This is a genomic window from Lacimonas salitolerans, assembly GCF_042677865.1.
Classification (GTDB): Bacteria; Pseudomonadota; Alphaproteobacteria; order Rhodobacterales; family Rhodobacteraceae; genus Lutimaribacter; species Lutimaribacter salitolerans.
Window position 1 is genome coordinate 168,987 of the sequence record NZ_JBHUDD010000059.1, and the last position, 110,751, is coordinate 279,737.

The 110,751-nt window shown below is 64.5% G+C and carries 109 protein-coding genes and 1 pseudogene (2 of these 110 running past the window's edge); 61 read left to right on the forward strand and 49 right to left on the reverse strand.

What is annotated here, in order from left to right:
- From ACFTOW_RS12550 to dxs, 5 genes are all read left to right on the forward strand, one after another.
- Positions 1-535: the 3' portion of a response regulator gene (locus ACFTOW_RS12550; RefSeq protein WP_379916201.1), read on the forward strand. The gene continues 179 nt to the left of window position 1, outside the view; the window shows 535 of its 714 coding nt (coding positions 180-714); the start codon falls outside the window, past its left edge; its stop codon occupies positions 533-535.
- Between the two features lie 120 nt (positions 536-655).
- The gene (locus tag ACFTOW_RS12555; protein WP_379916203.1) at positions 656-1,585 is read left to right on the forward strand and encodes a histone deacetylase family protein; all 930 of its coding nucleotides are present in this window, start codon (positions 656-658) and stop codon (positions 1,583-1,585) included.
- Positions 1,582-1,824 carry an exodeoxyribonuclease VII small subunit gene (locus ACFTOW_RS12560; protein WP_379916205.1) on the forward strand — a complete coding sequence of 81 codons (243 nt, stop codon included), beginning with the start codon at positions 1,582-1,584 and terminating at the stop codon, positions 1,822-1,824. Before ACFTOW_RS12555 ends, ACFTOW_RS12560 begins: the two co-directional genes overlap by 4 nt.
- A 5-nt stretch (positions 1,825-1,829) precedes the next feature.
- Entirely contained in the window at positions 1,830-2,696 is an 867-nt protein-coding gene (locus tag ACFTOW_RS12565; RefSeq protein ID WP_379916207.1) for a polyprenyl synthetase family protein, read from the forward strand.
- Positions 2,697-2,721: 25 nt separating this feature from the next.
- On the forward strand, positions 2,722-4,647 hold the full coding sequence (gene dxs / locus ACFTOW_RS12570) for a 1-deoxy-D-xylulose-5-phosphate synthase (protein ID WP_379916209.1): 1,926 nt from the start codon (positions 2,722-2,724) through the stop codon (positions 4,645-4,647).
- Here dxs and ACFTOW_RS12575 read toward each other — a convergent pair.
- Together ACFTOW_RS12575 and ACFTOW_RS12580 are read right to left on the reverse strand one after the other, a co-directional pair.
- A complete protein-coding gene (locus tag ACFTOW_RS12575; RefSeq protein ID WP_379916211.1) occupies positions 4,644-4,973 on the reverse strand; it encodes a Zn-ribbon domain-containing OB-fold protein in 330 nt (109 codons plus the stop codon). The two genes, dxs and ACFTOW_RS12575, sit on opposite strands and share 4 nt — an antisense overlap.
- On the reverse strand, positions 4,970-6,082 hold the full coding sequence (locus ACFTOW_RS12580) for a thiolase family protein (RefSeq protein WP_379916213.1): 1,113 nt from the start codon (positions 6,080-6,082) through the stop codon (positions 4,970-4,972). The genes ACFTOW_RS12575 and ACFTOW_RS12580 overlap by 4 nt, the downstream gene beginning before the upstream one ends.
- Positions 6,083-6,210: 128 nt before the next feature.
- On the opposite strand from ACFTOW_RS12580, the gene ACFTOW_RS12585 reads away from it, so the two are divergent.
- The 3 genes from ACFTOW_RS12585 to ACFTOW_RS12595 are packed head-to-tail and all read left to right on the forward strand — an operon-like array spanning position 6,211 to position 9,922.
- Positions 6,211-6,969, forward strand: a complete 759-nt coding sequence (locus ACFTOW_RS12585; protein WP_379916215.1) for an IclR family transcriptional regulator — start codon at positions 6,211-6,213, stop codon at positions 6,967-6,969.
- Between the two features lie 38 nt (positions 6,970-7,007).
- Complete coding sequence (locus ACFTOW_RS12590; RefSeq protein ID WP_379916217.1) at positions 7,008-8,723, forward strand: acyl-CoA dehydrogenase family protein; 1,716 nt, start codon at positions 7,008-7,010, stop codon at positions 8,721-8,723.
- A complete protein-coding gene (locus ACFTOW_RS12595; protein ID WP_379916219.1) occupies positions 8,720-9,922 on the forward strand; it encodes a CaiB/BaiF CoA transferase family protein in 1,203 nt (400 codons plus the stop codon). The genes ACFTOW_RS12590 and ACFTOW_RS12595 overlap by 4 nt, the downstream gene beginning before the upstream one ends.
- Here ACFTOW_RS12595 and ACFTOW_RS12600 read toward each other — a convergent pair.
- The 4 genes from ACFTOW_RS12600 to ACFTOW_RS12615 all read right to left on the reverse strand — a co-directional run bounded on the left by ACFTOW_RS12600 (position 9,919) and on the right by ACFTOW_RS12615 (position 15,052).
- Positions 9,919-11,085, reverse strand: coding sequence for an acyl-CoA dehydrogenase family protein (locus ACFTOW_RS12600; RefSeq protein ID WP_379916221.1), 1,167 nt, complete (start codon positions 11,083-11,085; stop codon positions 9,919-9,921). The two genes, ACFTOW_RS12595 and ACFTOW_RS12600, sit on opposite strands and share 4 nt — an antisense overlap.
- A 10-nt stretch (positions 11,086-11,095) precedes the next feature.
- Entirely contained in the window at positions 11,096-12,997 is a 1,902-nt protein-coding gene (locus ACFTOW_RS12605; protein WP_379916223.1) for a TRAP transporter permease, read from the reverse strand.
- Between the two features lie 81 nt (positions 12,998-13,078).
- Positions 13,079-14,224, reverse strand: a complete 1,146-nt coding sequence (locus tag ACFTOW_RS12610) for a TAXI family TRAP transporter solute-binding subunit (protein ID WP_379916225.1) — start codon at positions 14,222-14,224, stop codon at positions 13,079-13,081.
- Between the two features lie 54 nt (positions 14,225-14,278).
- Positions 14,279-15,052: an enoyl-CoA hydratase/isomerase family protein gene (locus ACFTOW_RS12615; protein ID WP_379916227.1), complete on the reverse strand. Its 774-nt coding sequence runs from the start codon at positions 15,050-15,052 to the stop codon at positions 14,279-14,281.
- A gap of 179 nt (positions 15,053-15,231) precedes the next feature.
- Between ACFTOW_RS12615 and ACFTOW_RS12620 the strand changes: the two genes are divergently transcribed.
- The 6 genes from ACFTOW_RS12620 to ACFTOW_RS12645 are packed head-to-tail and all read left to right on the forward strand — an operon-like array spanning position 15,232 to position 20,686.
- Complete coding sequence (locus ACFTOW_RS12620; RefSeq protein WP_379916229.1) at positions 15,232-16,026, forward strand: IclR family transcriptional regulator; 795 nt, start codon at positions 15,232-15,234, stop codon at positions 16,024-16,026.
- A 17-nt stretch (positions 16,027-16,043) separates the two neighbouring features.
- Positions 16,044-18,167, forward strand: coding sequence for an acetate--CoA ligase family protein (locus ACFTOW_RS12625; protein ID WP_379916231.1), 2,124 nt, complete (start codon positions 16,044-16,046; stop codon positions 18,165-18,167).
- A complete protein-coding gene (locus ACFTOW_RS12630; protein ID WP_379916233.1) occupies positions 18,164-18,556 on the forward strand; it encodes a hypothetical protein in 393 nt (130 codons plus the stop codon). Before ACFTOW_RS12625 ends, ACFTOW_RS12630 begins: the two co-directional genes overlap by 4 nt.
- Before the next feature lie 10 nt (positions 18,557-18,566).
- Complete coding sequence (locus tag ACFTOW_RS12635; RefSeq protein WP_379916235.1) at positions 18,567-18,968, forward strand: MaoC family dehydratase; 402 nt, start codon at positions 18,567-18,569, stop codon at positions 18,966-18,968.
- Positions 18,965-19,879 (forward strand): SDR family NAD(P)-dependent oxidoreductase, encoded by a 915-nt coding sequence (locus ACFTOW_RS12640; RefSeq protein WP_379916237.1) that lies wholly within the window; start codon positions 18,965-18,967, stop codon positions 19,877-19,879. Before ACFTOW_RS12635 ends, ACFTOW_RS12640 begins: the two co-directional genes overlap by 4 nt.
- Positions 19,880-19,891: 12 nt before the next feature.
- On the forward strand, positions 19,892-20,686 hold the full coding sequence (locus tag ACFTOW_RS12645; RefSeq protein ID WP_379916238.1) for a citryl-CoA lyase: 795 nt from the start codon (positions 19,892-19,894) through the stop codon (positions 20,684-20,686).
- A 9-nt stretch (positions 20,687-20,695) separates the two neighbouring features.
- Here the strand turns inward: ACFTOW_RS12645 and ACFTOW_RS12650 are convergent, their stop codons facing one another.
- Together ACFTOW_RS12650 and ACFTOW_RS12655 are read right to left on the reverse strand one after the other, a co-directional pair.
- The gene (locus ACFTOW_RS12650; RefSeq protein ID WP_379916240.1) at positions 20,696-21,256 is read right to left on the reverse strand and encodes an exopolysaccharide biosynthesis protein; all 561 of its coding nucleotides are present in this window, start codon (positions 21,254-21,256) and stop codon (positions 20,696-20,698) included.
- Between the two features lie 32 nt (positions 21,257-21,288).
- Entirely contained in the window at positions 21,289-22,143 is an 855-nt protein-coding gene (locus ACFTOW_RS12655) for an SDR family oxidoreductase (protein WP_379916242.1), read from the reverse strand.
- 106 nt (positions 22,144-22,249) lie between these two features.
- On the opposite strand from ACFTOW_RS12655, the gene paaA reads away from it, so the two are divergent.
- From paaA to ACFTOW_RS12680, 5 genes are all read left to right on the forward strand, one after another.
- A complete protein-coding gene (gene paaA, locus ACFTOW_RS12660; protein WP_379916244.1) occupies positions 22,250-23,233 on the forward strand; it encodes a 1,2-phenylacetyl-CoA epoxidase subunit PaaA in 984 nt (327 codons plus the stop codon).
- A gap of 117 nt (positions 23,234-23,350) precedes the next feature.
- The gene (gene paaB, locus ACFTOW_RS12665; RefSeq protein WP_379916246.1) at positions 23,351-23,635 is read left to right on the forward strand and encodes a 1,2-phenylacetyl-CoA epoxidase subunit PaaB; all 285 of its coding nucleotides are present in this window, start codon (positions 23,351-23,353) and stop codon (positions 23,633-23,635) included.
- Complete coding sequence (gene paaC, locus ACFTOW_RS12670; protein ID WP_379916248.1) at positions 23,635-24,384, forward strand: 1,2-phenylacetyl-CoA epoxidase subunit PaaC; 750 nt, start codon at positions 23,635-23,637, stop codon at positions 24,382-24,384. Before paaB ends, paaC begins: the two co-directional genes overlap by 1 nt.
- Positions 24,378-24,857, forward strand: a complete 480-nt coding sequence (gene paaD, locus ACFTOW_RS12675; RefSeq protein WP_379916250.1) for a 1,2-phenylacetyl-CoA epoxidase subunit PaaD — start codon at positions 24,378-24,380, stop codon at positions 24,855-24,857. The genes paaC and paaD overlap by 7 nt, the downstream gene beginning before the upstream one ends.
- Positions 24,858-24,867: 10 nt before the next feature.
- A complete protein-coding gene (locus ACFTOW_RS12680; protein WP_379916252.1) occupies positions 24,868-25,908 on the forward strand; it encodes a 2Fe-2S iron-sulfur cluster-binding protein in 1,041 nt (346 codons plus the stop codon).
- Positions 25,909-25,979: 71 nt separating this feature from the next.
- On the opposite strand, the gene ACFTOW_RS12685 is transcribed toward ACFTOW_RS12680, so the two are convergent.
- From ACFTOW_RS12685 to ACFTOW_RS12695, 3 genes are all read right to left on the reverse strand, one after another.
- Positions 25,980-26,705 (reverse strand): metallophosphoesterase family protein, encoded by a 726-nt coding sequence (locus tag ACFTOW_RS12685; protein WP_379916254.1) that lies wholly within the window; start codon positions 26,703-26,705, stop codon positions 25,980-25,982.
- An 84-nt stretch (positions 26,706-26,789) separates the two neighbouring features.
- A complete protein-coding gene (serA, locus tag ACFTOW_RS12690; protein WP_379916256.1) occupies positions 26,790-28,385 on the reverse strand; it encodes a phosphoglycerate dehydrogenase in 1,596 nt (531 codons plus the stop codon).
- A gap of 89 nt (positions 28,386-28,474) precedes the next feature.
- Positions 28,475-29,629, reverse strand: coding sequence for a phosphoserine transaminase (locus ACFTOW_RS12695; protein WP_379916258.1), 1,155 nt, complete (start codon positions 29,627-29,629; stop codon positions 28,475-28,477).
- 275 nt (positions 29,630-29,904) lie between these two features.
- Between ACFTOW_RS12695 and serB the strand changes: the two genes are divergently transcribed.
- Together serB and ACFTOW_RS12705 are read left to right on the forward strand one after the other, a co-directional pair.
- Positions 29,905-30,777, forward strand: coding sequence for a phosphoserine phosphatase SerB (gene serB / locus ACFTOW_RS12700; RefSeq protein ID WP_379916260.1), 873 nt, complete (start codon positions 29,905-29,907; stop codon positions 30,775-30,777).
- A 155-nt stretch (positions 30,778-30,932) separates the two neighbouring features.
- Positions 30,933-31,928 (forward strand): Hint domain-containing protein, encoded by a 996-nt coding sequence (locus ACFTOW_RS12705; protein WP_379916262.1) that lies wholly within the window; start codon positions 30,933-30,935, stop codon positions 31,926-31,928.
- Positions 31,929-31,930: 2 nt separating this feature from the next.
- On the opposite strand, the gene ACFTOW_RS12710 is transcribed toward ACFTOW_RS12705, so the two are convergent.
- Positions 31,931-32,926, reverse strand: a complete 996-nt coding sequence (locus tag ACFTOW_RS12710) for an asparaginase (RefSeq protein ID WP_379916264.1) — start codon at positions 32,924-32,926, stop codon at positions 31,931-31,933.
- A gap of 166 nt (positions 32,927-33,092) precedes the next feature.
- Here ACFTOW_RS12710 and ACFTOW_RS12715 point away from each other — a divergent pair, with 166 nt between their 5' ends.
- The 4 genes from ACFTOW_RS12715 (at position 33,093) to ACFTOW_RS12730 (ending at position 38,655) form a co-directional block, all read left to right on the forward strand.
- Positions 33,093-33,620: an invasion associated locus B family protein gene (locus ACFTOW_RS12715; protein ID WP_379916266.1), complete on the forward strand. Its 528-nt coding sequence runs from the start codon at positions 33,093-33,095 to the stop codon at positions 33,618-33,620.
- A gap of 179 nt (positions 33,621-33,799) precedes the next feature.
- Complete coding sequence (locus ACFTOW_RS12720; protein WP_379916470.1) at positions 33,800-34,978, forward strand: aminotransferase class I/II-fold pyridoxal phosphate-dependent enzyme; 1,179 nt, start codon at positions 33,800-33,802, stop codon at positions 34,976-34,978.
- 30 nt (positions 34,979-35,008) lie between these two features.
- Entirely contained in the window at positions 35,009-37,972 is a 2,964-nt protein-coding gene (locus ACFTOW_RS12725) for a DNA translocase FtsK (protein WP_379916268.1), read from the forward strand.
- Positions 37,973-38,052: 80 nt separating this feature from the next.
- Positions 38,053-38,655, forward strand: coding sequence for a LolA family protein (locus tag ACFTOW_RS12730; RefSeq protein WP_379916271.1), 603 nt, complete (start codon positions 38,053-38,055; stop codon positions 38,653-38,655).
- Here ACFTOW_RS12730 and ACFTOW_RS12735 read toward each other — a convergent pair.
- From ACFTOW_RS12735 to ACFTOW_RS12770, 8 genes are all read right to left on the reverse strand, one after another.
- Positions 38,652-39,629 (reverse strand): 4Fe-4S dicluster domain-containing protein, encoded by a 978-nt coding sequence (locus ACFTOW_RS12735; RefSeq protein WP_379916273.1) that lies wholly within the window; start codon positions 39,627-39,629, stop codon positions 38,652-38,654. The two genes, ACFTOW_RS12730 and ACFTOW_RS12735, sit on opposite strands and share 4 nt — an antisense overlap.
- 43 nt (positions 39,630-39,672) lie before the next feature.
- The gene (locus tag ACFTOW_RS12740; protein ID WP_379916275.1) at positions 39,673-40,596 is read right to left on the reverse strand and encodes a calcium-binding protein; all 924 of its coding nucleotides are present in this window, start codon (positions 40,594-40,596) and stop codon (positions 39,673-39,675) included.
- 115 nt (positions 40,597-40,711) lie between these two features.
- Positions 40,712-41,242 (reverse strand): DUF1643 domain-containing protein, encoded by a 531-nt coding sequence (locus tag ACFTOW_RS12745; protein ID WP_379916277.1) that lies wholly within the window; start codon positions 41,240-41,242, stop codon positions 40,712-40,714.
- Between the two features lies 1 nt (position 41,243).
- Complete coding sequence (gene truB / locus ACFTOW_RS12750; protein WP_379916279.1) at positions 41,244-42,149, reverse strand: tRNA pseudouridine(55) synthase TruB; 906 nt, start codon at positions 42,147-42,149, stop codon at positions 41,244-41,246.
- A 64-nt stretch (positions 42,150-42,213) separates the two neighbouring features.
- Positions 42,214-43,539: a UDP-glucose dehydrogenase family protein gene (locus tag ACFTOW_RS12755; protein WP_379916281.1), complete on the reverse strand. Its 1,326-nt coding sequence runs from the start codon at positions 43,537-43,539 to the stop codon at positions 42,214-42,216.
- A 119-nt stretch (positions 43,540-43,658) separates the two neighbouring features.
- Complete coding sequence (locus tag ACFTOW_RS12760; protein ID WP_379916283.1) at positions 43,659-45,536, reverse strand: polysaccharide biosynthesis protein; 1,878 nt, start codon at positions 45,534-45,536, stop codon at positions 43,659-43,661.
- A gap of 261 nt (positions 45,537-45,797) precedes the next feature.
- Positions 45,798-46,712, reverse strand: coding sequence for an oxygen-dependent tRNA uridine(34) hydroxylase TrhO (gene trhO / locus ACFTOW_RS12765; protein ID WP_379916286.1), 915 nt, complete (start codon positions 46,710-46,712; stop codon positions 45,798-45,800).
- A 45-nt stretch (positions 46,713-46,757) separates the two neighbouring features.
- Positions 46,758-47,975 carry an Hsp70 family protein gene (locus ACFTOW_RS12770; RefSeq protein WP_379916288.1) on the reverse strand — a complete coding sequence of 406 codons (1,218 nt, stop codon included), beginning with the start codon at positions 47,973-47,975 and terminating at the stop codon, positions 46,758-46,760.
- A gap of 108 nt (positions 47,976-48,083) precedes the next feature.
- On the opposite strand from ACFTOW_RS12770, the gene pncA reads away from it, so the two are divergent.
- The 3 genes from pncA (at position 48,084) to ACFTOW_RS12785 (ending at position 51,725) form a co-directional block, all read left to right on the forward strand.
- Positions 48,084-48,695 (forward strand): bifunctional nicotinamidase/pyrazinamidase, encoded by a 612-nt coding sequence (gene pncA, locus ACFTOW_RS12775; RefSeq protein ID WP_379916290.1) that lies wholly within the window; start codon positions 48,084-48,086, stop codon positions 48,693-48,695.
- Between the two features lie 75 nt (positions 48,696-48,770).
- Positions 48,771-50,063 carry a nicotinate phosphoribosyltransferase gene (gene pncB / locus ACFTOW_RS12780; RefSeq protein ID WP_379916292.1) on the forward strand — a complete coding sequence of 431 codons (1,293 nt, stop codon included), beginning with the start codon at positions 48,771-48,773 and terminating at the stop codon, positions 50,061-50,063.
- Positions 50,064-50,150: 87 nt separating this feature from the next.
- Positions 50,151-51,725 carry a class I adenylate-forming enzyme family protein gene (locus tag ACFTOW_RS12785; protein ID WP_379916294.1) on the forward strand — a complete coding sequence of 525 codons (1,575 nt, stop codon included), beginning with the start codon at positions 50,151-50,153 and terminating at the stop codon, positions 51,723-51,725.
- A gap of 6 nt (positions 51,726-51,731) precedes the next feature.
- On the opposite strand, the gene aroQ is transcribed toward ACFTOW_RS12785, so the two are convergent.
- The 4 genes from aroQ to ACFTOW_RS12805 all read right to left on the reverse strand — a co-directional run bounded on the left by aroQ (position 51,732) and on the right by ACFTOW_RS12805 (position 53,836).
- Positions 51,732-52,169, reverse strand: a complete 438-nt coding sequence (gene aroQ, locus ACFTOW_RS12790; RefSeq protein ID WP_379916296.1) for a type II 3-dehydroquinate dehydratase — start codon at positions 52,167-52,169, stop codon at positions 51,732-51,734.
- Between the two features lie 108 nt (positions 52,170-52,277).
- The gene (gene msrA / locus ACFTOW_RS12795; RefSeq protein ID WP_379916298.1) at positions 52,278-52,787 is read right to left on the reverse strand and encodes a peptide-methionine (S)-S-oxide reductase MsrA; all 510 of its coding nucleotides are present in this window, start codon (positions 52,785-52,787) and stop codon (positions 52,278-52,280) included.
- Positions 52,784-53,233: a peptide-methionine (R)-S-oxide reductase MsrB gene (gene msrB / locus ACFTOW_RS12800; protein WP_379916301.1), complete on the reverse strand. Its 450-nt coding sequence runs from the start codon at positions 53,231-53,233 to the stop codon at positions 52,784-52,786. The genes msrA and msrB overlap by 4 nt, the downstream gene beginning before the upstream one ends.
- Before the next feature lie 87 nt (positions 53,234-53,320).
- Positions 53,321-53,836 carry a phosphatase domain-containing putative toxin gene (locus ACFTOW_RS12805; protein ID WP_379916303.1) on the reverse strand — a complete coding sequence of 172 codons (516 nt, stop codon included), beginning with the start codon at positions 53,834-53,836 and terminating at the stop codon, positions 53,321-53,323.
- Positions 53,837-54,164: 328 nt separating this feature from the next.
- Here ACFTOW_RS12805 and ACFTOW_RS12810 point away from each other — a divergent pair, with 328 nt between their 5' ends.
- The 3 genes from ACFTOW_RS12810 to recR all read left to right on the forward strand — a co-directional run bounded on the left by ACFTOW_RS12810 (position 54,165) and on the right by recR (position 57,053).
- Complete coding sequence (locus tag ACFTOW_RS12810; RefSeq protein WP_379916305.1) at positions 54,165-55,940, forward strand: DNA polymerase III subunit gamma/tau; 1,776 nt, start codon at positions 54,165-54,167, stop codon at positions 55,938-55,940.
- Positions 55,941-56,035: 95 nt separating this feature from the next.
- Positions 56,036-56,380, forward strand: a complete 345-nt coding sequence (locus ACFTOW_RS12815) for a YbaB/EbfC family nucleoid-associated protein (protein ID WP_379916308.1) — start codon at positions 56,036-56,038, stop codon at positions 56,378-56,380.
- Between the two features lie 79 nt (positions 56,381-56,459).
- Positions 56,460-57,053 (forward strand): recombination mediator RecR, encoded by a 594-nt coding sequence (gene recR / locus ACFTOW_RS12820; protein WP_379916310.1) that lies wholly within the window; start codon positions 56,460-56,462, stop codon positions 57,051-57,053.
- Here the strand turns inward: recR and ACFTOW_RS12825 are convergent.
- A complete protein-coding gene (locus ACFTOW_RS12825; protein WP_379916313.1) occupies positions 57,050-57,634 on the reverse strand; it encodes a LysE family translocator in 585 nt (194 codons plus the stop codon). The two genes, recR and ACFTOW_RS12825, sit on opposite strands and share 4 nt — an antisense overlap.
- A gap of 162 nt (positions 57,635-57,796) precedes the next feature.
- Entirely contained in the window at positions 57,797-58,555 is a 759-nt protein-coding gene (locus tag ACFTOW_RS12830) for a DUF1013 domain-containing protein (RefSeq protein ID WP_379916315.1), read from the reverse strand.
- Positions 58,556-58,679: 124 nt separating this feature from the next.
- Here ACFTOW_RS12830 and ACFTOW_RS12835 point away from each other — a divergent pair, with 124 nt between their 5' ends.
- Positions 58,680-59,327 (forward strand): ribonuclease T2 family protein, encoded by a 648-nt coding sequence (locus tag ACFTOW_RS12835; protein ID WP_379916317.1) that lies wholly within the window; start codon positions 58,680-58,682, stop codon positions 59,325-59,327.
- Between the two features lie 113 nt (positions 59,328-59,440).
- On the opposite strand, the gene ACFTOW_RS12840 is transcribed toward ACFTOW_RS12835, so the two are convergent.
- From ACFTOW_RS12840 to ACFTOW_RS12850, 3 genes are all read right to left on the reverse strand, one after another.
- Positions 59,441-59,752 carry an H-NS histone family protein gene (locus ACFTOW_RS12840; RefSeq protein WP_379916319.1) on the reverse strand — a complete coding sequence of 104 codons (312 nt, stop codon included), beginning with the start codon at positions 59,750-59,752 and terminating at the stop codon, positions 59,441-59,443.
- 201 nt (positions 59,753-59,953) lie between these two features.
- On the reverse strand, positions 59,954-60,937 hold the full coding sequence (locus ACFTOW_RS12845) for an NAD(P)H-quinone oxidoreductase (protein WP_379916321.1): 984 nt from the start codon (positions 60,935-60,937) through the stop codon (positions 59,954-59,956).
- A gap of 15 nt (positions 60,938-60,952) precedes the next feature.
- Positions 60,953-61,639, reverse strand: coding sequence for a COQ9 family protein (locus tag ACFTOW_RS12850; RefSeq protein WP_379916323.1), 687 nt, complete (start codon positions 61,637-61,639; stop codon positions 60,953-60,955).
- A gap of 115 nt (positions 61,640-61,754) precedes the next feature.
- On the opposite strand from ACFTOW_RS12850, the gene rpsU reads away from it, so the two are divergent.
- On the forward strand, positions 61,755-61,961 hold the full coding sequence (gene rpsU, locus ACFTOW_RS12855; protein ID WP_024810325.1) for a 30S ribosomal protein S21: 207 nt from the start codon (positions 61,755-61,757) through the stop codon (positions 61,959-61,961).
- A 102-nt stretch (positions 61,962-62,063) separates the two neighbouring features.
- On the opposite strand, the gene ACFTOW_RS12860 is transcribed toward rpsU, so the two are convergent.
- A complete protein-coding gene (locus ACFTOW_RS12860; protein ID WP_379916326.1) occupies positions 62,064-63,092 on the reverse strand; it encodes an alpha/beta hydrolase in 1,029 nt (342 codons plus the stop codon).
- Positions 63,092-64,264: a thiolase family protein gene (locus tag ACFTOW_RS12865; RefSeq protein WP_379916328.1), complete on the reverse strand. Its 1,173-nt coding sequence runs from the start codon at positions 64,262-64,264 to the stop codon at positions 63,092-63,094. Before ACFTOW_RS12865 ends, ACFTOW_RS12860 begins: the two co-directional genes overlap by 1 nt.
- Positions 64,265-64,362: 98 nt before the next feature.
- Between ACFTOW_RS12865 and ACFTOW_RS12870 the strand changes: the two genes are divergently transcribed.
- The 3 genes from ACFTOW_RS12870 to ACFTOW_RS12880 all read left to right on the forward strand — a co-directional run bounded on the left by ACFTOW_RS12870 (position 64,363) and on the right by ACFTOW_RS12880 (position 66,958).
- Positions 64,363-64,701: an STAS domain-containing protein gene (locus ACFTOW_RS12870; protein ID WP_379916330.1), complete on the forward strand. Its 339-nt coding sequence runs from the start codon at positions 64,363-64,365 to the stop codon at positions 64,699-64,701.
- Positions 64,691-65,146 (forward strand): ATP-binding protein, encoded by a 456-nt coding sequence (locus ACFTOW_RS12875; protein ID WP_379916332.1) that lies wholly within the window; start codon positions 64,691-64,693, stop codon positions 65,144-65,146. The genes ACFTOW_RS12870 and ACFTOW_RS12875 overlap by 11 nt, the downstream gene beginning before the upstream one ends.
- Before the next feature lie 237 nt (positions 65,147-65,383).
- A complete protein-coding gene (locus ACFTOW_RS12880; RefSeq protein ID WP_379916334.1) occupies positions 65,384-66,958 on the forward strand; it encodes a gamma-glutamyltransferase family protein in 1,575 nt (524 codons plus the stop codon).
- A gap of 6 nt (positions 66,959-66,964) precedes the next feature.
- Here the strand turns inward: ACFTOW_RS12880 and ACFTOW_RS12885 are convergent, their stop codons facing one another.
- Positions 66,965-67,759, reverse strand: a complete 795-nt coding sequence (locus ACFTOW_RS12885) for a phosphate ABC transporter ATP-binding protein (RefSeq protein WP_379916336.1) — start codon at positions 67,757-67,759, stop codon at positions 66,965-66,967.
- 118 nt (positions 67,760-67,877) lie between these two features.
- Positions 67,878-68,696, reverse strand: a complete 819-nt coding sequence (locus ACFTOW_RS12890; RefSeq protein ID WP_379916338.1) for a sulfotransferase family protein — start codon at positions 68,694-68,696, stop codon at positions 67,878-67,880.
- Between the two features lie 145 nt (positions 68,697-68,841).
- Here ACFTOW_RS12890 and ACFTOW_RS12895 point away from each other — a divergent pair, with 145 nt between their 5' ends.
- Both ACFTOW_RS12895 and ACFTOW_RS12900 read left to right on the forward strand, forming a co-directional pair.
- A complete protein-coding gene (locus ACFTOW_RS12895; RefSeq protein WP_379916341.1) occupies positions 68,842-70,419 on the forward strand; it encodes a DUF5928 domain-containing protein in 1,578 nt (525 codons plus the stop codon).
- 8 nt (positions 70,420-70,427) lie between these two features.
- A complete protein-coding gene (locus ACFTOW_RS12900; RefSeq protein ID WP_379916472.1) occupies positions 70,428-70,811 on the forward strand; it encodes an HIT domain-containing protein in 384 nt (127 codons plus the stop codon).
- On the opposite strand, the gene uraH is transcribed toward ACFTOW_RS12900, so the two are convergent.
- Positions 70,808-71,167, reverse strand: a complete 360-nt coding sequence (uraH, locus tag ACFTOW_RS12905) for a hydroxyisourate hydrolase (RefSeq protein ID WP_379916343.1) — start codon at positions 71,165-71,167, stop codon at positions 70,808-70,810. The genes ACFTOW_RS12900 and uraH overlap by 4 nt on opposite strands.
- Positions 71,168-71,321: 154 nt before the next feature.
- Between uraH and puuE the strand changes: the two genes are divergently transcribed.
- The 4 genes and pseudogenes from puuE to ACFTOW_RS12925 all read left to right on the forward strand — a co-directional run bounded on the left by puuE (position 71,322) and on the right by ACFTOW_RS12925 (position 74,745).
- Positions 71,322-72,731: an allantoinase PuuE gene (puuE, locus tag ACFTOW_RS12910; RefSeq protein ID WP_379916345.1), complete on the forward strand. Its 1,410-nt coding sequence runs from the start codon at positions 71,322-71,324 to the stop codon at positions 72,729-72,731.
- Positions 72,728-73,540 carry a bifunctional allantoicase/(S)-ureidoglycine aminohydrolase gene (locus ACFTOW_RS12915; protein WP_379916347.1) on the forward strand — a complete coding sequence of 271 codons (813 nt, stop codon included), beginning with the start codon at positions 72,728-72,730 and terminating at the stop codon, positions 73,538-73,540. The genes puuE and ACFTOW_RS12915 overlap by 4 nt, the downstream gene beginning before the upstream one ends.
- The gene (locus tag ACFTOW_RS12920; RefSeq protein WP_379916349.1) at positions 73,537-74,031 is read left to right on the forward strand and encodes an ureidoglycolate lyase; all 495 of its coding nucleotides are present in this window, start codon (positions 73,537-73,539) and stop codon (positions 74,029-74,031) included. The genes ACFTOW_RS12915 and ACFTOW_RS12920 overlap by 4 nt, the downstream gene beginning before the upstream one ends.
- Before the next feature lie 91 nt (positions 74,032-74,122).
- Positions 74,123-74,745: pseudogene (locus ACFTOW_RS12925) on the forward strand (MFS transporter).
- On the opposite strand, the gene ACFTOW_RS12930 reads toward ACFTOW_RS12925, so the two are convergent.
- The 9 genes from ACFTOW_RS12930 to ACFTOW_RS12970 all read right to left on the reverse strand — a co-directional run bounded on the left by ACFTOW_RS12930 (position 74,733) and on the right by ACFTOW_RS12970 (position 83,956).
- On the reverse strand, positions 74,733-75,860 hold the full coding sequence (locus tag ACFTOW_RS12930; RefSeq protein ID WP_379916351.1) for a 2OG-Fe(II) oxygenase: 1,128 nt from the start codon (positions 75,858-75,860) through the stop codon (positions 74,733-74,735). The pseudogene ACFTOW_RS12925 and the gene ACFTOW_RS12930 overlap by 13 nt on opposite strands.
- Positions 75,861-75,941: 81 nt before the next feature.
- The gene (locus ACFTOW_RS12935; protein WP_379916353.1) at positions 75,942-76,856 is read right to left on the reverse strand and encodes an ornithine cyclodeaminase family protein; all 915 of its coding nucleotides are present in this window, start codon (positions 76,854-76,856) and stop codon (positions 75,942-75,944) included.
- Positions 76,853-77,470: an HAD family hydrolase gene (locus ACFTOW_RS12940; RefSeq protein WP_379916355.1), complete on the reverse strand. Its 618-nt coding sequence runs from the start codon at positions 77,468-77,470 to the stop codon at positions 76,853-76,855. Before ACFTOW_RS12940 ends, ACFTOW_RS12935 begins: the two co-directional genes overlap by 4 nt.
- A gap of 4 nt (positions 77,471-77,474) precedes the next feature.
- Positions 77,475-77,924: a YaiI/YqxD family protein gene (locus ACFTOW_RS12945; protein WP_379916357.1), complete on the reverse strand. Its 450-nt coding sequence runs from the start codon at positions 77,922-77,924 to the stop codon at positions 77,475-77,477.
- Positions 77,921-78,751 carry an S-formylglutathione hydrolase gene (fghA, locus tag ACFTOW_RS12950; protein ID WP_379916358.1) on the reverse strand — a complete coding sequence of 277 codons (831 nt, stop codon included), beginning with the start codon at positions 78,749-78,751 and terminating at the stop codon, positions 77,921-77,923. The genes ACFTOW_RS12945 and fghA overlap by 4 nt, the downstream gene beginning before the upstream one ends.
- Positions 78,752-78,813: 62 nt before the next feature.
- Positions 78,814-79,743 carry an AEC family transporter gene (locus ACFTOW_RS12955; RefSeq protein ID WP_379916360.1) on the reverse strand — a complete coding sequence of 310 codons (930 nt, stop codon included), beginning with the start codon at positions 79,741-79,743 and terminating at the stop codon, positions 78,814-78,816.
- A gap of 53 nt (positions 79,744-79,796) precedes the next feature.
- Positions 79,797-80,978, reverse strand: a complete 1,182-nt coding sequence (locus ACFTOW_RS12960) for a DNA recombination protein RmuC (RefSeq protein ID WP_379916362.1) — start codon at positions 80,976-80,978, stop codon at positions 79,797-79,799.
- Positions 80,975-82,816 (reverse strand): DNA mismatch repair endonuclease MutL, encoded by a 1,842-nt coding sequence (gene mutL / locus ACFTOW_RS12965; protein WP_379916364.1) that lies wholly within the window; start codon positions 82,814-82,816, stop codon positions 80,975-80,977. The genes ACFTOW_RS12960 and mutL overlap by 4 nt, the downstream gene beginning before the upstream one ends.
- Positions 82,817-82,855: 39 nt before the next feature.
- Positions 82,856-83,956 carry a THUMP domain-containing class I SAM-dependent RNA methyltransferase gene (locus ACFTOW_RS12970; RefSeq protein WP_379916366.1) on the reverse strand — a complete coding sequence of 367 codons (1,101 nt, stop codon included), beginning with the start codon at positions 83,954-83,956 and terminating at the stop codon, positions 82,856-82,858.
- A 128-nt stretch (positions 83,957-84,084) separates the two neighbouring features.
- Here ACFTOW_RS12970 and ACFTOW_RS12975 point away from each other — a divergent pair, with 128 nt between their 5' ends.
- Positions 84,085-84,396, forward strand: a complete 312-nt coding sequence (locus tag ACFTOW_RS12975) for a hypothetical protein (protein ID WP_379916368.1) — start codon at positions 84,085-84,087, stop codon at positions 84,394-84,396.
- A gap of 57 nt (positions 84,397-84,453) precedes the next feature.
- On the opposite strand, the gene ACFTOW_RS12980 is transcribed toward ACFTOW_RS12975, so the two are convergent.
- Positions 84,454-85,293: a prephenate dehydratase gene (locus tag ACFTOW_RS12980; protein ID WP_379916370.1), complete on the reverse strand. Its 840-nt coding sequence runs from the start codon at positions 85,291-85,293 to the stop codon at positions 84,454-84,456.
- Between the two features lie 126 nt (positions 85,294-85,419).
- On the opposite strand from ACFTOW_RS12980, the gene ACFTOW_RS12985 reads away from it, so the two are divergent.
- From ACFTOW_RS12985 to ACFTOW_RS13005, 5 genes are all read left to right on the forward strand, one after another.
- Positions 85,420-85,938, forward strand: coding sequence for a c-type cytochrome (locus ACFTOW_RS12985; protein ID WP_379916372.1), 519 nt, complete (start codon positions 85,420-85,422; stop codon positions 85,936-85,938).
- Between the two features lie 180 nt (positions 85,939-86,118).
- The gene (locus ACFTOW_RS12990; RefSeq protein WP_379916374.1) at positions 86,119-88,062 is read left to right on the forward strand and encodes an extracellular solute-binding protein; all 1,944 of its coding nucleotides are present in this window, start codon (positions 86,119-86,121) and stop codon (positions 88,060-88,062) included.
- A gap of 18 nt (positions 88,063-88,080) precedes the next feature.
- Positions 88,081-89,166, forward strand: a complete 1,086-nt coding sequence (locus ACFTOW_RS12995; protein WP_379916376.1) for a microcin C ABC transporter permease YejB — start codon at positions 88,081-88,083, stop codon at positions 89,164-89,166.
- A gap of 4 nt (positions 89,167-89,170) precedes the next feature.
- Positions 89,171-90,277: an ABC transporter permease gene (locus ACFTOW_RS13000; protein WP_379916378.1), complete on the forward strand. Its 1,107-nt coding sequence runs from the start codon at positions 89,171-89,173 to the stop codon at positions 90,275-90,277.
- Positions 90,274-91,863, forward strand: a complete 1,590-nt coding sequence (locus ACFTOW_RS13005; RefSeq protein ID WP_379916380.1) for an ABC transporter ATP-binding protein — start codon at positions 90,274-90,276, stop codon at positions 91,861-91,863. Before ACFTOW_RS13000 ends, ACFTOW_RS13005 begins: the two co-directional genes overlap by 4 nt.
- Positions 91,864-91,953: 90 nt before the next feature.
- On the opposite strand, the gene hemN is transcribed toward ACFTOW_RS13005, so the two are convergent.
- On the reverse strand, positions 91,954-93,312 hold the full coding sequence (gene hemN / locus ACFTOW_RS13010; protein WP_379916382.1) for an oxygen-independent coproporphyrinogen III oxidase: 1,359 nt from the start codon (positions 93,310-93,312) through the stop codon (positions 91,954-91,956).
- Positions 93,313-93,376: 64 nt separating this feature from the next.
- Here hemN and fnrL point away from each other — a divergent pair, with 64 nt between their 5' ends.
- The 3 genes from fnrL to ACFTOW_RS13025 all read left to right on the forward strand — a co-directional run bounded on the left by fnrL (position 93,377) and on the right by ACFTOW_RS13025 (position 95,815).
- On the forward strand, positions 93,377-94,123 hold the full coding sequence (fnrL, locus tag ACFTOW_RS13015; RefSeq protein WP_379916384.1) for a transcriptional regulator FnrL: 747 nt from the start codon (positions 93,377-93,379) through the stop codon (positions 94,121-94,123).
- 71 nt (positions 94,124-94,194) lie between these two features.
- Positions 94,195-95,469, forward strand: coding sequence for a flavin-dependent oxidoreductase (locus ACFTOW_RS13020; protein WP_379916386.1), 1,275 nt, complete (start codon positions 94,195-94,197; stop codon positions 95,467-95,469).
- A 91-nt stretch (positions 95,470-95,560) separates the two neighbouring features.
- The gene (locus ACFTOW_RS13025; RefSeq protein ID WP_379916388.1) at positions 95,561-95,815 is read left to right on the forward strand and encodes a GlsB/YeaQ/YmgE family stress response membrane protein; all 255 of its coding nucleotides are present in this window, start codon (positions 95,561-95,563) and stop codon (positions 95,813-95,815) included.
- Positions 95,816-95,897: 82 nt separating this feature from the next.
- Here ACFTOW_RS13025 and ACFTOW_RS13030 read toward each other — a convergent pair whose 3' ends face one another.
- On the reverse strand, positions 95,898-96,737 hold the full coding sequence (locus tag ACFTOW_RS13030) for a universal stress protein (protein WP_379916390.1): 840 nt from the start codon (positions 96,735-96,737) through the stop codon (positions 95,898-95,900).
- Between the two features lie 218 nt (positions 96,738-96,955).
- Between ACFTOW_RS13030 and ccoN the strand changes: the two genes are divergently transcribed.
- Genes ccoN through ccoP form a run of 4 tightly spaced genes read left to right on the forward strand, consistent with a single transcriptional unit; the run spans position 96,956 to position 100,468 of the window.
- A complete protein-coding gene (ccoN, locus tag ACFTOW_RS13035) occupies positions 96,956-98,560 on the forward strand; it encodes a cytochrome-c oxidase, cbb3-type subunit I (RefSeq protein WP_379916392.1) in 1,605 nt (534 codons plus the stop codon).
- 38 nt (positions 98,561-98,598) lie between these two features.
- Positions 98,599-99,369, forward strand: a complete 771-nt coding sequence (gene ccoO, locus ACFTOW_RS13040) for a cytochrome-c oxidase, cbb3-type subunit II (RefSeq protein ID WP_379916474.1) — start codon at positions 98,599-98,601, stop codon at positions 99,367-99,369.
- Between the two features lie 10 nt (positions 99,370-99,379).
- Positions 99,380-99,571 (forward strand): cbb3-type cytochrome c oxidase subunit 3, encoded by a 192-nt coding sequence (locus ACFTOW_RS13045; protein WP_379916394.1) that lies wholly within the window; start codon positions 99,380-99,382, stop codon positions 99,569-99,571.
- Positions 99,572-99,574: 3 nt separating this feature from the next.
- Positions 99,575-100,468 carry a cytochrome-c oxidase, cbb3-type subunit III gene (gene ccoP / locus ACFTOW_RS13050; protein ID WP_379916396.1) on the forward strand — a complete coding sequence of 298 codons (894 nt, stop codon included), beginning with the start codon at positions 99,575-99,577 and terminating at the stop codon, positions 100,466-100,468.
- 153 nt (positions 100,469-100,621) lie between these two features.
- On the opposite strand, the gene ACFTOW_RS13055 is transcribed toward ccoP, so the two are convergent.
- Entirely contained in the window at positions 100,622-102,460 is a 1,839-nt protein-coding gene (locus tag ACFTOW_RS13055; protein ID WP_379916398.1) for a GMC family oxidoreductase, read from the reverse strand.
- Between the two features lie 357 nt (positions 102,461-102,817).
- Between ACFTOW_RS13055 and ccoG the strand changes: the two genes are divergently transcribed.
- From ccoG to ccoS, 4 genes are read left to right on the forward strand one after another with little or no spacing between them, the layout of a single operon-like run.
- Positions 102,818-104,251 carry a cytochrome c oxidase accessory protein CcoG gene (ccoG, locus tag ACFTOW_RS13060; protein WP_379916400.1) on the forward strand — a complete coding sequence of 478 codons (1,434 nt, stop codon included), beginning with the start codon at positions 102,818-102,820 and terminating at the stop codon, positions 104,249-104,251.
- On the forward strand, positions 104,251-104,709 hold the full coding sequence (locus ACFTOW_RS13065) for a FixH family protein (RefSeq protein WP_379916402.1): 459 nt from the start codon (positions 104,251-104,253) through the stop codon (positions 104,707-104,709). Before ccoG ends, ACFTOW_RS13065 begins: the two co-directional genes overlap by 1 nt.
- Before the next feature lie 13 nt (positions 104,710-104,722).
- Positions 104,723-106,909 (forward strand): heavy metal translocating P-type ATPase, encoded by a 2,187-nt coding sequence (locus ACFTOW_RS13070; RefSeq protein ID WP_379916404.1) that lies wholly within the window; start codon positions 104,723-104,725, stop codon positions 106,907-106,909.
- A 6-nt stretch (positions 106,910-106,915) separates the two neighbouring features.
- Positions 106,916-107,074, forward strand: coding sequence for a cbb3-type cytochrome oxidase assembly protein CcoS (ccoS, locus tag ACFTOW_RS13075; protein ID WP_379916406.1), 159 nt, complete (start codon positions 106,916-106,918; stop codon positions 107,072-107,074).
- Positions 107,075-107,132: 58 nt separating this feature from the next.
- Here the strand turns inward: ccoS and ACFTOW_RS13080 are convergent, their stop codons facing one another.
- Positions 107,133-108,458 (reverse strand): D-alanyl-D-alanine carboxypeptidase family protein, encoded by a 1,326-nt coding sequence (locus ACFTOW_RS13080; protein ID WP_379916408.1) that lies wholly within the window; start codon positions 108,456-108,458, stop codon positions 107,133-107,135.
- 321 nt (positions 108,459-108,779) lie between these two features.
- The gene (locus tag ACFTOW_RS13085) at positions 108,780-109,481 is read right to left on the reverse strand and encodes an HAD family hydrolase (RefSeq protein ID WP_379916410.1); all 702 of its coding nucleotides are present in this window, start codon (positions 109,479-109,481) and stop codon (positions 108,780-108,782) included.
- Positions 109,482-109,578: 97 nt separating this feature from the next.
- Between ACFTOW_RS13085 and clpS the strand changes: the two genes are divergently transcribed.
- Together clpS and ACFTOW_RS13095 are read left to right on the forward strand one after the other, a co-directional pair.
- On the forward strand, positions 109,579-109,896 hold the full coding sequence (gene clpS / locus ACFTOW_RS13090) for an ATP-dependent Clp protease adapter ClpS (RefSeq protein WP_379916412.1): 318 nt from the start codon (positions 109,579-109,581) through the stop codon (positions 109,894-109,896).
- A 5-nt stretch (positions 109,897-109,901) separates the two neighbouring features.
- Positions 109,902-110,751, forward strand: the 5' portion of a protein-coding gene (locus ACFTOW_RS13095; RefSeq protein ID WP_379916414.1) for a class I SAM-dependent methyltransferase. Its footprint extends 146 nt past the window's final position; 850 of the gene's 996 nt are visible here — the first part of the coding sequence; the start codon lies at positions 109,902-109,904; the stop codon falls past the right edge of the window.

The following is a 110,751-nucleotide window of genomic DNA, read 5'->3' on the forward strand; positions in this document are numbered from 1 at the left end:
GGGCGAGGATGGCGTGGCCCTGACCCGCGCGATCCGCGACACCGATGCCACCCCGATCCTGCTGCTGACCGCCAAGGGCGAGACCAAGGACAGGATCGCCGGGCTGGAGGCCGGGGCGGATGACTACCTGCCCAAGCCGTTCGAGCCGCGCGAGCTGCTGCTGCGGATCAACGCGATCCTGCGGCGGATGCCCGAACCCGTGGCCGAAAGCACCGTGCCAAAGGTGCTGCATCTTGGCAACGTGCGCTATGACATCGAACGCGGCGAGTTGTGGAACGGGTCCGACCCGGTGCGCCTGACCGCGACGGAAAGCCAGTTGATGCGGATCTTTGCCGCGCAGCCGGGCGAGGCGATCACCCGCGCGCGGCTGGTCGAGGATCTGGGCCGGGGCGGGGCCGCGGCGGGCGGGCAGTCGCAGGAGCGCGCGGTTGATGTGCAGATCACCCGCCTCCGCCGCAAGCTGGAACAGGACCCCAAACAGCCGCGTTACCTGCAGACGGTGCGCGGATCGGGCTATATGCTGGCGCCGGATTGAACCCCGTTTTGCGCGCCGGTTTTGCGACCCGTTTTGAGCCTTGTCGGGGCGCTGTGCGCGTGGCACGGTCGGGTGCCTCCGGCGGGAGTTTATCTGGCAAGATGAAGATGAAAGGACAGCATGGGAACCGCGATCTACTGGCATGACGACTGCCTGAACCACCTGACACCGGCGGGCCACCCCGAGCAGGTGGCACGGCTGACGGCCCTGCGCCCTACGCTTGAGGCGATCTCGGGGCCCGAGTGGCGCGAGGCCCCTCTGGGCGAGGATGCCGCGATCCTGCGGGGCCATCCGGCGGCGTATCTGGAGAAGATCCTGGCCGCCGCGCCCGAAGCGGGCAGCGTGCAACTGGATGACGACACGCATATGTCGCCCGGATCGGTGGCCGCCGCGCGGCGCGGGCTGGGCGGGGCGATTGCTGCGGTCGATGCGGTGATGGCGGGCGAGGTGGGCAATGCCTTTGTCGCCACGCGCCCGCCGGGGCACCACGCCGAACGCACGCGGCACATGGGGTTCTGTCTGTTCGGCAATCTCGCACTGGCCGCCATGCACGCGATGGAGGTGCACGGGCTGTCCCGCGTGGCGGTGGTGGATTTCGACGTGCATCACGGCAACGGCACGCAGGATCTGCTGTGGGACGAGGCGCGCGCGCTGTTTTTCTCGTCTCATCAGATGCCGCTGTGGCCGGGCAGTGGCGCGCCGGACGAACGCGGCGCGCATGATCAGATCGTGAACCTGCCGCTGGACCCGATGAGCGGCGGGGCCGAGATGCGCGCGGTCTACGAGGCGCAGGTGTTTCCGCGCATCGACGCCTACCAGCCCGAATTGCTGCTGATCTCTGCCGGGTTCGACGCGCATCGCGCCGATCCGCTGGCCAATCTGAACTGGGAAACCGATGATTTCGTCTGGCTGACGCAGCGCCTGTGCGCTCTGGCCGCGAAACATTGCGCGGGGCGGGTGGTATCCGTGCTGGAGGGCGGTTACGATCTGAACGCCTTGGCGGCCAGTGCCGCCGCCCATGTCAACGCATTGAAGGACGCCAGCGCATGACTGACAAACCCGTGGACGAGATGACATTCGAAGACGCCATGCGCGCCTTGGAAGAGGTGGTGGGCAAGCTGGAGCGCGGCGATGTTCCGCTGGAGGATTCCATTGCCCTGTACGAGCGTGGGGCGGCGTTGAAGAAACGCTGCGAGGCCAAGCTGAAAGAGGCCGAGGAAAAGGTCGCCGCGATCACCCTGGATGGCGAGGGCACCCCGACAGGGGTCACCCCGGTCGACGGGCTGTAACCCGCGTGCTGGATCAGGCGCTGAAGGAAACCGCGGATCGGGTGCAGACGCATCTGGACCTGTGCATCGGCCAGTATGACGGCACGGTGGCGCAGGCGATGACCTATGCCAGCCGCGGGGGCAAGCGGATGCGCGCGCTGCTGGTGCTTGAAGGCGCGGCGCTGCATGGTGTGACGCCGGATCAGGCGGTCTGGTCGGCGGCGGCGATCGAGGCGCTGCACGCTTATTCGCTGGTGCATGACGATCTGCCCTGTATGGACGATGACGACGAACGCCGCGGCATGCCCACGGTACACCGGCAGTGGGACGAGGCGACTGCGGTTCTGGCCGGTGACGCGCTTCAGACGCTGGCGTTCGAAATGCTGGCCGATCCTCGTGGCCATCCCGATGCGGCGGTGCGCGCCGATCTGGTGCTGTCGCTGGCGCGGGCGGCCGGGGCGGGCGGCATGGTACATGGTCAGGCGCTGGATATTGCCGCCGAAAGCGCCGATGTGCCCCTGACGCTGGACCAGATCACCGCCTTGCAGGCGGGCAAGACCGGGGCGCTGATCACGTGGTCGGCCTGCGTGGGGCCGGTTCTGGCGCAGGCCGATCAGGCGCCGTTGCGGGCCTATGGCGATGCCATCGGGCTGGCCTTTCAGATCGCCGACGATGTGCTGGACGTGACCGGCGATGCCGCGGCGATGGGCAAGGCCGTGGGCAAGGATGCCGCCGCGGGCAAGGCCACATTCGTGTCACTGCTGGGTCTGGACGCGGCAAAGCGTCGTGCCGCCGATCTGGTGACCGAGGCCTGTGACGCCCTAACTGTGTATGGCGACAGGGCAGACTGCTTGCGGCAGGCCGCGCGGTTCGTTATCTCGCGCGACAGCTAAGCCAACCCCCGGGAGGGGTGCCAGAATGACCAAACGACCCACCACACCGCTGCTGGATACCATCCACGCCCCCGCCGACATGAAGCGGCTGAGCGACACGCAACTGCGGCAACTGGCCGACGAACTGCGCGCCGAGACGATTTCCGCCGTGTCCGAGACCGGCGGCCATCTGGGCGCAGGTCTGGGTGTGGTCGAACTGACCGTGGCACTGCATGCGGTGTTCGACACGCCGCGCGACAAGCTGATCTGGGACGTGTCGCACCAGTCCTATCCGCACAAGATCCTGACCGGACGGCGCGACCGCATCCGCACGATCCGGCAAAAGGGCGGGCTGAGCGGGTTCACCAAGCGGTCCGAGTCGCCCTATGATCCGTTCGGCGCGGCCCATTCCAGCACCTCGATCAGCGCGGCCCTCGGCTATGCGGTGGCGCGTGATCTGGGTGGCAGCATCGACAGCGGGCTGGGCGATGCCATCGCGGTGATCGGCGACGGCGCGATGAGTGCCGGCATGGCGTTCGAGGCGATGAACAACGCCGGCCACCTGAAAAAGCGCATGATCGTGATCCTGAACGACAACGAGATGAGCATCGCACCGCCGGTGGGCGCGCTGTCGTCCTACCTGAGCCGGCTTTATGCCGGAGAGCCGTTTCAGGAGTTCAAGGCCGCCGCCAAGGGCGCGGTCAGCCTGCTGCCCGAACCCTTCCGCGAAGGAGCCAAGCGCGCCAAGGACATGCTCAAAGGCATGGCCGTCGGCGGCACCCTGTTCGAGGCGCTGGGGTTCTCCTATGTCGGGCCGATCGACGGGCATGATTTCGACCAGCTTCTGCCGGTGTTGCGGACGGTCAAGGCGCGCTCTACCGGGCCGATGCTGATCCATGTGCTGACGAAAAAGGGCAAGGGCTATGCCCCCGCCGAAAGCGCGCGCGACGGCGGCCATGCGACGGCGAAATTCGACGTGCTGACCGGCAAGCAAAAGAAGTCGCCCAGCAACGCCCCCAGCTATACCGAGGTGTTCGGCCGCACGCTGACCGCGCTGGCGGCCTGCGATCCGCGCATCTGTGCGGTGACGGCGGCCATGCCCGGCGGTACCGGGCTGGACCTGATGGCGGAACGCTATCCCAGCCGCGTGTTCGACGTTGGCATTGCCGAGCAACACGGTGTGACCTTTGCTGCAGCCCTGGCTGCCGGCGGTATGCGCCCGTTCTGCGCGATGTATTCGACATTCCTGCAACGCGGCTACGATCAGGTCGTGCATGACGTGGCGATCCAGCGCCTGCCGGTGCGCTTTGCCATTGATCGCGCGGGTCTGGTCGGGGCCGATGGGGCCACCCACGCGGGGTCGTTCGACGTGGCCTATATGGCGAACCTGCCGGGCATGGTGGTGATGGCGGCAGCGGACGAGGCCGAGCTGACCCACATGGTCGCCACCGCCGCCGCGCATGATGACGGTCCGATTGCGTTCCGCTATCCGCGCGGCGAGGGGTCGGGCGTGACCATGCCCGAACGTGGCGAGGTGCTGGAAATCGGCAAGGGCCGGATGATCCACACCGGCAGCCGCGTGGCGATCCTGTCCTTCGGCACCCGTTTGGGCGCGGTGATGGACGCCTGCGAGGCATTGGGCGCGCGCGGCATCACGCCCACCGTGGCCGACGCGCGCTTTGCCAAGCCGCTGGACCGCGACCTGATCCTCGGGCTCGCCCGCGATCACGAGGCGCTGATCACCATCGAGGAAGGCGCGGTCGGCGGGTTCGGCAGCCATGTCGCGCAACTGCTGTCGGATGAGGGCGTGTTCGATGCGGGGCTGCGGTTCCGGTCGATGGTGCTGCCCGACACCTTCATCGACCAGTCCAGCCCCGAGGATATGTACGCTACCGCCAGGCTGAACGCCCCCGATATCGAATCCAAGGTGCTCGAGGTTCTGGGCGTCGAGGTGATGGGCAAGCGGGCCTAGGTTTCGGCCATGTAAGGCCCGCGGTCCGGTGTTCGCGCGGTCAGCGTGGTTGCAGCTCCGATTTGCAAGGGCTGCGCGCTGCTTGCCATGATCACCGGGCCATCGTCTGTCTGCACCAGCACGATCCAGAACGGCACAGCGCCGGTGGGCGATCCCAGCGGGGTGACATGCACCTCGGTGCAGGCGGTGACGGTGCCGTGGCGGGATTTTGTGCTGCTGCTCAGCGCGGTGCCGCCGCAGCGCGGGCAGAATCCGCGCGCGATCTGGAACACATAGGCGCAGCCCGAGCAGGTGAACAGGCGCAGGCCGGTGGGTTGGTCGGTCATGGCCGCGCCTCCAGCACCATGCTGACATTGGCGGAAAACACCCCGCCATCGGCATGGATGAATCCGCGCCTGTGCGCGGCGTCGGCGCGCAGACGGCGGGTGATCTCGACGATATGCGCCATGCCGCCCGCCACGCCGGGGTGGCCATAGGACAGCAACCCGCCGTGGGTGTTCAGCGGCAGCGCGCCATCGTGGTCGAACCGCCCCGCGCGCGTGTCGGCGGGGGCTTGCCCAGGGGCACAAAAACCGCAGGCCTCAAGAAACATCGCCAGCGTCACCGTGAAGCTGTCATAGATCGCCAGCCGGTCGATATCGGCCGGGGTGCAGCCTGCCTGCGCCATCGCGGCTGCTGCGGACTGGCGCGCGCCAAGGGCCACATCGGCCGGGGATTGCGTAAGGTGTTGGTGGGTATGAGCCTGCGCCGTGCCGGTGATGGCGATGCCGTTTTCGCTGGCGGATACCAGAACCGCCGCCGCGCCATCGGACACCGGGCAGCAATCCAGCAGCTTCAGAGGCAGGGCGATGGGCCGACTGGCCATCACATCCTCAACCGTGACCTGTTTCCGAAACTGGGCGCCCGGCGTCATGCAGGCATGGCGGCGCATCAGCACGGCCAGTTCTGCCAGATCCTCCTGTCGCAGCCCGCGGGCGTGTAGGTACTGCGAGGCGACCAACCCGTAATAGGCAGGCACAGACCCGCCTTGCGTGACCTCGTGATCATGCTCGCCCACCTCGGCCAGGGTGCGGGCAGCGTCGCCTGCCGCATGGCCGCTGCGGCGGTTTTCACCTGCAACCACCAGCACATTTCGCGCCGCCCCCGCTGTGACTAGGTGCCGGGCCAGGGCGACCATGGCCAACCCAGTGGCCCCGCCCGCCTGCACGCCATGGGCATAGGCAGGGCTGAGGCCGAAATACTCGGCAAAGCGCGTGGCGGGCATCAGGTGAGGGGCGACGGTGGAATACCCCAGCAAAAGGCCGTCCACCTGCCCGCGCCCGATCCCTGCATCCGCCAGCGCGGCGGTTGCCGCCTCGGCCTGCAAGTCCAGCGAGGTCTTTGGCGCATGATTGCCAAATCCGGTCATGGCAACACCAGTGATGTAGGCGGTCATCGGGGCTTGGCTCCTGTCGGTCGGAAAGCTGATCAATGCCAGCCTTCTGGACAGTCTATAACCGAAAACTTGATTTTGTCCATATTTGAGTTTAGTAAGTCCATAAATATGGACAAATGGATGGGCTGATGCAGGTCAAGCAAGCCGACAACGTGTTGTCGATCCTCGAATTCTTTGCCGAGCATCGCAGCCCCGCCACGGTGGCCGAACTGGCGCAGCATTTCGGCTGGGCGCGGTCCAGCACGTTCAATATCGTCGGCACGCTGGCCGACCGTGGCTATCTGTATGAACCGCGCATGCGCGGTGCCTATTTCCCGACGCCCCGTTGGCTGATCATGGCGCGCCAGATCGCGGATGCCGACCCGGTGCCACAATCGTTGATCCGCGTCATCGACCGGCTGGTCGAGGATACGGACGAAACCGTGTGGATCGCCGGGGCCAGCGGGTTGCATGTGGTTGTGCTTGAGGTGCGCGAAAGCCCGCAACTGCTGCGCTATGCTGCGCAGGCGGGCACGCGGCTGCCGATCCATGTCACCGGCTCGGGGCAGGCGCTGATGGCGCTGATGCCGGTCGCGCAGCGCGATGCGTTGCTGGGGCGCATCCGGTATCAGTCCTATAACCGCAACAGCCCCACCAGCGCCGACGAGGTCCGCGCCCAGATCGACGCATCGCTGGCGCGCGGCTGGTTCATGTCGGCCTCGGCCTATTCCTCGGACCTGGGCGGCGTGTCCTTGCCGGTGGTGATCGGCGCGCAGGCCTTTGCCGTCACCGTGGCCGGACCCGAGGCGCGCGTACTGCCGCGTATGGATCAGATCGGCGCGATGATCCGCACCGCAATCAGCGACGAATGCGGGGCCGACTGCCTGCCCCTGCCTGCCCCTGCCTGAAAATACCGCATCATCCGCGATGCACCGGAGGAGAGACCATGCCGACCATCCATCACAACATCCCCGACAGTTCCGGGCTGAACGCCTTTCGCGCCGACCCTGCGCTGCGGCGGCTTCTGAAGGTCTATCTCGACGATGACACCTTTGCCGCACTGCTGCCCCAGTTCGACCGCATGGGCGCGCTGAGCGGGGCCGAGCTGGAGCGGCTGGCGCTGACCGCCGACAAGAACCCGCCGATCCTGCACTTGCGCAGCCGGATCGGGGCGGATGCGCAGAGCATCGAAAAGCATCCCGCCTATCAGCGGCTTGAGCAGTATGCCTTTGGCGAATTCGGTCTTGCGGCGATGTCGCATCGCGGGGGTGTGTTTGGCCAGCCGGGCAAGCTGCCACCGGCGGTGAAATACGCGCTGGTCTATCTGTTCGTGCAGGCCGAGTTTGGCCTGTGCTGCCCTCTGAGCATGACGGATTCCCTGACCCGGACGCTGGCGAAATTCGGTGATCCCGACCTGGTGGCCGAGTATTTCGACCAGTTGACCAGTCAGGACATGGATGTGCTGATGCAGGGTGCGATGTTCATGACCGAACAGATGGCCGGGTCGGACGTTGGCGCCATCGACACCGTGGCGCGGCAGGACGCGGATGGCACCTGGCGGCTTTACGGCGACAAGTGGTTCTGCTCGAACCCCGATGCCGCGCTGGCGATGGTGCTGGCCCGGCCCGAGGGCGGCGATGGCGGCACGCGCGGCCTGTCGCTTTTCCTGCTGCCCCGGCACCTGCCCGATGGCACGCTGAACGCCTATCGCATCCTGCGGCTGAAGGACAAGATGGGCACGAAATCCATGGCCTCGGGCGAGATCGCGATAACAGGCGCGGTGGCGCATCTGGTGGGCGATCCGGGGCAAGGCTTCAAGCAGATGACCGACATGATCAACATGTCCCGGCTGGCCAACGGGGTGCGCAGCGCCGGCATGATGCGCCGCTCAGTGGCGGAATCGCTGTTCATCGCGCGCAACCGCACGGCATTCGGCAAGCGGCTGATCGACCTGCCCCTGATGCGGCGGCAACTGCTTAAGTTGCTGGTGACGGCAGAGCAGGGACGGTCGATGGTGTTTCACACCGCCGAGGTGCTGCGCCGCGCCGATGCGGGTGATGCGCAGGCGGCAAAGGTGCTGCGCATCCTGACGCCGTTGTTGAAGTTCCGCACCTGCCGCGATGCACGCAAGGTGGCGGGCGACGCGATGGAGGTGCGCGGCGGCTGTGGCTATATCGAGGAGTTCTCGGATGCGCGCATCCTGCGCGACGCGCATCTGGGCTCGATCTGGGAAGGCACCAGCAACATCGTGGCGCTGGATGTGGCCCGTGCGACCAGACGCGAGGGCGCGCTGGATGCGCTGCGCGCGCATCTGGACGATCTGGCCGACCAGGCGGGCAACATGGTGCCGGGCGGGGCGCGCGATGCGCTGGACCGCGCCGCCGGATACCTGGACGCCGTGGCGAATGACCCCGCGCGCGAGGGCGAGGTGCGCCAGGCGGCCAGCGCGGTTTACAACGCGGCGTCAGCGATCATCATGGCGTGGGAGGATGCGCAGCCCGGTTGTGGTGCGGGCGACCGTACGCGGCTGGCCGGTCTGGTGCTGAAACACAAGCTGACGGCTCGCGATCCGCTGGTCGGGGGCGGGGACGACACCGGCGATGCCGACCTGCTGGAGCGGGCATTTGTAGAAACCGAAACCATGCTGGAGGCAGCGGAATGAACGATACGGCAACAGGGGCCCTTGCAGGCCTGAAAGTGATCGACCTGAGCCGCGTGCTGGGCGGGCCCTTCGCCGGGCAGGTTCTGGGCGATCACGGGGCGGATGTGATCAAGATCGAACCGCCCGCCGGGGACGAGACCCGCGGCTGGGGGCCGCCCTTCAACGACAATGGCACGGCAGGCTATTTCGAAGGGCTGAACCGCAACAAGCGCGCCATTGCGCTGGACCTGACCCGCGACGAAGGCCGCGCGGTGCTGCTGCGGATCTTGGAAGGTGCGGATGTGCTGCTGGAAAACTTCAAGGTCGGCACGCTGGAGAAATGGGGGCTGGGGTATGACGAGGTGCTGTCGCACCGCTTTCCGCGCCTGATCCACGCCCGCGTCAGCGGCTTTGGCGCGGATGGTCCGATGGGGGCGATGCCAGGCTATGACGCAATCCTGCAGGCGATGGGTGGCATCATGTCGGTCAACGGCACCGCCGACACCGGGCCGACGCGCGTGGGCCTGCCGGTGGTGGACATGGTCACCGGGCTGAACGCGGTGATCGGGATCATGATGGCGCTGACCCATCGTGCGGCCACCGGCAAGGGGCAATTCGTCGAGGCCGCGTTGTTTGATTCCGCCCTGTCGCTGCTGCACCCGCACGCGCCCAACGTGTTCCTGTCGGGGAAAGAGCCGCGACTGACAGGCAATGACCACCCCAACATCTCGCCCTACTCCTCCTATGTCACGGCCACGCGGCCGGTGTATCTGGCGGTGGGCAACAACCGGCAATTCGCCAAGCTGTGTGCGGAAATCGGTGCGCCCGAGATCGCGGAGGATCCGCAGTTCGCCACCAATGCCGACCGCGTGGTGAACCGCGAGGCCCTGCGCGAGGCGCTAGAGGCTGCGATGGCCGATCAGGACGGTGCCGCGCTGGGGGAACGGCTGATCGCGGCAGGCGTGCCCGCCGGGCCGATCCTGACGGTGAACGAGGCGCTGGCGCATCCCCACACCGCACACCGGCAGATGGTGGTTCAAATGGACGGCTATCGCGGCCTTGGCGCGCCGGCCAAGCCAGCGCAGACCCCGCCCAGCTTTCGCCGCCCACCGCCCGGATTTGCCGAGCATACCGCCCAGGTTCTGGCGGAATTCGGCTATGACCCGGATGAGATCGCCGCCTTGGAACAGGATGGCGTGACGCCTGCGGACCGCGCCTAGGCGCGGTCCTGATACTCCTTGATCATGCGGCGGGCGATGATGATCTGCTGGATCTGGCTGGTGCCTTCGTAGATGCGCAGCAGTCGGGCATCGCGGAACAGCCGCTCGATCGGGTACTCGGCCATGTAGCCCGCGCCGCCATGCACCTGCAACGCGCGGTCGGCCACACGAAACGCCATCTCCGAGGCGAAATACTTGGACGATGACGCCATCAGGATCGCCTGACCCTTGGTGTCATATTCCTGCGCGGTGGCGCGCACCAGATGGCGCGCGGCCAGCAGCTCGGCCTGGCTTTCGGCCAGCAGCGCCTGTACCAGTTGATGCTGCGCGATGGGCTGGCCGAACTGGTGGCGCTGCATGGCGTAATCGGTGGCCAGATCCAGCATCCGCTGCGCCGTGCCCACCGCGATCGAGGCAACATGCAGGCGGCCCCGGTCCAGCACTTTCATCGCCGTGCGAAAGCCGCGGTTAAGGTTGCCGGGCCCGCCTATGATGGCGCTTTCGGGCAGGCGCACGTCATCAAGGATCACATCCGAGGTCTTGGTGCCGCGTTGACCCAGCTTGCGATCCGGCTTGGCCACAGTGATGCCCGGCGTTTCGGCGGGCAGCAGAAAGGCCGACACCCCGTCACCGCCGTCGCGGTCGGGATCGGTGCGGGCAAACACCGTGAACACGCCCGCGCGCACTGCGTTGGTGATGTACCGCTTGGTCCCGTTCAGAACGAAATCCGACCCGTCGCGCCGCGCCGTGGTTTTCAGATGCGCGGCATCCGACCCGATATCGGGTTCGGTCAGGGCGAAACTGGCGATCATGTCGCCTCTGGCCAGCGCGGGCAGGTACCGGGCCTTTTGCGCATCGGTGCCATCCATGACGATGCCCTGAATGCCGATGCCCACGTTCGTGCCGATCAGCGACCGGAACGAGACCGAGGCATAGCACAGCGCCTCGACCAGCCGCGATTCCTGCAAGGTGGTCAGACCGATGCCGCCGAACTCTTCAGGGATGGACAGGCCGAACAGGCCCATGTCGGCCATCTCGTGCACGATGTCCTCGGGGATGTCATTGCCTTCCTCGACCTGGCTTTCGGCGGGGATCAGGCGCTCGCGGACATAGCGGCGCACGCTGTCCAGCAACTGCTCGAATGTGTCGTCGTCAACGGCCATTGGGCCTCCTTCAGGCAAGGGAACGGGCACGCAGCCGGTGCACCACAAAGACGCACAGGGCCACGACCAGACCGACGATATCGGTCATCGGTTCGGGATAAAGGCTGAGCAGCGCCGCCGCGATGACCACCGCGCGTTCGATCATGTTGATCGGTCCCGAGAAATACAGCCACCCGGACAATCCGCAGGAAATCAGCAGAACCGAGAACCCGGCCGTCAGCACCGCCTGCGCCACCTGCAACGGTTCGCCATGGCCGATCAGCGCCGGTTCCAGAACAAAGAACACCGGCAGGATGAACAGGATGATGCCCAGCCGCATCGCGGTCAGCCCGGTTTTCATCGCATCCGCCTTGCCCACCGACGCGGCGGTGATCGCGGCAATCGCCACCGGCGGGGTGATATAGGACAGCATGCCCCAGTACAGAATGTACAGGTGGCTGGCCATCGGGTTCAGCCCGGCCTGCACCAGCGCGGGGGCCAGGATGATCGCCAGAAACACGTAACAGGCCGATACCGTCATCCCCATGCCCAGCACAAAGGATGTCAGCCCACCATAGAACAGCAGCAGATAGACGTTGCCATCGGCATATTGCACCAGCTCGCGCGCAAAGGCCGATCCGACCCCGGTGATCGACAGCGCGCCGACCACAAGGCCCACCCCGGCAAGGATGCCGATAAGCTGCGCCAGCGCCACGCCCGATTCCTCGATGATGCGGGCAAAACCCAGAACGCGGCCGCGATACATCGGGTCCAGCAATCCGCCGACGATCAGGATGCCAGTGGCATACCACGGCGCATAGGATTCCAGCCGCATCACCAGCAACACATAGATCAGCACCGCCAGCGCCAGCACGAAAATCCAGCTTTGACGCAGCACCGACAGGCCGGTTGGGATATCTGCCGCCTCGGCCCCTTTCAGGTCGTTCTTGGCGGCATAGCAATCGGCCTGCATCAGCAGGGCTGCGTAGAACAGCACCGAGGGGATGATCGCCGCCGCGATCACCTCGGCGTAAGGAACGGCCAGGAACGTCGCCATCAGGAAGGCCGCCGCCCCCATGATCGGTGGCATCAGCGTGCCGCCGGTCGAGGCGCATGCCTCGACCGCCGAAGAGTAGTGCGGCGAATACCCCGCCTTTTTCATCGACGGGATGGTGAAAGTCCCCGTGGTGATGATGTTCGACACCACCGAGCCTGACAGCGATCCGAACAGGCTGGACGCGACGATCGACACCTTGGCCGGCCCGCCACGGGTGCGCCCAAGCAATTTCAGGGCCAGCGCCATGAAAAACTCGCCCCCGCCCAGGATGGCCAGCACGACGCCGAACACGATATAGCCGATCAGCAGGTCGGCCACGACGCGGAACGGGATGCCGATGATTGATTCCGTGCCCAACGCGTGGCCCGCCACCAGCGCCGACCACGTGAACTGGTTGCCCCACAGCACGCCCGGCATGGAGGCCGCGACCATCGGATAGAGGCCAAAGGTCAGGCAGACCACCGCCAGCACCATGCCTGCGCACCGCCGCACCGCCTCGATCGCAAGAAAGAACAGGATGGATGCGCCCAGCGTGGCCAGTGGCGGGGCCGAAAACGACCAGCCCGCCGTCATGATCCGCCGCGCCTGACTGGCGAAATAGAGGCAGATCGCCAGCACAAGGATCGCCATGATCCAGTCGGCCAACCACAGCCACTTGGGCCGGTTGCTGCGATCCGCCGGAAAGCGCAGGAATACGATGGCCAGGAAGATCCCCAGCAAAGCATAGAAATAGGCCGATGTGATGGGCCGCATGCCCGGTGCCACGATGGGCAGCGTTTGCAGCATGGTCATCGCGATACCGATCCCCGCCAGCGCGATCACCACGATACGGGTGACGCGGGGCAACCAGTTTGCGGATGTCTGGGCAGTGTCCATGGATCAGCCTTTGGGTCTGAGGGCAGTCTGGTACGGACGGCCCGCGCGCGGGAAGCGGTGCGCACGGGCCGACCGGTCAGGTCACAGGTCTGCTGTGGCCTTGGCGCGGGCTTCGTCCCAGGCGGTGGCGAACTCTTCCTCCGACAGGCCGCTGTTGGCCTCAAGGAACCCGGGCCATGCCTCGCGCAGGGCGTCGATCTCGGCGATGGCGCCGTCGTTCCAGGCCTGCTGCTCGTCGCTCCACTTGTCGATTTCCTGCAGGTAGCGCACGGCACCTTCGTGCAGCGGCGCATCCAGCGGCACGCTGGAAATCAGGTCGATGTGCCACCGCTCCATGATCGGGGCCGCATCCTTGAACGCGTCGAAACTTTCATGCACCGCCTTGAGGAAGGCATAGGTTTCATCCGCGTTCGCGTCATGCTTGACCGTGATCATCGGGTATTTGTAGGCCACGATATCCACCGGGTCCTTGCCGGTGACGCCCACGCCGATGGTTTCGCGGAAGGGCGAGAACAGCGGCGCGATCTCGTTCATGTTCTCCCACAGCGCGGCATCGTTGGGGTCGAACGACAGCCAGCGGATGCCGCGCGGGCTGGCCTCCAGCTCGTTCAGCGCGGCAGAGGTCAGCGCCGAGCCTGCGGCATCGGCCTGGCCTTGGGTCAGCGCGCGCAGCGTGTCGCCATAGGACGGGAACTCGATCACCTCGACATCGTCGCGGGTCAACCCCTTGGACGCGATCATCGTATCCACCTTGATCGACACCGACGGGTTGGCTGCGGCATAGGCCATGCGCCGACCGCGCAGATCCTCGATCGTCTCGATCCCGCTTTCCTCGGTCACGGCGATGCCGAAACTGGCCGGACGTCCGCAGATCGTTCGCAGGTTCTGGGGGCCCCAGTCGGGCGTGGCGAAATCGAAAATGCCGCGCGTGGCAAAATACAGTTCGTTGGCCAGCCAGGCGTTGCTGGCCTGCCCTTGCAGCATGGGCAGCAAACGCCCCACGCCCGACCCCGACGGCAGCAACCGCACGCGGGTGCCATGCGCCTTGATCAGGGCATCGGCAATCGCCGTGGCCTCGACATAGCCGGTCGAGCCGACATCGTAGGTGCTCCAAATCATCGTGTCGGGCAGGCCTGCGGTTTGCGCGCGCAGCACGGCGGGTGCCATCGGGGTGAATGCGGCAGCCCCCATAAGGGCCATCGTCTGGCGACGGTTCAGTTTGGTCATGGTTTCCTCCTCCTCTGTTGACATATCCGGGGCACGGTGCCCCGCCGGGGCGTGTCAGACCCCGGAAAATTCCGGCGGGCGTTTTTCCAGAAAGGCGCGGCGCGCCTCGTCATGGTCCTGCGTGGCAAACAGCGTCGCCTGCGCTGCGCGTTCGTCGCGCAACACGGACTCCAGATCGCCTTGATGGCGGGCAAGGATGGGGCGCAGATGGGCGGCGGGCAGGGGCGCGGCGGGCATCAGGGCGTGCGCGGCATCGATGGCGCGGGCCACGGGGTCACCATCGGTCAGAATGTCGGCCATTCCGGTTTCCACGGCTTCGGCCCCGGCACGTTCGCGCGAGTCCAGCAGAATCTGCTGCGCCCGTGCGGCCCCTACGCGGCGGGGCAGCGACCACATGATCCCCATGTCCGGCACCAGCCCGACCCGCGCGAAGGACGCGCAGAACCGGGCGGACTCTGCCGCCACGACCAGATCGCAGCACAGCGCCAGCGACATGCCCCCGCCATAGGCCGCGCCGTCCACGGCGGCGACCACGGGTTTCGGGCCAAGCGCGATCAGGCGGACGATGTCATGCACGATATCCAGCCGTTTCAGCGCGATCGGTATCGGCTGACCCATCGCCTTGATGTCGCCGCCCGCGCAGAAGCATCCGCCCGAGCCGGTCAGCACCAGTGCGCGCACCGAGGCGTCATCATGTGCGGCCTGCAACGCATCGCGCAGCGCCCCGCGCATGTCATCGCTCAGCGCGTTGCGGCGGGCGGGTTCGGCCATGGTCAGAACGCGAATGCCGCCGCTTTCATCACGGATGCGCAGCCCCTCAAAGGCCATCACGCGGCCTTTTGCGAAATGGGGATTCGGCAGCAGATGCTGTGCAGATCGGTCAATTTTTCCTCCCTTATCAGCGGCTTGCGTCTGGTGTCCCGTGTTTTTGTTCGGGTATCGTGCTTGCGCTGATGGCTGTCATTCTGTATAAGGAAAGCAATTCTGCCAAGAGAAAAATCTGAAACATGTCGGACACGCAAAAATACGTCGGCGCGGTCGAGAACGCGGTCAAGATCCTGCGCCGCCTGACCCAGACGGACGAACCCGCCGGTGTGGCGACGCTGGCGCGCGAAACCGGGCTGAACGTGTCGACCGCGTTCAACATCCTGAAAACGCTGGTCAAAGAGGGGCTGGTGGTGTTCGACGAACAGACCAAGACCTATGAGATCGGCGCCGGTATTCTGGAGCTTGCCGCGCCGATGCTGGGGCGCAATCCCGTCGACATGATCCGCCCGGTCATCACCGAGGTCAGCCATCATCACAAGGTACTGGTGGCGCTGTGGAACCTGACGCCGACGGGGCGAATCGTGCTGTCAGACCGGATCGTGCCGCCCAACGTGGTGCATGCCGACATGCGCGCAGGCGCCCGCCTGCCCGATCTGGTGGGGGCGGTCGGGCGCTGCGTCGCGGCGCAGCGCGGCTATGACCGCGACACCCTGCAACAGGCTTACGAGGCGCTGCGCTGGCAGAACCCGCCGGGGTTCGAGGCCTATTGGGCCGATGTGCAAAAGGCGCGCATCGATGGCTATGCCTTCGACTTCGGCAACCTTTTCAAGGGTCTGAGCATGGCCGCCGTGGTGGTGCGCGATCTGCAGGATGTGCCGCGTCTGGGGCTGAGCGCGATTTCGATCTCGGGGCAGAAAGAGCCCGCCGACCTGCACGAGGCCGCGCTGGCCCTGCAACAGGCGGCCAGCTTCATCGAGATCAACGTGTTCGGGCGGCGTGATGCGCCGGTGGATCAGGCGCGCGACGCCGGATGACGGAAAAAGGGACAGACATGACACTTCAGGCAGAGGACAGGCGGCGTGGCCTGGACGGGTTTTTCGCGCCACGCTCCATCGCGGTGATCGGCGCGTCGGACGACCCCGAACGCATCGGCGGCCGCCCGTTGCACTTTTGCCTGAACTCGGGGTTCTCGGGGCCGATCTATCCGGTAAACCCGTCGCGTGACACGGTGCAGGGCCTGCCCGCCTTTGCCGATCTGGATGCCGTGCCGGGGCTGGTCGATCTGGCCATTCTGGCGGTTTCGGCGGATCGCATCGCGGACACGCTGCGTGCCTGCGGACGCAAGGGCGCGCGCGCGGCGGTGATCTTCAGCGCCGGATTTGCCGAACTGGGCGCGGACGGGCAGGCGGCTCAGGGCGGGCTGGTGCGGATTGCACGCGAAAACGGGATGCGCCTGCTGGGGCCGAATTGCCTTGGGTTCTATGCGGCGGCATCCGGGGCCTGCGGCACGTTCTCGTCCGCCTTGCAGGGCGGGATGCCCGCACGCGGGGGGATCGGCCTGATCACGCAATCCGGGGCCTATGGCACGCATCTGTTGCAGATGGCCAAAGAGCGGCGGCTTGGTGTGGCGGGCTGGGTTTCCACGGGCAACGAGGCTGACGTGACCGTCGCCGATTGCCTGGCCCACATGGTCGAAGACCCCAGCGTGACCGCCATCGGTATCTACATGGAAGGGGTCAACCAGCCCGAAACCCTGCTGTCGGCGCTGGAGCGCGCCCGCGCGCTGCGCAAGCCCGTGGTGATCATGAAGGTCGGCGCATCCGAGGTTGGCGCGCAGGCGATGCAGTCGCACACCGCGTCGCTGGCCGGGTCGGATGCCAGTTTTCAGGCCGCGATAGAACAGGCAGGCGCGCTGCGCACCGAGACGACGGAACAGATGTTCGACATTCTCTATGCCGCCTCGGTCGCGCCCTTGCCCAGCGGTGACAGGCTGGGCGTCCTGACCGTCTCGGGCGGGGCGGGGGTGCTGATGGCCGATGCGGCGGCCAAGCATGGCCTGCAGGTGCCGCCGATGCCCGCCGATGCGATAGACCGGATGCTGCTGCGCAATCCCTTTGCCTCGCCGCGCAACCCGGTGGACATCACGGCGCAGGCGATCAACGATTTCGACCTGATCCCCGATTACCTGACCGAGATGATGCGCAGCGGCGACTATGACGCCTATGTCGGGTTCTTTACCTCGTGGGCGGGGGCGGACCGGCTGGGGCCTTTGATCTTTGATGCGCTGACCCGGGCATTGGACGGGTTCGACAAGCCCTTTGTGATGGTGGGCCTGCTGGGCGACGATCTGGCCGCGCGCTATGACGCGGCGGGCATCCCCAGCTTTGCTGATCCGTCGCGCGCGGTTGCGGTTCTGGGCGCGCTGGCGCGGCTGCGCGCCGGGTTCGACCGATCCGGCGTGGCGGGTATCCTGCCCGACATCGGTGATCCCGCCCTGCCCGCCACGCAGGTGTCCGAGGCGGCGGCCAAGGCGCGGCTGGCCAAGGCCGGTATCCCCTGCCTGCCGGAAGAGGTGGCGCGGGATGCCGACAGCGCGGTTGCGCTTGCGACCGCGATGGGCCTGCCGGTCGCGATGAAGATCCTGTCGCCGGACATCGCGCACAAGACCGACATCGGCGGCGTGGCTCTGGGCCTGAACAGCGCGGATTCGGTGCGTGATGCCGCGCGGCGGATGCTGACCGATATACCAAGGCGGATGCCCGACGCGCATATCGAGGGTGTGCTGATCACCCCGATGGCGGGGGAGGGTGTGGAACTGATTCTAGGCACGCAGCGCGATCCGATCATGGGACCCATGGTGATGATCGGCATGGGCGGTATCCTGGCCGAGGTCGCGCCCGACGTGGTGCTGGCCCGCGCGCCGGTGACGCCCGATCAGGCGCTGGAGATGCTGGGCCGGTTGCGTGCCGCTGCGTTGCTGGACGGGGTGCGGGGCCGCCCGGCGGCGGACAAGGCGGCGGTGGCCGATGCGATCTCGCGCCTGTCGGTTCTGGCCTTTGCCAACGCCGACCAGATCGAAAGCATCGAGATCAACCCCCTGCTGGCCCGCCCCGACGGGGTTCTGGCGCTGGACGCGCTGATCGTGCCGCGGGGCCATACCGAGGGCGAGGCATGACTGACAAGATGTGGACATTCGACCGGCTGATCCCCGGTGCCGGTTTCGGCCCGGTCGTGGTGTCGCTGGATGCGGACCGCGTTGCGGGTTTTGAAGGCGTCTATGGCCCGATTACCGGCGATCTGGCGCCCGACGGGCTGATCGTGGCCGGGATGATGGAGGCCTATATCCGCGCCATCCAGCCCCGGCCCAAGGGCAATGTGCATGCCGCGCAAAAGCTGGCGTTCACCGGCGCGCAGGCGCGGCTGGGCGATACGGTGTCCTATACCGTCACCGTGCTGTCGAAAGAACAGAAGAAGGGACGCAACTGGATCATCTTCGCGATCGAGGCCGACGCAAACGGCAAGGCCCTGATGCGCGGCGACGTGACCGCGATCTGGGCGGCATGAGGGGACAAACATGACTGATTTTCCACCAACCCTGCCGCCGCTGACCCTTGCCACCAACCCGGACACGACCCGCGCCTATGCCGCGCTGACACAGGATTGGAATCCGATCCATCTGGAGGCGGAGGCTGCCGCAAAGGCCGGGTTTGACCGGCCCATCGCGCATGGCACCATGGCGCTGAACCTGGCTGTGCAGGCGGTGGCACAGGGCAGCGACAACGCCTTGCGCATTGCCGATCTGACCATCCGCTTCACCGCGCCGACATGGGTGGGTCAGACGCTGACCGCGCAGGCAAACCGGCTTGAGGGTGCAGAATACGCGATCAGCGTGACCACCGACGACGGGCGGGTCGTGATGCAGGGGCAGGCCACGCTGGCCGCGCGCGATACCGAAGGTTCGAGAGGGACGGAATGACAGGGATACTGACAGGCAAGGTGATGCTGGTCACCGGCGCGGGTGGCGGCATCGGCCGGGACATAGCCCTGGCCGCCGCGCAGGAGGGGGCTGCCGTTGTGGTCAACGATCTGGGTGCCAGCCTGAAGGGCGACCGGAGCGAGGCAGGCGCGGCGCAAGCCGTGGTGGCCGAGATCGAGGCCATGGGGGGCCGCGCCATCGCCAACACCGGCAGCGTGGCCGACCCGGATGCCGCGCGGGCCATGGTGGCCGATGCGGTCGATGCCTTTGGCCGGCTGGACGCGGTGGTGAACAACGCGGGCATCCTGCGCGACGGGTTTTTCCACAAGATGAGTTTCGAGGATTTCGATGCGGTGGTGAAGGTGCACCTTTATGGCACGTTCAACGTCAGCCGCGCTGCGGCGGATCAGTTTCGCGCACAGGAAAGCGGCGCGATGATCCACATGACCTCGACCTCGGGGCTGATCGGCAATCTGGCGCAGGCAAACTATTCCGCGGCCAAACTGGGCATCGCGGCCCTGTCGAAATCCATCGCACTGGACCTGCGGCGCTGGAACGTGACGTCTAACTGCATTGCACCATTTGCATGGAGCCGCATGACATCCTCGATCAAGGTGGACAGCCCCGAACAGGCCAAGCGGGTGAAAAAGCTGCAAGAGATGAAACCCGCCAAGATCGCGCCGCTGGCGCTGTATCTGGCGTCGGATCGCGCGCGCGACGTGACGGGGCAGATCTTTGCCAGCCGCAACAACGAGATTTTCGTGCTCAGCCAGCCGCGCCCCGTGCGATCCGTTCACCGCGACGGGGGATGGACGCCGGAAACGGTGGCCGAACACGCCATGCCCGCCTTGCGCGCGGGATTTGTGCCGCTGGACGTGTCGGCAGACGTGTTCAACTGGGACCCGGTTTAAGGAGGGACAGAGATGCCCAAACGCAAGGACAAGATCACATCCGACATCGGCTGGAGCACGGCGGACAGGATACAGGTGCACGGGCTGGACCTGCCCTCGGAAATCCTCGGCCATGTCAACCTGGGCGACATGGCCTTCATGCAGGTGACGGGGCGCAAGCCGACGGAACAGGAGTCAGTGGTGTTCAACGCCATAGCCGTGACCTTGGTCGAGCATGGCATCACGCCCTCGGCCATGGTGGCGCGTTTGACATACATGGGCGCGCCGGAATCGTTGCAGGCGGCGGTTGCGGCGGGGCTGTGTGGCTTGGGCAGCGTCTTTGTCGGCTCGATGGAGGGGGCGTCGCGGATGCTTTATGCTGCCTTGCCGCCCGATCAGGCGGGCAAGGGGGCAGATCTGGCCGCGATTGCCAAGCAGACCGTTGCCGACCACCGCGCAGCCCGGCAGATCGTGTCGGGGCTGGGGCATCCGGTGCACAAGCCCGTTGATCCGCGCACCCCGCGCCTGTTCCAGATTGCCGCCGACAACGGCCTGTCGCGGGATTACATCGCGCTGATGCAATTGATCCAGCAAGAGGCCGAGTCTGCATCGGGCAAGGTGCTGCCGATCAACGCAACCGGGGCCATTGGCGCGATCTGTTGCGAGTTCGGCTTTCCGCAGGAAATCATCCGCGGTTTCGGCGTGATGGCGCGAGCGATCGGCCTTGTCGGGCATATCCTTGAGGAAACCCGCAACCCCATCGCGTTCGAGCTGTGGCAAAGGGCCGAAGAGGAAATTCTGGAAACCAGCGGGCCCGGGTCGCAGTAGCAGGCGGGTTTACCAGACCCGCTCCCACAACTGGAACACGGCGGTTCCCATCGCGCCGATAAAGGCAAAGCCCAGCACCACGAACAACCCGTCGCGCGTTACCAGCCCGATGGCCAGCAGCGAAACGGCCGTTGCGCCGATGGATGTGACCATGGGCAGGGGTTCCAGCAGCGGCCAGGGCAGGGCGGTGGCAATGATCGTCAGAACGATCAGCCATTTGATCGGGCGACGCGTCAGCAGTGACAGTCGCGCCTTGGTGCGCCGGTCGATCCAGCCCATCGGGCCGTGCAGAAATTCAATCGCCCTCTCAAGCTTGCTGCGCTGCACTTGCCGATTCAGCACAAAGGCCGGGAGCCACAGGTGATCGCGCCCCACCAGGTATTGCGAGGCAACCCCGACGATGACCAGCATGCCTGTCGAGGGCAGACCCGGAATGGCGGATATGGGCGAGACAAGAACAAGCGCGGTCAGCAGGATCACCGTGGTGAATGACCTGTCCCCGACATGGCTCAGGATCGTGCGCAGCGAGACAAAGTCGTCGTCGTCGTCGGGGCGCAGCATCCGCAGCATGCCTTGAAGCGAGTCGGGGCCTTGGGGTGACATCACACCTCTGCTTTCAGGATTGCACGCAGCCCCTCGCGGTAGCTGGGGTAGAGAAGGGTCACGCCCAGATCCTGCTTGATCCGGTCGTTCGAGACGCGTTTGGATTCGGAATAGAAACTGCGCGCCATGGGCGACAGATCTGCGTTGTTGAAATCGACCGCCGGGGGCAGCGGCAGGTCCAGAAGGTCGGCGGCATGGGCGATCACATCCTGTGGCGGGGCGGGATCATCATCGCAGACGTTGTAGACGGCACCGGGATCGGGGCGCGCGATCGAGGCGGCCAGCACTTGCGCGATATCCTCGACATGGGTGCGCGAAAACACCTGACCGGGTTTGATGATGCGCTGCGCTGTGCCTTGCCGGACCTTTTCGAACGGCCCGCGCCCGGGGCCATAGATGCCCGCCAGCCGGAAGATGTGCAAAGGCAGGCCCGGGATGGCGGCCCACGCGCGTTCTGCATCGACGCGGGCCTGCCCGCGGCGGGTGCCGGGGGTCAGCGGGGATGATTCGTCGACCCAGCCGCCCTGGCGGTCGCCATAGACGCCGGTGGTGGACAGATACCCCACCCAAGCGATTTGCGGCGCGGCCGCGGTGATCGCCGCGCGATATTCCGCCAGTACCGGATCACCGTCCGCATCGGGCGAAACCGATGACAGCAGGTGTGTCGCCTGCGCCAGTGCGGATGGGATGTCATCGTGCCCCCAAAGCAGCGGATGCACGCCCTGATCCTTCAGGGCCTTGATTTTTCCGGGATTTCGCGTGGTGCCATACACGCGCCATCCTTCGGCCAGAAGCCTGTGCGCAAGCGCCTGCGCCGAATATCCGTGACCGAACGAGAACAAGGTTTTTTCCATGGCTCCTAGATGGGTCAGGCCCGGCCCGGGCGCAAGTGTTACAAAAAACGCTTTGAGAGATCGGTTTTGTAACTTATAACATGTTCAGCGACAGGAGGAGCCACCCATGTATAGCCAAGGTCTGATCGGTGCGGATGGCAGCACCACGGAAACGCCGGAATTTCTGGAGAGGTTTCAGCGGCGCATTGATGCCGAGGAAAAGATCGAACCGAACGATGCGATGCCCGAGGGCTACCGCCGCACACTGGTCCGCCAGATCGGCCAGCACGCCCATTCGGAAATCGTGGGGATGCTGCCCGAGGGCAACTGGATCACCCGCGCGCCCAGCCTGCGGCGCAAGGCGGCCCTGCTGGCCAAGGTGCAGGACGAGGGCGGGCATGGCCTGTACCTGTATGCCGCCGCCGAAACGCTGGGCGTGAGCCGCGAGCAGATGACCGAGGAATTGCTGTCGGGCAAGGCCAAGTATTCGAGCATCTTCAACTATCCCACGCTGACCTGGGCCGACATCGGCGTGATCGGCTGGCTGGTCGATGGCGCGGCGATCATGAACCAGATCCCGCTGTGCCGGTGCTCGTTCGGCCCCTATGCCCGCGCGATGATCCGCGTGTGCAAGGAAGAGAGCTTTCACCAGCGGCAGGGATACGAGATCGTCATGACGCTGGCGCAGGGCACCCCTGCGCAAAAGGCGATGGCGCAGGACGCGCTGAACCGCTGGTGGTGGCCGTCGATCATGATGTTCGGCCCGCATGACGCCGACAGCGAGCACAGCGATCAAAGCATGGCTTGGAAGATCAAGCGGTTCACCAATGACGAGCTGCGCCAGAAGTTCATTGACGCCACCGTGCCGCAGGCCGAATATCTGGACCTGACGCTGCCCGATCCCGATCTGAAATGGAACGAGGACAAGGGCGGATACGATCACGGCCCGATCGACTGGGACGAGTTCTGGCGCGTGGTCAAGGGGCATGGCCCGATGGCAAAGGACCGGATCAAGGATCGCAAGGCCGCTTGGGACAAGGGCGCGTGGGTGCGCGAGGCTGCCTTGGCCCATGCCGAGAAGCGCTGCGCGCGCAAGATCGCGGCAGAGTAGGCGGGACGACGGGACGGCGCTCGCGGGCTATGCCCGCATCGCCCCGCCCGCCATCCCGCAGTTCGGGGCGCTGCCCCGGACCCCGGAGTTTATTCAGCAAGATGAAGGAATGAGGCCATGACGCATACCACGCCTCTTTGGGAAGTGTTCATCCGGCCCCGCAACGGGCTGGCGCACAAGCATGTCGGCAGCATCCATGCCGCCGATGACGTGCTGGCGCTTCAGGCCGCGCGGGATGTCTATACCCGGCGCGGCGAGGGCACCTCGATCTGGGTCGTCCGCTCGACCGAGATCGTGGCGAGCGACCCCGATCAGGCGGCCGAGAATTTCGAGCCGACCGCCGACAAGATCTATCGCCACCCGACCTTTTACGAAATCCCTGATGATGTGGGGCATATGTGATGGCGGTCTGGCAGGCGATACTGGAACTGGCCGATGACCACCTGGTGCTGGGGCACCGGATCAGCGAATGGTGCGGCCATGCGCCCATGCTGGAAGAGGATCTGGCCCTGCCCAACATGGCGCTGGATCTGATTGGCAGCGCGCGTGTGCTGTATGATCATGCAGGCAAGCTGGAAGGGGCGGGCCGGTCCGAGGACGACCTGGCCTATCTGCGGGGCGAGCGCGAGTATCGCAACTGCCTGCTGGTCGAGAGGCCGAACGAGGATTTTGCCCATACCATGCTGCGCAGCCTGTATTTTGCGGCGTTCATGCGGCCCTATTGGTTGAAGACGCTGGAGATCAGCAGTGACGAGACGCTGCGCGGTGTCGCGGGCAAGGCCGAAAAGGAAATGGCCTATCACATCCGTCATGCGGGTGAGTGGGTGATCCGGCTGGGCGACGGGACCGAGCAAAGCGCCGACCGGATGCGCGAGGCGGTGGCCTCGTTGCACATCTACGTGGATGAGCTGTTTGAAAGCTCGGACGTGGCGGCAGAGGCCGAGACGGCAGGCGTGCTGCCGGTGCGCGGCGACCTGCGCGCGGCGTTTGATGCCACGATTGCTCAGATCTTTGCCGAGGCATTGCTGGAGGTGCCGCAGGTGCCCTATCCGCAGACCGGAGGGCGTGCCGGCTTGCATGGCGAGGGGCTGGGCCATCTGCTGGCCGAGATGCAATCGGTGCATCGCGCCCATCCGGGGGCCACATGGTGACCGCAGCCACCCGCGCCTGGGCGGCCGCATCGGCCGTGCCGGACCCCGAGGTGCCTTGCGTCAACGTGGCCGAACTGGGCATCCTGCGCGATGTGCGGATCGACGGCGGAGTGGCGGTTGCCCGCGTCAGCCCGACCTATTCGGGGTGCCCCGCCGTGCTGGCCATCGAACTGGCGATCGAGGCGGCGCTGCGCGACGCAGGCTTTGAGGCGCGGATCGAGCGGGTGCTGACACCGCCCTGGACGACAGACTGGATCACGCCCGAGGGCCGCGAAAAGCTGCGTGCCTATGGCATCGCCCCGCCCGAGGAAAGCGGCGGCAAGGCCACGCTGTTCGGCGCGGCGCAGGTGACCTGCCCGCGGTGCGCCAGCCGCGATACCGAGCGGCTGAGCGAATTCGGATCGACGGCCTGCAAGGCGCAGTATCGCTGCCTGTCGTGCCGCGAACCGTTCGATTATTTCAAATGCATCTGAGGGGGCGAGCATGTTCCACGATCTGACAATCCGCGAGGTCCGGCAGGAAACGCCGGACGCAGTCTCTATCACGTTCGACATGCCCACGGATGGGTTTGACTGGCGGCCCGGCCAATATCTGACGCTGCGCGCCGATGTGGATGGTGCCGATGTGCGGCGGTCCTATTCCATCGCTTCGCTGCCGGGTGAACCGCTGACCGTGGGTGTAAAGCGGGTCGAGGACGGCGTATTCTCGACGTTCTGCCAGGCCTTGAAGCCCGGTGACCGGGTGCGGGTCATGCCGCCCGAGGGGCGCTTTGTGACGCGGGGTGAAGACGATCTGGTGCTGATCGCCGCCGGCTCGGGGATCACGCCGATGGTGTCGATCGCCGGTGAGGCGCTGGCGCGCGGGGCGCGGGTGACCCTGATCTATGGCAACCGCGCCTATGATACCATCATGTTCCGCGCGGCGCTTGAGGCTCTCAAGGATCGGTACGTGGATCAGTTCACCGTCGTACATATCCTGTCGCGTGAGCCGCAAGACGTTGATCTGCTCAACGGGCGGATCACGGGCGACAAGGTGGCGGCGCTGGGTCGTGCCGGCGCGGTGGATCTGGCGGGCGCTGAAGGCATCTACCTGTGCGGTCCCGGCGACATGATCGACGACGTGCGCCGCACGCTGGACGGAATGGACATAGCCCCGGACCGCATCCATTTCGAGCGGTTCACCCAGGATGGCGAGGCACCGCGCGCCCCGAAATCCGCCGCTGCCGAAGCTGTCGCCGAAACCGGTGCCACAGTCGAGGTGATCCTGGACGGCACACGCCGCCAGTTCATCCTGGGCGCACAGGATGACAACGTGGTCGATGCCGCCGCGCGCGCCGGGCTGGAGCTGCCCTATTCCTGCAAGGGTGGCATGTGCTGCACCTGCCGCTGCAAGGTGGCGGATGGCAGTGCCGAGATGGCGGTGAACTATTCGCTTGAACCGTGGGAGATCGAGGCGGGGTTCACGCTTGCCTGCCAGACCCGCCCGACAAGCGACAAGCTGGTGCTGGATTTCGACGCGGCCTGATGCGGGGTCTGTCTTCATCTTGCCCATAAACTCTGGGGGTTTGGGGGTGAAACCCCCAACCTTCCGGTCGGTCAGTCCATTGACACGCGGCCCTTTTTGGTGAGCCGCCAGGCGCTCTCGCCTTCGAACACCGCCGCGGTCAAGGGCCGGTCATAGCCGGCGCCGCTGTCCAGATTGACCCGATTGCCATAGTGCTGTGGGCTGTCCAGCGGTGTGTGACCATGCACGATCAGTGCGCCGTGATCGCGGCGGTCATCGTGAAACTCGGCCCTGATCCACAGCAGATCGGTTTCAACCTGCGCATCCAGTGACACGCCGGGGCGGATACCGGCGTGGACGAAAAACAAGCCGTCAACGTGGTGGGTCAGGGGCAGGTTGCGCAGGAACTCCAGATGTGTCTGCGGCACCGTCGTCCGCGCCTCATCGGCAAGTTCGAACATGCGCCGCCTTTCGATATGCGTCACGCCGTAGGAGGCTAGCGTCTCGCGCCCGCCGATCCGTTCGTGCATCCAGTCATAGCCGACCAGCAGGTAAGGATCGTGCCGCGGGGGCGTGTCCAGATACCACTCCATCATCCTGTCGTGGTTGCCTTTCAGGCAGGTCCAGTTGCGCCCTTCGGCCAGCCCGCGCGACAGCAGGTCCAGAACGCCCCGACTGTCGGGGCCACGATCGACATAATCACCCAGAAAGACGATGCGCGCATCCGCGCCGCCATCGGCTTCGATCAGCGCAAGCGCGTCCTCCAGCATGGCGCGTTGGCCGTGGATGTCGCCGATGGCGTAGATGGGGCTGCTCATACGCTTGACCTATACCGAAGCCGCTGAATTTGAAAGGGCGCAGCCCTTGCAGAACCGCGCCCTTGATGTTGGGGATTGGCCGGATCAGGCCACTTCGAATTCCAGCGGCTTGATCTGCTGGAACATGCCGGTTTTCTCAAGCTCTTCCAGCACGTCCTCGGCGGGTTCTGCATCCAGATACAGCAGGGCGATCGCCTCGCCTCCCGCGGCCGCACGACCCAAGGTGAAGTTGGCGATGTTCACCCCATGCCGCCCCATGGTGCCGCCCAGTGTACCGATGATGCCGGGGATGTCCTCGTTCGTGGTATAGAGCATGTGCGCCCCCACCTCGGCGTCGATGTTGATGCCCTTGATCTGGATAAAGCGCGGCTTGCCATCGGAAAAACAGGTGCCCGCGATCGAACGTTCGCGCTTGTCGGTCACCACGGTGACCTTGATATACCCCTCGAATGCACCTGACTTGTCCTGATTGGTGGTGCTGATCTTGATGCCGCGTTCCTTGGCGATCACCGGGGCGCTGACCATGTTCACGTCCGGGTTCACCTTCTTCATGATCCCCGCGATCACGGCGCAGTTCAGCGCATCCAGGTTCATGTCGGCCACGACACCGTCATAGAGGATGTTGATCGCCTTGATCGGCTCGTCCGTCATCTGGCCGACAAAGCTGCCCAGGTGGCCTGCCAGAGCGACCCAGGGGCCCATGACCTTGGCCTCTTCGGCGGTCATCGAGGGCATGTTCAGCGCGTTTTCCACCGCGCCATCCAGCAGATAGTTCGACATCTGCTCGGCCACCTGCAACGCCACGTTTTCCTGCGCCTCGGTGGTGGCGGCACCCAGATGCGGGGTGCAGACCACGTTGGGCAGGCCGAACAGCGGATTCTCGGTCGCCGGTTCCTCGGCAAAGACGTCGAACGCGGCGCCGGCCACGTGGCCCGACTTCAGCATCTCGGCCAGCGCCTGTTCATCCACCAGGCCACCACGGGCGCAGTTGATGATGCGCACGCCCTTCTTGGTCTTTTCCAGGTTCTCCCGGCTCAGGATATTGCGAGTCGTGTCGGTCAGCGGCACATGCAGGGTGATGAAATCGGCCCGTTTCAAAAGATCGTCCAGTTCGACCTTTTCAACGCCCATCTTGGCGGCCTTTTCCTCCGACAGGAACGGGTCGTAGGCTATGACCTTCATCTTCAGGCCGCGTGCCCGGTCGCAGACGATGCCGCCGATGTTGCCTGCGCCGATCACGCCAAGCGTCTTGGCGGTCAGTTCGACCCCCATGAATTTCGACTTTTCCCACTTGCCCGCGTGGGTGGATGCGCTGGCCTCGGGGATCTGCCGCGCGACGGCGAACATCATCGCAATGGCATGCTCGGCGGTGGTGATCATGTTGCCGAAGGGCGTGTTCATGACGATCACGCCTTTCTTGCTGGCGGCTTCCTTGTCGACATTGTCGACGCCGATGCCGGCGCGGCCGATCACCTTGAGCCGGGTCGCCGCGTCGAGGATCGTCGGCGTGACCTTGGTCGCCGACCGGATGGCAAGGCCGTCATACTGACCGATCAGCTCGGCCAGTCTGTCCTTGTCCTTGCCCAGATCGGGCATGAAATCGACGTCGATGCCGCGATCGCGAAAGATCTGCACGGCAGCGTCGGAAAGCTTGTCGGAGATGAGAACCTTGGGGGCCATTGTCGTGGTCCTTGTGCAAATTTTCAGGGGGAAGGACACGGACTTTGTCATAAAGTCCGTGTCGTTTTCTTTGCAAGAAAACGGATGCGTCAGGCCGCTGCTGACTGCGCCTCGATCTCTTCGTGAAACGCCCAGTCAAGCCAGGGCAGCATCGCGGCAATATTGCCGGTTTCCACCGTGCCGCCGCACCAGATCCGCAGGCCTGCAGGGGCGTCCCGATAGGCGCCCACGTCCAGCGCCACGCCTTCGGCCTCCAACCGTTTGGCCACCGTCTTGGCAAATGCGGCGCCATCCTTGATGCGATCATCGGTGAACTTCAGGCACACGCTGGTGTTCGACCGTGTCGCCGGGTCCACTGCCAGGTTGTCGATCCAGTCGCGCGCGGCGCAGAAATCCCAGATCGCCTGCGCATTGCCATCGGCCCGCGCCATCAGCCCCTTGAGGCCACCGACCGAGCGGGCCCAGTCCAGCGCCAGCAGGTAATCCTCGACCGCCAGCATGCTGGGGGTGTTGATGGTTTCGCCGACAAAAATGCCGTCGATCAGTTTGCCGCCCTTGGTCAGGCGGAAGATCTTGGGCAGTGGCCATGGCGGCGTGTAGGTTTCCAGCCGCTCCACTGCGCGCGGTGACAGGATCAGCATGCCATGCGCGGCCTCGCCACCGAGCACCTTTTGCCAGCTGAACGTGGTCACATCCAGCTTGTCCCAGGGCAGGTCCTGCGCAAAGGCGGCGCTGGTCGCGTCACAGATGGTCAGGCCTGCGCGCTCGGCGGGAATGGCATCGCCATCGGGCATCCGCACGCCGCTGGTGGTGCCGTTCCATGTGAAGCAGACGTCGTTGTCATAGTCCAGCGCGGCCATGTCCACGATCTCGCCATACGCGGCGGTGTGCACCTGCGCGTCGATCTTGAGCTGTTTGACCGCGTCGGTGACCCAACCCGCGCCAAAGCTTTCCCAGGCGACCATTTCGGCGGGGCGTTCGCCCAGCATCGTCCACATCGCCATCTCGTAGGCGCCGGTGTCGGATGCGGGCACGATGCCGATCCTGTAATCGGCAGGCACGCCCAGAATCTCGCGCGTGTCCTCGATGGCCTGTTTCAGTTTCGCTTTGCCCACTGCGGCACGATGCGACCGGCCCAAGGGGGCGTCGGACAGGGCATTGAGGTCAAATGTGGGGATTTTGGCGCAGGGGCCAGAGGAGAAACGCGGGTTTTGTGGCCGCGCAGTCGGTTTGGTCATAGCCATTTTATGCTACCCTTTCAGATAAGCGCCCCTCGTTGGGGAGGGGTGTCCCGCCTACGCAGATACGGCCACGCCCCGTGCCGCGCAAGCGCAGAAATGACGCAGACACGGCGGTTTACCCGCAATTTGCGACGCATCTTGATGCCGATCGGAAACTTGCGTGCCGGTTCGCGGCGGTCCGTAGGGTGGGTGCCAACCCACCCCCATGCCGCGTGCGGGCTGGCGGTTCGGCGTGTTGCGCGCTACGAGGAGGCACGCGTTTAGTGACGGAGCCGCCCATGTTCATCTGCACCCTGATCGCCAAACCCGGCATGCTGGACCCGGCATTGGTCGAAAGCCTGCGCAATGCCTGGGGCGGGGGCGATGCGGTCTGGTTGTCGCCGGACGAGGCGGCGGAGTTCTCGCTGACCGAAAAGCCGGGGAATCGCTGGGACGTCTGGGCCGATGTGCAGACTCTGGGCGTCGATCTCGTCATCCAGCCCGCAGAGGGGCGGCGCAAGGCGATGCTGCTGGCCGACATGGACAGCACCATGATCCAGCAGGAATGTATCGACGAACTGGCGGACGAGGCCGGTGTCGGCGATCATGTCAAGGCGATCACCGCTCGCGCGATGAACGGCGAACTGGATTTCGAAGGCGCGCTGATCGAGCGTGTGGCCCTGCTGCGCGGTCTGGATGCGGGCGTGATCGACAAGGTGCTGGCCAGTCGCATCACCTACATGCCCGGCGGCGCGGCCTTGATTGCGACGATGCAGGCGCATGGCGGTCATGCCGCGCTGGTGTCGGGCGGGTTCACCGCCTTTACCGCGCAGGTGGCCGCGCAACTGGGTTTTGACGAAAACCGTGCCAACACGCTGCTGATCGCGGATGGCCGCCTGACCGGCGAGGTCGCCCGCCCGATCCTTGGCCGCGAAGCCAAGATCGAGGCGCTGGAGCAGATCAGTGCGCGGCTGGGGCTGACCCATGATCAGGTGATCGCCGTGGGCGACGGGGCCAACGATCTGGGCATGCTTGGCCAGGCGGGCACGGGTGTGGCGCTGCATGCAAAACCAAGCGTGGCCGCGCAATGCGATGTGCGGGTGAACCACGGTGACCTGACCGCGCTTTTATACCTGCAAGGCTATGCGCGGGCGGATTTCGTCATCCCCTGACGCGGCATTCCGGCAACGTTGCGGGTCAACCCCTTCTGGTCATTCCGGCTGGCCGCTTGCAATTTCGGGCAATCCCGGACAATTTTGCACAAGACCGTCCATTGTTTGGCGGAGCGCAACAAATCCTGGGGGGATCTGTTGTAAGGGGTCCACCCGTGGCCGAGGTCGAGATATTTGTAACCGGCGATGAAATTGCAACGTTCAACAGCGTTGCAACATCGGGAAACAACAACGGCATGAAGGTGACGCTGTTCGGTGTGCAGCCCCTTGGCAGCGCGACGGACGTGTTTCGCGTGGTCATTCGCCAGGTGAACACTGGCGATCCGTTCTTTTCCAACGGGCAGTTTGTCGATATCTATGCTTGGCCCGAGATCGGCGGACCGCAGCCGCCGATCTATTCAAACCTGAATCCCCAGCATGATCAGTTTCAGGGTCGCGCATCGTCTGCCGAACACCAGATCATGACCAATCCCGCCAAGATAGTGTTTGATGTCAATGGCCTGACAGCCGGGACCGTGCAATACGGCCCGGGTTTCGATCCGCCGCGCGCGCAGAAACTTGCCTTTTCAACGTTTTCCGATGATCCGCCCGATTTTCCCTGTTTTTGTGCCGGAACGCTGATCGAAACCGACACCGGACCGCTGCCGGTCGAGGTGATCCGACCCGGTGATCTTGTGCAGACACTGGACCATGGCCTGCAACAGGTGCGGTGGGCCGGTCAGCGCCGGGTGCCGGGCCGGGGCGCGCTGGCCCCGATCCGGTTTCAGGCGGGGGCCTTGGGCAACTATCGTGATCTTCTTGTATCGCCCCAGCACCGGATGCTGTTGCGCGATTGGCGGGCCGAGATGCACTTCGGACAGAACGAGGTGCTTGTCGCGGCGCGCCATCTGGTCAATGGCACAACGATCAGATCCATGCCCGTGCCCCGCGTCACCTATGTGCATCTGGCGTTTGACGATCATCAGGTGATCTGGGCCGAAGGCGTGCCAAGCGAAAGCCTGCACACCGGGGCGATGGCGCTGGCCGCTCTGGACACGGAAACACGCGACGAGTTGCTGACCCTGTTTCCCGAACTGGCGGATCAGCAGGGCCAGCCCGCCGAAACCGCCCGCCCTTGCCTCAAGGCGTGGGAGGCGCGGCTGGTCGCCTGACGCTACGCCAGTTCAGGCGCAGGCCGGATCATCCCGGTTTCCAGCCCGTCCCAATTGCGGATCGGCGCGTTCAAGAAGGTCTGCGCCGCCGGATGCGCCGGGTCCAGCATGCCAAGCCTGACCAGGATCGCGGCGATCGCGCATTCCGCCGCGCGGGTGCCGCCATCGACGATCTTGAGCGCGACGCCAAGCTTGCGTTCGGGGATGATGGCGATGAAAAACGCCTCGGCCCCGGTTTTCAGCGCCACGCGCCCACCACAGGCACGCATCAGTTCGGTGCAGGCGAGACCTTCGCCGGCCACAAGCTCTGGATGGGTGACCATCGCCTGCGTCAGCGCCGCTGCCGCGCTGGACTGCGTACCTGCGCCGTCACGGGCGGCGGCAAAGAACGCCATCGCGCGGGCCATGCCGTGCAGGCTGCTGGCAAAGTTGGGGGCCGAACAGCCGTCGATGCCGAACCCCGGCGTGGTTTCTGTTGTCACTTCCTCGAACGCATCCTTGACGGCGACTTGCACCGGGTGATCCGCCGCCACGTAGTCCGGGCCCGCGCGCAGATGCTTGGCCAGCGTCAGGAAGCCGGCATGCTTGCCCGAGCAGTTGTTGTGCACGCGATCAGGCGCGCGCCCTTCGCGGATCAAAGCGTCGCGGATCGCGATGTCGCGCGGCTCTTGCGGACCGCAGCAGAAATCATCGTCACATTTGCCGATATGCGCCAACCAGCCCTGCACCGCATCCACATGGATTGCCGCGGCGTTGTGCGAGGCGCAGGCCAGCGCCAGCTGCGCCTGCGTCAGATCATGCGCCGCCGCCGCCCCGCTGGTGATCAGTGGCAGCGCCTGCAACATCTTGGAAGACGAGCGCGGCAGGACCACCGCGCCGGGGTCGCCCCAGGCCTGCACGATCTGGCCTGTGTCGTCACAAATCACCGCATGACCGCGATGCATGCTCTCCAGAAACGGGCCGCGCCATACCTCGACCATATCAACCGCGTTGACCATCTTGGCACCCCCTTCACAACTGTGCGAATTTCCGCCAATGGCCCTTTCGCCGGTAGCGGAATCCACGCTAATGTCGCAATGTCGAGACAGGTTGGTGCCGCAATAGCAAAGCGATAACAAGTGGCATCTTGGAATTGAGGCTTAGGAACGGCTGGAGGCTGGTCATATGGTATTACAGTTTGCAAAAGGGCTGGCTTGTGCCGCGCTGGTGCTGGCAGGAACGGGCGCTTGGGCGCAGCAGACAAGCGACAACCAGGTTGCCGCCAAAACGGATTGGAGCGTTTTCGAAGACAGCGATCCCAAGGAATGCTGGGCCGTGACGTCGCCCAAGGAAACGGTGAACACCCGCGATGGCCGCGTCGTGGCCGTGCGGCGGGGCGAGATCCTGTTCATGGCGTTCTTCCGCCCGGATGCCGATGTAGCCGGGCAGGTCGGATTTACGGGCGGCTATCCCTTTGCGTCAGGCTCGACCGTGAACCTGAACGTCGACGGCACCGAGTTCGAACTGTTCACCCAGGGCGAATGGGCCTGGCCCGCATCCGCCTCGGAGGATACCGAGATCATCACGGCGCTCAAGCGTGGCGCAAGTGCAGTGCTGACCGCGCGCTCATCTCGTGGGACGCAGACAAAGGACACGTTCTCGCTGCTGGGCTTTACCGCCGCGCTGGACGAGGCGCAAAGCCGCTGTCAGTAACACGATTTGTCACCGTTGCATGGGGCGCCCGGTCATCTCCGGGCGCTTTTTTCGTGGGGCTGTCTGAAATGCCACAACCCCCGGATTATCCGCCTGTTTTTCTGGACGACGCGCATCGCTTTGGGTAACTTGCCCTCAAACCGGGGCGAAAAAGACCCCGCACCTTGAGGCAGTCAATCATGTTTCCCGAGCGGTTTTCGAACCTACCGGCCTATGCGTTTCCGCGTCTGCGGGCGCTTCTGGATGCGCATCCCGCAGGCGGGCCGGTGCGCCATATGACCATTGGCGAACCCAAGCACCCGTTCCCCGACTGGGTGGCTGGGATCATTGCGCGCGAAAGCGGCGGTTTTGGCCAGTATCCCCCGAATGACGGCACGCCCGAACTGCGTGCCGCGATCACCGGCTGGCTGCAGCGCCGCTATGGCGTGACGCTGGACCCGGACACGCAGGTGATGCCCCTGAACGGCACGCGCGAGGGGCTGTACAATGCCTGCATGGCGCTGGTGCCCGAGCAGAAGGCCGGGGGCACACCCCTGATCCTGATGCCCAACCCGTTTTATCAGGTCTACATGATCGGCGCGATTTCGGTTCTGGCGGAGCCGGTTTTCGTGCCCGCCACCCGTGAAACCGGCTATCTGCCGGATTATGCCGGCTTGCCAGCGGATGTTCTGAACCGGGTGGCGGCGGCCTATATCTGCTCGCCCGCGAATCCGCAGGGGGCGGTGGCCAGCCGGGCCTATTGGACCGACCTGATCGCGCTGGCGGAAAAGTATGATTTCCAGATCTTCGCGGATGAATGTTACTCCGAGATCTATCGCGGCGATGCGCCTGTCGGGGCGCTGGACGTGGCTGCAAGCGTGGGCGCGCATCCGGATCGCGTGGTGGTGTTCCATTCGCTCTCCAAGCGGTCGAACCTGCCGGGCCTGCGCTCGGGCTTTGTGGCCGGGGGCGCTGCCAGCATCGCGCGGATGAAGCAGCTTCGCGCCTATGCCGGTGCGCCGCTGCCGCTGCCGCTGCAACGCGCCGCCGAGGCGGTCTGGACCGACGAGGCGCATGTGACCGAAAACCGCGCGCTCTATGCGGAAAAGTATATCGTCGCGGATCAGGTTTTCGCGGGCATCAACAGCTATCAGGGCCCCGAGGCGGGGTTTTTCCTGTGGCTGCCCGTGGATGACGGCGAAGAGGCCACGCTGAAGGCATGGCGCGAGACCGGCGTGCGGGTGCTGCCCGGCGCCTACCTTGGCCGCGACACCGATCAGGGCAACCCGGGGCGCGGTTACATACGCGTGGCGATGGTGGCTCCGATGGATGAAACGCGCGACGGCTTGATCGCGCTGCGCGACTGCATTTACGGCTAAAAACAAGAACCGAAAAGGACGAGGCGAGGCATGGCATATCAGACACGGGGACGCGATCCGCTGTTCGACAGCGACATGGCCCAGGCGATCGAAAAGCGCGGCAAGGAACTGCTGGGGATCACCCTGCTGGTTCTGGCTGCTGCCGCCGCCGCCATGGTCATCAGCTATCACCCCGAGGATCCGTCGTTCCTGTCGGCCACCGATCAGCCGGTTCAGAACTGGCTGGGCCGGTTCGGTGCGTCGATCGCCGCGCCCCTGTTCATGATCGTGGGCTGGGCCGCATGGGGCCTGCCCATCGTGATGGGGGCCTGGGGCCTGCGACTGGTGGTGCATCGCGGGGCCGAGCGCGCGCTGGGTCGTCTGATCTTTGCGCCGATCTGGATCGCGGTTCTGGCGCTTTATGCCGCCTCGCTGGCGCCGGGGGCGGATTGGGCGCAGACGCATTCCTTTGGTCTGGGCGGGCTGTTCGGCGACACGGTTCTGGGGGCCCTTCTGGGCATCCTGCCGGTCAGCGCCACCCTCGGCCTCAAGTTTGTCTCGCTGCTGCTGGGCGCGGCCATGCTGGTGATGGCCGCGTTCGTTCTGGGCTTTATCCTGACCGAATTGCGCCACATCGCGCGGTTTCTGACGGTCGGGATGATCGTCAGCTATGCCAACCTGATGCGCCTGCTGGGGCACGGTGCCAGCGGTGCCGTGCGCACGGCGCAGACCTTGCAGGCGCGCGCGGCGGAACGCCGTGCGGAACGCGCCCGCGAGGCCGCCGAGGCCGCTGAATGGGCCGCCGCACAAGAGGCCGTGGCCCCGCCCGCCGCAAGGGTGCGGCGCTCGGAACCCGTGTTTCATCCAGTGGAACCGGACATGCCGCAGGCCGAGCCCGAACCCCTTCGCGGTGGCCTGTTTGCCCGCATGCCCGGGCTGATGCGACGCCCGGAAACCATGCCCGAACCCGAGCTTGTCACCCCCGAGCCCGTTGCCGAAGAGGGCGAGATGCCCGGCGACGATCGCATCAGGGCCAAGATCGCCGATGTGATCAAAAGCCGCGCGCGGGTGGGGCCGGCCATGGTCGCTGCCGCGCCGCTGACCAAAGGGCGCGGGCGCGGGCCTGATCCGCTGTTGCTGAACACCACGCGCCCCGCGCCGGGCGGCCTGCCGCCCGAACCGCCGCTGACCGCCGCGCATGCGCCGCAGTCGGCCCCGGCACCACGCCTGACCGTGACACAGCCACAGCCCGTTATTGCCCCGGCACCACAGGCCTACACGCCCTTTGCGGATGATGAAGATGACGACCTGATGGATGCCGATGATATGCCGGACACCGGCCTGCCGCTGCACCAGCAGACCACCCCGCAATTCACCATCCCCGTGGCCGAGCCGCGCAAGGTGGTGCAGCATCCGATCCGCAAACCGATGCAGCCGTCGACCCGCGCCCGCGCCGAGGCACAGCCGACCCTGCCGCTGGAGGATCGCGCTGCCGTTGAATACGACCTGCCGCCGCTGTCGCTGCTTGCCAGCCCGGAAACGGTGCAGCGCCTGCACCTGTCCGATGAGGCGTTGGAGGAAAACGCGCGGATGCTGGAAACCGTGCTGGATGACTATGGCGTCAAGGGCGAGATCGTCAGCGTCCGCCCCGGCCCCGTTGTCACCATGTACGAGCTGGAACCGGCCCCGGGCCTCAAGGCCAGCCGCGTGATCGGTCTGGCCGATGACATCGCGCGCAGCATGTCGGCCCTGTCGGCGCGTGTGTCCACCGTGCCGGGGCGCAGCGTGATCGGCATCGAACTTCCGAACGATCACCGCGAGATGGTGAATTTCCGCGAGGTGCTGTCGAGCCGCGACTATGGCGACGGCAATCAGAAACTGCCGCTGGCGCTGGGCAAGGACATCGGCGGCGATCCTGTCGTGGCGAACCTGTCAAAGATGCCGCACCTTCTGATCGCGGGCACCACCGGCTCGGGCAAGTCGGTGGCGATCAACACCATGATCCTGTCGCTGCTCTACAAGCTGACGCCGGATGAATGCCGCCTGATCATGATCGACCCCAAGATGCTGGAACTGTCGGTCTATGACGGCATCCCCCACCTTCTGTCGCCCGTTGTGACCGACCCCAAAAAGGCGGTTGTCGCCCTGAAATGGGTCGTGGGCGAGATGGAAGAGCGGTATCGCAAGATGTCCAAGATGGGCGTCCGCAACATCGACGGCTATAACAGTCGCGTCGCCGATGCATTGGCCAAGGGCGAGATGTTCAGCCGCACGGTGCAGACCGGGTTCGACGATGAAACCGGCGAACCCGTGTTCGAAACCGAAGAGCTGATGCCCGAAAAGATGCCGTTCATCGTGGTGATCGTCGACGAGATGGCCGACCTGATGATGGTCGCGGGCAAGGAGATCGAGGCCTGCATCCAGCGTCTGGCGCAGATGGCGCGCGCCTCCGGCATCCACCTGATCATGGCCACGCAGCGCCCGTCGGTCGATGTGATCACCGGCACGATCAAGGCGAACTTTCCCACGCGTATCAGCTTTCAGGTGACGTCCAAGATCGACAGCCGCACCATCCTGGGCGAGCAGGGTGCCGAGCAACTGCTGGGTCAGGGCGACATGCTGTACATGGCGGGTGGGGCCAAGATCATCCGCTGCCATGCGCCCTTCGTGTCGGATGAAGAGGTCGAAGAGATCGTGAACCATTTGAAATCCTATGGCCCGCCCGAATATATCGGGGGTGTGGTCGAAGGGCCGGATGATGACCGGGCCGACAATATCGACGCGGTTCTGGGCCTGAACACCGGTGGCAACACCGGGGGCGAGGATGCGCTGTATGATCAGGCGGTCGGGATTGCGATCAAGGATCGCAAATGCTCGACCTCGTATATCCAGCGCAAACTGGGCATCGGCTACAACAAGGCCGCCCGGCTGGTCGAACAGATGGAGGACGAGGGCATCGTCAGCGCCGCCAATCACGTCGGCAAGCGCGAAATTCTGGTGCCCGAGCAGCAGTAAGCCGCCGAATGACACACCCGTCGCGTGAACGTGACGGGGGGCATCTGGTGCGCGCGGCGGGAAGGGATTATTTTGATGTCATGATACAGCGTTTTCTCATCGCCGCGGCCCTGACGGTCGCAACCGCCCTGCCCGCCGCCGCCGAAAGGCTGTCGCTGGCGGAAATCTCGCGCTATCTGAACCAGCTTCAGACGGCGCAGGGGGCCTTTACCCAGATCAACGATGACGGCACGATCGACACCGGCACGATCTATATCAAGCGTCCGGGCCGCGCGCGGTTCGAATACGCCGCACCCAATCCGGCCTTGGTTCTGGCAGGCGCCGGCAGCGTGGCGGTTTTCGATGGCCGGTCGAACACCGGCCCGGATGTCTATCCGCTGAACCAGACGCCGCTGTCGATCATTCTGGCGGAAAATGTCGATCTGACGCGGGATCGCATGGTGGTCGGGCACACATCCGATGCGAACACCACGACCGTGACCGCGCAAGACCCCGACAACCCCGAATACGGCAACATCCAGCTGGTGTTCACCGGCAACCCGACCGAGCTGCGCCAATGGAAGATCGACGATGGCAGCGGCAGCACGACAACCGTGGTGCTGGGTGAAATGCGCGTCGGTGCCAGCATCAGCAACCGTCAGTTCGACATCCGGCGCGAGGCGGACCGCCGCGGCAACCGTTAATCCCGGCTGGCCCGGCGGGCCAGCTTCGCGGCAAGGTTCAGGCCAACACCGGGGCGCGACCACGGGCATACCGCGATGCAGATGCCGCAGCCGTTGGTTTCGTTGAAAAACGGCAGGCACCTGTCGAAATCCACGTACCATTTCTCGGTGCCGCGCACGGTCTGCTTTTCCGGGGCGATGGCCACCGGCGGGCAGGCATCTTCGCAAATGCGGCATGCGGCGCAAAACCCGTCGATCCCGAAATCGCGCCGAGGCGTCGGCGCAAAGGGCACATCGGTCAGCACCGCCGCCAGCCGGAAAGACGCGCCGAATTCCGGGTTGATCAGGCTGCCATGCTTGCCCAACTCACCAAAGCCACATTCCAGCGCGGGCGGGATCAGCGTCAGCTTGCCGGTCAGCGACCCCGCCAGCGGCTCGGCGGCCCACCCGTGATCGCGCAGCCAGTTGGCGACCGCCTTGGCCGCCCCGGCGGCGCGTCCGTACTGGCGCATCACCTCGCCGCCCGCCTCGGGGTTGGGTGCCTTGGAGATTTCGCCATAGTCATGCTGGACACCCAGCATGATGACACGCGACTGGGTCACCTCGTGATGGTCGAACACCCATTCGGGCCGCATCTCGGCCACGCCGGTCATTTCGCATAGACCGTCCTGCACGAACTGGTCCAGTGCCGCGGTCCAGTCGTCCGGGCTGCGCGGGATTTGAGTCTCGGCAACCTCGCGCATCGGCTGATCCAGGATCACCTGACGCTCGGCCCGCGCGCGGATCAGGGCGGGGTGATCGGCATTCACACTATAGAACCAGCGCTGCATCTGCCCGTGCGGGATGGTATCGGGATCGGGTGCCCAATAGACCATGTGCGGACGGCGCTGTTGATCCTCGCCCAGACCGTTGATCGTATTGCCGGATACCTCGGGCACCAGCGCCTGTTGTTCAGGCTTGGGGGTGAAGGGGCGATAGGGGCTTTGGCGTGTCATGCGCGCAGCCTAGCCTGACAGGCGCAGGTCGCAAAGCCCTGCCTTACGTTCCCAGAAGGGCCACGTTGTCCAGCGTCAGCCCCGCCTCGACCGCGACCGAAAGGATAGGAACCCCGTTGAGCATCAGCGCCACGCGTGTCTCATCGGTGGCATCAGGACCAAGCGCCAGCACCGGATCGGCCCCATCCAAGTCATAGACCACGACGATCTGGTCCTCGGCCGGATCAAAGCTGTGAAGCGTGACCGCATCCGTGATCCAGTCGCCCACCAGAATGGTATCGCTCCCCTCGCCCGGATCGACATGATCGCCGCTACCCGCCTCGATCACATCGTCGCCCGCGCCGCCGTTCAGGTAATCGACAGCCCCGTCACCGCGTCCCGTCATGGTGTCGTTCCCGGCACCACCAAACAAGGCGTCAGGGCCGGGTCCGCCATCCAGCACGTCATCGCCCAGACCGCCCAGCAGGGTGTCGGCCCCCTCGCCCCCCAGCAGCGTGTCCGCCCCGTCACCGCCGATCAGGCTGTCGTCACCGGCATCACCAGACAGCAGGTCATCGCCCGGCCCGCCAAACAGGGTGTCATGGCCTGTTCCCCCCAACAGGGTGTCATTTCCCGCGCCGCCACGCAGCGTATCGTCGCCCGCATCGCCCATCAGGCTGTCATCGCCATCCTGCCCGTGCAGATCATCGTTGCCAGCCCCGCCGAACAAGGTGTCATCGCCCGCGCCACCACCGATCTCATCCACGCCACGGCCGCCGGTCAGCCGGTCGTCACCATCGCCGCCCACCAGCGTCTGGTCACCGGTGATCAAATCGGATGCTGCGTCGTGCGCCAGATCCCCGGCCCAATCCGATCCGGGCGCATCCGGGATATCCGTGTCGCCAAGATCATCGGACCCCGGTGGCACAACGCCCACAAAGGCCGCGCTGGCCAGCATCAGGCCAAGCAGGCTTGCAATCATCAACATGTCCCACGTCCCACCAAACAAAGGCCCCCGGCGCATAATCGCATGCGGGGGGCCAGTTCGGTCAATTGCATTCGCTGCCGGTGGTTAACGCGGGTCCGTGGCGCGGCGGTCGGTGTCAGTCAGGCGATCCGCCGCGACCCGGCAGCCACAGTTCGGGCTGCTGCGTATAGGAGATGTAAAGCGGGTGTTTCGGATGCCCGCCCTGCGTCAGACCAAGGTGATGCACCGCGCGACCTGATGCCTGCAACAGATCGGCAACCTGAGCACCCCGCCCCAGATGGGCCCCATGGCTGCCCCAGGCCGCGATGATCTGATCGGCCCACGGGCAACTGTCGGCAATCGCCGCATCATTGGCGGGACCGACCGGATCGGCGACGGCGCGCATCTTTTTCGGGTCGGTGTCGCGCCAGGCAAAGATGTTCGTCACCCGGAACCCTCCGAACCCCAGAGCCCGCGCCCGGCGTTCGCAGCGTTCGACCGTGGGGTCGTTCTGTACCTCGGTCGCGGTCGAGGGGTTCAGCATGATGAACAACGCCCTGCGCCCCGTCGGCTCCCACACCCGCGTCAGCAGATAGCGATACCGCTCGCAATCGGAATAGACGGCGGTGGACAGCGCATCGCCCTTCTGAAACTCGCGCGTGATCATGTCACAGGTTGAACACGCGGCTGGGGTGCAGTTCGCCTGCCTTGTAGCGCCCCACAGCGACCGGCTGGCCCTGATAGCTGGCCCAGCATTCATCGCCGTATTCAACGTCATGCGCGACCACCATGCCGGCATTCCCGTTGCGCAGGCGCGCGGCCCCCTGATCGGTGCAGGTGACATGCGGCAGATCGGCCAGCCCGACATCCAGTGGCAGCAGCAGGGCATCCAGCTCGGGCGTGCGGGCCAGTTCCTCGACCCGGTCCAGTGTCACGGCCTCTTGCAGGTCGAAAGGGCCTGACCAGACGCGCCGCAACCGCGTGACATGGCCAAAGCACCCCAGAAGCTGCCCCAGATCGCGGGCGATACTGCGCACGTATCCGCCCTTGCCGCAGGTCATTTCCAGCACCGCATGATCGGCATCGGGCCGGTCGGTCAGCAACAATTCCTCGACCCACAGGGGCCGGGCGGCCAGTTCCAGCTCTTCACCATCGCGGGCCAGTTTATAGGCGCGCTGTCCATCGATCTTGACGGCGGAAAACTGTGGCGGCACCTGCATGATGTCGCCCACGAACCCTGACAGCGCCTCCTTGATCTGGTCATCGTTGGGGCGGTTGTCGCTGGTGGTGATCACCTCGCCCTCGGCGTCGTCGGTGTTGGTGGCCTGCCCCAGCCGGACAGTGAATTCATAGGCTTTCATGGCGTCGGTGACGTAGGGCACCGTTTTCGTCGCCTCGCCCAGTGCCACGGCCAGAACGCCCGTTGCTTCGGGGTCCAGCGTGCCGGCATGGCCCGCCTTGTTGGCGTCAAACGCCCAGCGGACCTTGTTCACCACCGCGGTCGAGGTCAGGCCCGCAGGCTTGTCCACCACCAGCCAGCCCGAAATGTCGCGGCCCTTTTTCCTGCGTCCCATGCACCTGTGCCCCTTTGCAACAAAGCGGCGGCGTAGCCCAAGCGCCGGACGCTGTCAAACCTCCTCAGTCGTCCTTGAGAAAGGCGGCCCTGCCGATGGATTCATAGGCAGTGAAACCGGCACGGCGCGCATCCTTGGGGGCATAGACATTGCGCAGATCGGCCATCCGGGGCGTGGCCATCTTTTTCGCCAGTTTCTTCAGATCAAGCGCGCGGAACTCGTTCCATTCGGTCAGGACCACCAAAAGATCCGCCTTTTGTGCCGCCTTGTAGGCATCGTCGAGCCAGTGGACACCGGGCAGCAGCGCCTCGCCCTCGTGCCGCCCTTGCGGGTCGACCACGCGCACCTTTGCCCCGCCACCCACAAGCGCGGGGATGATCGTCAGGCTGGGCGCGTCACGCATGTCGTCGGTGTTTGGTTTGAACGTGACGCCAAGCACCGCGATGGTCTTGCCATTGAACGAGCCGTCGCACAGGTCCTGCAACTTGTCGATCATGCGGCGCTTGATCTCCTCGTTCACCTTGATGACCGTTTCGGTAATCTGCATGGGCACGGCGTGTTCCTGCCCGATCCGGGCCAAGGCCTTGGTGTCCTTGGGAAAACACGACCCGCCATAGCCGGGGCCGGCATGCAGGAACTTGTTGCCGATGCGCCCGTCCAGTCCGATGCCGCGCGCCACCTCTTTCACGTCGCCGCCCACCCGTTCGCACAGGGCGGCGATTTCATTGATGAAGGTGATCTTTGTCGCCAGGAACGCGTTGGCTGCGTACTTGATCATCTCGGCCGACTCGAGGTCGGTGGTGACGATCGGAAAGTCGCGCAGGTAAAGCGGGCGATAGATCGCGGCCATCACTTCTGCGGCGCGATCGTTCTGCACACCCACGACGACGCGGTCAGGCTTCATGAAATCCTCGATCGCGGCCCCCTCGCGCAGGAATTCGGGGTTGCTTGCCACATCGAAATCCAGCGCCGAATTGGCCTTGCGGATCACCTGTTTCACGGCGCGGTTTGTCCCCACGGGGACGGTGGATTTGGTCACGACCACCACGTAATCCTTGGCCACTTTGGCAATCTCTTCTGCGGCTGCCATCACATAGGACAGATCGGCATGACCATCGCCGCGTCGCGTGGGCGTACCGACGGCGATGAACACCGCATCTGCGCCATCCACGGCTGCGGCCAGATCCATGGTGAACTTCAGGCGACCCGCCTCGACATTCTTGGCCATCAGCGCGTCAAGGCCGGGCTCGTAGATCGGGACTTCGCCGCGTTCCAGCTTTTCGATCTTTGCGGGATCCTTGTCGACGCAGACAATTTCATGGCCGAAATCCGAAAAACAGACCCCTGAGACAAGTCCGACATAGCCGGTCCCGATCATCGCGATTTTCATTTGGTTTGTCCCGCTACTGAATGATTTTTCTCAGCTTTTTGGCCATGGCCCTGTGACATGTCAATGAAACCGCGTGCCCCCGGGCGGGTTGACCCGGAAGACGTGGCGAAAATGCCGGATCAGTTGGCAGTTGCGGTGGTCAGTGTTGTGCCTTCGTGCTTTTCGACCCAGCGCGCAACCACCTTGCGGGCAGCGGCTGCGTCTTGAGTGTCTACCGCCTCGCGCAGATCGCGAAGGGCATTGGCCATTTCCAGTTCGGAAAGATAGCTTTCCTGCGCGCGCAGGATCTTGGCATGCGGAGTGGTCAGCATGTCGGACGAAATCAGCAGCTCCTCGTGCATCTTTTCGCCAGGACGCAGGCCGGTGACGAGGATCTCGATATCGCCGTCGGGGTGTCTGGCGTCACGTACGCGCATGCCTGCGCCCTCGATCATCTGTCGCGCCAGCTGCCGGATCGGCACGGGCTTGCCCATGTCCAGCACGAACAGATCGCCACCACGCGCATAGAAACCGGCCAGCAGAACCAGCCTTGCCGCTTCGGATATCGTCATGAAGTAGCGTGTCACCTCGCCATGGGTCAGGGTGACGGGGCCACCGCGCGCGATCTGTTCGCGAAACAACGGGATGACCGACCCGGACGAGCCAAGCACATTTCCAAACCGCACCATGGCGAACTTTGTCGATGTCGAGCGCGTGGCAAGATCCTGAACCACCAGTTCGGACAGACGCTTGGACGCTCCCATTATGTTGGTCGGGCGCACTGCCTTGTCGGACGACACAAGGATAAATCGTGGGATATCGGCAGCCCGGGCGGCATTGGCGACAATGCGTGTCCCGAACACGTTGTTCCACAGACCTGCGATTTCGTTGCCCTCGACCAATGGGACATGCTTGTAGGCCGCGGCATGAAGGATCACCTCGATCCTGTGCTCTGTCAGGACATGCCGGACCAGAGGTTCATCCGTGACGGACCCAAGAATGGGAATGATCTCGGTGCCTTGCGCCATTTCGCGCAATTCCCTGTCGATGTTGTACAGCGAAAGTTCGGAGTGATCGAACAGGATCAGTTGCGCGGGGCTGCATTTCATCAACTGACGGCATAGTTCCGACCCGATCGAGCCTCCTGCGCCGGTGATCATGATCGTGCGGCCGGAATACGCTTCGGACGTGCTTGGCAATTCCGATTCCAGGTTGTCGCGTCCAAGCAGTTCGTCCAGTGGCACAGCGGCGTCACGCAGCGAGACTTCGCTTGTGCAGACCAGTTCTGCAAAGGACGGCAAGGAATGCACCTCGACCCCAAGGGGGCGCAGCCGCGCAGCGATGCGTGCCTGATTGCGCGCGCTTGCCGAAGGCATTGCCAGAACAATGCGGTCGATCTTGCGTCTGGCCATCACGGATTGCAATTCGGACGGCGCAAACACGGGCAGGCCTGCCACCACCATGCTTTGCAAGGTCGGGTTGTCGTCGACGAAAGCCACAAGCTCAACCGCGTCATCTGTCCGCAAGGCTGCGGCAAGCTGCTGCCCGGTCTGCCCCGCGCCGTAGACGATCACACGCATCCGATCGCTTCCACGACGGTAGATCCACAACGTGATCTGTCGCAACAGAACCCGCCACGACACCGCCATGATCAGGAAAATCATCGTGAAAATCACGAAAATCTTGGGCGTCAACATCGCACCCAGCACGTAGTTGATGACCAGCCCGGCCCCGCCTGTCACCGCTGCAAAGGCGGTCGTGCGCATGATCCCGTGGCTTTCATAGGCGTTCAGCTTGATGCGGGGCAGGCCCAACCCCACGCTTGTCGCCGCTGCAACTGCGATCATGCACAGCACCAGGGGCAAGAATTGCCACCCTTGCGTGCCATCAAGGGCAATGGAACTGTTCAGCAACGCTGCAAAAATCAATGCGACCGGAACGACCATCAGGTCCAGCAGCAGAAACATCACCTGTTTCTGAAAACGTGAAAGAGAGATGACGAAGCGATAGAGTAACATAGGGCCCCCCCGCTAATTTAATAAGCAGCAATTCAAAATATGTGCCCATCGTTTGAGTGCACTCAGAGTTGCACCAGACCTACGGGCGAAAGTGTAAAAACATTGTGAATACGGTTACCTACACGGCGCACTCCAATCAAGCTTGCGACTGTGCATGTGCAGAAAAATCGGCGGATTTCCACCTGTTCGGCGCCTTCGCCCAAAAAAATGCAAATAAACCGGGCATATCGGCGATCAGGCTGGCGCGCGGTGTGGCCATAGCTAGACCTCGGAAAACCCGCCAAGGTGTCTTTCGCCCCGATTCTTTGCCAGGTCGATCTGGCGTTGCCGCTCGCGGAATCGGTCCTTGTCGCTGTCCGTGGTCTCATTCGCGCATTGGTGGCAGCTTACACCATGCTCATACTCAGACCGTGAGCGATCTTCGGGCAGGATCGGGCGGCGGCATGCGTGACACAAGAGATGCGGCCCTTCGCGCAGGCCGTGTTCCACTGACACGCGGTTGTCGAACACGAAACAGGCCCCGTTCCAGGCGCTGTCATCCTCGGGCACCTGTTCAAGATATTTCAGGATGCCGCCCTTGAGGTGATAGACCTCGGGCACGCCCTGACCCAGCAGGTAGTTGGTGGATTTCTCGCAGCGGATGCCGCCGGTGCAGAACATCGCCACCCGCTTGTTGTGAAACCTGTCCCTGTTCGCTTCCCACCATGCGGGAAACTCGCGGAAACTGGCGGTTTGCGGATCGACGGCGCCCTGAAAGGTGCCGATGGCCACCTCGTAATCGTTGCGGGTGTCGATCAGCACCACATCGTCCGAGCGGATCAGGTCGTTCCAGTCCTGCGGCTCGACATAGTGGCCCACCCGTGCGCGCGGGTCGATGTCGGGCTGGCCCATGGTCACGATCTCGCGTTTCAGCTTGACCTTGGTGCGGGCAAAAGGCTGTGCGCTGGCGGTGCTTTCCTTCCATTCCAGATCGGCACAGCCGGGCAGGGCGCGCACATGGGCCAGAACGGCATCCAACCCGGCGCGGTCGCCCGCGATGGTGCCGTTGATCCCCTCGCGCGCCAGCAAAAGCGTGCCGGTGACGCCTTGGGCCTGCATCAGCGACAGCAAGGGCACGCGCAGCGCGGCGGGATCGTCGAACCGGGTGAAATGATAGAGGGCGGCCAGGATATACATGCGCGTTCCGATACGCCTGTCGCGTGTTTCAGGCAAGAGGGCGGATCACTCGGCCGCGATGGCCAGCCCCTCGACCACGGCGGTGAACACGGCCGCATCCTGCGCCTTCGCATCGGGCAGCCGCGCGCCGATGGCCTGCCGCACAACCCCCAACAGGCTGGAGCCGCCCACGTAAACCACATGATCCACCGTATCGGGCGCAACACTGGCATCGGCCAGCGTCTGCACCGCCTCGGCCCCGATGGCATCGGCATGGGCACACAGTGCGGTGGTCAGCGCGGCGCGGCCCAGATCGGCCCCCAATCCGCGCTCGACAACGTCCAGCGCGATCCGCCCTGCGCCTGTGCCATTGGCCGCGATCTTGCCCGCCTCGACCGCATAGGCGATGTCGTGGCCCAGATGCGCCTCCAGCACCTCGGCCAGACGTTCGAACAAGACAGGCTGCTGCGCCAGCCTGATCCAGCGCCGAACCTCGCGCAGCAGGGCCGCGTCGTAGACAAAGGCGATCTTTTCCCAACTGGCCAGATCGTGGAACAGCGCGCGCGGGGCGGCATGGCTGGCGCTGCCCAGTTCGGCCCCGATCTGCGCGCCATGACCCAGCAGCGGCATGGCATGGGCCAGGCTGAGCACCCGGTCGAAATCGGTGCCGCCCAGACGCAGGCCGCGATTGGCCAGAACCTGTGTCTGGCTGTTCGCCCTGTCGCACAGGGTGAAATCCGATGTGCCACCGCCGATATCCACCACCAGCACGCGGCCCGTCGCAGCAACGGCCAGCGCCGCCGCCTGCGGTTCGGGCAGGAACGCGACGTCGCGGAACCCCGCCAGATCGTAGGCCATGCGCAAATCCGCCTCGGCCTTTGCATCGCGGGTATCAGAGTCGGAATGGAACCGCACCGGCCGACCCGACAGGGCGGTGTCGAATGTCATCCCGGTAAAGTTCTGCGCGCGGTCCCGCATCTCGGCCAGAAAGCCCGCGATCACAGCAATCAGCGTTGTGCGCTGGCCAAGGAAATTCCGCTCCTCGCGCGCCAGCGGCGTGCCCAGCACCGATTTCAGCGCGCGCATGAACCGCCCCTCGTCGCCGGCGCGCATCGCATCCGCCGCCGCACTGCCGTAGACCATGCGTTTCGCCGCGAAATCGAGAAAGATGGCGGTGGGCACGGTGCTGGCGCCATCTTCCAGCGGGATGACAAAGGGCCGACCGCCCGCCATCACCCCGGCACCCGTGTTCGACGTTCCGAAATCCAGACCCAGCCGCGCCATCGTTACCCCCTGCCGATCAAAGCCCGGCCCATAGACTGCGTCGCGCCCGTTGGCAATTCGCGGCAGCCCGCCTAGACTGAAAGCGATGCAAAAGAAAAGGCCACAGACATGAGCGACACCGCGCTGATCGTCATCGACATGCAAAACGATTTCTGCCCCGGTGGCGCGCTGGCCGTGGCCGAGGGCGATCAGATCGTGCCGGGCATCAACGCCGCCATGGCACAGGCGGATACGGTGATCCTGACGCAGGACTGGCATCCGGCCGATCACCTGTCATTCGCCAGCCAGCATGACGGGGCCGCGCCCATGTCGGAAGTCGACATGGCCTATGGCAAGCAGACGCTGTGGCCCGATCATTGCGTGCAGGGCACCCATGGCGCGGCCTTTCACCGCGATCTGGACCTGAACCGCGCCGATCTGATCCTGCGCAAGGGGTTCCGGCGCGAGATCGACAGCTATTCCGCGTTCTTCGAGAATGATCGCATCACCGCAACGGGGCTCGAGGGGTATCTGCGCGATCGCGCGATCACCGGCCTGACGTTCTGCGGCCTTGCCACGGATTTCTGCGTGGCATGGTCGGCGATGGATGCCGCAAGGCTGGGCTTTGCGGTTCAGGTGCGCCTTGACCTGTGCCGGGGGATCGACCTGAACGGCTCGCTGGACGCGGCGCTGCGCAACATGACTTCGATGGGGGTCAAGCTGGTGCGCCCGCAGGCGTGACGGGTCGGTCCTTGGCCCCTTGCAATTTGGTCTATTGGTTTGCTCTAACGCATCCGACACAACAGGAGCCGCCCCATGGTCGATATCGCCACCCGCGTCTGGAACCACCGCTGGAAGATCGACCCGATCGTGCGCTCGCTGGTCGATACCGACTTCTACAAGCTGCTGATGTGCCAGTCTGTGTTTCGCAACAAGCCCGACACGCAGGTCACCTTCAGCCTGATCAACCGCAGCAAATCCATCCGTCTGGCCGAACTGATCGACGAGGGCGAGTTGCGCGAACAACTGGATCACATCCGCTCGCTGTCGCTGACGCGGGGCGAAAGCACCTGGCTGCGCGGCAACATGTTCTATGGCAAGCGGCAGATGTTCACGCCCGAGTTCATGGAGTGGTTCGAGGCACTGCGGCTGCCGCCCTATCACCTGGAAAAGCGCGACGGGCAGTATGAGCTGACGTTCGAGGGCAAATGGCCCGAGGTGATGCTGTGGGAAATCCCCGCGCTGGCCGTGCTGATGGAATTGCGCGGGCGCGCCGTGCTGGACCACATGGGCCGGTTCGAATTGCAGGTTCTGTATGCCCGCGCGCTGACCAAGCTGTGGGAAAAGATCGAGCACCTGCGCACCATCGACGGCCTGCGACTGGCCGATTTCGGCACCCGCCGCCGCCATTCCTACCTGTGGCAGGACAAGGCGGTGCAGGCCCTGATCGAAGGGCTGGGCAACAAGTTCGTTGGCACCTCGAATTGCCACATCGCCATGAAGCGCGATATCGAGGCGATCGGCACCAACGCCCATGAACTGCCCATGGTCTATGCCGCATTGGCTGACAGCGATGCCGAACTGGCCCAGGCCCCCTATCAGGTGATGGCCGACTGGCACGAGGAACACGACGGCAACCTGCGCATCATCCTGCCCGACACCTATGGCACGCCGGGGTTTCTGGAGCGTGCGCCCGACTGGCTGGCCGGCTGGACGGGCATCCGCGTCGACTCCGGCGATCCGGCCACCGGGGCCGAAACCGCGATCCGCTGGTGGCATGACCGGGGAGAGGACCCGCGCGACAAGCTGGTGATCTTTTCCGACGGGCTGGACGTGGACAAGATCGCCGAGTTGCAGGCCCAGTTCGCAGGCCGCGTGCGCGTTTCGTTTGGCTGGGGCACGCTGCTGACCAACGATTTCCGCGGGCTGACGGATGGCGACGCGCTGGCACCCTTCTCGATGGTGTGCAAGGCGGTGTCGGCCAACGGGCGGCCCACGGTGAAACTGTCGGACAACCCCGAAAAGGCGATGGGCCCCGAGGACCAGATCGCGCGCTACAAGCGGGTGTTCGGTGTGGGCGATCAGAAGCGGATGGAGGTGGTGGTCTGAGTTCCGCCGTTCGGAAATGAATTCCACCATCTTGCAATTCGGCTGATCCCGCGCAAACCTCCCCTCGCAGCAGGAGGAGGCCGCAGCATGATCCGTATCACCCCACCCACGCCCGACGCACCGCCCACCACGACGGTGAATGACCTGATCCGTGCCTCTGCCGCGCGCAACCCGGATCGGCTGGCCGTGGTCTGCGGCGATACCAGCCGCACATGGGCGGAGTTCGACGCGCGGGTGAACCGGGTGGCCAATGCGCTGATGGCGATGGGCGTGGCCAAGGGTGACCGGGTGGCGATGCTGGCCCCGAACTCGGTCGCCTATGCCGAGGTGTTCATCGGCACGTTGCGGGCGGGGGCGGTGATCACGCCGCTGAGCACGCTTGCCGCGTCGGAAGCACTGGAAAAGATGCTGGCCGATTGCGGGGCCAAGGTGTTTTTCCTTGCTGCGCAATACCGTGATCTGGCCGCGCCCTTTCTGGGCAACATCCCCGCGCGGACCGTGGCGCTGGATTTCGACGGCGATTTCCCGACGTATGAAAGCCTGCTGGCCGATGCGCCAGACACCGATCCGGGCGTGCCGGTCACGCTGGATGATCCGTGCAACCTGATCTATTCCTCGGGCACCACGGGCACACCCAAGGGTATCCTGCACAATCACTGGATGCGCGCGGCGCAGATGTCGCGGGTGGGGCCGAATGGCTATGCCGACGATGATGCGCGCACGCTGATTTCCACGCCGCTGTATTCCAACACCACCATCGTGTGTTTCCTGCCCGCGATGGTCGGCGGCGGCACCGCGTATCTGATGCCGAAGTTCGATGCGCGCGGGTATCTCGAGATTGTTCAGGCCGAACGCATCACCCACACGATGCTGGTGCCGGTGCAATACAAGCGCATCATGGACGTGCCCGATTTCGACGATTTCGACCTGTCCTCGATGCGGGTGAAATTCTCGACCTCGGCACCGCTGCGGGCGGATGTGAAGCGCGACGTGCTGGCGCGGTTTCCCGGCAAGCTGATCGAATACTATGGTCTGACCGAGGGCGGCGGCGTGACCGTGCTGATCGCGGATGAGCAGCCCGACAAGCTGCACACCGTCGGGGCACCCGCCGAATTTTCCGAGATCGTGATCATCGACCCGCAGGGCAACCCGCTGCCGCCGGGCGCGGTGGGCGAGATCGTGGGGCGCTCGCCCACCATGATGTCGGGGTATTTCGGGCGCGATGACCTGACGGCCAAGTATATCTGGACCGATCCGAACGGCACGCAGTTCTTTCGCTCGGGCGATATGGGCAGCTTTGACGCCGACGGGTTTCTGGTGTTGTCGGACCGCAAGAAGGACATGATCATTTCCGGCGGGCTGAATATCTATGCCAACGATCTGGAACTGGTTCTGCTGGACGATCCCGACGTGGTGGATGCCGCCGTGATCGGGGTGCCCTCGGACGAATGGGGCGAGACACCGCTGGGGCTGGTGGTGTTGCGCGGCGGGGCGACCCGTGGCGCGGACGAGATACGGCAGGCGGCCAATACGCGGCTGGGCAAGAGCCACCGGCTGTCGGCGGTGGAGATACGCCACGAGCTGCCGCGCAGCTCCATCGGCAAGATCCTCAAACGCGAATTGCGCCTGCCCTATTGGGAGGCCGCAGGCCGCACGATCTAGCCGGTGTCAGCCCAGCAGATGGGCCACCTGCCGCAGAGCCAGCAGATACCCGTGGGTGCCGCAACCCGCGATCACCCCATCGGCGCGGGACGAGACAAAGGAATGATGGCGAAACGCCTCGCGCCGGTGGATGTTCGAGATGTGAACCTCGACCACCGGCCCTTCATACGTGCTCAGCGCGTCCAGAATGGCCACGGATGTATGGGTATAGGCGGCGGGGTTGATCACGATGCCGGCCGCCGTGCCGCGCGCCTTTTGTATCCAGGTGACAAGATCGCCTTCGTGATTGGTCTGGCGAAAGTCCACCGCCAGCCCCAGATCACCTGCCAGCGCTGTGCACTCTGCCTCGACGTCGTCCAGCGTGGCCGCGCCGTAAATCTCGGGCTCGCGCGTGCCCAGCAGGTTCAGGTTCGGCCCGTTCAGGATCAGGATGGTCCGGCTCATGCGCAATTTGCCCCTTGTCGTCGTGCCCGCACAGGGGCCTCGGCGCAGTATTCACCGCGCGCGCCCCGGTGTCGAGTGCGCGCGCGGTCCAGGCAGTCGGCGGTCCCGTTACTCGGCCGCGTCGCGGCGGGGCAGCACCCAGTCGGGGCGCACGAAATGGCAGGTATAGCCGTGGGGGATACGCTGCAGGTAATCCTGATGCTCGGGCTCGGCCTCCCAGAAATCGCCCACGGGCTCGACCTCGGTCACCACCTTGCCGGGCCACAGGCCCGATGCCTCGACATCCTTGATCGTGTCCAGCGCGCAATCGCGCTGCGCATCGTCCACGTAGTAGATGGCGCTGCGATAGCTCAGACCGCGATCGTTGCCCTGACGGTTCAGGGTGGTCGGGTCGTGGATCTGGAAAAAGAACTCCAGCAACTGTCGATAGCTGATCTTTGCGGGGTCGAAGATGATCTCGATCCCCTCGGCATGGGTGCCGTGGTTGCGATAGGTGGCGTTGGGCACGTCACCGCCGGTGTATCCGACACGGGTGCGGATCACTCCCGGCATCTTGCGGATCAGATCCTGCATGCCCCAGAAACAGCCTCCGGCCAGAACAGCGCGGTCTTCGGTCATGTCACGTCCTCCACTTGGTTGATGTATTGGCCATAGCCTTCGCCCTCCATGTCGTCGCGATGGATGAACCGCAGGCTGGCCGAGTTGATGCAATAGCGCAGCCCACCCCGGTCACGTGGCCCGTCGGGAAACACGTGGCCCAGATGGCTGTCGCCGTGGCGTGAGCGGACTTCGACCCGGACCATGCCATGGGTCGTGTCGGTCACTTCCACGATGTTTTCCGGCTCGATCGGTTTGACGAAACTGGGCCAGCCGCAACCGGATTCATACTTGGCCGCCGAGGCGAACAAGGGCTCGCCCGAAACGATATCGACGTATATCCCGGGTTCCTTGTTGTTGAGATACTTGCCCGAGCCCGGCCGCTCTGTCCCGCTTTCCTGGGTGACCCAGAATTCCTCGGGTGACAGCGTGGCGATCACATCGGGCGATTTTTCATATGCAGGCATGCCGACCCCTCCGTTTCTGTTCGCAATTCTAAACATGGGGCGCGTCGGCAGATTTCAAACCCCCGTCGCGCACAGGTGCCGCAGCCGTTACACGCCGCTGCGATGGATGAATTCGGGCGGGCGCACGCGGATGGCCCATTCCATCTGCGCCTCGGTCTCGACCGCGCAGGGGCGGACATGCCGCAGCCGGTTCAGCGCGGCGGCAGGGTCTTCGCCCGCCTCGACCATCAGGCGCAGCGCGATCATCCCCGAGCGTCCGCAGCCGCCCATGCAATGCACCAGAACCCGCCCCCCGCCGCGCAGCGCCGCCAGCGCGATGCGGCTGACATTGTCCCACTGCTGGGTCACATGCGTGTCGGGGGCACCCATATCCTCGATCGGCAGGTGGAACCAGCGGCTGCCGCGGTCCTGCAAGTCCTGCCCCAGCGTCTCGGCACCTTCGGTCACCATTTCGATCCTGGTGGTCAGGGTCAGCACCAGGGCCGGCTGCCATTCGCGCATATGCTCCAGATCATCGGCATAATTGCCGTGGCGACCGGGCAGGGGGCAGATTGCCAGTATCCCGCCCGCAACCGGCAGAGCATGTATGACCATCGCGCCCATGTCTTTTTCTAGTCCGCGTCTCGTGGCGCGGGCCTTGGTCCTGCCCTGCGCCGGCATGACACCGACAAGAATGCGCAAAGCGCCTGCATCTGCACCGTGACGTCCCCCCATTTGCAGCAACAGAATCAGAGTTGCGCGCGCATCGCCTGAAATCAAGCGCAAGCGCCGGGCGGAAAGACTTTCTTGTGCATGCGTTCTGTTTAGAACACGGGTTTCAGACGACAAGGCCGCGCTGGCCCGCCGTCAGGCCGCTGTGAGCGCCAACAATCCGGTGGACCTTGCGCGCCTGCCGCCTTAGTTTTCGCATTGGCACACCAAGGGGAGCGGGATGAGCGATCAAGGCGAACAGACCGGCACGGCCTATCAGGTTCTGGCCCGCAAATACCGGCCCGAGACCTTTGCCGATCTGGTCGGACAGGATGCGATGGTGCGCACCCTGAAAAACGCGTTTGCCGCAGATCGCATTGCGCAGGCGTTCATCATGACCGGCATCCGCGGTACCGGCAAGACGACCACCGCACGCATCATCGCCAAGGGCATGAACTGCATCGGCCCCGACGGGCAGGGCGGCCCCACCACCGACCCCTGCGGCCAGTGCGAACATTGCGTGGCCATCATGGAAGGCCGCCATGTCGACGTGATGGAAATGGACGCCGCCAGCCGCACCGGCGTGGGCGACATCCGCGAAATCATCGACTCGGTGGATTACCGGGCGGCCAGCGCGCGCTACAAGATCTACATCATCGACGAAGTTCACATGCTGTCGACCAACGCGTTCAACGCTCTGCTCAAGACGCTTGAGGAACCCCCCGCCCATGTGAAATTCATCTTCGCCACCACCGAGATCCGCAAGGTGCCGGTCACGGTCCTGTCGCGCTGCCAGCGGTTCGACCTGCGCCGGATCGAACCCGAGGTGATGCTGACCCTGCTGCGCCGCATCGCCGACGCCGAAGGGGCAGACATCGCCGATGACGCGCTGGCCCTGATCACCCGCGCCGCCGAAGGGTCCGCGCGCGACGCCACCTCGCTGCTGGATCAGGCGATCAGCCATGGCGCGGGCGAAACCACCGCCGATCAGGTGCGCGCCATGCTGGGTCTGGCCGACCGGGGCCGGGTGCTCGACCTGTTCGACATGATCATGCGCGGCGATGCGGCAGGCGCGCTGTCGGAACTGGGCGCGCAATATGCCGACGGGGCCGATCCGCTGGCCGTGCTGCGCGATCTGGCCGAGATCACGCACTGGATTTCCGTGGTCAAGATCACGCCCGAAGCGGCCGAAGACCCCACCGTCGGCCCGGACGAACGCGCGCGCGGTCAGGCGATGGCCGACGCGTTGCCGATGCGGGTGCTGTCGCGCACATGGCAGATGCTGCTGAAGGCGCTGGAAGAGGTCGCAAGCGCGCCCAATGCCATGATGTCCGCGGAAATGGCGGTGATCCGCCTGACCCATGTGGCCGACCTGCCCACGCCCGAGGATCTGGTGCGCAGGCTGAAAGATGCGCCGCCCGCGGCCCCGGTGAGCCCGGGCGGTGGCGGTGCAGCGGCCAATGGCGGCCAGGCGCAGGCGACGGGTACACCGGCACCCACCCATCAGGGCGGCAGCGGCCCCCATGCCAGTGGCGGTGGCGCACCGGTCGCCGCGCTGGCGCAGCAGACCGATCAGGCGCTGGCGCATTACCCCAGCTTCGATCACGTGGTCGAGCTGATCCGCGCGCACCGCGACGCCAAGCTGCTGATCGACGTGGAAACCTGCCTGCGCCTTGCAAACTACCGCCCCGGCCGGATCGAATTCGTGCCCACCGACCGCGCGCCACAGGATCTGGCCGCACGTCTGGGCGGCGCTTTGCAACGCTGGACCGGCAACCGCTGGGCGGTGACCGTGGTCAACGATGGCGGGGCGGAAACCATCGCCGAAACCCGCGACGCCACCAGGCTGGCGCTGGAAAAACAGGCGCAGGCGCATCCGATGGTGCAGGCGGTGCTGGCGCAGTTTCCGGCCGCGCGCATCACCGCCATTCGCACGCCCGAGGCGCAGCAGGCACAGGCGCAGACCGAGGCGCTGGCCGAGGTCGAGGATGAATGGGACCCGTTCGAAGAGGATTAGGATGCCCCAAGCGCACCCTTGTCCCGGATCGTTCGCGTTGCGATATGTGACCCAACCGCGCCGCACCCCGCGCCGCGATAGACAGGAGAGATCAGATGCTGAAAGGTTTGGGCGGTCTTGGCGACATGGCCGGCATGATGAAGAAGGCACAGGCGATGCAGACCCGCATGGCCGAGATGCAGGAAGAAATGGCCAACATCATGGTCGAGGGGCGCTCGGGCGCCGGGCTGGTCACCGCCACCTGCACCGCCAAGGGCGAGTTGAAGGCGCTCGATATCGACCCGTCGATCTTCAACCCCGAGGAAAAGGAAGTGGTCGAGGACCTGATCCTCGCCGCCATCAAGGACGCGCAGGCCAAGGCGGCCGAACGCGCCCAGGAGGAAATGGGCAAGCTGACCGAGGAACTGGGCCTGCCCAAGGACGTCAAACTGCCATTCTGACCTTCCTCTCTCTGAAAATATCCCGGGGAGCGCGAGGGGCTGGCCCCTCGCTCCCGCCCCTTGACACAGGCGCTGCGCCATGAACTCGACCCGCGACATCGAGGCGTTGATCGACGTCATGGCCCGGTTGCCGGGATTAGGCCCGCGCTCGGCCCGGCGCGCGGTGCTGCACCTGATCCGCAAGCGCGCGCTGCTGATGCAGCCGCTGGCCGACCTGATGGGGCAGGTGGCGCTGACCGCGCGCGAATGCCTGAATTGCGGCAATGTCGGCACAACCGAGATCTGCGACATCTGCACCAGCGCGAAACGCGCCAACGGTCAGATCTGCGTGGTCGAGGATGTGGCCGATCTGTGGGCGATGGAACGCGGTCACGCCTTCAAGGGGCGCTATCACGTGTTGGGGGGCACCCTGTCCGCGCTCGATCAGGTCGGGCCAGAGCAGTTGCGCATCCCGCGCCTGATCGACCGGGTCAGCGAAGAAGCCATATCCGAGGTGATTCTTGCCCTGAACGCCACGGTCGATGGCCAGACCACCGCGCATTACATCGCCGATCAGCTTGAAGGGCGGGTCACGCTGTCATCCTTGGCGCAGGGCGTGCCGATCGGGGGTGAGCTGGATTACCTCGACGACGGCACGATTGCTGCCGCACTGAACGCGCGCAAGACGTTCTAGGCAAGCGCCATCCAGACCGCCACACCCGCCAGCATGGCCGCCATCGCGCCGTTGAGTACCTGCGCCTGCGCGGGGTCGCGAAACCGCCGCGCCAGCGCGTCGCCCGCCACTGTCCACAGGGCAAAGGCCGCAAGGTTGTTCAGGGTGAACACGGTCGTGATCAGCGCCACCTCGGCCCATGCGCCGGTGTGCAGGAACTGCGTGAACATCAGCGCGATGATCACATAGGCCTTGGGGTTCAGCACCAGCAGCAGCGCGCCGCCTCCAAATCCCAGTGCCCGCGCCCGCCCCACCGCAGCCGACCTGCCCGCCCGCGCCATACGCACGGCCAGCCACAGCACATAGGCGGCACCTGCCCATTGCAGGGCCTGCGCCAGTGCGGGATATGCGGTCAGCGCGCTGCCCAGGCCCAGACCGATCAGCGCCGTCACGACCCATGTGGCCAAGTGATACCCGGCCGAGGCCGGCAGTGTCGCGCGCAGGCCAAAACGCGCACCATTGGCGGCAAAGATCATGTTGCCCGGCCCGGGGCTGTAAGCCAGCGGCAGCAAAAACAGCAACAGGGCGGGTATCTGGGTCATGGCAGCCTCTTTTGCACGGTGCCATGGGTTTGCCTTTGGGCGCGTCGGCGTGCGACCCGGATATTGCGCAATCACCTGCGCCGCGGGCCAAAGGTCGGCGATGCAAAAGGCCCGGACCAATCGGCCCGGGCCTTGCAGATTGTCACACGCGATCCGGCGGGATCAGCGGCGGTCGTCCTCGTCTTCATCCTCGTCGTCGTCATCCGACTTGGGCAGGTTGAAAAAGCTGTCGGCGTCGGGGATCGGCGCCTCGCGTTCTTCGGGTTCGTCGCGCAGCGAGAATGTTTCCAGCCCTTCGATGGCCGTCGGCATGCGGGGCGATTCGTCCTGTTCCAGCGACTGCTCGGTCGACAACAGGCGGCGGCGCGCCTCGTCGTCCAGCGGCAGGCCTTCCTTGGCGCGCTTCTCGGCGGCCTTCTGAACGATCAGGTCCAGTTCGGATTGCTTGCACAGACCCAGAGCAACCGGATCGATCGGCTGCATGCTGCCGATGTTCCAATGGGTGCGCTCGCGGATCGACTGGATCGTCGGCTTGGTCGTGCCCACCAGCTTCGAGATCTGTGCATCGGTCAGTTCGGGGTGGAACTTGACCAGCCACAGGATCGCGTTGGGCCGGTCCTGCCGTTTCGACAGCGGTGTATAGCGCGGGCCACGGCGCTTTTCCTCGCCCATGGCGGCGGGGTTGTGTTTCAGCCGCAGCTTGTATGTCGGGTCGTTCTGGGCCTTGGTGATCTCGGCCTCGTCAAGCTGGTTGTTGGCAATGGGGTCGAACCCCTTGACGCCGGTGGCGACGTCACCATCGGCGATGCCTTGCACCTCAAGCTCGTGCATGCCGGTGAAATCGGCGATCTGCTTGAAGGTCAGTGTGGTGTTGTCGACCAGCCATACGGCGGTCGCCTTTGCCATGATCGGTTTGTTCATGTCAGATCTCCTGAACTCAAATCTTCCCCGTTGCCGGAAAACGGCTGCCCCGGGCCGGGGCGGTTTCCATTGTGGGGGAACTCGGGCACCGTATACTGCCGCAAACGGAATAAGGAAAGAGTGAATGCGTTTTCTGGCCCTTCTGGCCCTTCTGGCCCTGTGTCTGGGCCTTGCCGCACCCGTTGCGGCCGAAAACGACCGTGCAGGGGTGTTCGACTACTATGTTCTGGCGCTGAGCTGGTCTCCCACATGGTGCGCGCTTGAAGGCGATGCCCGAGGGTCACCGCAATGCGAGTCCTCGCGCCAGCTTGGCTGGGTCCTGCATGGGCTGTGGCCGCAGTATCATCGTGGCTGGCCCAGCAATTGCCGCACCACCGAACCCCAGCCGACCCGCGCGATGACCGCCGCCATGGCCGATATCATGGGCACCGGCGGGCTGGCCTGGTATCAATGGCAAAAACACGGGCGCTGTTCGGGCCTGTCGGCGCGCAACTACTTTGCCTTGGCGCGCCGTGCCTACGAGGCGGTGAACCGCCCCGACATCCTGCGGCAACTGGACAGGCCCGTGCGCCTGCCCGCCCGCGTGATCGAGCAGGCCTTTCTCGAGGCCAACCCGGGATGGGAGCCTGACATGCTGACCATCACCTGCAAGGATGGCCGTATTCAGGAAGCCCGGCTGTGCCTGTCAAAGACACTTACCCCGGTGCCGTGCGGTCGGGATGTCGTGCGCGATTGCGCGATGGACGATGCACTGCTGGACCCGATCCGATGAAGCCAACCGAATTGGAGCGGGTATGGAATACCATACCGCACTAATCCGAATTGCGAATACGATCTTGCAGACGCAATACAATCGGACCGAGAAACTATCCCCGGTCCAATTGATCAGATCAAAAGATCATCCAACGATTTGCCCTCGGCCAGCGCATCCTTGATCCAGTCAGGACGCCGACCTTTGCCGGTCCATGTCACAGTGGGATCATCCGGGTGACGATACTTGGGAATACCGCCTTTGCGTATCTTCTTGGCACTCAGGAGATCGTTGAGGTTGAACCCCATTTCGTTGGCTTTCGCCTCGAGTTCGGCCAGCGCCTTTTGACGCTGACGTTCCTTGTAGTTGTCAATGGAACGCGACACCTGCTTCTGCAATGCCTTCAGTTCGTCCAGTGACATTTCGTCGATGTTGAAATGTACCATTTTTCATTTTTCCGTTTTTTCCGCCATCCCCAGCGGATCGTCGGTCATGCAGAAAACAATCACGACAAGATCAAGTGAGATGATGTTTACCTAGAATTCACAAACAGGGAAATGAAATTTTTGTGCCCTCAATGAATTACCGCCCCGCCAGTGCATTCCGGCGGGGGTTCTCAAAAGGAATAGGAGAAAGTTTGCGGGCCGTCAGGCGACTTTCAGCACGATTTTGCCGATATGTTTGCTCTCTTCCATACGTGCATGAGCCTGAGACGCCTCGTTCAATGGAAACTCGCTGTCCATTACGGGGGCGATCTTGCCGGCTTCGAGAAGCGGCCAGACATTCTCGCGCAATGCTTCGGCAATGCGGGCCTTGGCCAGATCGCTTTGCGGGCGCAGGGTGCTGCCGGTGATCGTCAGGCGACGGGTCATCAGTTGCGCGAAATTCACTTCGACCTTGGGGCCTTGCAGGAATGCGATCTGCACCAGCCGCCCGTCATCTGCCAGCGCCCGCAAGTTGCGCGGAATGTACAGGCCCCCCACCATGTCCAGGATCAGGTTGGCCCCGCCTTCGGCTTTCATCGCCTCGACGAAATCCTCGTCATTGTAGATGATCGTGCGATGCGCCCCCAGTTTCGCGCAGGCAGCGGCCTTGTCCTGACTGCTGACGGTGGCAAAGACGCGCGCGCCGAATTCGCGCGCCAGTTGGATCGCCGTGGTGCCGATGCCGCTGGCCCCGCCATGCACCAGAAACCGTTCGCCCGCCTTCAGACCGCCGCGCATGAATACGTTGGTCCAGACCGTGAAGTAGGTTTCGGGCAAACAGGCAGCCTCGCGCATGTCCATGCCTTCGGGCACGGGCAGGCAATGGGCGGCGGGTGTGGCCACGTACTCGGCATAGCCGCCACCGGGCAGCAGCGCGCAGACCCGGTCGCCCACCTGCCAGCCCTCGACGCCGTCGCCCAGGGCCGCGATCTCGCCCGAGCATTCCAGCCCCGGCAGGTCGCTGGCACTGGGTGGCGGAGCATAGGCACCGGCACGTTGCAGCGCGTCGGGACGGTTGACGCCCGCCCAATGCACGCGGATGACCACCTGCCCGTGTGCGGGCTGCGGACGCGGACGCTCGACAGGTTTGAGAACGTCGGGGGCACCGGGTGCGGTGATTTCGATGGCGCGCATGGTCTCGGTCATCAGGCTCTCCTTGGGTTACTGCGGGCCGGGCCAGCGGCCGGGCAGGTCGTCGGTCGGTCGCATGGGTGCCCTGATCTTGCCAATCAATGCAAGAGGTCCGGCAAAGACGGTGTTGAAGGCGCGATTGTCGCGCAGGCGCGCCTTGACCTTTTCAAACTGCATCACGCCGTCGATGCGACGGTCCAGAAATTCCCACGTGGCCTGATGACCGTCGGACTCGTCGCCCAGCCAATACAGCACGGTGCTGCTGTAGACGCCCGACAGGATCGTGCGCTTGGTGTACCAGTTCACATCATCCGAGCGGTCACCCAGCGCGGTCCAGATCTTGTCGGCGGTGCCCCAGATCGCGCGCGCACCATCGGCAGCGTTGTGGGGCAGGGCGAACAGGGCGCTGCCACGGCGCACGACCTCCTTGTCATCGGCGGCTTCGATCCGGAACCGCACAGCCGCAGCCACACGGTCGCGAAAGCGCATGGCAGACAGGTCTTCTGTGTGTATCCGGCGGATCATCTCGTCATCGCCGCGCTGGTGATAGGCCAGCGCCAGATCGACCGCACCGCGCGGACAGATGGCGCGGGCCAGCGCCGGATCGACGCCGGAATCCGTCGCCGCCGCGTCGAACGCGGCCGGGCTCCAGCCGTCGAACGGCACATGCATCAACGCCGCGTCCAGCAGCCGGTCTTTCACGTCTTTGTCGTCCATCGGGGTCTCCATCGGCAGGTTGCGGTTACCCTAGACAAGTAGGGCGGGCTTTGCTATACGGCCACTTCCTGCAAATCTGATTGCAACTCTTACTTAGAAAGGTGGTGAAAACCACATGCAGGTTAGTGTTCGTGACAACAACGTCGATCAGGCGCTTCGTGCCCTGAAGAAAAAGCTGCAACGCGAAGGCGTGTTCCGCGAAATGAAGCTCAAGCAGCATTTCGAGAAGCCGTCCGTCAAGAAAGCCCGTGAAAAGGCCGAGGCGATTCGCCGCGCCCGCAAGCTGGCGCGCAAGAAATTGCAGCGCGAAGGCATGATGTAAGCCTTTGGGCATGACATGACGCGATGTGACGACCCCCGGGCGACAGCTTCGGGGGTTTGTCGTTTTGGGGATGCGGTTACTGGCCGTCAGCGGCCGGGTCGATCAGCCCAGCGTCGCCCGCAGCCATCCCGCCGCCTTGTGCACGGCATCGTCGCCTTCGGGTACGACCTTGGTCAGGGATGCAAAGACATGAGCCTGCCCCGGATAATTGGCCAACTGCACCGCCACCCCCGCATCGCGCAGGGCCTTTGCATAGGCCTGCCCGTCATCCCACAGCGGATCATGCCCGGCGGCGATGATCATCGCAGGCGGCTGCCCTGCCAGATGCGGCGAGAACAGGGGCGAGACGCGCGGGGCCAGCCTGTCCTGATCGTCGGGTAGGTATTGATCCAGATACCAGCGGATGCGCAACAGCGGCAGCAAAGGCTGCTCTGCCAGTGCCTGCATCGAGCCCGAACTCAGCCGCCCGTCAACCGCCGGATAGATCAGCAATTGCGCAGCAGGCAGAGGCAGGCCTGCCTCACTTAGATCATGCATCAACGCGGCGGTCAGGTTGGCGCCCGCGCTGTCACCGCCCACCGCCAGTTTGGCAGGGTCGATGGCAAGGTCGGTTTCCCCGCTGACCAGCGCCCTGTAACAGGCCAGCACGTCATCAGGGGCCGCCGGGAACTTGTGCTCGGGTGCCAGCCGGTAATCCAGCGAGATCACGCGAATACCCGCACGATCCGCCAGCTTGCCGCACAGCCCGTCATGGCTGTTCAGGCTGCCCTGCACCCAGCCGCCGCCATGCAGGTACAGCAGCACCGGCGCATCCTCGCCGCCCCTGGGCACATACAGCCGCGCCGGGCGCGGACCGGCGGCCCCGGGCACGGTGATGTCGGATTTCGCAACACCCGGCGGGCTGGGCAGGTCGAACTTTTCGGCCATGCCGTCCAGCTGCTTGCGGCTTTCGGCAAGGTCGGGCACTTCGCCCGGCGCGCGCAGCAGGCTGACCAGATCGCAGACCGCCTGCGCGCTGGGATCGATCTGCCGACCGTCAACAACGGTCAGCCGGTTGCCATAGAGCGCGCCTTGCACCGGGGCGGGGGCCAGAACGCGCAGCAGCGCAAGAGCCAGTTTCAGCTTTTGCATCACAGGCGTTCGATCGCGATGGCCGTGCCTTCGCCCCCGCCGATGCAGATCGCAGCCACGCCCCGTTTGGCCCCGCGTTTTTCCATCGCGTTCAGCAGCGTCACCATGATGCGCGCGCCCGATGCCCCGATGGGATGACCCAGCGCACAGGCCCCGCCGTTCACGTTGATCACGTCGCGCGGGATGCCCATTTCGCGCATGAAGGCCATGGGCACGACGGCAAAGGCCTCGTTGACCTCCCACAGATCGACATCCGACACCTTCCAGCCCAGTCGCTCCAGCAGCTTGCGGGTGGCGGGCACCGGGGCGGTGGGGAAATCCCTGGGGGCCTGCGCATGGCTGGCATGGCCCATGATCCGCGCGCGGATGGTCAGCCCCTGCGCCTCGGCCGCGTCCCGGCTGGCCAGAACCAGCGCCGCCGCCCCGTCCGAGATCGACGAGGAATTGGCCGCCGTCACCGTGCCGTCCTTGCGAAAGGCGGGTTTCAGCATCGGGATCTTTTCGGGCCGTGCCTTGGCGGGTTGCTCATCGGTGGTGATGACCTCTTCGCCGGTGCGGGCGTGCACGGTAAAGGGCGTGATCTCGCCATCGAAGGCGCCCGTGCGTTCCGCATCCAGCGCGTTTTCCAGCGAGGCGATGGCGTACTGGTCCTGCGCATCGCGGGTGAACTGAAACGCCTCGGCGCAATCCTCGGCAAAGGTGCCCATCAGGCGGCCCTTGTCATAGGCATCCTCCAGCCCGTCCAGGAACATGTGGTCAACCACCTGCTGATGCCCGATTCGTGCCCCGCCGCGCATCTTGGGCAGCAGGTAGGGCGCGTTCGACATCGATTCCATGCCACCCGCGATCATCGTGCCAGTGTGGCCAAGGGCGATCTGGTCAAAGGCGATCATCGCGGCCTTCATGCCCGATCCGCACATCTTGTTCAGCGTGGTGGCGGGCACCTCTTCGCCCAATCCGGCGGCAAACCCGGCCTGACGCGCGGGGGCCTGCCCCTGACCTGCGGGCAGGACGCAGCCCATCAGAACCTCGTCCACGGTTTTGGCCCCGGCCCCTTTCAGCGCCGCGCGGATCGCGGACCCGCCCAGATCGGCGGCGCTGACGCCGTCGAACACCCCCTGAAATCCGCCCATGGGCGTGCGCGATGCCCCTGCGATGACGACTGTCTTCATGGCTCTCTCCCTAAACTCATACCCCTGCATACCGAATGGTAAGGAATGGCGTCTAGCCTTCGTCGCATTGCAGGTATTTCTACGGATGGACGGACAGCATGAAACTGACGGCAAGATCGCTTGGACCCCTCTGCGTGGTCGATGTTGCAGAGCGGCGAATCGATGCGGCGATCGCGATCGCCTTCAAGGATGCCATGCGCGATCTGTCAGACGGGTCATCGGGCGATGTGGTGCTGAACCTCGCGCAGGTGGATTTCATCGATTCCAGCGGTCTGGGCGCGATCGTGGCGGCGATGAAACATCTGGGGCCGAACCGGCGGCTGCGCCTGGTGGCGCTTGGGCCTGCGGTTGAGAAGGTGTTTCGCCTGACCCGCATGGACAGCGTCTTTGCCATTCACGCCACCCTTGATGCGGCCCTTGCGGATCATGGCGGCTGAGGCGCGCGGGATGCAGCCCGTTTCCGGCCCCAATGGTGCCTTCATCATGACCTTTGACGCGACCGCGCCCAAGGTGCGTCAGGCTCTTGAAACGCTGATGGAGTACCTGTCGCCACTGTCGCTGACCGCGGATCTGTCAGCGACGATCCAGATCGTTCTGGCCGAGGTGCTCAACAACGTCGGCGAGCATGCCTATGCTGGCGGCGGCGGGCCGGTGTACCTGCGTGCCACTGTCGATACAGACCGGTTCAGCGTGATCATCCGCGACCGGGGCATGCCGCTGCCCTCCAATCTGATCCTTGCGGATGATCCCGACGGGTTCGACCCTGACAACCTGCCCGAAGGCGGGTTTGGCTGGCATCTGATCCGCACCCTCGCGACCGAGGTGTCGCATGACCGGCTGGCACGGTGGAACGAGATGAAGATCGTGTTCTCGCTGTCGTGACCGGGCAAAGCAGGAATGCCTTGGAATCGCCCCAGTCACATCTGATTGCTGTCACGATTTTCCATCAAGACTGAACTCGTAGCTTCAAATGGCTTCCCTCGGCGTCGCGTGTTCACAGCCCCCACCCAGTGCGCGGCGCCGAGGCACTACTCTCCCGAACATAACGACGCGTGGTGATTGGCATTCCGGGACCGTGGCCCTAACCTGCCCGGCGAAACGGACAGGAGACATCCAATCATGCGTGATTTTCACATCCCGGGCCGGTCGCCGGTGCTGGCAACCAATGGCATTTGCGCCACCTCGCACCCGCTGGCGGCCAAGGTGGCCATCGACATTCTGGACGCGGGCGGCAACGCGATGGACGCCGCGATTGCCGGTGCGGTGCTGCTGGGCATCGCCGAGCCGCAGATGACCGGGATCGGGGGCGATTGCTTTGTCCTCTATACCCGCCCGGGCGAAAGCACGGTGCGCGCGCTGAACGGATCGGGCTGCGCGCCTGCTGCGGCCAGTGCCGCCGCCCTGCGTGACCGCGGGCTGACCTCGGTGCCGCTGACCGGTCCCGAGGCGGTGACGATCCCCACCGCGATGGCCGCCTTTGCCCACCTGTCGCAGACCGAAGGGCGGCTGGGTCTGGACGACCTTCTCGCCCCCACGATCCGCTATGCCGAGGAGGGGATTCCCGTCGCCCCGCGCGTGGCCTTCGACTGGCCCGCAGCGGCCAAATGCCTGAACCCGACGGCGCAGAAACACTATCTGATCGATGGCAAACTGCCGCAAACCGGCCAGATGTTTCGCGCGCCCGGTCAGGCCGAGGTGCTGCGCCGCGTGGCCCGTGACGGCATCAAGGCCTTTTACCAAGGCGAAGTGGCCGAGGATATGGTCGCCGCGCTGAACGCCCTTGGCGGGGTGCACGAGATGGCCGATTTCGCCAATGCCGCGCCGATCGACGCCACCCCCGTTTCCAGCGACTACAAGGGCGCGAACCTGGTCGAGCATCCGCCGAACGGGCAGGGCGCGACCGCGAACCTGATGCTGAACATCCTGTTGCATTTCGACATCGCCGGAATGGACCCCTTCGGTAGCCAGCGTGCCCATATCGAGGCCGAAGCGGCAAAGCTGGCCTATGACGCGCGCAATCGCTTTCTGGCCGATCCCGACCACTCCACCCGGCTGGATCATATGCTGGCGCCGGAAACGGCGTCAAAACTGGCCGCGCTGATCGATCCGGCCAAGGCGATGGCCGCGGCCGCGCCGCTGACCGAAGCCGTGCACAAGGACACCATCTATATCACCGTGGTCGACAAGGATCGCATGGCTGTCAGCCTGATCTATTCGATCTTCCATGGCTTCGGCTCGGGCATCGCATCTGAGAAATTCGGCATCCTGCTGCAAAATCGCGGGGCAGGCTTTACGCTGGAACAGGGCCACCCGAACGAGATGGCAGGCGGCAAGCGCCCGATGCACACGATCATTCCCGCGATGCTTCGGATGGGCGGGGCCTTGATGCCGTTCGGCGTGATGGGCGGGGCCTATCAGCCCAACGGCCATGCGCGCATGGTGTCGAACATGGTCGATTTCGGGATGGATCCGCAAACCGCCATCGACGCGCCTCGCGCCTTTTCGGATGCGGGCACGATGAAGGTGGAACGCGGATACAGCGACGCGGTGCGCGCCGAACTGGCCGCGATGGGCCACAAGGTCGAGCTTGCGGACGCGCCCATCGGGGGTGCCCAGGCGATCCTGATCCGCGAGGATGGCGTGCTGGAGGGCGGATCGGACCCGCGCAAGGACGGCATCGCGCTGGGTTGCTGACCGGCGTCAGCCGGACTCGCCCGCAAAGAACCTGCGGGCCTCGGGGCTGGTCGCGTGATCGAATATCTGCGTGACCGGCCCGATTTCCTTGAGCGCCCCAAGGTGAAAGAACGCCACGCGGTCGGCGATGCGTCGGGCCTCCATCATCGAATGGGTGATGATGATGATCGAATGATCCACGCGCAGTCCGGTCAGCAACTCTTCGATCTTGGCAGTGGCGATCGGGTCGATCGACCCGGTGGGTTCGTCCATCAGCAAGACCTCGGGCTGGGTCGACAGCGCGCGCGCGATGCACAGCCGCTGCTGCTGGCCACCGGACAGGTCATTGCCCTTTGCCTTGTGCAGGATGTCCTTCACCTCGTCCCACAAATGGGCGCGGCGCAGGCAGTCTTCGACATGGGCGGCCATGTCGGCCTTGGTCTGCATCAGCCCGTGAATGCGCGGCCCATAGGACACATTGTGCCAGATCGTCGTCGGAAAGGGGTTGGGTTTCTGCGCGACCCAGCCAAAGCGCCGGCGATGCAGGGGCGGGTCGATGTCGGGGTCATGGATATCGGTGCCCTGCATCTGCACCGATCCGGTGATCCGCACCCCGGGCGTGTGGTCGTGCATCCGGTTCAGCACCTTCAGCGCCGTTGACTTGCCACAGCCCGATGGTCCGACAAAGGCCAGGATTTCCGAAGGGTAAAGGTCGAACGACACATCCTTCAGGGCATGGGTATCCTCGTACCACAGGTTCAGCCCGGCGATTTCCATGATCGGGGCGTTGTTGGAATTGCTAACGGTGGCTGAGTGCTGCATCTTCCCCTCCTGTATCGGATGTCACGCGGAAGATGACACAGTTGGTGGCGCGCGATTTGATCTGGATCGCGCCACGCCACATCTTCATCAAAACTTCATCGACCTGTTACAAGCCGGGTCATTCCCCAAGCTTGGCATGCACCTCGTCCAGGTCGATCTCACCAATCGGCATCTTGTTGGACGGATCGTCAAAGTCGTATTTGAACAGCGCGAAATCGCGGTGATAGATTTCCTTGATCAGATGCATCGACAGGTCGTCAAAGTAATCCTCGACCGGGTGGGCGCGCTTGGGCCCGTGCCCTTCGGATTCGTTGAAGCGCGGGATTGTTTTCAGATCGACCTTTTTCGGTGTCTTGATCGATTTCAGAACCTCGCCCATCCCGTCGTTGAACTGTTCGGTCCAGAAGATGCGGTCATACCGCCCGCCGTTCTGGATAAAGGTGCTGACATGTCCCGACATGGCCGACCAGTGAATGTCAGGCTCCATCGGGCGGCGCCAGCGGATGGTGTCGCGGGTGAACAGCAGGAACCGGCGGAACGATTTGATCTGGTCGAACTCGAACCCGTCCTCGGGCGCGCCCACCTCGATCCCGTATTTCTGGATCAACAGCGGCACAAGGTTCCCGCGATAACGTTTGCCGTTGCGCTGGATGCCGCAGATCTTGTCAAAGAACGACGACAGGATGCGCGTATAGGGGTTGCGCACGCAGGTGAACGCATAGGATTTATGCGCCTTTACGTTTTGTTCGATCAGGGGCTGGCTGTCTTCGATCGCCCATTTGTGCAGGCCACTGGTGGCGTCATGGATGTCGCCATCGAAGAATGCGCCGTGGTCCGAATAGTACATGATCTGCCCGATGGTCGAGCAGGCGCATTTCGGAACGACGCGATAGACCACGCTTTCGCTTTCCGTCATCCAGGTTCCCGGGAAACCCATCTTGCCCCTAGCCTCCAAACTGTGCGCCTTGTTTTACGGCGCGTTCTGGCGCATGTGAAAAAACGGATATCGACTGTTTATTCAATGCGACTTCATCTTTATCTAGATACTGTGACCCCGTAAACAGAGGCTTTCACCCACCCGCATGGCCCGTATCGCCTTCATACTTTTGTGCCACAAGGACCCCGAGGCCATCATCCGGCAGGCCGAACGGTTGACCGCGGCGGGCGACTACATGTCGATCCATTTTGACGCGCGCGCCAAGCCTTCGCATTTTCAGCAGATACGCACCGCGTTGAAGGACAACCCCAACGTCGTCTTTGCCCGCAAGCGTATCAGATGCGGCTGGGGGGAATGGAGCCTTGTTCAGGCCACGCTGAATGCCGTGGAAACGGCGGTGCACGCGTTTCCCCGTGCCACGCATTTCTACATGCTGTCGGGCGATTGCATGGCGATCAAGACGGCGGAATACGCCCACGAGTTCCTCGACAGCGAGGATTGCGACTACGTCGAAAGCTTCGACTACTTTGACAGCGACTGGATCAAGACCGGCTGGAAAGAAGAGCGGCTGATCTATCGGCACTGGTTCAACGAACGCACCCAGAAACGCCGGTTCTACGGCATGTTCGAACTTCAGAAACGGCTGGGCCTGACCCGCGAGATTCCGCAGGACATCCAGGTGATGATCGGCAGCCAGTGGTGGTGCCTGCGCCGCCGCACGATCGAATGGATACTGGAGTTCACCCGGCAACGTCGCGACGTGATGCGGTTCTTCCGCACCACATGGATCCCCGACGAGACGTTTTTTCAGACCCTCGTGCGCCACCTTGTCCCCGAGGACGAGATCAGGACCCGCACCCTGACATTCCTGCTGTTCACCGATTACGGCATGCCGGTCGTATTTTACAACGACCATTATGACATGCTGCTGTCGCAGGATTTCCTGTTCGCGCGCAAGATCAGCCCCGAGGCGCGCGAGCTCAAGGCGCGGCTGGGCGCGCTCTATGCTTCCGAGGATGTCGAGTTCAAGATTTCCAACGAGGGGCGCAGCCTGTTCAAGTTCCTGTCGGGGCGCGGGCGGATCGGGCGGCGCTTTGCCACGCGGTTCTGGGAAACGGAATCGACGCTGGGCCGCGAACGCGAGCTGATGATCATCGTGTGCAAGAAATGGCACGTCGCCAAGCGCCTGCTGGCCAAGATCCGGCAGGTCACCAACATTCCGGCGATCGAATACCTGTTCAACGAGGAAAGCACCCCGATCCCGGATCTGGGAGGCATCCAGTCGACCCTAGGCAAACGCACGCGCCACCGCCGCGCGCTGATGCGGATGCTGTTCGATTACTACGAAACCGACCGGCTGATCGTCTGCATGGACCCCAACAATATCGACCTTTTGCATGATTTCTGCGGGGACAGATCGGTCACCAGGCTGCTCGAGGTGCAGTGCGGCTTTACCGATGATTACCTGATCGGCCATGCCAAGCGGGTTGGGCTGGCAGGCGACCAGACCCCGCGCGAAACGCTGGAACGGCTGTTGCCGACGATCCGTCAGGACATCACCTTTGAAATCGACCGTATCCGCGATGCCGATTTCGAAAACCACCACCGCATCCGCGAGTCCGACAGCCCCTACGACAACGCCGACCGCATTGCGCGCTTTCTGACGATCCCCGAGGACAAGGCGCTTGAAATCGCCCAGACCGACCATCTTTTTGCCGATTGAGGTGCCAAATGGCCTATGCCTATGACGACCAGAACATCTTTGCCAAGATCCTGCGCGGCGAGATTCCCAACAGCACGGTTCTGGAAACCGACCACACGCTGGCCTTCAACGATATCCAGCCGCAGGCCCCGGTGCATGTGCTGGTGATCCCCAAGGGCGCGTATGTGAATCACGATCACTTCGCGGCCGAAGCCTCGGATGCGGAAATCGCCGATTACACCCGCGCCATCGGGCAGGTGTGCCAGATGGTCAGCGTCACGCCCGGTGCGGGCGATGGCGGCTATCGCCTGATTTCAAACGCGGGCGACGCCGGAGTGCAAGAGGTGCCGCACCTGCATGTGCATGTGCTGGGCGGCCGCGTGCTGGGCCGGATGCTGGAAAAGGCGGATTAACTGCCGCGATAGGTCGAATAGCCAAAGGGCGACAGCAGAAGCGGCACATGGTAATGCGCCTGCGCATCCGCCATGCCGAACCGGACCGGCACCTGATCCAGAAACAGGGGCTCGCTCTGGGTCAGTGCATTGTCCCGCAGGTATTGTCCTGCGTGAAACACAAGCTCGTATACTCCGGTCGTGAACCTGTCGGCAGGCAGGATCGGCGCATCGGTGCGGCCATCCGCATTGGTCACGGTCTCGGCAATTCTTTCTCGCGCGGTGCCGTTGAGCCGAAACAACTCGATCCGCAAACCGGCCGCAGGCACGCCGCGCGCCGTATCCAGAACATGGGTTGTCAGATAGCCATCGGGCATGGAACGCTCCTTTTTCGGGCCAGCCTATCGAAAGGGTGGCGATTGCACAGGCTTAATCAGGGATTGCAGTGCCGGGAAAGTGTATCAATCATTTTTTGAAAATCTTTCGCCGCGGCCGTGCCTTACAACTCGGCCAACTGAACAGGAGGCTGCGATGCAGCGTTATCCGCGCAACATGATCGGATACGGGGCCAACCCGCCGGATGCGAAATGGCCCGGTGGGGCCCGCATCGCCGTGCAGTTCGTCCTGAACTACGAAGAGGGCGGCGAGAACAGCATCCTGCACGGCGATTCTGCGTCCGAGGGGTTCCTTTCCGACATCGCCGGGGCCGTGCCCTGGCCGGGGCAGCGCCACTGGAACATGGAATCAATATATGACTACGGCGCGCGCGCCGGGTTCTGGCGGCTGCACCGGCTGTTCACCGGCGCGGATATTCCCGTCACCGTCTACGGCGTCGCGACGGCGCTGGCGCGCAGCCCCGAGCAGGTCGAGGCGATGAAGGACGCAGATTGGGAAATCGCCAGTCACGGCCTGAAATGGGTCGAGCATCGCGACATGCCCGAGGATCAGGAGCGTGCCGCGATTGCCGAGGCGATCCGCCTGCACACCGAGGTCACGGGCAGCCGTCCGCGCGGCTGGTACACCGGGCGGTGCAGCGAGAACACCGTGCGCCTGGTCGCCGAAGAGGGCGGTTTCGACTATATCTCGGACACCTATGACGACGATCTGCCCCATTGGATCGAGGTGGGCGCGCGCGATCAACTGGTCATCCCCTACACGCTGGAATCCAACGACATGCGCTTTGCCACAGCACCCGGATACATCACGGGCGAGCAGTTCTTTACCTACCTGCGCGATGCCTTTGACGTGCTGTATGCCGAGGGGGAAACCGCGCCGAAAATGCTGAGCATCGGCCTGCACTGCCGCCTGATCGGTCGCCCCGGCAAGATCGCCGGGCTGCAACGGTTCATCGAGTATATCAAGGGGTTCGAGGGCGTGTGGACCCCCCGCCGCATTGACATTGCGCGCCATTGGGCCGCCACCCATCCGCACCGCCGTAGACAGCGCCCCAGCCAGATGGATCGTGCATCCTTTGTGCATCGGTTCGGCGGCATCTTCGAACTCTCGCCCTGGATCGCGGAACGCGCCTTTGACCTGGAACTTGGGCCCGCCCACGACACTCCCGCCGGGCTGCACAACGCGCTGGCGCGCATGTTCCGCAGCGCCACATATGACGAGCGCCTGGGCGTGCTTAAGGCCCATCCCGATCTGGCGGGCAAGCTGGCCTCTGCCAGGCGCCTGACCGCCGAATCGACCGCCGAACAGGCCAGCGCGGGGCTTGATGCGTTGACCGATGACGAACGCGCGCGGTTCACCACGCTCAACACCGCCTATATTGAAAAGCACGGCTTTCCCTTCATCATCGCCGTGCGCGACCATGACAAGGCGTCGATTCTGGCCGCGTTCGAAACCCGTATCGCCAATGACACCGGGACCGAGTTCACCACCGCCTGCGCGCAGGTCGAACGCATTGCGCGGCTGCGGCTGGAGGACATGACATGACCTATGCCTTTCCCCCCGGCGGTCTGCCGGATCAGTCGGTCAGCCCCGAGGGCACGGCCATCTTCACCACCGCCTATGCCGTGCTGCCCGCCTGCACGATGCGCGACATCGTCACCAGCCTGCTGCCCGGCTGGACGGGCACACGCGCCTGGATCATCGCGCGCCCGCTGTCGGGCTTTGCCGAGACATTCGCCCAATACGCGGTCGAGGTTGCCCCCGGTGGCGGATCGCAAACCCCCGAACCCGACAGCAGCTCGCAGGCGGCGTTGCTGGTTGCAAGCGGCCAGATGGCTCTGACAATCGACGGCCAGACCCATGACCTGCGCGCGGGCGGTTATGCCTATATCGCCCCCGGCAGCGATTGGAGCATCCACAATCCCGGTACGACGCCGCTGCAATTCCACTGGATTCGCAAGCGCCATGAACCGGCACCGGGCATCGACCGACCCGACAGCTTCGTGACCTCGGATCAGGAAACCCCCGTCAACTGGATGGCCAATACCGACAAATGGGGCACCACCCGCTTTGTCGATCCGGCCGATCTGCGCCACGACATGCACGCCAATATCGTGACCTTCCTGCCGGGCGGACGCATCCCCTTTGCCGAAACCCATGTGATGGAACACGGGCTTTACGTGCTGCAAGGCACGGCGCGCTATCTGCTGAACACCGACTGGGTCGAGGTCGGCCCGGGTGATTTCATGTGGCTGCGCGCGTTCTGCCCGCAGGCCTGCATCGCCACCGGCGATGAGCCGTTTCGCTATCTTCTGTACAAGGACGTGAACCGCCACCCGGGGCTGTCGCTGTGACCACCACGCGAATCATTCACACCGAACCCCTGACCGCCAAGGCCTTCGCCCCGTTCGGCGATGTGCTGGATTGTGCGGGCGATCCCGACAGGATCATCAACGCCGGGGCCTGCGGGCGCTGGCATGACCGCGCGCGGCTGGATTTCGGCCCCGAAGGGTGTGCCGGGATCAGCGTGCTCAGCGCGCAACCGCGCAGCCTGCCCCATACCTGCGACCTGATGGAACGGCACCCCGAGGGCAGTCAGGCCTTCATCCCCATGCATCAGAACGAATGGCTGGTCATCGTCGCGCCCGATGTCGGTGGCCAGCCCGGCCAGCCGCGCGCCTTTCTGGCGGCACCGGGGCAGGGCATCAACCTGCATCGCGGCACATGGCACGGGGTGCTGACACCGCTGCACGCCCCCGGGCTGTTCGCCGTGATCGACCGCATCGGAGTGACGCCGAACCTGCACGAAGTCGCGATTGATCCGCCCTTTACCGTGATGCGCTGACCCGTCAGGACGCGCGGCCATAACAGGTAAAAGCCATTGACCCTGTTTCCTGCCGCGCGCATCTTTCCGGCGCGTGGCAGGAGGGCGGCAGATGCAGGCGAAACCGACGATTTTCACCCCTGTTCTTGTCGTGGGCTGCGCGATCATCCTGATCAGCTTTGCCGTGCGCGCGTCCTTTGGCGTGTTCCAGATTCCCATCGCGCAGGAATTCGGCTGGTTGCGGGCTGAATTCAGCCTGGCCATCGCCATTCAGAACCTTGCCTGGGGCATAGGCCAGCCAATATCGCGGGCACGCTGACGGCGGGTTGGCTGGGCAAGCGGTATTCCAAGAAATACCTGCTGGCCGCCATCTACACCGGGCGCACCATCATTGCCGCCGCGTTCATCCTGTTTCCGATCACGCCCGCGACGGTGCTGCTGTTTTCTGTGGCGATGGGCGCGCTTTGGCTGGCGACCGTGCCGCTGACCAGCGGGCTGATCGCCCATATCTATGGCCTGCGCTACATGGGCACGCTGTATGGCATCGTGTTCTTTTCCCATCAGCTTGGCAGCTTTCTGGGCGTCTGGCTGGGCGGGCGGATGTATGACGCCTATGGCGACTACACCGTGGTCTGGTGGATCGGTGTCGGCGTGGGCGCGTTTTCCGCCATCGTTCACCTGCCGGTGAAAGAGCGGAATATCACCGCGCCCGCCGCCCGCCCTCAGGCCTTGTAACCCGCAGCGTTGGGCACGTTCGCGGCATTGCGTTCGCGGATCGCTGCGGCGGCGTCGTCATACAGGAACGGCAGGAACGCATAGCGCGTGCCGCTTGTCACCTTGGCCACCGCATGCAGGAGCGAGCACGAGAATATCACCGCCGTGCCCTTGGGGGCCTTGATCCCGCGCGGATTGAACTCGGGAAAGCTGACAGCGCCGCCCTCGAACTCGTCATTCAGGTTGATCGACACGGCAAAGCGGCGATGCGCGGTGCCCAGCGTGGTGTTGTCGCGATGCGGGCGGAAATGCCCGCCCTCATCCGCCGGATAGCAGCCGACCATGTACCGCTCCATCCGGGTGCACTTGAAGTAGTGCACACGCTCGATCTGGGGCACGACCTTGCGCAGGATGCGGCTTTGGGTCTGCGAAATCAGGTCCGGGTCGGACAGCGTGAAATCGTTGCGCACCTTGAAGGACGGGTCCATCACCGCCACGGTCTTGCCGTCCTGATCGCGCATGAAGCCCGAGCTTTCGCCGCCATGTTCGTGGTACAGCCCGACCAGATGGTCACAGAATTCAGGTTCGAACACGTCTGGCAGCACCAGAACCGGGGCCGGCGTTTCAAAGCCAAGGAACGTCGCGGCGGGCGGGACACTGCGCAGATAGGCCAGCACCTGCTCGATGCAGCTGCCATCAGGGGTCATGGCAACCCGTTTGCGTATCGTCAGTGACGGGTCGATCACCATCCAGAACGGACGAAAGGGCGCGCTTGTATCGGTCTGCACGGGCATCGCCCCATACATGCGCGCCACCGCCATATCCGTGTCCCAGAACACACGCCGCCCGGGGATCTTGTCAGCCAGTCGGTCTTGCGCCTCGTCATCCGGCGCATTGATCACCGTGAACAGCGAGGCCTGCTCGTCATCGAAAACATCCGTCGCGGCATAGGCGGTGGCGATCATCTGCGCCATGCGCTGATCGCCAACCGTGCCCGGAAAGGCCAGCAACAACCAGCGCCCGCCGACTGAATCAAAGGTGAATTGAGGGTTGCTTTTGGTGCGCGCCTTGAACGACGGAGCGCGGTCACCGGGCACCAGATTGCGAAAGGCAGGCTGTGCGGATTGATCTGTCATCGAAAATACCCCTGTCTGCAAAATTGCAAACAGGATAGATGCGACCCACTTGCATCGCAACAAAAACCGGACTTGCCGCGTTTATCTGTTGCGCCACGCGTTAAGGATGTATCGGCTGGTCATCAGGTCCAGATGCGCACCGCCGCCATTCTTGAACAGGGTGATTTCATCGTCCGAGGTACGGCAGAATTGTTCTGGTACATAATAATCCGCGACCAGATCATCGCGGGTGATGACACCCTGTTCCAGCGGAATCCTGATCTCGCCGATATGGCCTACCGTGGTGTCAAAACTGTCGACAAAGACGCGCGTGCGGGTCAGGGCAGTGTCATCGACCTCGCGCATATCGGGGCGATAGGCACCGATCACGTCGATATGCTGACCGGGTTGCAACCAGTCGCCGCGCAGCAGCGGCTCGGTGCTCATCGTGGCGCTGGTGATGATGTCCGCGGCGCGCACGGCGGTTTCCAGATCGTCGGCCACGGCCATGCCGGGGAACTCGGCCGCCATCTTTTCGGCATTCGCGCGCGTGCGGTTCCAGACGGTGAACCGGGCCTGCGGAAAGGCCGCACCATAGGCCTGCCGGAGCGACCGGCCCACGGTGCCCGCACCCACGATCAGGATCTCGCGGCTGTCGGGGCGGGCCAGCTTGCGCGCGGCGCAAAGGCTGTCACCGGCGGTTTTCCACTTGGTGACAAGGTGGAAATCGACCAGCGCCTCCAGCTCGCCGGTGTCATTGTCAAACAGCGTGACCGCGCCATTGACCATCGGCTTGCCGCGCCCCGGATTGCCCGGAAACACCGTGGCCGATTTCACCGCCAGCCCCATGCCGTCGATCCACGCCGCCCGGTTCAGCAGCGTGTCGGGGTCGCGATACAGGAAAATATCGTCGATCCGCGCCTTGGGCAGGCGGTGGCCTGCGTCCAGCGCATCGGTCAGGTCCAGCCAGTCCAGCAGCGCCTCGCCCTCGGCGAAGGGGATGAAGGGAACGGTCATGTGACCTCCTTTTCGGTCAGAAATCCATGGCTTGCCAGGACGCGGGCCAATCCATCCGCACCTTCGAAAAGGTGCCCGTGCCATCCGCGTGCCTGCGCGGCGGCGATGTTCTCGGGCCGGTCATCGGTGAAGAACAACTGCCCGGCTGACAGGCCGCTGGCCAGTTCCAGCGTCTCGTAGATCTCGGGCTCGGGTTTGATCGCGCCGATATGGGCGGAAATCACCCGCCCGTCGAACTCGGCCAGAAAGGGATAGGCCCCTTCGGCAATCTCGAACGTCTCGGCGCCGAAGTTCGACAGCGCCCAGCAGGGCACGCCTGCCGCGCGCAGCCGGTCGAACAGGGCCACGGTGTCAATCATCGCGGGGCTGGCCATGTCGAGCCAGCGGTCGTGCCACAGCCGGATCGCCTCGGCCCAGTCTGGATGCGCGTCCGCCAGCGCATAGATCGTGTCGCGCAACGGCGCACCGCGATCAACCTCAAGATTTGCGGCCTCCAGCGGCACGGCATCAAACAGCCGCGCGCGCGCCTCGGCCCCGATCTCGCGGTCGTAGAATCCCACGGGGTCCCAATGGATCAGCACGCGCCCGATGTCGAAAACCACTGCTTCTGGCATGATGCTACCCTTGTTTGGCGGCGCGCAACGCACGTTCCAGCCCGTCAAGGAAACGAGAGCGGTCCGCCTTTGTAAACCCCTTGCCGCCGCCCTGCATGAACGGGTTGGATGCGCGCAGGTCGCTCATCAGGTCGCGGGTGGCCAGCACGTTGCCGATATTGGCGCCGGTCAGCGCCTCGCCGTTGTGTTTGAGCACCTGCGCCCCGTTCTCGATGCAGCGCGCGGCCAGCGGGATGTCTCCCGTCACCACCACGTCACCTGGCCCCGCGCGCTCGGCAATCCACATATCGGCCACGTCGGGGCCATCGGGCACGATCACCGTTTCGACCAGCGGGTTTTGCGACGGGCGCAGCCCGCCGTTGCTGACCACCTTCATCGCGACGCCGTGGCGGGTTGCCACGCGCTCGGCCTCGGATTTGACCGGGCAGGCATCGGCGTCGATGAACAGCGTCACGAATACAGCGCTTCGGCGTGAAAGGTGACGTGATCCTCGATGAACGACGACACAAAGAAATAGCTGTGGTCATAGCCCTTTTGCAGCCGCAGGGTCGCGGGCACCCGGCGGGCGGCAACGGCCTGTGCCAGCGCCTCGGGTTGCAGCAGGTCGATGAACTGATCGCTGCTGCCGGTGTCCACCAGCAACGGGATGTCCAGGCCGGTGTCGCGCATCATCAGGGTGGCGTCATGGGCGGCCCACGCGCCCTCATCCTCGCCCAGATAGGCCGACAGTTGCTTGCGGCCCCAATCGCCGTTGGTCGGATGACAAATGGGCGAGAAGGCCGAGACCGAGCGGAACCGCCCCGGCAGCCCCATTGCCAGCGTCAGCGCGCCATGCCCGCCCATCGAATGGCCGGTGATCGCCTGCCGCTCGGCATCCAGTGGAAATTCCTTGAACACCAGGTCGGGCAGGTCCGTGGCGATGTAATCCCACATGCGGAAATTCGGGGCCCAGGGCGCCTGCGTGGCGTTCACATAAAACCCGGCACCCTGGCCCAGATCATAGGCGTCGTCATCTGCCACGCCCTCGCCGCGCGGCGATGTGTCGGGGAAAATCAGTGCGATCCCCTGTTCGGCAGCCCAGCTTTGCGCGCCCGCCTTGACCATCGCGTTTTCATGCGTGCAGGTCAGGCCAGACAGATACCACAGCACCGGCACCGGGCCGTCCTGCGCGTCCTCGGGCAGGAACAGACCGAATGTCATGTCACAGGCCGTTGCGGAGGATGTGTGGCTGTAAACGCCCTGCATGCCGCCAAAGCAGCGGTTTTCGGAAATGGTTTTCATGGGATGCCCCCTGTTTGTCCGGTTGGCCCATGGCTATCCGAGGGATGCCCGCGCGGCAAGGATCAGAAAGCGCTGACCCAGGCGATCACCGCCGAGACGGTGATGATGGAAAACCCGGTCGAGATCAGGATCGACGCCGACACCCGGTGTGGTGCCACGCCATAATGCTGCGCAAGGATATACACATTGCCCGCCACCGGCAGGGCGGCGGCGGCGATCATCACCCCGGCGGCATAAAGATCGACCGGAAACAGCACAAGCGCGGCAAAGGCCACGGCGACGGGGTGCAGGACCAGCTTGCAGAACGACAGCCATCCGGCGGTTGTGAGCCGCTCCGCCGATTTCGATGCCAGGCTGGCCCCGATGGCAAACAGCGCGCCGGGCGTGGCCGCAGCGCCCAGGATCGAGACAAAATCATTCAGCGGATCAGGGATCGGGATGGCCAGCGACGACCACGCCAACCCCAGCGAAATGCTGACGATCATGGGGTTTTTCAGCAGGCCCAGCCCCACGGTGCGCAGGATCTTGATCGACACGCGCCCGTCGCGCGCGCCGGTGATCAGGATCACGATCAGCGAGCCGAACACGATCAGATCGACCGCCAGCACTAGCATGACCGGGGCGATCGCCGCCTCGCCCAGCAGCATCACCAGCATCGGTATGCCCAGAAACCCGACATTGCCGATCACCGCGCATTGTGCCTCGACCGCCGCCTCCTCGGTGCTCAGCCCGCGCAGGAACGCGACGCCGGTGGCGATGCCATAGATCAGCGCGGTGCCCCACAGATAGGCGGTGACAAAGCGCAGATCGAAAATCTCGGTGAATGACAGGTTGGCTGAAAACCGGAACAGCATCGCCGACAGGGCAAAGTAGAACACGAACTTGGTCAGCCAAGCGGTCGCCTCTTCGGGGAAAAACCGTGTGACACCTGCAAGGTAACCCAGACCGATCAGGGCAAAGAAGGGCAGGGTTTGCAGGAATATCTGGGCCATGACGCTTTTGGTAGCATGGGGGGCGGTGCGGTCAATGCCCCACGGATTTGCGCCTAGACCTTGGGGTGTTGTTCCAGCCGCAGGACCGGTGGCGCGGACTCGACCTCGGGGGCCAGCTCCTCGAAATCGAAATTGTCCAGCCGCCGCGCGCGCCGCCCGGCCTTGTCGGCGCTGATCTTGATGTCCGAGATATCCTTGGCCGCCTGCCCGAAATGCCGGTCCAGGTTTTCGACCCGGCTGCCCAGCCGTTCAACATCGGCAAACAGCAGCCCCAGTTCGCGCCGGATCGCGCCCGCCTGTTCCCGCATGCGCGCATCTTTCAGGATCGCGCGCATCGTGTGCAGCGTGGCCATGCAGGTGGTCGGCGACACGATCCAGACTCGCGCGGCGAACCCTTCGCGCACCAGTTCGGGGAACCGCGCGTGCAGTTCGGCATAGACCGCCTCGGAGGGCAGGAACATCAGCGCGCCATCGGCGGTTTCGCCCTCAAGAATGTATTTCTCGGAGATCGCCTTGATATGCGCGCGCACCGCCTGCCGCATCTGGGTGTTGGCGCGGGTCACCTGTTCCGGCGTCTGCGCGTTGATCAGCGCCTCGTAGGCCTCAAGCGGGAACTTGCTGTCGATCGCGATCGGCCCGGGCGGGTTGGGCAGGTAGATCAGGCAATCGGGCCGCTTGCCGTTGCTCAGAACCGCCTGCCATTGATAGCTGTCGGAGGGCAGCGCCTTGCCGACGATGTCGCGCAACTGGATCTCGCCGAAGGCCCCGCGCGTCTGCTTGTTGCTCAGGATATCCTGCAACGACAGCACATCACCCGACAGCTTGGTGATATTGTCCTGCGCCTTGTCGATGGCCTGCAACCGCTGCTGCAATTCCCCAAGGCTGTGCGCCGTGCGGGTGGCCGTGCCCTGCAGGTTCTCGTTCATCTTTTCGCTGACCTGTGCCAGCCGGCGTTCCATCAGTTGCAGCATGTTGGCCTGGCTGGCCGCCTGCGCCTCGGACACATGGGTCAGACCCCCGGCAAGCTGTTGCTGTCCTTGCCCCAGCATTTCCACACGCTGCCCCAATTGCCCGATCTGCTGGGCCAGCGGTGCTGCAATCCGCGCGCTGCGCCCCGCCGCCCGCACCGCCACGATCAGCAGGATCAGGAACACCAGCGCCAGCACCCCGCCTGCCAGCACCAGCAGGGTGGCCGGATCGTCCAGCGCGAAGGATTGGTTGCCGATCTGGATCATGTGCGCCCGAACAGCCTTTCGATGTCTGACAGTTTCAGTTCAACATAGGTGGGCCGCCCGTGGTTGCATTGGCCGGAATGGGGCGTCGCCTCCATCTCGCGCAGCAGGGCGTTCATCTCCTCGGCCCGCATCCGGCGGCCCGAGCGGATCGAGCCGTGGCAGGCCACGCGGCTCAGGATCGCCTCAAGCCGCGCCTGCACGGTCATGCTGTCGCCCTGATCTGCCAGTTCGTCCAGAATATCCAGGATCATCGCCTTTGCATTCACCTCGCCCAGCAGGGCCGGGGTTTCGCGCACGGCGACGGCCCCGCCACCGAAGGGTTCGATTGTCAGTCCCAGCCGTGACAGTGCGTCGGCATGATCCAGCAGCCGGGCGCAATCGCTGTCCGACAGTTCCACGATCTCGGGGATCAGCAGGGCCTGCGCGGCCACGCCGGTGTCGGCCATCTGGCGTTTCAACCGCTCATAGACCAGCCGTTCATGCGCGGCGTGCTGATCGACGATCACGATGCCGGTTTCGGTCTGCGCCACGATGTAGTTTTCATGCACCTGCGCGCGGGCTGCGCCCAGTGGCAGGGCCTCGTCAGGGCCTTGTGTCCTTTCGCCGGCGGTGTCTTCCACGCGCGCGCTGAAATCGCGCTGCATCTCGGCAAAACCGGGCGCCTGAGCCTGATAGGCCGCTGCCCGCGCCCCGGCACTGGGCCGGTCCATCTGGTAGACGCGCGCGCCCATGGTTTCCGGCCGCATCGCGCCCAGGGTGGCCCCCGCCACGGTGCTGGACGCCCGATGCCCCGACCCGGCCAGCGCGGCCCGCAGCGCGCCAACGATCAGCCCGCGCACGGTGCCGGGATCCCGAAACCGCACCTCGGACTTGGCCGGGTGCACGTTCACGTCCACCAGCGTCGGGTCGCAATCGACGAACAGCGCCGCCACCGGGTGCCGGTCGCGCGACAGGAAATCGAAATAGGCCGCGCGCAGCGCGCCGATCAGCAGCTTGTCCCGCACCGGGCGACCGTTGACGAACAGGAACTGCGCCACCGCCGCCCCGCGCGAATATGTGGGCAGCGCGGCAAAGCCCGACAGGTGCAGCCCGTCACGCTCGGCCTCGATCCGGATGGAATTGTCGGCAAACTCGGTGCCCAGCACGCCCGACAACCGCCCGTGCAGCGCATCGAACAGGTCGCCCGACTGCGCATCGGCGCGAAACACCATGCGCCCCTCGCCCCCGCCGGACACATCGCGCAGGGTAAAGGCCACAAAGGGTTCCGCCATCGCCAGCCGCTTGACCACATCGGCAATCGCCTGCCCCTCGGCCCGGTCGGTGCGCAGGAATTTCAGCCGCGCGGGCGTGGCATGAAACAGGTCACGCAGTTCCACCACCGTGCCGCTATTCAGCGCCGCAGGCCGCACTGCACCGATCTGCCCGCCCGAAACCGCGATCTGCGCGGCATCCTGCCCCGCCATCCGGCTGGTGATGGTCAGCCGCCCCACCGCGCCAAGGCTGGGCAGCGCCTCGCCCCGGAACCCGAAAGTGTGGATGTTCAGCAGGTCGCTGCCGTCGATCTTGGATGTCGCATGGCGCGACAGCGCCAGCGGCAGGTCTGCGCCCGCGATCCCGCAGCCGTCATCGGCCACCCGAATCAGCGTCTTGCCGCCATCGGCGATGGTCACATCCACCCGCCGCGCCCCGGCATCCAGCGCGTTTTCCACCAGCTCCTTGACCGCCGAGGCCGGGCGCTCCACCACCTCGCCTGCGGCGATGCGGTTGATCGAGGCCTCGTCCAGCTGCCGGATCACGGGCGGGGCATTTGGGCGCATATTGGGGGCTTGGGTGTTCATCCCACAATACCTAGCAGGGTTTGCGCGATTCTGCCAAGGCTACAACCGCGCCCGGTACAGCCGCACCCGCAGCCCGCCATGCGGCACCGCAGGCCCGGTGTGCAGGGTCAGGCCGGTGGCCTTGGCCAGCCCGCCATCGCTGGTGATCAGGCCCAGATGCCAGCCTGCGAACCGCGCCCGCAGCACCTCGCCCAAGGCTCCGTACAGACCGAACAGCGGTTTGCGCTCTCCGATCCGGGTGCCATAGGGCGGGTTGACGAGAACGATGCCGGGCGGCCCCTCGGGCGGTTCCAGATCGCTGAACGCCATTTGCGTAAAGGTCACCCAATCGCCCACCCCGGCGCGGGCGGCATTGTCGCGCGCCATGCGCACCGCCCCGGCATCGCGGTCCGAGCCGTGAAACCGCGCCGTCGGCACCTGCGCCTGCATGTCCGCCTTCATCGTGTCAAAGGCCACGGCGTCGAACCCTGCAAGATGCTGAAACGCAAAGGCACGGTCGCGCCCCGGCCACAGCCCCGCCGCGATCTCGGCGGCCTCCAGCACGAATGTCCCCGACCCGCACATCGGATCGACCACGGTTTGCGTACCGTCAAACCCCATCTGCCGCAGGAACAGCGCCGCCAGCGTCTCGCGCATCGGGGCCTTGCCCATGGCCAGCTTGTGCCCGCGCTTGTGCAGGCTTTCGCCCGAGGAATCGATGCTCATCACCACCAGATCGTCGTCGATCCGCACCTTCAGGGTCACCGGCGCATCCGCCGCGATCTGCACGCCCAGACCTTCGGAAATCGCGCGGCCGATGCGTTCTGCCGCCGCGCGCTCGTGATAGATCTTTGATCGGTGGCTGGCGACCTCGACCCGCAGCGGCACATCCGGGCGCAGCACATCGGCCCAGGGAAACCTGCGCGCGCGCTTGTCCAATTGCGCCAGATGCATCGCGCGAAACTCGCCGATCCGCACCAGCACCCGCCCGGCCCCGCGCAGGCACAGGTTGGCGCGCCATACATCGGGCCAGCCGCCACGTATCACCACGCCGCCCTCGACCGGCTTGGGCTGGGCGAAGCCCGCTGCGCGCGCCTCGTCCGCCAGCACGGGTTCCAGCCCCGGGGGGGCGACCAGAAAAATCTCGAAATCCTGTTCCATAGGGTGCGCAATAGCGCGGAACGCAGGCCACGGACAGGGCAGAGTGACCGCAAGGCGCGGCTTGCTCTTGAGGGGGCAATCATTATACCCAATGCTATCGTGGTGACGATTTCAGTCAGGAAAACAGTATGTGGAACAGTGATTTTTATCTCGGCCCGTGGAAGCTGGCGTTGGAAACGACCCGGGCCATGGCAGACGCGCAGGCGGTGATCTCCATGCGCATGGGTGGCATGATGGGCCTCTGGCCGGTGGCGGGCGGCGAACACGCCCGCATGATTGAGGAAAAGCCGCGCGCGATGATCAAGGCCGTGGTCGCCATGCAAGGCGCCATGATCGAAATGCAGACCCCCGATCAGGTCATGCGCGCCGGGCTGCGCCCGATCAGCGACAAGGTGGGCAAGAACGCCAAACGCCTGACGGCACGCGGATCAAAGCGGTAACAGCCCCAATTCCGCCAGTGCTGCGTGGGCAGGGTGGGAGGTATGGCCCACCCTGCATCAATGCCGGCGCGGATCGGCTGGATAAACACCCAGAATATCGAGCTGCGACGTGAAATAGCGCAGCTCGTCCAGCGCCAGTTTCACATTGGCATCATCGGGGTGGCCTTCGATATCGGCATAGAACTGCGTGGCGGTGAACGACCCGCCCACCATGTAGCTTTCCAGCTTGGTCATGTTGACGCCGTTGGTGGCAAACCCGCCCATCGCCTTGTAGAGGGCCGCAGGAATGTTGCGCACCTGAAAGACGAAACTGGTCATCATGCCGTCATCGCCCCGGCGGTTGTGGTCGGCCTGCGGTGACATCACCAGAAACCGGGTGGTGTTGTTGCCCTGATCCTCGATATGCCGTGCCAGCACGTCCAACCCGTAGATTTCCGCCGCCAGGTCGCCCGCAAGCGCCGCCAGCTTCGGATCGCCCTTTTCGGCCACGTGTCGCGCCGATCCGGCGGTGTCGGCCCCGGTCACGCGCTGAATGCCGTGTTGCGCCAGAAACGCCTTGCACTGGCCCAGCAGCACGGTGTGACTCATCGCGTTCTCGACCTGCTCCAGCGGCGTGCCGGGCACCGCCAGAAGGTTGATGTGCACCCGCACGAATGCCTCGTCCACGATGTGCAGTCCTGATCCGGGCAGCAGCGAATGGATGTCGGCCACCCGCCCGTAGGTCGAGTTTTCCACTGGCAGCATCGCCAGATCGGCGCGGCCCTCACGCACGGCGTCTATCGCGTCCTCGAAGGTGCGGCAGGGCAGCGCCTCCATGTCGGGGCGGGCGTCGTGGCAGGCCTGATGCGAATAGGCCCCGTGTTCCCCCTGAAAGGCGATGCGGTTGGTTTTTGTCATCGTTTTTCCGTGGTTTTCCGTCAAAGATCCCGAAATCGGGCGTTTCGTCGCGCTAACTATACCTTGCCACAGCGAAGGGGAAGCAATAGATACCGCCGCGACAGACACGAAAAGAACGGGCGAGCCATGTTTGACACGATGACGATCACCAAGGCCGGCGGCGCACTGTGCGGCGCGCTTCTTGTTTTCCTGCTGGGCAAATGGGGCGCCGAGGAACTGTACCACATGGGCGGCGGTTACGGCGAAGACCGTGCCATGGGCTACGCGATCGAGGTGGCAGATGCCCCCGCCGAGGAAGAAGAGGAAGAGGTTGATCTGGCCGCGGTGCTGGCCGATGGCGACGCCGGCAGAGGCGAGCGCGCGTTCAACAAATGCGCTGCGTGCCACAAGCTGGAAGATGGTGCAAACGGGGTCGGCCCGCATCTCTACGCCGTTGTTGATCGCGAAATCGGCGCGGTCGACGGCTTCAACTATTCCGGTGCGCTGAGCGAGCAGGACGCCGAGGCATGGACGCCCGAAACCCTCTACGCCTTTCTCGAAAACCCCCGTGGCTGGGCACCCGGCACCAGCATGGCCTTTGCCGGGCTCAGCCGCTCGGGCGAGCGTGCGGATCTGATCGCCTATCTCGAGACTTTCGGCAACTGATCCCCACCGAATTTGTCTATTCAGGCCGCTCTCCGTCGGAGGGCGGCCTTTTGCTGTGCAGGCCATCGGGAATTCACGGGCGATCACGCATTCTTACCTTGAATGTGGCCAATCCGCGCCTTTACCTTAGTTCAACGGTATCGGACGCCAAGAACACCGGATCGCGACAGGAGTTTCAGCATGACACGCCCCCCCCGCAGCCATGCGCGCGCCGCGCTGCGCGACATCCGCCCCAAAGCCGCTTTTGTCACATGGATGCTTCTGGGTCTGGCCGCGCTGACCTTGCCCGCGCTGGCGCAGGAGAGCGACGAGACCATCATCCGCAGTCATGGCTACAGCTATTTCGGCAACCTGTCCTATCCGCCCGATTACCCGCATTTCACCTATGTGAATCCCGACGCACCCAAGGGTGGCGAGATCAGCATCGCCGCCACGGGCACGTTCGATTCCATGAACCCCTACAGCCGCAAGGGGCGTGCGGGGCGGCTGTCGTGGATGATGTATGAAAGCCTGCTGGGCGAAGAGCCCTCATCGGGGGGCAGCGCGCCAGCCGACGTCTATGGCGAATCCTACGGGCTGCTGGCCGAGCGGCTGGAATACCCCGAAAGCAAGGAATGGGTGATCTTTCACATGCGCCCCGAGGCGCGGTTTTCCGATGGCGAGCCGGTGACAGCGCATGACGTGGTGTTTTCGCACAACCTGCTTCTGGAGCAGGGGCTGCCGTCCTATGCGCAGGCGGTCAAGGTGCGCGTGCTGGACGCCGAGGCGCTGGATGACCACACGGTGAAATTCACCTTTGCCGACGGCATCTCGCGCCGGTCGCTGATCGACCAGGTGGGCGGCGTGCCGGTCTGGCCCCAGCACTGGTTCGAGGAAACCGGCGCCCGGCTGGACGAACCCCGGCTTGAGGCGGCACCCGGCTCCGGCCCCTATATGGTGGGTAGTGTCGAAACCAACCGCCGCATCGTGTACGAGCGCAACCCCGATTACTGGGGCAAGGATCTGCCGATGAATGTGGGCCGGCACAATTTCGATCGCATCCGCGTGGAATATTTCGGCGATGACACCGCCGCGTTCGAGGCGTTCAAGGCAGGCGAATTCACCGTGCGGCCCGAAAGCAACTCGCGGCTCTGGGCCACGGGCTATGATTTCCGCGCCGTGCGCGATGGCTGGGTCAAGCTTGAGGAACTGCCCGACGGCACCCCGCCCACGCCCACCGGCATCGTGTTCAATCTGGCGCGCGACAAGTTTCAGGACCGCCGCGTGCGCGAGGCGATGTCGCTGGCCTACAACTTCGAATGGACCAATACCTCGTTGCAGAACGATCTTTTCAAGCAGCGACATTCCTTCACCCAAGGCAGCCCGTTCGAGGCGCAGGGCGTGCCCGAAGGCGCGGAACTGGAACTGCTGCAAAGCCTTGGCGACATCGTCCCGCCCGAGGTGTTGACCGAACCCGTGGTGATGGCGCACAGCTCCTCGCCCGAGCGCCTGTCGGACCGGCGCAACCTGCGCCGCGCCATGGGCCTGCTGGACGAGGCCGGATGGCCGGTGGGCGATGACGGCATGCGCCGCAATGCCGATGGTCAGGTGCTGCGGGCCGATTTCCTGCTGAACACCAGCGGATCGCCCACGCTGTCCTCGGTGGTCGAGACATTCGTGCAGAACCTGCAACGCATGGGTCTGGATGCGCGGGTGGAAAAGGTCGATCCGTCGCAATACACCCTGCGCGAACGCGACCGCGACTTTGACCTGTTGTACGGCCAGTACCGGGCCTTTCTGGACACCGGCACCGGCCTGCACCAGATGTACGGCTCGAAAGAGGCAGAGTTCAGCCTGTTCAACCCGGCAGGTCTGGCCAGCCCGATGGTGGATGCGATCATCGACGCTTCGCTGATGAGCGAAACCGAGCAAGAGCGTGATGTCGCCCTGCGCGCGCTGGACCGCGCCCTGCGGTGGGAACGGTTCATGATCCCGGTCTGGTACAACCCCAACACGTGGATCGCATCCTGGGACCAGTACGACCATCCCGACGAGCTGCCAACCTATTCGGTGGGTCTGCTGGACTTCTGGTGGTATGACGCAGACAAGGCCGAGAAGCTGCGGGCGTCCGGCGCGCTGCGCTAACAACAAGGGTCGGGGTACATGGGCGGTTACATCCTGCGGCGATTGGTGCTGATCGTTCCGACGCTGTTCGGGATCATGCTGATCAATTTCATTCTCACGCAATTCGTGCCCGGCGGCCCGGTCGAACAGGTGATCGCCCAGATGCAGGGGCAGGGCGACGTGACCGCGGGCTTTACCGGCAACGAGGCCGGCGGCGGGCAGATGCCCGACAACGAGCAGTATATCGGTGCGCGGGGCCTGCCGCCTGAATTCATCGAACAGCTCGAGCGTGAGTTCGGTTTCGACAAACCCCCGGTGGAACGCTTCGTCACGATGATCTGGAATTACGTGCGGCTGGATTTCGGGGAAAGCTGGTTCAAGAAGGAAGAGGTGATCGACCTGATCCTTGCGGCCATGCCGGTGTCGATCTCGCTGGGCCTGTGGTCGACGCTTCTGGCCTATCTGATCTCGATCCCGCTGGGCATCCGCAAGGCGGTGAAGGACGGCAGCCGGTTTGACAACTGGACATCCACGGTGGTGATCGTGGCCTATGCGATCCCCGGGTTCCTGTTCGCCATCCTTCTGCTGGTGCTGTTCGCCGGTGGCTCGTATCTTCAGATCTTTCCGTTTCGCGGGCTGACCAGCGAACAGGCGATCTGGGACAACCTGACCTGGTGGCAGAAGATCGGCGATTACTTCTGGCACATCGCGCTGCCGGTCACCGCATCGACCATCGCGGCCTTTGCCACGCTGACGCTGCTGACGAAAAACAGCTTTCTGGACGAGATCAAGAAGCAGTATGTCATCACCGCCCGCGCCAAGGGTCTGAGCGAGAAGCAGGTGCTGTATGGCCATGTCTTCCGCAACGCCATGCTGATCGTGATTGCTGGTTTTCCGGCGGCCTTCATCAGCATATTCTTCACCGGCTCGATCATCATCGAAACGCTGTTTTCGCTGAACGGTCTGGGCCTGCTGGGATTCGAGGCCGCGTTGCAGCGCGATTATCCCATCGTGTTCGGCACGCTGTTCATCTTTGGCCTGATCGGCCTGCTGGTGGGGCTGATCAGCGATCTGACCTATGTGCTGGTCGATCCGCGCATCGATTTCGAAAAGCGCGAGGGGTAACGCCATGGCCCTGTCCCCCCTGAACCAGCGCCGTTGGAACAACTTCAAGCGCAACCGGCGCGCCTTCTGGTCGCTGATCATCTTTTCGGTGCTGTTCGGCCTGTCGCTGTTTGCCGAGTTCATCGCGAACGACAAACCCATCCTCGTGCAGTATCAGGGCGAGTATTACACCCCGGTCCTGCGGTTCTATCCCGAAACCGCCTTTGGCGGCGATTTCCAGACCGAGGCGAATTACCGCGATCCGGTGGTGCAATGCCTGATCGCTTCGGGCGGGCTGGAGGTGTGTTTCGACACCCCCGAAGAGGTGATCATCGATGCGCAGGACGGCGTCGTGGATGGCGAGGCGATACAGGCGGGCTGGGCGATCTGGCCGCTGATCCCCTATGCCTATGCCACCACGGTGGACCGGCCCGGTGCCGCGCCGCTGCCACCCAACGGCCAGAACTGGCTGGGCACCGACAACACCAAACGCGACGTGATGGCGCGGGTGATCTATGGCTTTCGCCTGTCGATCCTGTTCACCCTGATCGTGACCACGCTGGCCAGCCTGATCGGCATCGCTGCCGGCGCGTTGCAGGGCTTCTTCGGCGGCTGGCTGGACCTGATATTCCAGCGCGTGATCGAGATCTGGACTGCCATGCCGCAGCTTTACGCCATCATCATCCTGTTCGCCGTGCTGGGAAGGGGGTTCTGGCTGCTGGTGTTCATCACCGTCCTGTTCGGCTGGACCGCGCTTGTGGGCGTGGTGCGGGCGGAATTCCTGCGCGCGCGTAATCTGGAATACGTGCGCGCCGCCCGCGCGCTGGGTGTCAGCAACTCGACCATCATGTTCCGCCACATGCTGCCCAACGCCATGGTCGCCACGGTGACGATGCTGCCGTTCATCGTCACGGGCACCATCGGCCTGCTGGCCAGTCTGGATTTCCTGGGTTTCGGCCTGCCGTCGTCGTCGCCCAGCCTTGGGGAACTGACGCTTCAGGCCAAGCAGAACCTGCAGGCGCCCTGGCTGGCCTTCACCGCGTTCTTCACATTTGCCATCATGCTGTCGCTGCTTGTCTTCATCTTCGAAGGGGTGCGCGACGCATTCGACCCCAGAAAGACCTTTTCATGAGCGTACTGGAAGTCCGCGACCTGACCGTGTCGTTCCGGCAGGACGGCCAGTTGCTGGCCGCCGTGCGGGGCGTATCCTTCAGCGTGGACCGGGGCGAGACCGTGGCGCTGGTGGGCGAAAGCGGCTCGGGCAAGTCGGTGACCGCGCTGTCCACCGTGGGGCTGCTGCCTCCGTCGGCCGAGGTTACGGGCAGCGCCACCTATAAAGGGCAGGAGATGGTCGGCGCCAGCGACCAGTTGCTGCGACAGGTGCGCGGCAACGACATCAGTTTCATCTTTCAGGAGCCGATGACCTCGCTCAACCCGCTGCACACCATCGAAAAGCAGCTGCGCGAGTCGATCGAACTGCATCAGGGCCTGCACGGCGCGGCCCTGCGGGCCCGGGTGCTGGACCTGTTGCACCGTGTTGGCATCCGTGACGCCGAGGAGCGGCTGAGCGCCTTTCCGCACCAGCTGTCCGGCGGGCAGCGCCAGCGCGTGATGATCGCCATGGCACTGGCCAACAAGCCCGACCTGCTGATCGCGGACGAGCCCACAACCGCGCTGGACGTGACCATTCAGGCGCAGATCCTGGAACTGCTGGCCGAGCTGAAGCGGTCCGAGAACATGGGCCTGCTGTTCATCACCCACGATCTGGGCATCGTGCAGCGCATCGCCGACAAGGTCTGCGTGATGAAGGACGGCGAGATCGTCGAAAGCGGCCCCACGGCCGAGATTTTCGCCAATCCGCAACACCCCTATACCCGCAAGCTGCTGGGCGCGCGGGCGGTGGGCGTGCCGGCGCCGGTGCCCGCAGACTCGAAACCGCTGATATCCACCAAAAACCTGCGCGTCTGGTTCCCGATCCAGCGCGGATTCCTGAAACGCACCGTGGGCCATGTAAAGGCGGTCAACGACGCCACCATCGACTTGCGCACCGGTGAAACGCTGGGCATCGTGGGCGAATCGGGATCGGGCAAGACCACGCTGGCACTGGCGATCATGCGTCTGATCCGCTCTGAGGGAGCGATCACCTATGACGGGCAGGACATGCGCGGCTGGTCCACGAAAAAGCTGCGCAGCCTGCGGCGCGAGATCCAGATCGTGTTTCAGGACCCGTTCGGCAGCCTGAGCCCGCGGATGACCTGTGAACAGATCATCGCCGAGGGGTTGGGCGTGCATGGCACCGCCCCCGGCCGCAACCGGCGCGAGATGGTCGCCGAGATGATGGAAGAGGTGGGGCTGATCCCGGCGATGATGGATCGCTATCCGCACGAGTTCTCGGGCGGCCAGCGCCAGCGCATCGCGATCGCCCGCGCGATGATCCTGCGCCCGCGTCTGGTGGTGCTGGATGAACCCACGTCGGCGCTGGACATGACCGTGCAGGTGCAGATCGTGGACCTGCTGCGCGCGCTTCAGGTGAAATACGGGCTGGCCTATCTGTTCATCAGCCACGATCTGAACGTGGTGCGCGCGATGAGCCACAAGATCATGGTGATGAAACAGGGTGACGTGGTCGAGGCGGGCAGCGCCGACGAGCTGTTCCTGCGCCCGCAGACCGAGTACGCCCGCACCCTGCTGTCTGCCGCGCTGGAGATGACGGCCTAGGGGTTTCGCCCGTTCCGGGCGAGCAGGGTGGGGGCCCTGCCCCCACACCCCCGGGATATTTCCAGAGAGAGGAAGAGGCAGGCGCGGCAATCAGATCGCCGAGCTGTGCCCCGCCTTGGACAGGTCATAGGCGTCGAACGCCCGCGCGACGATCCGGGTCAGCGGCCGCGCCTCGAGCGGGACATCAAGACCGCGTTCGGTGACGCGGAGCAGCCCGTCGAACTGCGCGTTGACGCGGGCGAACTCCTGCATCAGCGCGGCGCGGTCGATGCCGAAATCGCGGGTGATCTCATCCGCGTCGATGCGGAAATCGCACATCAGCGCCTCGATCATCCGCGACCGGCGCAGATCGTCGCCGCTGAACGCATGGCCGCGCGCGGTCGAGAAGCGCCCGTCGCGGATGGCCGCCGTATGCGCCCCGGTCGAGGGCGCGTTCTGGGCAAATCCCTGCGGAAAGCGCGAGATCGACGAGGCACCCAGCCCGATCAGCGTGTCGCTGGGATCGTCGGTATAGCCCTGGAAATTGCGTTTCAGCGTGCCTGCGCGCAGCGCGCGCGCCATGCTGTCCTCGGGGCGGGCGAAATGGTCGATGCCGATCTCGTCATACCCGTCCCACAGGAACAGCCGACGCGCGGTTTCGAACAGTTCCAGCCGTTCCTGCGGTGTGGGCAGGGCATCCGACGGTATAAGCTGCTGGCGCTTGGCCATCCATGGCACATGGGCATAGCCATACAGCGCCACCCGATCAGGGTTGAACGACATCAGCTTTTGCACCGTTTCGGTGATCCGGGCCCGCGACTGGTGCGGCAGGCCGAACAGGATATCGGCGTTCAGGCTGGTGACACCGCGCTCGCGGATCATGTCGACCGCGCGGCGGGTGATCTCGTAGCCCTGGATGCGTCCGATGGTCTGCTGGATCTGGTCGTCGAAATCCTGCACCCCGATCGAGGCGCGGTTCATGCCCGCGGCAGCCAACGCATCCAGCCGCTCGGCGTCGATCTCGTTCGGGTCGATCTCGACCGAGAATTCGGCATCGTCTTTGGCCATGGGCGCGACCTTGAAGATCGCCTCGGCCAGTTCCGACATCATGTCGGCCCCCATCAGGGTCGGCGTGCCGCCCCCCCAGTGCAGCCGTGACAGGGTCACGCCCCTGGGCAGGATCCGCCCCAGCATGGCGATTTCCGTCTTGAGCGTCTGCAGATAGGCCCGCACCGGTGCATCGCTTTGCGTGCCCTGGGTGCGACAGGCGCAGAACCAGCACAGACGGCGGCAGAAAGGCACATGGATGTAAAGCGATATGCTGGAACCCGGCTCTACCGCCGTGATCCAGTTGGCAAAATCATCGGGGCCGATCGCGGACGAGAAATGAGGTGCCGTCGGATAGCTGGTATACCGCGGTACTTTCGCGTCAAACAGTCCCAGTTTTGCAAGTTGCGTTTTGGTTGCCATGCCCGTAGCGTACCCATCGGAGAAATCGTCTTCATTGACCCAGATCAAGCGCGCGAAAATTAACATGCTCAATACCGACTCGACCCAGGTCACGCAGGATTGCGAAGACTGCCCCATCCGGCACAGAGCGGTCTGCGCCCGCTGTGAAACCGACGAGCTGGAGCGTCTGGAAGAGATCAAGTATTATCGGAACTATCAGGCCGGTCAGACCATCATATGGTCGGGCGACCGTATGGATTTCGTGGGTTCGGTGGTGTCGGGCATCGCGACCCTGACCCAGACGATGGAGGACGGGCGCACCCAGATGGTGGGGCTGCTGCTGCCCAGCGATTTCGTGGGCCGGCCGGGGCGCGACGGGTCGCCCTATGACGTGGTGGCGACAACCGATCTGGTGATGTGCTGTTTTCGCAAGAAACCGTTCGAAGACATGATGACGCGCACGCCGCATATTGCCCATCGCCTGCTCGAGATGACGCTGGACGAACTGGACGCCGCGCGCGAATGGATGCTGGTGCTGGGCCGCAAGACCGCGCGGGAAAAGATCGCCAGCCTGTTGTCGATCATCGCGCGGCGCGACGCCACGCTGAACCTGCGCGCAACGCAATCCGCGCTGGTGTTCGATCTGCCCCTGACGCGCGAGGCGATGGCCGATTACCTGGGCCTGACGCTGGAAACCGTCAGCCGCCAGATGTCGGCGCTCAAGCGCGACGGCGTGATCGTGCTCGAGGGCAAGCGCCATGTCACCGTACCGGATTTCAGCCGCCTGCTGGACGAAGCCGGTGATGACAGCGACGGCGGGCTGCCCGTCTGATCGTCGCCGCGACCATTGCGGAAATGGTTATGGATGATAAACACCTGTGACAGCAGGTGAAGGGCCCGGCCATGAAAGACCCCCATGTTCTGATTTCCGGCGGCGGCATCGCCGGTTTGTCGCTGGCGTTGACGCTGCACCAGATCGGTGTGCCCTGCACCGTGTTCGAGCAGGTGCCGGAACTGCGCCCGCTGGGGGTGGGGATCAACCTGCAACCCAACGCGGTGCGCGAGCTGTTCGACATGGGTTTTACCGCCGCCGATTTGGATGCCGTGGGCCTGCCCGCGCGCGAATGGGCGCTGGTGGGACGCAACGGAAACGACATCTACGCCGAGCCGCGCGGGCTGCTGGCGGGCTATGACTGGCCGCAATACGCGGTGCATCGCGGGCAGTTGCAGATGATGCTGCTGGATGCGGTGCGCGACCGGCTGGGCGACCAGGCCGTTCAGACCGGGCGCAGGGCCGTGGGCTTTGATCAGGATGACACGGGCGTAACCCTGCGGCTACAGGACGGGCAGGGGCAGGCCAGCACCGCGCGCGGCAGTCTGCTGGTGGCTGCGGATGGCCTGCACTCGCCCATCCGCGCGCAGATGCACCCCGAGCAGCCGCCGGTGCAATGGGGCGGCGCGGTGCTGTGGCGCGGGGTGACGCGGGCGCGACCGATCCGAACCGGCAGCAGTTTCGTGGGTCTGGGCACGCACAAGCATCGCATGGTGATCTACCCGATCTCGCAGGCGGATGCCGATGGCATGGCGACGATCAACTGGATCGCCGAGCAGACATTCGACAATTCCGCCGGGTGGGAGGGCGACTGGAACCGGCAGGTCAGCGCCGACAGCTTCGTGCATCATTTCGACGGCTGGAATTTCGACTGGCTGGACGTGCCCGCGCTGATCCGGGGGGCCGAACAGGTGTTCGAATATCCGATGATCGACCGCGACCCGGTGCCGACCTGGGTGCAGGGGCGCGTGGCGCTGATGGGCGATGCGGCGCATGTGATGTATCCGACCGGATCGAACGGGGCCAGTCAGGCCATCATCGACGCGCGGGTGATCGGGGCACGGATGCTGGATCACGGGGCAGGGCCTCAGGCGCTGTCGGCTTATGACGCGCAGCTGTGCGGGCCGGTGTCGCAACTGGTGCTGCGCAACCGGGGTGCCGGGCCGTTCGGGATGCTCAACATCGTGGATGACCGCTGCGGTGGCGATTTCGACGACATCGACGATGTCTTTCCCGCCGCCGAGCGGGCGGCGTTCATGGCCGGCTACAAGCAGGCGGCAGGCTTTGCCATCGAGGCGCTGAACGCCGCGCCACCCACCATCCCGCAAGGCGCGCGGGTGGCATAGCCGCAGGGTCGGGGTGCTGTTGGCACGACCGGGGATTGTGACCGGCCCCGGCCTGTGTCACTCATCTGGTATCCCAACCCAGGAGACTGCCATGACAGCACAAAGCATCATCGTCATTCTGATCGTCGGCGCCATCGGCGGGTGGCTTGCCGGGCTGATCATGAAGGGGGGCGGTTTCGGCCTTCTGGGCAATATCGTCATGGGGATCGTCGGGGCCTTCGTCGCGGGCCTCGTTCTGCCTGCGATCGGGCTGAACATCGGCGGCGGGTTGCTGGGCGCGATCGTGAACGCCACGATCGGCGCTGTCATCGTGATCTTCCTGATCCGGCTGGTCAAACGGGTCTGACCCTGCGCGATCCCGCCGCATGCAGGCGGCGCAAAGCGGGGTGGGCACGATTGCCCACCCTTTGGTGCGGGGTCTGCCATGCTCAATGCGCCATGAACACCGGGATCTGCGACTGCTCCAGCATATAGCGCGTGGCCCCGCCCAGGATCGCCTCGCGGAACCGCGAATGACCATAGGCACCCATCACCACCAGGTCGGCATCTATATCCTGCACATGACGCAGCAGCACGTCAGACACGCGCGGCATGGTTTTCGACAGAACGTCGATTTCCACCTTCACGCCGTGACGGGCAAGATACTGCGATATCAGCCCGCCTGGGTCCGAGCGGTTGGGCCCATGCGTCGGCGGGTCGATCACCACCACATGCACCACATTCGCGGCCTTCAGCATCGGCAGCGCGGCGCGCGTGGCATTCATCGCCTCGGCGCTTTCGTTCCAGGCCAGAACGATCTTCTTGGGGTCCTTCACGACGGTGCTGTCGTCGGGCATCACCAGGATCGGAGTGTGCGCATCGAACATCGCGGCCTCCAGCACCGGCTCCAGCTCGACGCCGCGACCCTCTCCATAGGGACGGGGCAGCACCACCAGATCCGAGAACCTTGCCCGCGCCGCCACGTGCCGCCCCAGATCGGCCAGCTGCGCCACGCCTGAATCCGCGCTCCAGCGGATGTCCGAGGTGTTCAGCAGCTTGCGCACGGTCTTTTCGACCTCTTCGGCCTCGGTCTGTGCGCGGGTGATGCTTTCCTGCAGGATCATCGCATTTGCGCCGGCATAGTAATACCCGGTCTGGCTGCGGTCCACGCCCAGGCACAGCACCTCGAGATGGGCATCGTTTGCGCGGGTCAGTTCGGTGGCCTGCGCCAGAACAGGGCCGGCCAGGGTTTCATCGGTCAACACGGAAAACAACGACTTGTAGGACATGTTAGCCTCCTTCGGTCAGTGCGGGGCGTCGGATGTACCCGCTCGGCAAGACCCTAAAGCGTGCCGACAGCCCCTGCCTTGATACGAGTCAAGCAATCTGACAGGCAGGGTTGACACAGATCAAAGCGTCACATGCCGTAGCATACCAAAAGACGCTATGTCTAAACCGACCGCTGCGCCCGTTCGAATCGCGCAGAGGGCAGACGAAGGGACGCAAAATGGTTAACTACTTCAAGCTGATCGTGCTTGGGCTGATCGCGCTGTTTGCGCTGATCGCAGCCAACAACGCGCGCGATCTGGCCTATCTTGTCAACGCGGTGACGGTGGCTCTGGCGGCCGGTGCGCTGTTCATCTGGGTGCTGCGGCATACGGACGAGCCTGTGAAACAAATCGACCTGTCCGGTGAATACATGGACGGGGTCGTGCGCGCCGGCGTGGTCGCCACCGCCCTCTGGGGGGTCGTCGGATTTCTGGTCGGTACGTTCATCGCGTTCCAGCTTGCCTATCCGCAGCTCAACTTCGAATGGGCGCAGGGCTATCTGAACTTTGGCAAGCTGCGTCCTCTGCATACCTCGGCAGTGATCTTTGCCTTCGGGGGCAACGCGCTGATCGCCACCTCCTTCTACGTCGTGCAGCGCACCAGCGCCGCGCGACTCTGGGGCGGCAATCTGGCGTGGTTCGTGTTCTGGGGCTACCAGCTGTTCATCGTGCTGGCCGCAACCGGCTACATCCTCGGCGCCACGCAATCCAAGGAATACGCCGAGCCCGAGTGGTATACCGACATCTGGCTGACCCTTGTCTGGGTTGCCTATTTCGCGGTCTTCGTCGGCACTCTGGTCAAGCGCAAGGAACCCCACATCTACGTGGCAAACTGGTTCTACCTGTCCTTCATCATCACCGTGGCGATGCTGCATATCGTCAACAACCTGTCGATCCCGGTGTCGGTCTTCGGTTCGAAATCGGTGCAGGTCTTTTCGGGCGTGCAGGACGCGATGGTGCAGTGGTGGTATGGCCACAACGCCGTGGGCTTTTTCCTGACCGCCGGTTTCCTGGGGATGATGTACTACTTCGTGCCCAAGCAGGCAGAACGTCCGGTGTTCAGCTACAAGCTGTCGATCATCCACTTCTGGGCGCTGATCTTTCTGTATATCTGGGCCGGTCCGCACCACCTGCATTATACGGCGCTGCCTGACTGGGCCTCGACGCTGGGCATGGTGTTCTCGATCGTGCTGTGGATGCCTTCGTGGGGTGGCATGATCAACGGTCTGATGACCCTGTCGGGGGCCTGGGACAAGCTGCGCACCGATCCGATCATCCGCATGATGGTCATCTCGATCGGCTTTTACGGCATGTCCACCTTTGAAGGGCCGATGATGTCGATCCGCGCGGTGAACTCGCTGTCGCATTACACCGACTGGACCATCGGGCATGTGCATTCGGGCGCGCTTGGCTGGAACGGCATGATTACCTTCGGTGCGCTCTACTTCCTTGTGCCGCGCCTGTGGAACAAGGAACGGCTGTACAGCCTGTCGCTGGTCTCGTGGCACTTCTGGCTCGCTACCATCGGCATCATTCTCTACGCCGCCGCAATGTGGGTGACCGGCATCATGGAAGGCCTGATGTGGCGCGAAGTTGATGCAAACGGCTTCCTGGTGAACTCGTTCGCCGACACCGTGGCTGCGAAGTTCCCGATGTACGTGGTGCGCGGTCTGGGCGGGGTCCTGTATCTCGCTGGCGGAATCATCATGTGCTACAACCTCTGGATGACCATCCGTCGTTCGCCCGCTGTCAAGCCGGTGAACCACATGGTCCCGGCCGAATAAACAGGATCGGTAAAATGGCAGAAAACACCAAACCTCCCATGCCGGCCTCGGCAACCGGTATCGGCGACCGCCCCAAGAAGCGGACGTTCCTCGACCGTCACCAGATACTGGAGCGCAATGTCAGCCTTCTTGCGGTCTTTGCCTTCCTTGTGGTGACAATCGGCGGGATCGTTCAGATCGCCCCCTTGTTCTGGCTGGAAAACACGATCGAGGATGTCGAGGGCATGCGCCCCTACACCCCGCTCGAACTGGCCGGGCGCGACATCTACGTGCGCGAAGGCTGCTATGTCTGTCACAGCCAGATGGTGCGCCCGATGCGCGACGAGGTGGAACGCTATGGTCACTACAGCCTGGCGGCAGAGTCGCAGTATGACCACCCGTTCCAGTGGGGCTCCAAACGGACAGGGCCCGATCTGGCCCGCGTCGGTGGTCGGTACTCGGATGACTGGCATGTCGATCACCTGCGCGATCCGCAGTCGGTCGTGCCGGAATCGGTCATGCCGAAATACGGGTTCCTGGAACGGCGCCTGATCGACGGCAGGTACATCACCGATACCATGAAGGTGCATGGCTGGGTGGGCGTCCCCTATACCGACGAGATGATGGAGAACGCCCGCGCCGACTTCCTGGCGCAGGCCGATCCCGACAGCGACTATGACGGGCTGCTGGAACGCTATGGCGACACCGTCAACGTGCGCAACTTCGACGGCCAGCCGGGTGTGTCCGAGGCCGACGCGCTGATCGCTTACATGCAGATGCTGGGCACGCTGGTCGATTTCTCGACCTTCATCCCGGATGAAAGCCGCTGAGGAGGTACCGATGGAAACCTATTCATTTCTGCGCCAACTCGCCGACAGCTGGTTCCTGCTTGCGATGTTCGTCTTTTTCCTCGGGGTCGTGATCTTCGCGTTCCGCCCCGGCTCGACAAAGGTGTACGAAGACGTGGCAGACATCCCGTTCCGGCACGAAGACAAACCCGCCCCCCGTGGCGGCCCGGCCGAGGAGGCCTGAACCATGGCAAAAAAGCCAAACGACACCAACGACGTCGAAACCACGGGCCACTCCTGGGATGGCATCGAGGAATACAACAACCCCCTGCCGCGCTGGTGGCTCTGGGTGTTCTACGCGACCATCATCTGGGGCATCTGGTACACCATCGCCTATCCTGCGTGGCCAGGGATCAAATCGGCGACCAGCGGCTATCTGGGGTTTTCCACCCGTGGCCAGGTGGCCGATGACATCGCCGAGTTCGAGGCCCGTCTGGAACCGATGAACGCCAGGCTGGTGGCTGCCGACCTGAACGAGATCCGCGACAACCCCGAGCTTGAAACCTATGCCGTCTCGGCCGGCTCCGCGGTGTTCAAGACCTGGTGCGCGCAGTGTCACGGCTCGGGTGCTGCCGGTGTGCAGGCGGCGGGTTACCCGAACCTGCTGGATGATGACTGGCTGTGGGGCGGCTCGATGGAAGAGATCCACCATACGATCGCCCACGGCATCCGGAACGAGGATGACCCGGATGCGCGCTGGTCCGAAATGCCCGCCTTTGGCCGCGACGGATTGCTGAGCCGCGAAGAGGTCGAGCAGGTGGTCAACTACACCATGTCGCTCTCGCCCAGCTATGCGCCGCAAGACCCCGCGCTGGTCGAGGCCGGGGCCGAGGTGTACGAATACAACTGCGCCGCCTGCCATGGCGAAGACGGCAAGGGCGACCGCTTTCAGGGCGCACCGAACCTGACCGACGCGATCTGGCTTTATGGCGGCACCTACGAGGCGGTCTATGACACGGTCTGGAACTCGCGTTTCGGCGTCATGCCCGCCATGGGAGGTGCCCAACTGTCCGAGGCCGAGATCCGCGCTGTCACCACCTATGTCCACCAGCTGGGCGGCGGCGAGGCTCCTCAGGAATAACCGAATACCCATGGGCAGCAATGCCCATGGGTCAGGCACCGGCCCTTCCGTCCTGTTCGCGCGTTTCCTGGAAGGCCGGTGCCACCTTTTACACAACACCCCGGGGCGTCAAGCCCCGGGGTGTTGCCGTTTCAAGGGCGGAGCCACCTATGGTCAGGCGGCCACTTGCCGCCGTGTCAGGGCGTACTGCGCAGACAGGATGTCGGCGGCCTTTTCCCCGATCATGATCGACGCGGCATTGGTGTTGCCACTGATGATGTCCGGCATGATGCTGGCATCCGCCACCCGCAGGTTGGCGACACCGTTCACCCGCAGGGTCGGGTCGACCACATCCCCCATGCGACAGGTCGAACACAGGTGATAGACCGTGGAGGAATAGTGCAGCGCCATGTTTTCCAGCAGCGCATCGCTGGGTGGTTCGCCCGGCACATAGCCGTGCTTCTTGGCCAGCGCCGGCGGCACGTTCAGCGGCCCCGGCTTGACCTCGCCGGGCCAGTGCTCTGCGATGTCCAGCGCCTTGCGCATCACGGCCACCATCACCTTGAGGTCATGCGGATCGGTGAAATAGTTCATGCGGATGATCGGCGCCTCGGCTGGATCAGAACTTGCCAGCACGATCTCGCCCTTGCTGTGCGGCAGCACCGGGTTGGCCAGCAGGATCATGTTCTCCTGATCGGGGGCCAGCGTGGCCTCGGCGTTCTCGAAAAAGGTGGACAGGTCGATCCGAAGCCGCTCACCCAGCAGGCTGGCATCATAGCCGCAGGGCACATAGCCGATCTGCGCATCATGGCTGTGGGTATCGCCCAGCCCTGTCGAAAAGAACGCCACCGCATCATAGAGCGACGAGGATACAAGGCTTTCGCCGGTTTCCATCCACTGGCCCAGACGGCCTTCGGCCTCGGCCTTCAGCGCGGCCAGTTCCGGCGGCAGGTTCGCATCCTCTGCCGGATCGGCGGGCAGCGGTCCGGCAGGCGCGCGCAGGGCATCCGGCCCGGCGGACACGCCCACCTCGGCAATCGGCAGGCCAATTCCCTTGGCCGGGAAGAACAGCGCGCAATGCAGGTGATCCTTCAGGTTCTTGCCCACGGCGGGCAGTTCAAGCTGGCAGTCGATATCCACCGCCTCAATCTCGCGGCGCGGGCCGATCCCCGACAGCATCAGGATCTGCGGCGAACCGACGGCCCCCGCGCTTAGCACCACGTCGCGCGCGGCGTCGATCTGATGCAGCGCGCCATCCGCGCCGCGGTATTCCACCCCGGTCGCGGTCAGCCCCTCGGCCCCCTGGGACAGCAGAACGCGCGTGACATGGGCCTGCGTGATGATTGTCAGGTTCGGGCGTTCTTCGGTCTCGCCTTGCAGAAAGGCGCGGTAGGTGCTGGACCGCATCCCCTTGCGGGTCGTGGTCTGGAACAGCGACGCCACCCCCGCAGGGTTGCGCCGGTCGCGCCCGTTGTAATCGCCCGTGGCGATGCCGGTCGCGGCGGCAGCCTTGACGAAATCGCGCGAGGCCGGGATGACCGGCGACCGCACCGACACGCCCAGCGGGCCCCCCGTACCATGCGCCTCGGGATCGACCGAGATTTCGTTGCTTGGGGTCAGGTCTTCGCTCTTGATGAAATAGGGCAGGACATCGTCATAGCTCCAGCCCGTTGCCCCGCCTTCGGCCCAGGCATCGAAATCGCCCGGATGGCCGCGCACATAGGCCATGTAGTTCAGCCCCGATGATCCCCCCAGCATCTTGCCGCGCGGCACCGGCATCACGTTGTCCACCAGCCCCAGCCCGGCATTGCCGGGGTCGGCCGTGTACATCCAGTCAACCGACGGGTCCAGTTGCAGGCTTGCGACTGCGGCGGGCATCATCTCGTGCGGCGGCGGGGTGCCGCCGGCCTCGAGCAGCGCAACAGTGCAGTTGGGGTCTTCGCTCAGCCGGGCCGCGATGACCGCGCCCGCAGATCCACCACCGACGACAATAAAGTCGAAGTTCTCTGACATATAGATTTTCCTCCCTTGGACGCTCCGGTTTGGTCCGAAGCAGCCATCTCAACATCCCGGTCTGGAATGCCTCCTTGGGCATGGTGCGCGGGCTTGGTGCCCCGATCAAGCCTTTTGCGTGACCTGCGCGGCGCGGCGGGCGATGCGTATGGACCGTGCATCGGGTGTGCATGACCTGTGTATGACGGCTTTTGGGCTTGTTAGACGCCTGCACCCCGCGCCGATCGGTCACACTGCCCCTTGCCCCTCATATTCAAATAGATGTGTCTGAGAGGCAGAATTTGACTCAGGTCAATGATCGCTGGAGCGCAGCCTGACACAAGGGACGCAAAGCGATCCAATCTCCGGAGTAAGTCCGTGTCCGACACGCAACCAGACGCCCCCAGCCTTTACGCAGCACGCGAGCCCATCTTTCCCAAGCGGGTCAGCGGAAACTTCCGCAATCTCAAGTGGATAATCATGCTTGTGACGCTGGGCATCTATTATGTCACGCCATGGATTCGCTGGGATCGCGGGCCGAATCTGCCCGATCAGGCGGTGTTGATCGATCTGGCCAACCGGCGGTTCTTTTTCTTCTGGATCGAGATATGGCCGCATGAATTCTATTTCATCGCGGGCCTTCTGGTCATGGCGGGTCTTGGGCTGTTCCTGTTCACCTCGGCGCTGGGCCGGGTCTGGTGCGGCTATACCTGTCCGCAAACCGTCTGGACCGACCTGTTCATCCTGGTCGAGCGCTGGATCGAGGGCGACCGCAACGCCCGCCTGCGCCTGCACCGCCAGCCCAAGATGGATTTGCGCAAGGCACGGTTAAGATTGACAAAATGGACAACCTGGCTGCTGATCGCGCTGGCCACCGGCGGCGCGTGGGTGTTCTATTTCGCCGATGCGCCGACGCTGCTGGTTGATCTTTTCACGCTGAACGCGGGGCCGATCGCCTATACGACCGTCGCGATCCTGACGGCCACGACATTTGTCTTTGGCGGCTTTGCGCGTGAACAGATCTGCATCTATGCCTGCCCGTGGCCGCGCATCCAGGCCGCCATGATGGACGAGGACACGCTGACCGTGGGGTACCGCGCCTGGCGCGGCGAGCCGCGCGGCAAGCACCGCAAGGCCGAAGGCGCGCAGGAACTGGGCGACTGCATCGACTGCATGGCCTGCGTCAACGTCTGCCCCATGGGCATCGACATCCGCGACGGTCAGCAGATGGAGTGCATCACCTGCGCCCTGTGCATCGACGCCTGCGACGACGTGATGGACAGGATCGGCAAGCCCCGTGGCCTGATCGACTATATGGCGCTGACCGACGAGGTTGCGGAACGCACGGGCACGCCGCCCAAGTCGGTCTGGAAGCACGTGTTCCGCCCGCGCACGATCCTGTATACGGCGCTGTGGTCGCTGGTGGGTGTCGGGCTGGTCGTGGCTTTGTTCATCCGGTCAGATATCGACATGTCCGTGGCGCCGGTGCGCAACCCCACCTTTGTCACCCTGTCCGACGGTACGATCCGCAACACCTATGACGTGCGTCTGCGCAACATGCAGGGCGAGGATCTGCCCTTTGCGATCAGCGTGGTGGGCCACCCGTCGCTGACCATCGAACTGGAAGGCAGCACCGATGGCACCGTTCTGGTGCCCGCTGACGAGACGTTGCTGCAACGGGTCTACATCACCGCCCCCCCGGGGTCCGAACCCGCGCAAAGCGAGCGGTCGGACATCCGCATCTGGGTCGAGGATGCAACAAACGACGAACGCGTGTACAAGGACACTGTCTTTAACGGAAGGGCAAACTGATGGCAGAACGCGGACTCACCGGCAGGCATGTCCTGTTCATATTCGTCGCCTTCTTTGGCACAATCATCACAGTCAACCTGTTCATGGCCTACAGCGCGGTTTCAACCTTTCCGGGGCTTGAGGTGCGCAACGGATACATCGCCAGCCAAAGCTTTGACGAGCGCCGCGCGGCACAGGAAGCCCTGGGATGGTCCGCGCGGGTCGAGGTCAACGATGGCCAGTTGTCCATCGCCATCGTCGACGCTGCAGGCGATCCCGTGCAGGCCGGCGGGGTCGAGGCGCTGGTGGGGCGGCCCACCTCGGACCGCGACGATTTCGTTCCGGAACTGGTGTTTGACGGGCGCGCCTATGTGGCGCCGGTCACGCTGGCCGGTGGCAAATGGATCCTGCGGCTGAACGCGGTGTCCGCACAGGGCGAGCCGTTCGAACAACGCCTTGATGTGCATGTGAACTCCTGATCGGACCACGCCCATGACCGCCACGCTGCGCCCCGGTGTTTCCGCCTGTCCTGCCTGCTCGGCCGCACCTGCGGCCGAGGCACTGGCAGAGCGTGCCGTGTTGAAGGACGCGCGCATCGCCCTGTCGCTGCCCGCGATCCATTGCTCGGCCTGCATCACCGCGGTCGAAGAGGCGTTGCAGGATCATCCCGGCGTTCACGCGGCGCGGGTCAATCTGACGCTGAAACGTGCCACGGTCGAGGCCGCCCCCGATGTCATGCCTGACGACCTGATCCGCACCCTGTCTCGCATCGGGTACGAGGCGCATGAACTGGATGCCGGCACCCTGTCGGCCACGCAGACCGACAAGGCGGGGCGCGATCTGCTGATGCGGCTGGCGGTGGCGGGGTTTGCCGCGATGAACGTGATGCTGCTGTCGGTCTCGGTCTGGTCCGGGGCGGCGGACGCGACGCGCGACATGTTCCACTGGATTTCCGCGCTGATCACCATGCCGGTGGTGCTGTTTTCGGGGCAGCCGTTCTATCGCAGCGCCTGGGCCGTTCTGAAGCACGGGCGGCTGAACATGGATGTGCCGATCACGCTGGCCATCGTGCTGGCCGTCGTCACATCGCTGTGGGAAACCGCGCTGTCGGGCAAACACGCCTATTTCGATGCGGCGCTGGCGCTGACGTTCTTTTTGCTGGCCGGGCGGTATCTGGATCATCGCACCCGCGCGATTGCCCGCTCGGCCGCCGAGGAATTGGCCGCGCTGGAAGTGCCGCGCGCCTTCGTCCTGCGTGACGGGGCCGAGGTTCAGCTGCCCGTGGCCGAGCTGGTGGTGGGCGATCTGCTGCGCGTGCGCCCCGGTGGGCGCATGCCGGTGGATGGCGTGATCACCGATGGGGTTTCGGAACTGGACCGGTCACTGCTGACGGGGGAAACCCTGCCGGTGTTTGCCGAACCCGGTCGCGCCGTATCGGCGGGCGAGGTCAACCTGACCGGCCCGTTGACGATCCGCGCCACGGCAGTGGGCGAGGAAACATCGCTGCACCGCATGGCCGATCTGGTGGCCATCGCGGAATCCGGGCGCTCGCGCTACACCTCGCTGGCGGACAAGGCGGCAAAGCTGTATGCGCCGGGGGTGCATATCCTGTCCGCGCTCAGCTTTCTGGGTTGGTATCTTTACACATGGGACGTGCGCACTGCGCTGAACATCGCCGCCGCCGTCCTGATCATCACCTGCCCCTGTGCGCTGGGTCTGGCCGTGCCGGCGGTGACCACGGCGTCCAGCGGGCGGCTGTTCCGGCGGGGCATGCTGATCAAGGACTCGACCGCTCTGGAGCGTCTGGCGCAGGTCGATACGGTGGTGTTCGACAAGACCGGCACGCTGACCCAGGGCACGCCGACCCTGACCAATCTTGCCGATCACGCCGCCAGCGATCTGCAGATCGCCGCGGCCTTGGCGGCGGGGTCGTCGCACCCGCTGTCGCAGGCCATAGTGGCCGCTTGTGACGCCGCAGGCGTGGTGCCTGCCGAGGTGTCGGATATCCACGAGCGGCCCGGTTACGGCACCGAAGGTGTTTGGCAGGGGCTGACCGTGCGGCTGGGCCGTGCCGCCTGGGTCGAGGCGCCCGCACTTGCGCAAACCAGCGCCTGGCTGCGCATCGGCGACGAACGCCCGCGCGCCTTTACCTTTGCCGACAGCCTGCGGGCGGGGGCCGAGCAGGCGGTGCAGGGGCTGATCGCCTCGGGGCGGCAGGTCATCCTGATCTCGGGCGATACCACCCCGGCGGTCGAGGCGCTGGCAAACCGTCTGGGCATCACGCAATGGGTGGCCGAGGCGCTGCCCGAGGACAAGGTCAACCGCATCAAGGCCCTCAGCGATCAGGGCCGCCATGTGCTGATGGTGGGGGACGGGCTGAACGATACCGCCGCGCTTGCGGGCGCGCATGTGTCGATCTCGCCCGCGTCGGCGCTGGATGCGGCGCGCGTGGCCTCGGACATCGTTTTGCTGGGGGGCGATCTGTCGCCCATCGCCGAGGCGGTCACCACCGCGCAATCGGCCACGCGGCGCATACGCGAGAATTTCCAGATCGCGACGGTCTATAACATCGTTGCCGTGCCGCTGGCGGTGGCGGGCCTGTGCTCACCATTGATCGCGGCCTTGGCCATGTCGCTCAGTTCCATTACGGTCTCGCTGAACGCCCTGCGGCTAAGGTGACCCCTGATGGAAGTGCTGGCCTATCTGATCCCGATATCCCTGACGCTGGGTGGCGTCGGCCTGCTGTTCTTTGTCTGGACGGTCCGCACCAATCAGTATGACGACCCCGAAGGCGACGCGCGGCGGATTCTGTCGGACAAGTATGACGACAAGCCCAAGAAATAGCCCTCGCCCGTCAGTATAGCGGCAGGGAGGCGGGCTTCAGCCCCACGCCCTGTCACACTCAGCTTGGCGGCGGGCCGACCATGAAGCAGGTCACCTGACGCGCCTGCAGGCGGCGACAGGCCAGATCGGCGGTATCGCGTGTCATGCCAAGGAAATTCGCATCGAACCCGCCGCTGCGCTTGACCACCTTGCGCAGGCTGCCGTCCAGCGTGTCCATTTCGACCAGCGCGGTTTGCAGCAACGTCTTTTCGGCCAGATGCCGGTTGGGGAAGCGTCCGACATTGATGCCCCAGTGACGTCCGCCCGAGGTCGACAGACGTGTCACGACTTCGGGTGTGGCTTCGGGCACAGCGGCTGCGGCAACCACCTCTTGTGTGATTTCCGCCGGACGGATGCGCGGGGTAATGCTTGCGCTTGGGGCCGCGGCGCCCATGGCGACGGTTTGAAGTGTTTCAGGCGCAGGGGCCTGCACGGTCTGGGCTTCCTGCAGGGCCTGCTCGATATCGTCCTTCATGGCGACGATCACCGGCTGGGGCTGTTCGGCGCTGACCGGACGCATCTGGGGACGCAGGCTTTCGCGCACGGCGGTGACCAGCCGGATGGTCTTGCCGGCGGTGCCTGGCACGGACTGGTAGTCGGGCGGGGTGGGGCGGCGCAGGGCCACCTGCGTCGGCGCGCGCTGGAACCCCAGATCCAGCAGTTCGGCCACGCGGGCATTGCGCGAGGCGGTCGACCGTCCGCCGAACACCGTGGCGATGACCCGCTGGTTCCCGCGCTCGGCCGATGCGACAAGGTTGAACCCCGCGGCGCGGGTATAGCCCGTCTTGATCCCGTCCGCGCCCCGGTAGGATGACAGCAGGCGGCTGTTGGTATGGGAGACGGTCGCCACCCCGGCGTCCGCGGTGCGGCGCGAGAAAAGGTTGTAATACTGCGGAAAGTCATACAGCACGTGACGCCCCAGAACGGTCATGTCGCGCGCGGTCGACAAGTGCCCGTCTTGCGTCAGGCCGTGCATGTTCTTGAAGGTGGTACGCGTCATCCCCATCGCCTTGGCGGTGCGATTCATCCGCGCGGCAAACGCCTCTTCCGAGCCGGAAATCGCCTCGCCGATCGCGGTTGCCGCGTCATTGGCCGACCTGACGGCGGCGGCGCGGATCAGATAGCGAAGCTTGATCTTCTGGCCCGGTCTCAGCCCCAGTTTGCTGGGCGGTTCGGCGGCGGCATTGCGAGAAATCGTCACAACGTCATCAAGGCCGATCTCGCCGCGCTGCACTGCTTCGAACGCGATATAGAGCGTCATCATCTTTGTAAGCGAGGCCGGATGCAGCCGCGTATCCGCGTTCTCTGCATGCAGCACTTCTCCCGTGCGGGCATCGATTACCATGGCGGCATAGGGGGCTGCCACCGCTGAAAGCGGGACAACGATCAAAAACCATGCTGCCGCGATCCAATACAGGGCCTTACGGCCCGGCGTCCACTGCCGATCCTTCACGATCACTGCCTTCTCTGCCTCGATGCCGCCGGTTTTCCGGTCTGGCTTTCTGCTTGATTGGAGAAAAGATAGCACAATCAATAGTGGCTTTGAAACTCTTATTTTACAATGGTTTTCCAAGATTTTCAGCCGTGGCCGAGGCATATGTAGGGGTCGCAATGGCCTGACCCCCAAGACCGTCGAATGTGGCGGGATTGTGGCCAAACTGACGGCTCAGCCGATCTGCGCCACGAGCGCGGGCAGGGATGCCAGATCCGGCAATTCATGAAAGCGGGGGGCGTTCCTTGGCGGGTCGGCGTGTTCGATTTCCCATGTCAGGCCATGTGGAACCCAGACGCCCCAGCCGCCAGCCTCGATCACCGGGACGACATCGGATTTCATCGAATTGCCCACCATCAGGGCCCGCGCGGCCCCGTCGCCATGGCGGTCGAATATGGCACTATAGACGGGTTGCGTTTTGGCACTGACGATTTCGACCCCGTCGAACAGGTCGCCCAGACCCGATTGCGCCAGCTTGCGCTCCTGATCCAGCAGATCGCCCTTGGTGATCAGCAGCACGCGATGGGTGCCGGCCACCGCCTCGACCGCGGTGCGGGCATGGGGCAGCAACTCGATCGGATGTTGCAGCATGTCCTGACCCGCCGCGATCAGTTCGCGGATCACGGGGGCGGGCACGCGGTCGTCGGTCACGTCCAGCGCGGTTTCGATCATCGACAGGACGAATCCCTTGATGCCGAATCCGTATTGGCCAAGGTTGCGCCGCTCGGCCGCCAGCAGGCGCGATGCCAGATCGTCCGGATCGGCGTAGTCGGCGAGAAGGTCGTGAAACCTTGTCTGGGTAAGCTGAAAGAACCGCTCGTTGTGCCAAAGGGTGTCGTCGGCGTCAAAGCCGATGGTGGTCAAATTCCGTGTCATACCCGGACAACCCTTTTCTAATCCCGGTCAGAGGATATATAGACATGGCGTGACCCGAAACCGGAAACTGGATGCGATGACCCACTGGCCCCTTCATATGTCTGACAACGAAGATGATGACGGCGAAGCCGAAGTCGTCGTCAAGACGCGGCCAAAAACCCAGCGCCCGCCGCTGTACAAGGTGCTTTTGCTGAACGACGATTACACCCCGATGGAGTTCGTCGTGCATGTGCTGGAACGGTTCTTTGGCATGAATCACGCGCAGGCGTTCGAGATCATGCTGACCGTGCACAAGAAGGGGTTGGCCGTGGTGGGCGTGTTCAGCCACGAGATTGCCGAGACGAAGGTGACGCAGGTCATGGATTTCGCCCGTCAGCATCAGCATCCGCTGCAATGCACGATGGAGCGGGAATAACCCGCTTGTCACACCCCCGGTTCATTCTGGCCCAGGAGGCGCGTCTTTTCGACCTGCCCGATGCGGGCGATCTGGTCGTGTGCGGTGCCGTGGCAGGCGTTGATCTGAACGATCTTCCCACCGACCGCGTGCTGATCGTCTCCGACATGAAGACCGATCACACCGCCTGTACTGCTGTGGGCCTGCGGGTTGCGGTCGACATGCCCGCGCACGCCGCATCGGTGCTGATGATCCTGCCGCGCGCCAAGGTGCTCGCGCGGGGGCTGATTGCGCGGGCCGTGGCGGTCAGCGATGGCCCCGTGATCGTGGATGGCGCCAAGACCGACGGGGCGGACAGCGTGCTGAAAGACTGCCGCGCACGGGGCACGGTGGATCAGGTGATCGCCAAGGCGCATGGCAAGCTGTTCGCGCTGCGCGCCGACGCGGCGGCCTTTGCCGATTGGGCATTGCCCGACACGCCGCAGGATGCCGGTGATGGTTTCGTGACTCTGCCGGGCGTGTTCTCATCTGATGGCATCGACCCGGCCTCGCGCCTGCTGGCCGACAGCCTGCCCAAGACCATTGGCAAGCGTGTGGCCGACCTGGGCGCGGGTTGGGGATATCTGTCGGCGCGGGTGCTGGAGCGTGCAGACATCACCGCCCTGCATCTGGTCGAGGATGACCACAGCGCGCTGGCCTGCGCCCGGATCAACGTGACCGACCCGCGCGCGCAGTTTCATTGGGCCGATGCCACGCAGTGGCGGCCCGATGCGGCGCTGGACGGCGTCGTGATGAACCCGCCGTTCCACAGTGGCCGCGCCGCCGATCCGGGCCTGGGGCAGGCGTTCATCGCCAGTGCCGCAGCCTGTCTGGCCC

Excerpts from the sequence above, each read along its gene's own strand:
- ACFTOW_RS12840 (WP_379916319.1), bottom strand. The coding sequence starts at position 59,752 with ATGGTACATTTCAACATCGACGAAATGTCACTGGACGAACTGAAGGCA.
- ACFTOW_RS13085 (WP_379916410.1), bottom strand. The coding sequence starts at position 109,481 with ATGACACGGAATTTGACCACCATCGGCTTTGACGCCGACGACACCCTT.
- ccoN (WP_379916392.1), top strand. The coding sequence starts at position 96,956 with ATGGTTAACTACTTCAAGCTGATCGTGCTTGGGCTGATCGCGCTGTTT.
- dxs (WP_379916209.1), top strand. The coding sequence starts at position 2,722 with ATGACCAAACGACCCACCACACCGCTGCTGGATACCATCCACGCCCCC.
- ACFTOW_RS12955 (WP_379916360.1), bottom strand. The coding sequence starts at position 79,743 with ATGGCCCAGATATTCCTGCAAACCCTGCCCTTCTTTGCCCTGATCGGT.
- ACFTOW_RS13000 (WP_379916378.1), top strand. The coding sequence starts at position 89,171 with ATGGCCCTGTCCCCCCTGAACCAGCGCCGTTGGAACAACTTCAAGCGC.
- ACFTOW_RS12695 (WP_379916258.1), bottom strand. The coding sequence starts at position 29,629 with ATGGCTATGACCAAACCGACTGCGCGGCCACAAAACCCGCGTTTCTCC.
- ACFTOW_RS12960 (WP_379916362.1), bottom strand. The coding sequence starts at position 80,978 with ATGATCCAGATCGGCAACCAATCCTTCGCGCTGGACGATCCGGCCACC.
- paaD (WP_379916250.1), top strand. The coding sequence starts at position 24,378 with ATGGTGACCGCAGCCACCCGCGCCTGGGCGGCCGCATCGGCCGTGCCG.
- ACFTOW_RS12810 (WP_379916305.1), top strand. The coding sequence starts at position 54,165 with ATGAGCGATCAAGGCGAACAGACCGGCACGGCCTATCAGGTTCTGGCC.
- ACFTOW_RS12745 (WP_379916277.1), bottom strand. The coding sequence starts at position 41,242 with ATGATCACGCGCGAGTTTCAGAAGGGCGATGCGCTGTCCACCGCCGTC.
- ACFTOW_RS12595 (WP_379916219.1), top strand. The coding sequence starts at position 8,720 with ATGAACGATACGGCAACAGGGGCCCTTGCAGGCCTGAAAGTGATCGAC.
- ACFTOW_RS12630 (WP_379916233.1), top strand. The coding sequence starts at position 18,164 with ATGACTGACAAGATGTGGACATTCGACCGGCTGATCCCCGGTGCCGGT.
- ACFTOW_RS12590 (WP_379916217.1), top strand. The coding sequence starts at position 7,008 with ATGCCGACCATCCATCACAACATCCCCGACAGTTCCGGGCTGAACGCC.
- fnrL (WP_379916384.1), top strand. The coding sequence starts at position 93,377 with ATGCTCAATACCGACTCGACCCAGGTCACGCAGGATTGCGAAGACTGC.
- ACFTOW_RS12725 (WP_379916268.1), top strand. The coding sequence starts at position 35,009 with ATGGCATATCAGACACGGGGACGCGATCCGCTGTTCGACAGCGACATG.
- mutL (WP_379916364.1), bottom strand. The coding sequence starts at position 82,816 with ATGAACACCCAAGCCCCCAATATGCGCCCAAATGCCCCGCCCGTGATC.
- ACFTOW_RS12715 (WP_379916266.1), top strand. The coding sequence starts at position 33,093 with ATGGTATTACAGTTTGCAAAAGGGCTGGCTTGTGCCGCGCTGGTGCTG.
- msrB (WP_379916301.1), bottom strand. The coding sequence starts at position 53,233 with ATGCCTGCATATGAAAAATCGCCCGATGTGATCGCCACGCTGTCACCC.
- ACFTOW_RS12560 (WP_379916205.1), top strand. The coding sequence starts at position 1,582 with ATGACTGACAAACCCGTGGACGAGATGACATTCGAAGACGCCATGCGC.
- pncB (WP_379916292.1), top strand. The coding sequence starts at position 48,771 with ATGGTCGATATCGCCACCCGCGTCTGGAACCACCGCTGGAAGATCGAC.
- ACFTOW_RS13020 (WP_379916386.1), top strand. The coding sequence starts at position 94,195 with ATGAAAGACCCCCATGTTCTGATTTCCGGCGGCGGCATCGCCGGTTTG.
- puuE (WP_379916345.1), top strand. The coding sequence starts at position 71,322 with ATGCAGCGTTATCCGCGCAACATGATCGGATACGGGGCCAACCCGCCG.
- ACFTOW_RS12865 (WP_379916328.1), bottom strand. The coding sequence starts at position 64,264 with ATGAAGACAGTCGTCATCGCAGGGGCATCGCGCACGCCCATGGGCGGA.
- ACFTOW_RS12970 (WP_379916366.1), bottom strand. The coding sequence starts at position 83,956 with ATGGAACAGGATTTCGAGATTTTTCTGGTCGCCCCCCCGGGGCTGGAA.
- ACFTOW_RS13055 (WP_379916398.1), bottom strand. The coding sequence starts at position 102,460 with ATGTCAGAGAACTTCGACTTTATTGTCGTCGGTGGTGGATCTGCGGGC.
- ACFTOW_RS12845 (WP_379916321.1), bottom strand. The coding sequence starts at position 60,937 with ATGACCGAGACCATGCGCGCCATCGAAATCACCGCACCCGGTGCCCCC.
- ACFTOW_RS12650 (WP_379916240.1), bottom strand. The coding sequence starts at position 21,256 with ATGCTGCGGATGCTGCGCCCCGACGACGACGACGACTTTGTCTCGCTG.
- ACFTOW_RS12830 (WP_379916315.1), bottom strand. The coding sequence starts at position 58,555 with ATGAACAAACCGATCATGGCAAAGGCGACCGCCGTATGGCTGGTCGAC.
- ACFTOW_RS12655 (WP_379916242.1), bottom strand. The coding sequence starts at position 22,143 with ATGGAAAAAACCTTGTTCTCGTTCGGTCACGGATATTCGGCGCAGGCG.
- ACFTOW_RS13070 (WP_379916404.1), top strand. The coding sequence starts at position 104,723 with ATGACCGCCACGCTGCGCCCCGGTGTTTCCGCCTGTCCTGCCTGCTCG.
- ACFTOW_RS12990 (WP_379916374.1), top strand. The coding sequence starts at position 86,119 with ATGACACGCCCCCCCCGCAGCCATGCGCGCGCCGCGCTGCGCGACATC.
- ACFTOW_RS12730 (WP_379916271.1), top strand. The coding sequence starts at position 38,053 with ATGATACAGCGTTTTCTCATCGCCGCGGCCCTGACGGTCGCAACCGCC.
- ACFTOW_RS12610 (WP_379916225.1), bottom strand. The coding sequence starts at position 14,224 with ATGACCAAACTGAACCGTCGCCAGACGATGGCCCTTATGGGGGCTGCC.
- ACFTOW_RS12580 (WP_379916213.1), bottom strand. The coding sequence starts at position 6,082 with ATGACCGCCTACATCACTGGTGTTGCCATGACCGGATTTGGCAATCAT.
- paaC (WP_379916248.1), top strand. The coding sequence starts at position 23,635 with ATGGCGGTCTGGCAGGCGATACTGGAACTGGCCGATGACCACCTGGTG.
- ACFTOW_RS12985 (WP_379916372.1), top strand. The coding sequence starts at position 85,420 with ATGTTTGACACGATGACGATCACCAAGGCCGGCGGCGCACTGTGCGGC.
- ACFTOW_RS12680 (WP_379916252.1), top strand. The coding sequence starts at position 24,868 with ATGTTCCACGATCTGACAATCCGCGAGGTCCGGCAGGAAACGCCGGAC.
- ACFTOW_RS12885 (WP_379916336.1), bottom strand. The coding sequence starts at position 67,759 with ATGCAGCACTCAGCCACCGTTAGCAATTCCAACAACGCCCCGATCATG.
- ACFTOW_RS12625 (WP_379916231.1), top strand. The coding sequence starts at position 16,044 with ATGACACTTCAGGCAGAGGACAGGCGGCGTGGCCTGGACGGGTTTTTC.
- ACFTOW_RS12975 (WP_379916368.1), top strand. The coding sequence starts at position 84,085 with ATGTGGAACAGTGATTTTTATCTCGGCCCGTGGAAGCTGGCGTTGGAA.
- ACFTOW_RS12915 (WP_379916347.1), top strand. The coding sequence starts at position 72,728 with ATGACCTATGCCTTTCCCCCCGGCGGTCTGCCGGATCAGTCGGTCAGC.
- ACFTOW_RS13030 (WP_379916390.1), bottom strand. The coding sequence starts at position 96,737 with ATGTCCTACAAGTCGTTGTTTTCCGTGTTGACCGATGAAACCCTGGCC.
- pncA (WP_379916290.1), top strand. The coding sequence starts at position 48,084 with ATGAGCGACACCGCGCTGATCGTCATCGACATGCAAAACGATTTCTGC.
- ACFTOW_RS12605 (WP_379916223.1), bottom strand. The coding sequence starts at position 12,997 with ATGGACACTGCCCAGACATCCGCAAACTGGTTGCCCCGCGTCACCCGT.
- truB (WP_379916279.1), bottom strand. The coding sequence starts at position 42,149 with ATGGGACGCAGGAAAAAGGGCCGCGACATTTCGGGCTGGCTGGTGGTG.
- ACFTOW_RS12555 (WP_379916203.1), top strand. The coding sequence starts at position 656 with ATGGGAACCGCGATCTACTGGCATGACGACTGCCTGAACCACCTGACA.
- trhO (WP_379916286.1), bottom strand. The coding sequence starts at position 46,712 with ATGTATATCCTGGCCGCCCTCTATCATTTCACCCGGTTCGACGATCCC.
- ACFTOW_RS12995 (WP_379916376.1), top strand. The coding sequence starts at position 88,081 with ATGGGCGGTTACATCCTGCGGCGATTGGTGCTGATCGTTCCGACGCTG.
- msrA (WP_379916298.1), bottom strand. The coding sequence starts at position 52,787 with ATGACCGAAGACCGCGCTGTTCTGGCCGGAGGCTGTTTCTGGGGCATG.
- ACFTOW_RS12760 (WP_379916283.1), bottom strand. The coding sequence starts at position 45,536 with ATGTTACTCTATCGCTTCGTCATCTCTCTTTCACGTTTTCAGAAACAG.
- ccoP (WP_379916396.1), top strand. The coding sequence starts at position 99,575 with ATGGCAAAAAAGCCAAACGACACCAACGACGTCGAAACCACGGGCCAC.
- aroQ (WP_379916296.1), bottom strand. The coding sequence starts at position 52,169 with ATGAGCCGGACCATCCTGATCCTGAACGGGCCGAACCTGAACCTGCTG.
- ACFTOW_RS12770 (WP_379916288.1), bottom strand. The coding sequence starts at position 47,975 with ATGGCGCGGCTGGGTCTGGATTTCGGAACGTCGAACACGGGTGCCGGG.
- serA (WP_379916256.1), bottom strand. The coding sequence starts at position 28,385 with ATGGCCCCCAAGGTTCTCATCTCCGACAAGCTTTCCGACGCTGCCGTG.
- hemN (WP_379916382.1), bottom strand. The coding sequence starts at position 93,312 with ATGGCAACCAAAACGCAACTTGCAAAACTGGGACTGTTTGACGCGAAA.
- ACFTOW_RS13080 (WP_379916408.1), bottom strand. The coding sequence starts at position 108,458 with ATGGTAATCGATGCCCGCACGGGAGAAGTGCTGCATGCAGAGAACGCG.
- ACFTOW_RS13045 (WP_379916394.1), top strand. The coding sequence starts at position 99,380 with ATGGAAACCTATTCATTTCTGCGCCAACTCGCCGACAGCTGGTTCCTG.
- ACFTOW_RS12575 (WP_379916211.1), bottom strand. The coding sequence starts at position 4,973 with ATGACCGACCAACCCACCGGCCTGCGCCTGTTCACCTGCTCGGGCTGC.
- ACFTOW_RS12635 (WP_379916235.1), top strand. The coding sequence starts at position 18,567 with ATGACTGATTTTCCACCAACCCTGCCGCCGCTGACCCTTGCCACCAAC.
- ccoO (WP_379916474.1), top strand. The coding sequence starts at position 98,599 with ATGCCGGCCTCGGCAACCGGTATCGGCGACCGCCCCAAGAAGCGGACG.
- fghA (WP_379916358.1), bottom strand. The coding sequence starts at position 78,751 with ATGAAAACCATTTCCGAAAACCGCTGCTTTGGCGGCATGCAGGGCGTT.
- ACFTOW_RS12600 (WP_379916221.1), bottom strand. The coding sequence starts at position 11,085 with ATGGCCGTTGACGACGACACATTCGAGCAGTTGCTGGACAGCGTGCGC.
- ACFTOW_RS12980 (WP_379916370.1), bottom strand. The coding sequence starts at position 85,293 with ATGACAAAAACCAACCGCATCGCCTTTCAGGGGGAACACGGGGCCTAT.
- ACFTOW_RS12755 (WP_379916281.1), bottom strand. The coding sequence starts at position 43,539 with ATGAAAATCGCGATGATCGGGACCGGCTATGTCGGACTTGTCTCAGGG.
- ACFTOW_RS13005 (WP_379916380.1), top strand. The coding sequence starts at position 90,274 with ATGAGCGTACTGGAAGTCCGCGACCTGACCGTGTCGTTCCGGCAGGAC.
- uraH (WP_379916343.1), bottom strand. The coding sequence starts at position 71,167 with ATGCCCGATGGCTATCTGACAACCCATGTTCTGGATACGGCGCGCGGC.
- ACFTOW_RS12720 (WP_379916470.1), top strand. The coding sequence starts at position 33,800 with ATGTTTCCCGAGCGGTTTTCGAACCTACCGGCCTATGCGTTTCCGCGT.
- ACFTOW_RS12815 (WP_379916308.1), top strand. The coding sequence starts at position 56,036 with ATGCTGAAAGGTTTGGGCGGTCTTGGCGACATGGCCGGCATGATGAAG.
- ccoS (WP_379916406.1), top strand. The coding sequence starts at position 106,916 with ATGGAAGTGCTGGCCTATCTGATCCCGATATCCCTGACGCTGGGTGGC.
- ACFTOW_RS12935 (WP_379916353.1), bottom strand. The coding sequence starts at position 76,856 with ATGACCGTTCCCTTCATCCCCTTCGCCGAGGGCGAGGCGCTGCTGGAC.
- ACFTOW_RS12900 (WP_379916472.1), top strand. The coding sequence starts at position 70,428 with ATGGCCTATGCCTATGACGACCAGAACATCTTTGCCAAGATCCTGCGC.
- ACFTOW_RS12895 (WP_379916341.1), top strand. The coding sequence starts at position 68,842 with ATGGCCCGTATCGCCTTCATACTTTTGTGCCACAAGGACCCCGAGGCC.
- ACFTOW_RS12940 (WP_379916355.1), bottom strand. The coding sequence starts at position 77,470 with ATGCCAGAAGCAGTGGTTTTCGACATCGGGCGCGTGCTGATCCATTGG.
- ACFTOW_RS12825 (WP_379916313.1), bottom strand. The coding sequence starts at position 57,634 with ATGACCCAGATACCCGCCCTGTTGCTGTTTTTGCTGCCGCTGGCTTAC.
- ACFTOW_RS12710 (WP_379916264.1), bottom strand. The coding sequence starts at position 32,926 with ATGGTCAACGCGGTTGATATGGTCGAGGTATGGCGCGGCCCGTTTCTG.
- ACFTOW_RS12930 (WP_379916351.1), bottom strand. The coding sequence starts at position 75,860 with ATGACAGATCAATCCGCACAGCCTGCCTTTCGCAATCTGGTGCCCGGT.
- ACFTOW_RS12785 (WP_379916294.1), top strand. The coding sequence starts at position 50,151 with ATGATCCGTATCACCCCACCCACGCCCGACGCACCGCCCACCACGACG.
- rpsU (WP_024810325.1), top strand. The coding sequence starts at position 61,755 with ATGCAGGTTAGTGTTCGTGACAACAACGTCGATCAGGCGCTTCGTGCC.
- paaA (WP_379916244.1), top strand. The coding sequence starts at position 22,250 with ATGTATAGCCAAGGTCTGATCGGTGCGGATGGCAGCACCACGGAAACG.
- ACFTOW_RS12835 (WP_379916317.1), top strand. The coding sequence starts at position 58,680 with ATGCGTTTTCTGGCCCTTCTGGCCCTTCTGGCCCTGTGTCTGGGCCTT.
- ACFTOW_RS12620 (WP_379916229.1), top strand. The coding sequence starts at position 15,232 with ATGTCGGACACGCAAAAATACGTCGGCGCGGTCGAGAACGCGGTCAAG.
- ACFTOW_RS12735 (WP_379916273.1), bottom strand. The coding sequence starts at position 39,629 with ATGACACGCCAAAGCCCCTATCGCCCCTTCACCCCCAAGCCTGAACAA.
- ACFTOW_RS12870 (WP_379916330.1), top strand. The coding sequence starts at position 64,363 with ATGAAACTGACGGCAAGATCGCTTGGACCCCTCTGCGTGGTCGATGTT.
- ACFTOW_RS12875 (WP_379916332.1), top strand. The coding sequence starts at position 64,691 with ATGGCGGCTGAGGCGCGCGGGATGCAGCCCGTTTCCGGCCCCAATGGT.
- ACFTOW_RS12640 (WP_379916237.1), top strand. The coding sequence starts at position 18,965 with ATGACAGGGATACTGACAGGCAAGGTGATGCTGGTCACCGGCGCGGGT.
- ACFTOW_RS12585 (WP_379916215.1), top strand. The coding sequence starts at position 6,211 with ATGCAGGTCAAGCAAGCCGACAACGTGTTGTCGATCCTCGAATTCTTT.
- clpS (WP_379916412.1), top strand. The coding sequence starts at position 109,579 with ATGTCTGACAACGAAGATGATGACGGCGAAGCCGAAGTCGTCGTCAAG.
- ACFTOW_RS12880 (WP_379916334.1), top strand. The coding sequence starts at position 65,384 with ATGCGTGATTTTCACATCCCGGGCCGGTCGCCGGTGCTGGCAACCAAT.
- serB (WP_379916260.1), top strand. The coding sequence starts at position 29,905 with ATGTTCATCTGCACCCTGATCGCCAAACCCGGCATGCTGGACCCGGCA.
- ACFTOW_RS12805 (WP_379916303.1), bottom strand. The coding sequence starts at position 53,836 with ATGGGCGCGATGGTCATACATGCTCTGCCGGTTGCGGGCGGGATACTG.
- ACFTOW_RS12890 (WP_379916338.1), bottom strand. The coding sequence starts at position 68,696 with ATGGGTTTCCCGGGAACCTGGATGACGGAAAGCGAAAGCGTGGTCTAT.
- ACFTOW_RS13065 (WP_379916402.1), top strand. The coding sequence starts at position 104,251 with ATGGCAGAACGCGGACTCACCGGCAGGCATGTCCTGTTCATATTCGTC.
- recR (WP_379916310.1), top strand. The coding sequence starts at position 56,460 with ATGAACTCGACCCGCGACATCGAGGCGTTGATCGACGTCATGGCCCGG.
- ACFTOW_RS12615 (WP_379916227.1), bottom strand. The coding sequence starts at position 15,052 with ATGGCCTTTGAGGGGCTGCGCATCCGTGATGAAAGCGGCGGCATTCGC.
- ACFTOW_RS12740 (WP_379916275.1), bottom strand. The coding sequence starts at position 40,596 with ATGTTGATGATTGCAAGCCTGCTTGGCCTGATGCTGGCCAGCGCGGCC.
- paaB (WP_379916246.1), top strand. The coding sequence starts at position 23,351 with ATGACGCATACCACGCCTCTTTGGGAAGTGTTCATCCGGCCCCGCAAC.
- ACFTOW_RS12850 (WP_379916323.1), bottom strand. The coding sequence starts at position 61,639 with ATGGACGACAAAGACGTGAAAGACCGGCTGCTGGACGCGGCGTTGATG.
- ACFTOW_RS12645 (WP_379916238.1), top strand. The coding sequence starts at position 19,892 with ATGCCCAAACGCAAGGACAAGATCACATCCGACATCGGCTGGAGCACG.
- ACFTOW_RS13025 (WP_379916388.1), top strand. The coding sequence starts at position 95,561 with ATGACAGCACAAAGCATCATCGTCATTCTGATCGTCGGCGCCATCGGC.
- ACFTOW_RS12685 (WP_379916254.1), bottom strand. The coding sequence starts at position 26,705 with ATGAGCAGCCCCATCTACGCCATCGGCGACATCCACGGCCAACGCGCC.
- ACFTOW_RS12860 (WP_379916326.1), bottom strand. The coding sequence starts at position 63,092 with ATGCAAAAGCTGAAACTGGCTCTTGCGCTGCTGCGCGTTCTGGCCCCC.